General features: G+C 41.9%; 102 protein-coding genes and 6 pseudogenes (2 of these 108 running past the window's edge). 59 read left to right on the top strand and 49 right to left on the bottom strand.

The features are described from left to right. A protein-coding gene (ilvA, locus tag NLP_RS05085; protein ID WP_104905434.1) for a threonine ammonia-lyase, biosynthetic crosses the window boundary here: on the top strand, positions 1–429 show its 3' end. It extends 1,083 nt beyond the left edge of the window; the window shows 429 of its 1,512 coding nt (coding positions 1,084–1,512); its start codon lies off the left edge, out of view; its stop codon occupies positions 427–429. A 103-nt stretch (positions 430–532) separates the two neighbouring features. Here ilvA and NLP_RS05080 read toward each other — a convergent pair whose 3' ends face one another. The 3 genes from NLP_RS05080 to NLP_RS05070 all read right to left on the bottom strand — a co-directional run bounded on the left by NLP_RS05080 (position 533) and on the right by NLP_RS05070 (position 3,843). Then, complete coding sequence (locus tag NLP_RS05080; protein ID WP_104905433.1) at positions 533–1,573, bottom strand: hypothetical protein; 1,041 nt, start codon at positions 1,571–1,573, stop codon at positions 533–535. 10 nt (positions 1,574–1,583) lie between these two features. Beyond that, complete coding sequence (locus NLP_RS34650) at positions 1,584–1,829, bottom strand: hypothetical protein (protein WP_099099597.1); 246 nt, start codon at positions 1,827–1,829, stop codon at positions 1,584–1,586. Between the two features lie 493 nt (positions 1,830–2,322). Further along, complete coding sequence (locus NLP_RS05070) at positions 2,323–3,843, bottom strand: energy transducer TonB (RefSeq protein ID WP_104905432.1); 1,521 nt, start codon at positions 3,841–3,843, stop codon at positions 2,323–2,325. A 358-nt stretch (positions 3,844–4,201) separates the two neighbouring features. Between NLP_RS05070 and NLP_RS05065 the strand changes: the two genes are divergently transcribed. The 4 genes and pseudogenes from NLP_RS05065 to NLP_RS05050 all read left to right on the top strand — a co-directional run bounded on the left by NLP_RS05065 (position 4,202) and on the right by NLP_RS05050 (position 8,005). Further along, on the top strand, positions 4,202–4,870 hold the full coding sequence (locus tag NLP_RS05065; protein ID WP_104905431.1) for a MotA/TolQ/ExbB proton channel family protein: 669 nt from the start codon (positions 4,202–4,204) through the stop codon (positions 4,868–4,870). Further along, entirely contained in the window at positions 4,857–5,261 is a 405-nt protein-coding gene (locus NLP_RS05060; protein ID WP_104905430.1) for an ExbD/TolR family protein, read from the top strand. Before NLP_RS05065 ends, NLP_RS05060 begins: the two co-directional genes overlap by 14 nt. Before the next feature lie 256 nt (positions 5,262–5,517). Continuing rightward, positions 5,518–5,734 (top strand): annotated as a pseudogene (locus NLP_RS34645) (ExbD/TolR family protein); the annotation flags it as partial. 336 nt (positions 5,735–6,070) lie between these two features. Next, the gene (locus NLP_RS05050; protein ID WP_104905429.1) at positions 6,071–8,005 is read left to right on the top strand and encodes a type I restriction enzyme HsdR N-terminal domain-containing protein; all 1,935 of its coding nucleotides are present in this window, start codon (positions 6,071–6,073) and stop codon (positions 8,003–8,005) included. A 2-nt stretch (positions 8,006–8,007) separates the two neighbouring features. On the opposite strand, the gene NLP_RS05045 is transcribed toward NLP_RS05050, so the two are convergent. Further along, positions 8,008–8,595, bottom strand: coding sequence for a Uma2 family endonuclease (locus NLP_RS05045; protein WP_104905428.1), 588 nt, complete (start codon positions 8,593–8,595; stop codon positions 8,008–8,010). Positions 8,596–8,956: 361 nt separating this feature from the next. Here NLP_RS05045 and NLP_RS05040 point away from each other — a divergent pair, with 361 nt between their 5' ends. After that, positions 8,957–9,412 (top strand): nuclear transport factor 2 family protein, encoded by a 456-nt coding sequence (locus tag NLP_RS05040; RefSeq protein WP_104905427.1) that lies wholly within the window; start codon positions 8,957–8,959, stop codon positions 9,410–9,412. Between the two features lie 415 nt (positions 9,413–9,827). Here the strand turns inward: NLP_RS05040 and NLP_RS05035 are convergent, their stop codons facing one another. From NLP_RS05035 to NLP_RS05020, 4 genes are all read right to left on the bottom strand, one after another. Further along, positions 9,828–10,520 (bottom strand): hypothetical protein, encoded by a 693-nt coding sequence (locus NLP_RS05035; protein ID WP_104905426.1) that lies wholly within the window; start codon positions 10,518–10,520, stop codon positions 9,828–9,830. Positions 10,521–10,904: 384 nt separating this feature from the next. Continuing rightward, a complete protein-coding gene (gene trpE / locus NLP_RS05030) occupies positions 10,905–12,434 on the bottom strand; it encodes an anthranilate synthase component I (RefSeq protein ID WP_104905425.1) in 1,530 nt (509 codons plus the stop codon). Positions 12,435–12,581: 147 nt separating this feature from the next. Next, positions 12,582–13,004 carry a photosystem I reaction center subunit II PsaD gene (locus NLP_RS05025; protein WP_104905424.1) on the bottom strand — a complete coding sequence of 141 codons (423 nt, stop codon included), beginning with the start codon at positions 13,002–13,004 and terminating at the stop codon, positions 12,582–12,584. Between the two features lie 145 nt (positions 13,005–13,149). Next, positions 13,150–15,159: a DICT sensory domain-containing protein gene (locus tag NLP_RS05020; protein WP_104905423.1), complete on the bottom strand. Its 2,010-nt coding sequence runs from the start codon at positions 15,157–15,159 to the stop codon at positions 13,150–13,152. A gap of 1,226 nt (positions 15,160–16,385) precedes the next feature. Here NLP_RS05020 and NLP_RS05015 point away from each other — a divergent pair. Beyond that, positions 16,386–18,677, top strand: a complete 2,292-nt coding sequence (locus NLP_RS05015; protein WP_104905422.1) for an amylo-alpha-1,6-glucosidase — start codon at positions 16,386–16,388, stop codon at positions 18,675–18,677. A gap of 85 nt (positions 18,678–18,762) precedes the next feature. Here the strand turns inward: NLP_RS05015 and NLP_RS05010 are convergent, their stop codons facing one another. After that, on the bottom strand, positions 18,763–19,443 hold the full coding sequence (locus NLP_RS05010) for a hypothetical protein (protein WP_104905421.1): 681 nt from the start codon (positions 19,441–19,443) through the stop codon (positions 18,763–18,765). Beyond that, the gene (locus NLP_RS05005) at positions 19,443–19,856 is read right to left on the bottom strand and encodes a RusA family crossover junction endodeoxyribonuclease (protein ID WP_104905420.1); all 414 of its coding nucleotides are present in this window, start codon (positions 19,854–19,856) and stop codon (positions 19,443–19,445) included. The genes NLP_RS05010 and NLP_RS05005 overlap by 1 nt, the downstream gene beginning before the upstream one ends. A gap of 466 nt (positions 19,857–20,322) precedes the next feature. Between NLP_RS05005 and NLP_RS05000 the strand changes: the two genes are divergently transcribed. From NLP_RS05000 to NLP_RS04975, 6 genes and pseudogenes are all read left to right on the top strand, one after another. Next, complete coding sequence (locus tag NLP_RS05000; protein ID WP_104905419.1) at positions 20,323–21,381, top strand: chlorophyll a/b binding light-harvesting protein; 1,059 nt, start codon at positions 20,323–20,325, stop codon at positions 21,379–21,381. Between the two features lie 83 nt (positions 21,382–21,464). Next, positions 21,465–22,988 carry a chlorophyll a/b binding light-harvesting protein gene (locus NLP_RS04995; RefSeq protein ID WP_104905418.1) on the top strand — a complete coding sequence of 508 codons (1,524 nt, stop codon included), beginning with the start codon at positions 21,465–21,467 and terminating at the stop codon, positions 22,986–22,988. 115 nt (positions 22,989–23,103) lie between these two features. After that, a complete protein-coding gene (locus NLP_RS04990) occupies positions 23,104–23,298 on the top strand; it encodes a hypothetical protein (RefSeq protein ID WP_234017215.1) in 195 nt (64 codons plus the stop codon). Positions 23,299–23,455: 157 nt separating this feature from the next. Then, a pseudogene (locus NLP_RS04985) lies at positions 23,456–23,590 on the top strand (chlorophyll a/b binding light-harvesting protein); the annotation flags it as partial. A gap of 188 nt (positions 23,591–23,778) precedes the next feature. Continuing rightward, on the top strand, positions 23,779–24,054 hold the full coding sequence (locus NLP_RS04980; RefSeq protein WP_104905417.1) for a hypothetical protein: 276 nt from the start codon (positions 23,779–23,781) through the stop codon (positions 24,052–24,054). Between the two features lie 46 nt (positions 24,055–24,100). Further along, positions 24,101–24,346: a DUF7219 family protein gene (locus NLP_RS04975; protein WP_104905416.1), complete on the top strand. Its 246-nt coding sequence runs from the start codon at positions 24,101–24,103 to the stop codon at positions 24,344–24,346. Between the two features lie 356 nt (positions 24,347–24,702). Here the strand turns inward: NLP_RS04975 and NLP_RS04965 are convergent, their stop codons facing one another. Then, positions 24,703–25,032 (bottom strand): DUF2973 domain-containing protein, encoded by a 330-nt coding sequence (locus NLP_RS04965; RefSeq protein ID WP_104905415.1) that lies wholly within the window; start codon positions 25,030–25,032, stop codon positions 24,703–24,705. 308 nt (positions 25,033–25,340) lie between these two features. Then, a complete protein-coding gene (locus NLP_RS04960; RefSeq protein ID WP_104905414.1) occupies positions 25,341–25,658 on the bottom strand; it encodes a DUF2605 domain-containing protein in 318 nt (105 codons plus the stop codon). A gap of 561 nt (positions 25,659–26,219) precedes the next feature. Here NLP_RS04960 and thrS point away from each other — a divergent pair. Together thrS and NLP_RS04940 are read left to right on the top strand one after the other, a co-directional pair. Further along, positions 26,220–28,055 carry a threonine--tRNA ligase gene (gene thrS / locus NLP_RS04950; RefSeq protein WP_104909780.1) on the top strand — a complete coding sequence of 612 codons (1,836 nt, stop codon included), beginning with the start codon at positions 26,220–26,222 and terminating at the stop codon, positions 28,053–28,055. 675 nt (positions 28,056–28,730) lie between these two features. Further along, positions 28,731–29,258, top strand: a complete 528-nt coding sequence (locus NLP_RS04940; RefSeq protein WP_234017214.1) for a hypothetical protein — start codon at positions 28,731–28,733, stop codon at positions 29,256–29,258. A 384-nt stretch (positions 29,259–29,642) separates the two neighbouring features. On the opposite strand, the pseudogene NLP_RS04935 reads toward NLP_RS04940, so the two are convergent. Continuing rightward, a pseudogene (locus tag NLP_RS04935) lies at positions 29,643–31,384 on the bottom strand (NACHT domain-containing protein); the annotation flags it as partial. Positions 31,385–31,509: 125 nt separating this feature from the next. Between NLP_RS04935 and NLP_RS04930 the strand changes: the two are divergent. The 3 genes from NLP_RS04930 to NLP_RS04920 all read left to right on the top strand — a co-directional run bounded on the left by NLP_RS04930 (position 31,510) and on the right by NLP_RS04920 (position 33,964). Further along, positions 31,510–32,211 carry a DUF433 domain-containing protein gene (locus NLP_RS04930; RefSeq protein WP_104905411.1) on the top strand — a complete coding sequence of 234 codons (702 nt, stop codon included), beginning with the start codon at positions 31,510–31,512 and terminating at the stop codon, positions 32,209–32,211. Continuing rightward, positions 32,208–32,642 (top strand): hypothetical protein, encoded by a 435-nt coding sequence (locus NLP_RS04925; protein WP_104905410.1) that lies wholly within the window; start codon positions 32,208–32,210, stop codon positions 32,640–32,642. The genes NLP_RS04930 and NLP_RS04925 overlap by 4 nt, the downstream gene beginning before the upstream one ends. Before the next feature lie 452 nt (positions 32,643–33,094). Continuing rightward, entirely contained in the window at positions 33,095–33,964 is an 870-nt protein-coding gene (locus NLP_RS04920; RefSeq protein ID WP_104905409.1) for a DUF4351 domain-containing protein, read from the top strand. 166 nt (positions 33,965–34,130) lie between these two features. Here the strand turns inward: NLP_RS04920 and NLP_RS04915 are convergent, their stop codons facing one another. Next, positions 34,131–34,469 carry a hypothetical protein gene (locus tag NLP_RS04915; RefSeq protein ID WP_104905408.1) on the bottom strand — a complete coding sequence of 113 codons (339 nt, stop codon included), beginning with the start codon at positions 34,467–34,469 and terminating at the stop codon, positions 34,131–34,133. A gap of 141 nt (positions 34,470–34,610) precedes the next feature. Further along, positions 34,611–37,136 (bottom strand): sigma 54-interacting transcriptional regulator, encoded by a 2,526-nt coding sequence (locus NLP_RS04910; protein WP_104905407.1) that lies wholly within the window; start codon positions 37,134–37,136, stop codon positions 34,611–34,613. Positions 37,137–37,743: 607 nt separating this feature from the next. Between NLP_RS04910 and NLP_RS35980 the strand changes: the two genes are divergently transcribed. Next, positions 37,744–37,965, top strand: coding sequence for a hypothetical protein (locus NLP_RS35980; protein WP_442946642.1), 222 nt, complete (start codon positions 37,744–37,746; stop codon positions 37,963–37,965). 30 nt (positions 37,966–37,995) lie between these two features. Here the strand turns inward: NLP_RS35980 and NLP_RS04900 are convergent, their stop codons facing one another. Continuing rightward, complete coding sequence (locus NLP_RS04900) at positions 37,996–38,643, bottom strand: response regulator (protein ID WP_104905405.1); 648 nt, start codon at positions 38,641–38,643, stop codon at positions 37,996–37,998. Further along, positions 38,621–39,853 carry a sensor histidine kinase gene (locus tag NLP_RS04895; RefSeq protein WP_234017213.1) on the bottom strand — a complete coding sequence of 411 codons (1,233 nt, stop codon included), beginning with the start codon at positions 39,851–39,853 and terminating at the stop codon, positions 38,621–38,623. The genes NLP_RS04900 and NLP_RS04895 overlap by 23 nt, the downstream gene beginning before the upstream one ends. A 371-nt stretch (positions 39,854–40,224) precedes the next feature. Here NLP_RS04895 and NLP_RS04890 point away from each other — a divergent pair, with 371 nt between their 5' ends. The 10 genes from NLP_RS04890 (at position 40,225) to NLP_RS04845 (ending at position 55,634) form a co-directional block, all read left to right on the top strand. Then, positions 40,225–40,608, top strand: a complete 384-nt coding sequence (locus NLP_RS04890; protein WP_104905403.1) for a hypothetical protein — start codon at positions 40,225–40,227, stop codon at positions 40,606–40,608. Between the two features lie 154 nt (positions 40,609–40,762). Next, positions 40,763–42,043, top strand: a complete 1,281-nt coding sequence (locus NLP_RS04885) for a S41 family peptidase (RefSeq protein WP_104905402.1) — start codon at positions 40,763–40,765, stop codon at positions 42,041–42,043. 45 nt (positions 42,044–42,088) lie between these two features. Further along, positions 42,089–42,997, top strand: a complete 909-nt coding sequence (locus NLP_RS04880) for a hypothetical protein (RefSeq protein ID WP_104905401.1) — start codon at positions 42,089–42,091, stop codon at positions 42,995–42,997. A 20-nt stretch (positions 42,998–43,017) separates the two neighbouring features. Then, on the top strand, positions 43,018–44,028 hold the full coding sequence (locus NLP_RS04875) for an RNA polymerase sigma factor, RpoD/SigA family (protein WP_104905400.1): 1,011 nt from the start codon (positions 43,018–43,020) through the stop codon (positions 44,026–44,028). A gap of 252 nt (positions 44,029–44,280) precedes the next feature. Further along, a complete protein-coding gene (locus NLP_RS04870) occupies positions 44,281–45,879 on the top strand; it encodes an efflux RND transporter periplasmic adaptor subunit (RefSeq protein WP_104905399.1) in 1,599 nt (532 codons plus the stop codon). After that, the gene (locus NLP_RS04865) at positions 45,876–48,998 is read left to right on the top strand and encodes an efflux RND transporter permease subunit (RefSeq protein WP_104905398.1); all 3,123 of its coding nucleotides are present in this window, start codon (positions 45,876–45,878) and stop codon (positions 48,996–48,998) included. Before NLP_RS04870 ends, NLP_RS04865 begins: the two co-directional genes overlap by 4 nt. 327 nt (positions 48,999–49,325) lie before the next feature. Then, positions 49,326–52,448 carry an efflux RND transporter permease subunit gene (locus NLP_RS04860; RefSeq protein WP_104905397.1) on the top strand — a complete coding sequence of 1,041 codons (3,123 nt, stop codon included), beginning with the start codon at positions 49,326–49,328 and terminating at the stop codon, positions 52,446–52,448. A 571-nt stretch (positions 52,449–53,019) separates the two neighbouring features. Continuing rightward, complete coding sequence (locus NLP_RS04855; protein ID WP_104905396.1) at positions 53,020–53,478, top strand: Mov34/MPN/PAD-1 family protein; 459 nt, start codon at positions 53,020–53,022, stop codon at positions 53,476–53,478. 140 nt (positions 53,479–53,618) lie between these two features. After that, a complete protein-coding gene (gene moeB, locus NLP_RS04850) occupies positions 53,619–54,791 on the top strand; it encodes a molybdopterin-synthase adenylyltransferase MoeB (protein WP_104905395.1) in 1,173 nt (390 codons plus the stop codon). 183 nt (positions 54,792–54,974) lie between these two features. Then, positions 54,975–55,634, top strand: a complete 660-nt coding sequence (locus tag NLP_RS04845) for a hypothetical protein (protein ID WP_104905394.1) — start codon at positions 54,975–54,977, stop codon at positions 55,632–55,634. Here the strand turns inward: NLP_RS04845 and NLP_RS32820 are convergent. From NLP_RS32820 to NLP_RS04825, 3 genes are all read right to left on the bottom strand, one after another. Beyond that, positions 55,619–55,819: a hypothetical protein gene (locus NLP_RS32820; RefSeq protein WP_158680292.1), complete on the bottom strand. Its 201-nt coding sequence runs from the start codon at positions 55,817–55,819 to the stop codon at positions 55,619–55,621. The genes NLP_RS04845 and NLP_RS32820 overlap by 16 nt on opposite strands. 318 nt (positions 55,820–56,137) lie before the next feature. Further along, positions 56,138–58,006, bottom strand: coding sequence for an ATP-dependent zinc metalloprotease FtsH (gene ftsH4 / locus NLP_RS04835; protein ID WP_104905392.1), 1,869 nt, complete (start codon positions 58,004–58,006; stop codon positions 56,138–56,140). A 670-nt stretch (positions 58,007–58,676) separates the two neighbouring features. Further along, on the bottom strand, positions 58,677–59,759 hold the full coding sequence (locus NLP_RS04825; protein WP_104905390.1) for a peptidoglycan-binding domain-containing protein: 1,083 nt from the start codon (positions 59,757–59,759) through the stop codon (positions 58,677–58,679). A gap of 220 nt (positions 59,760–59,979) precedes the next feature. Between NLP_RS04825 and NLP_RS04820 the strand changes: the two are divergent. The 3 genes and pseudogenes from NLP_RS04820 to NLP_RS04815 form a co-directional block, all read left to right on the top strand. Continuing rightward, a pseudogene (locus NLP_RS04820) lies at positions 59,980–60,196 on the top strand (ABC transporter); the annotation flags it as partial. A 57-nt stretch (positions 60,197–60,253) separates the two neighbouring features. Beyond that, positions 60,254–60,424, top strand: coding sequence for a hypothetical protein (locus NLP_RS32815; RefSeq protein WP_234017212.1), 171 nt, complete (start codon positions 60,254–60,256; stop codon positions 60,422–60,424). A 209-nt stretch (positions 60,425–60,633) separates the two neighbouring features. Further along, positions 60,634–61,290 (top strand): class I SAM-dependent methyltransferase, encoded by a 657-nt coding sequence (locus tag NLP_RS04815; RefSeq protein ID WP_104905389.1) that lies wholly within the window; start codon positions 60,634–60,636, stop codon positions 61,288–61,290. Positions 61,291–61,375: 85 nt separating this feature from the next. Here the strand turns inward: NLP_RS04815 and NLP_RS04810 are convergent, their stop codons facing one another. Continuing rightward, positions 61,376–62,332, bottom strand: a complete 957-nt coding sequence (locus tag NLP_RS04810) for an aldo/keto reductase (RefSeq protein WP_104905388.1) — start codon at positions 62,330–62,332, stop codon at positions 61,376–61,378. Positions 62,333–62,557: 225 nt separating this feature from the next. Between NLP_RS04810 and NLP_RS04805 the strand changes: the two genes are divergently transcribed. Further along, entirely contained in the window at positions 62,558–63,298 is a 741-nt protein-coding gene (locus NLP_RS04805) for an SDR family oxidoreductase (protein ID WP_104905387.1), read from the top strand. Between the two features lie 143 nt (positions 63,299–63,441). Here the strand turns inward: NLP_RS04805 and NLP_RS04800 are convergent, their stop codons facing one another. Next, positions 63,442–65,193 carry a serine/threonine-protein kinase gene (locus NLP_RS04800; RefSeq protein WP_104905386.1) on the bottom strand — a complete coding sequence of 584 codons (1,752 nt, stop codon included), beginning with the start codon at positions 65,191–65,193 and terminating at the stop codon, positions 63,442–63,444. Between the two features lie 629 nt (positions 65,194–65,822). Between NLP_RS04800 and NLP_RS04795 the strand changes: the two genes are divergently transcribed. Both NLP_RS04795 and NLP_RS04790 read left to right on the top strand, forming a co-directional pair. Then, positions 65,823–66,569 carry a PEP-CTERM sorting domain-containing protein gene (locus NLP_RS04795; RefSeq protein WP_104905385.1) on the top strand — a complete coding sequence of 249 codons (747 nt, stop codon included), beginning with the start codon at positions 65,823–65,825 and terminating at the stop codon, positions 66,567–66,569. Positions 66,570–66,863: 294 nt separating this feature from the next. Next, positions 66,864–67,760 carry an SDR family oxidoreductase gene (locus NLP_RS04790; protein ID WP_104909778.1) on the top strand — a complete coding sequence of 299 codons (897 nt, stop codon included), beginning with the start codon at positions 66,864–66,866 and terminating at the stop codon, positions 67,758–67,760. 307 nt (positions 67,761–68,067) lie between these two features. On the opposite strand, the gene NLP_RS04780 is transcribed toward NLP_RS04790, so the two are convergent. After that, the gene (locus tag NLP_RS04780; RefSeq protein WP_104905383.1) at positions 68,068–69,627 is read right to left on the bottom strand and encodes a YcjF family protein; all 1,560 of its coding nucleotides are present in this window, start codon (positions 69,625–69,627) and stop codon (positions 68,068–68,070) included. Between the two features lie 350 nt (positions 69,628–69,977). Here NLP_RS04780 and NLP_RS04770 point away from each other — a divergent pair, with 350 nt between their 5' ends. The 4 genes from NLP_RS04770 to NLP_RS04755 all read left to right on the top strand — a co-directional run bounded on the left by NLP_RS04770 (position 69,978) and on the right by NLP_RS04755 (position 73,681). Next, entirely contained in the window at positions 69,978–71,414 is a 1,437-nt protein-coding gene (locus NLP_RS04770) for a carotenoid oxygenase family protein (protein ID WP_104905381.1), read from the top strand. A gap of 247 nt (positions 71,415–71,661) precedes the next feature. Further along, positions 71,662–71,856, top strand: coding sequence for a hypothetical protein (locus NLP_RS04765; RefSeq protein WP_199784765.1), 195 nt, complete (start codon positions 71,662–71,664; stop codon positions 71,854–71,856). Between the two features lie 214 nt (positions 71,857–72,070). Then, a complete protein-coding gene (locus NLP_RS04760; RefSeq protein ID WP_199784764.1) occupies positions 72,071–72,553 on the top strand; it encodes a hypothetical protein in 483 nt (160 codons plus the stop codon). A gap of 270 nt (positions 72,554–72,823) precedes the next feature. Beyond that, entirely contained in the window at positions 72,824–73,681 is an 858-nt protein-coding gene (locus tag NLP_RS04755) for a lysophospholipid acyltransferase family protein (RefSeq protein WP_104905379.1), read from the top strand. A 67-nt stretch (positions 73,682–73,748) separates the two neighbouring features. Here NLP_RS04755 and NLP_RS04750 read toward each other — a convergent pair whose 3' ends face one another. The 4 genes from NLP_RS04750 to NLP_RS04735 all read right to left on the bottom strand — a co-directional run bounded on the left by NLP_RS04750 (position 73,749) and on the right by NLP_RS04735 (position 75,976). Continuing rightward, the gene (locus tag NLP_RS04750; RefSeq protein WP_104905378.1) at positions 73,749–74,009 is read right to left on the bottom strand and encodes a MoaD/ThiS family protein; all 261 of its coding nucleotides are present in this window, start codon (positions 74,007–74,009) and stop codon (positions 73,749–73,751) included. 274 nt (positions 74,010–74,283) lie between these two features. Next, the gene (gatC, locus tag NLP_RS04745) at positions 74,284–74,574 is read right to left on the bottom strand and encodes an Asp-tRNA(Asn)/Glu-tRNA(Gln) amidotransferase subunit GatC (protein WP_104905377.1); all 291 of its coding nucleotides are present in this window, start codon (positions 74,572–74,574) and stop codon (positions 74,284–74,286) included. A gap of 69 nt (positions 74,575–74,643) precedes the next feature. Continuing rightward, complete coding sequence (locus NLP_RS04740; protein ID WP_104905376.1) at positions 74,644–75,165, bottom strand: photosystem I assembly protein Ycf3; 522 nt, start codon at positions 75,163–75,165, stop codon at positions 74,644–74,646. Between the two features lie 109 nt (positions 75,166–75,274). Then, positions 75,275–75,976 carry an SOS response-associated peptidase gene (locus NLP_RS04735; RefSeq protein ID WP_104905375.1) on the bottom strand — a complete coding sequence of 234 codons (702 nt, stop codon included), beginning with the start codon at positions 75,974–75,976 and terminating at the stop codon, positions 75,275–75,277. Positions 75,977–76,175: 199 nt separating this feature from the next. Between NLP_RS04735 and NLP_RS04730 the strand changes: the two genes are divergently transcribed. After that, on the top strand, positions 76,176–76,787 hold the full coding sequence (locus NLP_RS04730) for a glutathione S-transferase family protein (protein ID WP_104905374.1): 612 nt from the start codon (positions 76,176–76,178) through the stop codon (positions 76,785–76,787). Between the two features lie 121 nt (positions 76,788–76,908). Here the strand turns inward: NLP_RS04730 and NLP_RS04725 are convergent, their stop codons facing one another. Next, positions 76,909–77,136, bottom strand: coding sequence for a DUF167 domain-containing protein (locus NLP_RS04725; RefSeq protein ID WP_104905373.1), 228 nt, complete (start codon positions 77,134–77,136; stop codon positions 76,909–76,911). After that, on the bottom strand, positions 77,114–77,530 hold the full coding sequence (locus NLP_RS04720) for a ribosomal maturation YjgA family protein (protein WP_104905372.1): 417 nt from the start codon (positions 77,528–77,530) through the stop codon (positions 77,114–77,116). The genes NLP_RS04725 and NLP_RS04720 overlap by 23 nt, the downstream gene beginning before the upstream one ends. A 1,112-nt stretch (positions 77,531–78,642) precedes the next feature. On the opposite strand from NLP_RS04720, the gene NLP_RS04715 reads away from it, so the two are divergent. The 3 genes from NLP_RS04715 (at position 78,643) to NLP_RS34030 (ending at position 80,980) form a co-directional block, all read left to right on the top strand. Then, positions 78,643–80,433 carry a DVUA0089 family protein gene (locus NLP_RS04715; protein ID WP_104905371.1) on the top strand — a complete coding sequence of 597 codons (1,791 nt, stop codon included), beginning with the start codon at positions 78,643–78,645 and terminating at the stop codon, positions 80,431–80,433. 102 nt (positions 80,434–80,535) lie between these two features. Further along, a complete protein-coding gene (locus NLP_RS04710; protein WP_104905370.1) occupies positions 80,536–80,772 on the top strand; it encodes a hypothetical protein in 237 nt (78 codons plus the stop codon). Between the two features lie 34 nt (positions 80,773–80,806). Beyond that, complete coding sequence (locus tag NLP_RS34030) at positions 80,807–80,980, top strand: hypothetical protein (RefSeq protein ID WP_199784763.1); 174 nt, start codon at positions 80,807–80,809, stop codon at positions 80,978–80,980. A 94-nt stretch (positions 80,981–81,074) separates the two neighbouring features. Here the strand turns inward: NLP_RS34030 and NLP_RS04700 are convergent, their stop codons facing one another. After that, the gene (locus NLP_RS04700) at positions 81,075–81,662 is read right to left on the bottom strand and encodes a L,D-transpeptidase (RefSeq protein ID WP_104905369.1); all 588 of its coding nucleotides are present in this window, start codon (positions 81,660–81,662) and stop codon (positions 81,075–81,077) included. A gap of 640 nt (positions 81,663–82,302) precedes the next feature. Between NLP_RS04700 and NLP_RS04695 the strand changes: the two genes are divergently transcribed. Next, entirely contained in the window at positions 82,303–82,728 is a 426-nt protein-coding gene (locus tag NLP_RS04695; protein ID WP_158680289.1) for a hypothetical protein, read from the top strand. 13 nt (positions 82,729–82,741) lie between these two features. Here NLP_RS04695 and NLP_RS04690 read toward each other — a convergent pair whose 3' ends face one another. Next, a complete protein-coding gene (locus tag NLP_RS04690) occupies positions 82,742–83,440 on the bottom strand; it encodes a hypothetical protein (protein ID WP_104905367.1) in 699 nt (232 codons plus the stop codon). A gap of 412 nt (positions 83,441–83,852) precedes the next feature. Beyond that, the gene (locus tag NLP_RS04685) at positions 83,853–85,370 is read right to left on the bottom strand and encodes a protein kinase domain-containing protein (RefSeq protein ID WP_104905366.1); all 1,518 of its coding nucleotides are present in this window, start codon (positions 85,368–85,370) and stop codon (positions 83,853–83,855) included. Between the two features lie 42 nt (positions 85,371–85,412). On the opposite strand from NLP_RS04685, the gene NLP_RS32810 reads away from it, so the two are divergent. Beyond that, positions 85,413–85,550, top strand: coding sequence for a hypothetical protein (locus NLP_RS32810; RefSeq protein WP_158680288.1), 138 nt, complete (start codon positions 85,413–85,415; stop codon positions 85,548–85,550). A 255-nt stretch (positions 85,551–85,805) separates the two neighbouring features. Here NLP_RS32810 and ilvN read toward each other — a convergent pair whose 3' ends face one another. Next, positions 85,806–86,324 (bottom strand): acetolactate synthase small subunit, encoded by a 519-nt coding sequence (gene ilvN / locus NLP_RS04680; protein WP_104905365.1) that lies wholly within the window; start codon positions 86,322–86,324, stop codon positions 85,806–85,808. 269 nt (positions 86,325–86,593) lie between these two features. Between ilvN and NLP_RS04675 the strand changes: the two genes are divergently transcribed. Beyond that, positions 86,594–86,959: a BON domain-containing protein gene (locus NLP_RS04675; protein ID WP_104905364.1), complete on the top strand. Its 366-nt coding sequence runs from the start codon at positions 86,594–86,596 to the stop codon at positions 86,957–86,959. A 142-nt stretch (positions 86,960–87,101) separates the two neighbouring features. Here the strand turns inward: NLP_RS04675 and NLP_RS04670 are convergent, their stop codons facing one another. Both NLP_RS04670 and bioU read right to left on the bottom strand, forming a co-directional pair. Further along, positions 87,102–88,046 carry an alpha/beta fold hydrolase gene (locus NLP_RS04670; RefSeq protein WP_234017211.1) on the bottom strand — a complete coding sequence of 315 codons (945 nt, stop codon included), beginning with the start codon at positions 88,044–88,046 and terminating at the stop codon, positions 87,102–87,104. A 93-nt stretch (positions 88,047–88,139) separates the two neighbouring features. Continuing rightward, positions 88,140–89,159, bottom strand: coding sequence for a (S)-8-amino-7-oxononanoate synthase BioU (bioU, locus tag NLP_RS04665; RefSeq protein WP_104905363.1), 1,020 nt, complete (start codon positions 89,157–89,159; stop codon positions 88,140–88,142). 431 nt (positions 89,160–89,590) lie between these two features. On the opposite strand from bioU, the pseudogene NLP_RS34635 reads away from it, so the two are divergent. After that, positions 89,591–89,778, top strand: a pseudogene (locus NLP_RS34635) (Uma2 family endonuclease); the annotation flags it as partial. Positions 89,779–90,018: 240 nt separating this feature from the next. On the opposite strand, the gene gloA2 reads toward NLP_RS34635, so the two are convergent. Beyond that, entirely contained in the window at positions 90,019–90,405 is a 387-nt protein-coding gene (gloA2, locus tag NLP_RS04655) for an SMU1112c/YaeR family gloxylase I-like metalloprotein (RefSeq protein ID WP_104905362.1), read from the bottom strand. 93 nt (positions 90,406–90,498) lie between these two features. On the opposite strand from gloA2, the gene NLP_RS35975 reads away from it, so the two are divergent. Next, positions 90,499–90,606 carry a hypothetical protein gene (locus NLP_RS35975; protein WP_104909775.1) on the top strand — a complete coding sequence of 36 codons (108 nt, stop codon included), beginning with the start codon at positions 90,499–90,501 and terminating at the stop codon, positions 90,604–90,606. Between the two features lie 417 nt (positions 90,607–91,023). Here the strand turns inward: NLP_RS35975 and NLP_RS32805 are convergent, their stop codons facing one another. From NLP_RS32805 to NLP_RS04610, 8 genes and pseudogenes are all read right to left on the bottom strand, one after another. Beyond that, positions 91,024–91,170 carry a hypothetical protein gene (locus NLP_RS32805; protein WP_199784901.1) on the bottom strand — a complete coding sequence of 49 codons (147 nt, stop codon included), beginning with the start codon at positions 91,168–91,170 and terminating at the stop codon, positions 91,024–91,026. Between the two features lie 89 nt (positions 91,171–91,259). Continuing rightward, positions 91,260–91,664, bottom strand: a complete 405-nt coding sequence (locus NLP_RS04640) for a type II toxin-antitoxin system VapC family toxin (RefSeq protein ID WP_104905360.1) — start codon at positions 91,662–91,664, stop codon at positions 91,260–91,262. Further along, the gene (locus NLP_RS04635) at positions 91,654–91,914 is read right to left on the bottom strand and encodes a hypothetical protein (RefSeq protein ID WP_104905359.1); all 261 of its coding nucleotides are present in this window, start codon (positions 91,912–91,914) and stop codon (positions 91,654–91,656) included. Before NLP_RS04635 ends, NLP_RS04640 begins: the two co-directional genes overlap by 11 nt. A gap of 564 nt (positions 91,915–92,478) precedes the next feature. Continuing rightward, positions 92,479–92,706: pseudogene (locus NLP_RS04630) on the bottom strand (hypothetical protein); the annotation flags it as partial. 1 nt (position 92,707) lies between these two features. Further along, positions 92,708–93,103, bottom strand: coding sequence for a type II toxin-antitoxin system VapC family toxin (locus NLP_RS04625; protein ID WP_234017210.1), 396 nt, complete (start codon positions 93,101–93,103; stop codon positions 92,708–92,710). Next, positions 93,100–93,300, bottom strand: a complete 201-nt coding sequence (locus NLP_RS04620) for a hypothetical protein (protein WP_104905357.1) — start codon at positions 93,298–93,300, stop codon at positions 93,100–93,102. The genes NLP_RS04625 and NLP_RS04620 overlap by 4 nt, the downstream gene beginning before the upstream one ends. 144 nt (positions 93,301–93,444) lie before the next feature. Then, the gene (locus tag NLP_RS04615) at positions 93,445–94,725 is read right to left on the bottom strand and encodes a vWA domain-containing protein (protein ID WP_104905356.1); all 1,281 of its coding nucleotides are present in this window, start codon (positions 94,723–94,725) and stop codon (positions 93,445–93,447) included. After that, on the bottom strand, positions 94,722–95,978 hold the full coding sequence (locus tag NLP_RS04610) for a vWA domain-containing protein (protein ID WP_104905355.1): 1,257 nt from the start codon (positions 95,976–95,978) through the stop codon (positions 94,722–94,724). The genes NLP_RS04615 and NLP_RS04610 overlap by 4 nt, the downstream gene beginning before the upstream one ends. Positions 95,979–96,216: 238 nt before the next feature. Here NLP_RS04610 and NLP_RS04605 point away from each other — a divergent pair, with 238 nt between their 5' ends. From NLP_RS04605 to NLP_RS04595, 3 genes are all read left to right on the top strand, one after another. Beyond that, the gene (locus NLP_RS04605; protein WP_104905354.1) at positions 96,217–96,879 is read left to right on the top strand and encodes an ATP-dependent Clp protease proteolytic subunit; all 663 of its coding nucleotides are present in this window, start codon (positions 96,217–96,219) and stop codon (positions 96,877–96,879) included. A 120-nt stretch (positions 96,880–96,999) separates the two neighbouring features. Next, positions 97,000–97,611, top strand: a complete 612-nt coding sequence (locus NLP_RS04600) for an ATP-dependent Clp protease proteolytic subunit (protein ID WP_104905353.1) — start codon at positions 97,000–97,002, stop codon at positions 97,609–97,611. Between the two features lie 292 nt (positions 97,612–97,903). Further along, a complete protein-coding gene (locus tag NLP_RS04595) occupies positions 97,904–98,527 on the top strand; it encodes a J domain-containing protein (protein WP_104905352.1) in 624 nt (207 codons plus the stop codon). Between the two features lie 138 nt (positions 98,528–98,665). Here the strand turns inward: NLP_RS04595 and NLP_RS04590 are convergent, their stop codons facing one another. Next, positions 98,666–99,865 (bottom strand): aminotransferase-like domain-containing protein, encoded by a 1,200-nt coding sequence (locus NLP_RS04590; protein WP_104905351.1) that lies wholly within the window; start codon positions 99,863–99,865, stop codon positions 98,666–98,668. 134 nt (positions 99,866–99,999) lie between these two features. Here NLP_RS04590 and NLP_RS04585 point away from each other — a divergent pair, with 134 nt between their 5' ends. The 3 genes from NLP_RS04585 (at position 100,000) to NLP_RS04575 (ending at position 104,567) form a co-directional block, all read left to right on the top strand. Then, complete coding sequence (locus tag NLP_RS04585; protein ID WP_104905350.1) at positions 100,000–100,791, top strand: basic amino acid ABC transporter substrate-binding protein; 792 nt, start codon at positions 100,000–100,002, stop codon at positions 100,789–100,791. 300 nt (positions 100,792–101,091) lie between these two features. After that, positions 101,092–103,074: a serine/threonine phosphatase gene (locus NLP_RS04580; protein ID WP_104905349.1), complete on the top strand. Its 1,983-nt coding sequence runs from the start codon at positions 101,092–101,094 to the stop codon at positions 103,072–103,074. Between the two features lie 209 nt (positions 103,075–103,283). Next, a complete protein-coding gene (locus tag NLP_RS04575; protein ID WP_104905348.1) occupies positions 103,284–104,567 on the top strand; it encodes a protein kinase domain-containing protein in 1,284 nt (427 codons plus the stop codon). A gap of 66 nt (positions 104,568–104,633) precedes the next feature. On the opposite strand, the gene NLP_RS04570 is transcribed toward NLP_RS04575, so the two are convergent. Next, positions 104,634–104,852, bottom strand: coding sequence for a DUF4327 family protein (locus NLP_RS04570; protein ID WP_012407469.1), 219 nt, complete (start codon positions 104,850–104,852; stop codon positions 104,634–104,636). A gap of 883 nt (positions 104,853–105,735) precedes the next feature. On the opposite strand from NLP_RS04570, the gene NLP_RS04565 reads away from it, so the two are divergent. After that, a complete protein-coding gene (locus NLP_RS04565) occupies positions 105,736–106,134 on the top strand; it encodes a hypothetical protein (protein WP_104905347.1) in 399 nt (132 codons plus the stop codon). 109 nt (positions 106,135–106,243) lie between these two features. Then, positions 106,244–109,738: an FkbM family methyltransferase gene (locus tag NLP_RS04560; RefSeq protein ID WP_234017209.1), complete on the top strand. Its 3,495-nt coding sequence runs from the start codon at positions 106,244–106,246 to the stop codon at positions 109,736–109,738. 223 nt (positions 109,739–109,961) lie between these two features. Here NLP_RS04560 and NLP_RS04555 read toward each other — a convergent pair whose 3' ends face one another. Both NLP_RS04555 and NLP_RS04550 read right to left on the bottom strand, forming a co-directional pair. Continuing rightward, entirely contained in the window at positions 109,962–112,181 is a 2,220-nt protein-coding gene (locus NLP_RS04555; RefSeq protein ID WP_104905346.1) for an O-linked N-acetylglucosamine transferase, SPINDLY family protein, read from the bottom strand. 133 nt (positions 112,182–112,314) lie between these two features. Further along, positions 112,315–112,893 carry a type IV pilin-like G/H family protein gene (locus tag NLP_RS04550; protein WP_104905345.1) on the bottom strand — a complete coding sequence of 193 codons (579 nt, stop codon included), beginning with the start codon at positions 112,891–112,893 and terminating at the stop codon, positions 112,315–112,317. A 27-nt stretch (positions 112,894–112,920) separates the two neighbouring features. Between NLP_RS04550 and NLP_RS32800 the strand changes: the two genes are divergently transcribed. Then, positions 112,921–113,073: a hypothetical protein gene (locus tag NLP_RS32800; protein WP_158680286.1), complete on the top strand. Its 153-nt coding sequence runs from the start codon at positions 112,921–112,923 to the stop codon at positions 113,071–113,073. A gap of 243 nt (positions 113,074–113,316) precedes the next feature. Continuing rightward, positions 113,317–114,687: a thioredoxin-disulfide reductase gene (gene trxB / locus NLP_RS04545; protein WP_104905344.1), complete on the top strand. Its 1,371-nt coding sequence runs from the start codon at positions 113,317–113,319 to the stop codon at positions 114,685–114,687. 102 nt (positions 114,688–114,789) lie between these two features. Here the strand turns inward: trxB and NLP_RS04540 are convergent, their stop codons facing one another. Further along, a complete protein-coding gene (locus tag NLP_RS04540) occupies positions 114,790–114,990 on the bottom strand; it encodes a putative toxin-antitoxin system toxin component, PIN family (RefSeq protein ID WP_267894929.1) in 201 nt (66 codons plus the stop codon). A gap of 192 nt (positions 114,991–115,182) precedes the next feature. On the opposite strand from NLP_RS04540, the gene NLP_RS04535 reads away from it, so the two are divergent. Further along, positions 115,183–115,343 carry the beginning of an ABC transporter permease gene (locus NLP_RS04535; RefSeq protein ID WP_104905343.1) on the top strand. It continues 736 nt past the right edge of the window, so only the first 161 of its 897 coding nucleotides appear in the window; the start codon lies at positions 115,183–115,185; its stop codon lies beyond the right edge, outside the window.

The raw sequence follows: 115,343 nt of genomic DNA, 5'->3' as shown, positions 1-115,343 counted from the left end.
GCCGACGAAAAAACAGCCCATATTTTTGTCGGCGTGCAAATTCAAAACCGTGCTGATGCTGTCAAGATGGTAGAAACCTTTGAAGCTCATGGATTTGAAACCCTTGATTTAACAGACGACGAACTAACTAAACTACATCTGCGGCACATGGTGGGCGGACACTCTCCCCTAGCTGACAATGAATTGCTCTACCGTTTTGAGTTTCCAGAACGTCCCGGCGCATTGATGAAGTTTGTGACTTCCATGAGTCCCGACTGGAATATTAGTCTTTTTCACTACCGCAATAACGGTGCAGACTACGGACGAATCGTTGTTGGTATCCAGGTTCCCCCCCACGAGATGGAAGAGTGGCAAGCTTTTCTCGATCGCCTGGGCTATCGCTATTGGGATGAGAATAAGAATCCGGCATACAAGCTGTTTTTGGGATAGGTGGGAAGTGGGGAGCAGGGAGCAGGGAGCCAGGGGAGCAGTTGCAGTAAGTATTTTCCCCTCTGCCCCTGTGCACCTCTGCTTCTTGTGCCCTATGCCCAATTTAACGAGAACTCCCCTTCAATATCAGATTTGAGTCCCAAGTATAGAAGCCGATTTGATTAGGAACCCTAGCGAATCTACCTGTCCGATAGCCTCTAGATAGTTCATTCAGTACCTTATTTTTGATCTCTCTAATTTGCTGAGAATCTAGTTCTCCATAAATTCCGGCGATCACTTCAGCAACGCTGAAAACTTTACCTGGATTTTCTTCCAACAGAGAGGTGAGGGCATCAATTAAGAATTGACCCTCAAAGGCTTTGAGCATCGGTACTGTTTTTGTCGGGGGTACGAAAGGCTTCTTATTTTTGTTCTTGATACTCCTAGAAGCACCATTACGATTACTTGGGGCTACCAAACTTAAATCCAGAGTATAACAACCTGGCTCATCGGGAATAGTTACCCAGTAATTCCTTTCTCTGCCTTGGGTGAGGGAAGATTGCACCCTACCTTTAACTACTTTGAATAGATGGGAATCTAACTCTCCATAGAGCGATCGCACGATAAAATCGATATGACAGACAATGCCTATGTGCTCCTGCAATAGCTGTTTTATGGCTTCCATTCGCGAGATAGCGTGCTGATACTGAGGTAGCATCGGAATTTCCACTACCTTCATTGAACTATCGTTGTTCTCTGGGGCGATCTTTGGATCTGTTGATGTCGTTAGAGATTGACTCTCTTTTGTATCAACAGCAGCAGAAAAGGAATTATTTATCTCAACTCGATCTGAGTCTTTTGGTACTGACTCTAAAGACTCCACCAAGTTGATTTCCTCGATGTCATCAAGGGGTGATAAAAACCGCAGAGAACCTTCTGGAGAAAGATTTGAGGTTTCATCAGCGGTCGTTAATATTGATATCTGCTTGTTGGCATCAGAAAAAGACCAGTTAGACAACAATGCTTCTACGTGATCGAGCTGCGATCGCGCCTGCACAAAGAGGCGTTCATACTCTTCTGTAAGGCGAGCATAATAGTCTCGTAATTCCAACAGTGGTGAGAAAAAGGTTTCTGGAGGCGGTTCTAATTGTCCATTTTGAGTCATAGGGTTTTAATCAATTTAAATCGATATCACTTTTATAAGACATTGCTCTGGGTTTTGCTTTGTGAGATGCTGGCTGGGATTTCTTAGGCGGTTGGGGAGGGCGACATCTCTCACAATATAAAGGTCGAGGGCCGAAAGTCTCGCGCTTTGTCAGATCGTTACACTCTTTACAGACAAACTGGAAAACACGAGTATGAATCTGTCTTTTGTGCGCCCTGACAGTATATTCCCTAACATCAATGAATTTACTTGCCATAATCAGGAATTGTGAATTGCCGTCGGATCAATGTCTTATCAATATAGCTATTCAAGCAAATCAAACCGCATCAGTGTGTGTTTATGTAGAAGTTTTATTGAAATCAGTGAATCTGACGCCTAGCGTCAAGTGCAGATGAGCAAATTGAAAGTTAGCCATTGACTATATCTCTGAGCATATAATTGGTGATCAGCAAACACTACTATGATTCTTTAGGCGCAGCGATTTACATGGCCCTTATCAGAAAAGTTGGTAGGGAAAAGTGCAGAATTATTCACTTTCACTACTATTGACTGGCAAATCAAGCGAGCGCCAGTCTATCTAATTGCCCATCATAAAATTACCCCACTTTTAACCCCTCTTCCTCATGGTAGAGGGGTGATGCTTAACAAAGCCATTATTCCTATATAAAAAACAACCGTCTCCTTAAAAACAGGAGGCGGTGTGCGATCGCTAATCAAAGTATGATTCCAGTAAGTTTTGTTTTGTCCCTCTACGGCTGACTAGGAGTAGTAGATGGTGCAGCAGGTTGCGATTGACGTTGTTGGCGTAAACCGCGCAAAGAGTCCCGCAACTTGTTCTGGCTACTGTTGTTGTTATCTCTTCGCCGCCGTTGATTTGTGGTTGCTTGTGGCTTTGGAGATGAATCGGTAGCCGCTCGCTCACGCCGGATGCGGCGTAGAGACTCTGTTGCACTGCCTTGAGTACGAGTTGTCCGAGCTTCAGATGATGAGCTTGTAGCAGTACTTTCTCGTCTTTGAGGTTCCAACCGTCTACTCAATCCAGATATTGCTGGTCTTGTGGCTGTAGTTTCATTAGATGGGGGTGTCAACTCTCTGCGCCTACGTCTTGGATTTTCTGGTGTAGAGTTAGCAGCAGCTGCTGCCTGCTGGGTTTTCTGTTCTGCTTCTCTTTGTGCTTGCCGTTCTTGAACTTGGCGCGATCGCCGTGAACCTTTTATGGCAAATTCAGTGGCGATAGTTACTCCTTGTCTACCACCTTCTGAGGGTTTTAATTTCCAACTACGTGCTTGTCTGGCGTAATCTTCATCTAATTCGCGGTTTCCACTGGAGCTAGTAAGCCGCACGTTGGTGACATTACCTTCTTTATCAGTATCAACTTTTACTTCTGGTCTGCCTTCGACGCCTCGCCGTCTTGCTCCCTCTGGATACTTGATGTTGCATTCGCGGCAAGCTGCACGACCATTACCGTTACCTGAATTGTTAATTTGTGGAGGTGTTGGTGCAGTTGGTGCAGTTGCTACTGTCGGACGGTTTCCTACTCCATTGCCTATACCACTGCCAGAGCCAGAGCCAATTCCTGAACCTGTACCACTACCTGAGCCAGAACCAATTCCTGAACCTGTACCACTACCTGAGCCAGAACCAATTCCTGAGCCTCTACCACTGCCAATTCCTGAGCCAATTCCTGTACCTGTACCTGTACCTGAACCTGTACTTAAAGCAACGCCAGAGCCAGAACTACCAGAGTTATCCGTCAGGACTGAACTACCACCGCCGCCGCCACCGCCGCCACCACCGCTCTGAGGAGCAACAGTTTTCACAGGGACTTCTGGCTTGGGAGCAATTTCCCTATTTGTTGGTTGTGGGTTTTGAGTAGTTTGTTTTGGTTGTTGTTCAACTGGCTGAATTCGAGTAGTTTGTTTTAGTTGTTGTTCAACTGGCTGAATTTTTGGTCTTTCAATCAATTCTTGTACTGGTTTTTGTACTGGTGGAATTTCTCTAGGCTGTTTTTGAACAATTTCTGGTTCTTTTTTGGGTTCTTCTGTAATTTTTTCAAGTGGTTTTTCTGGCTCCGCAGTCGGAGTATCTATGATCGCCACCTCTATTGGTTCTTCTTCTCCAGTGGGCACTCTTGTCAAATAATTACCTATGCCTGAGGACAGTACGCCGATATGCAGCGCCAGTGAACCTATCAGACTGTAAGTCAGAAAAGACTTGAGAGCCTCAACTTCTTTGGAACGTTGCTCGACAGTAGTGCCGGAAAAGCTCATAGCTATTGCTACCTATTCTCACTAATTTAGTCATCTTAGAATGCATGGTTGTAAATATCAAGTAAAAAATTAAAATTATTTCGGGCAGTGTTATAAACAGGATACTTAATAATCAAAATAATCAAAATATCTTTGAAAAATACTGTTGATTATGACGATTTCTAGATAAAATTAATTTTTGTGTTCTGCGTCAATTAAATTAATTTATATAAAACAAAAAAAGATTAAATAAAAATAATGAGAATTAGGTTTGAAAAAATTACCATTATATTTTAAACTTTCTTGAGAAAAAGTTTCATTTTTACGCTTGATTCTGGTAGTCTAATTTTGTATTGTTGATGACGTTTAGAGGCACTACATGGGAATTCAGAATTTGTTTGAAGCAGGCGGTGTGGTCATGTTGCCCCTGCTGGCGTTTTCGGTGTTGGCAGGGGCACTAATGATTGAGCGGGCGAAGTTTTGGCTACAGATTGGTAAGCGTCAAAACCGGGTGGTGCGAGAGGTTTTAAATCTTTATCGACTTGATAATCTCGTTAGTGCTGTGGATAAGCTGCAAAAAAACGTAGATTTACCTATAGCACGCATTTTTCTGGCTGGACTACAGCTAGAAAGACCGACTCCAGAAAAATTTCGTTTGGCTTTGAAAAGCGAGGCGCAAGCAGAAATCCCTATGCTCAAGCGATTTCAACCTGTATTTGACACCATTATCGGTTTAGCACCTCTGTTGGGACTTCTCGGCACAATTTTAGGATTAATTCGCTCATTTGCTGGACTGAATGTTGGTGATGTCGGAGCTACTAAAACTGGTGCAGTCACTGCTGGTATTAGTGAAGCTTTAGTTGCTACCGCTTCAGGATTGATTGTGGCTATCTTTGTGCTTTTAGGAGCCAGCATCTTCCGGGGACTATACCAGCGGCAGATAACAATGATTCAAGAGTACGGCGGACAGCTAGAAATACTGTTCCTCGATCGCTATGACCAACTCAATCGCCACGAACAACAGGAGAAGTCTTATGGATCTAGATGATAATGAACCAGATTTAGCACCATTTATAAATGTAGTACCTCTGATTGATGTAATGTTTGCCCTTTTGACATTTTTTATTATGTCAACGTTGTTTTTAACAAGGTCGGAAGGGTTGCCAGTAAATCTACCGAAGGCAGCCACGGCGAAGGAACAGCAAATTCCCACTAAAGTTACCATCACGGTAGATGAAAAAGGTCAGGTAAGCCTAAACCGCGATCCAATAGCAGTTAATGATGTAGCAGCGCGAGTGCGGACTTTAGTTGGTTCTAACCCAGATGCATTGGTGATTATTAATGCTGATCAAAAAGTCTTGCACGGTGAGATAGTGGGGATAATGGATCAAGTACGTCAGGTGAAAGGAGCAAGGTTAGCGATCGCTACCCAAAGATAATAAGTATAAATACTGTTTATCTAAATACTTCAAGATGTTTTGACCTAGGCTAACATCTTTCCATCGATTAAAATTGCTTGCTTCAAATTCACCAACCATTTTAACAACACTAGCAGCCAGAATTAACGGAAACTCTATATTCTGGCTCTTAACTGCAAACTCCTTCTTGTCTAATGACTATTATTAGTGTGAATGAATTAAAAAGTGGTCGCTGTCAAACATTAGTAATCAGAAAGCAACTCCCGTCATGCTTGCAGTAGATGAAAAAGAACAGGTAAGCCTGAACCGTAAACCAATTGCAGTTGATGATTTAACAGCGCAAGTGCGGAATGTGGGTTGGTTCTAACCCAAAAGTGTTAGTGATTATTAATGCTGATGAAAAAGTTGATTATGGTAGAGTGGTGGCGGTGATGGATCGGGTACGTCAGGTTCCGGGGGCTAAATTAGCGATCGCACCCAAAAAGAATAAATAGATATATTGGGCATCAGAAGTTCAGAGAGTCAGGAAAATTCTATATTCTGACTCCTAACTCCTTCTAGTTTAATAGACATCTCCAGAAATTCATTATGCGTTGCCCAAAATTCTTGTTATACACAATTCATTAATTTTGCCTACCTGATTTTCACTAGATGTTTAATTATAACGGCAGTAACTTTTATTGGTCTAGGTTTTGGCAAGGTTAAGTTTAAGCTGAATGGTTCCATTCTAGTATCTACAATCACGACATAATCCAAACTGACTTGATAAATTGCTAATTACACGAACAAAATAAGGCATAGCAAATTTATACAGGCAGGTAGATTATCTGATGACTATTCCAGAGTCAATTAAAAAATTCATTACATGGATACAAGGTTTTGACCATCGTGTTTTACGAAATGAAGATGATGTAAAAGAAAAGTTAATTTTGCCAATGTTTCACTATCTCTGCTATCCAGAGATATGTCATCGTGAATACTCTTTGAAAACATATCAATCAGCAACCTACACCAAAAATGCAGAAATTGCTCAGATTTATTTTGCAACAGATGATTTAAAAAAACAAAATACAAATACATCACTGATTTTTGTGGAAGCGATAGAACCGCAAAAAACGAAGCTAAATGAGGCTATTGAGCAAGCTAAATTTTATAGTAATCATTTTAAAACACTATTTTTTATTGTCACTAATGGATATGAAATCAAAGTTTTTCAGCGTTTGCATTATAATCGAGAAAAATTAGTATTCGATCTAAATATAGATACCTTAAAAAATAACGATGTCGCCTCAAAGTTTTATAATAAACTCAATTTTGATTTAGTTAAAAATATCGATAAAAATACAGCCAGTATTTTGACATATACTAAATATAACTTAATAGAAAAATTAATCATACGCCATCCAGATTTACAGGATTTTTTAGAAAAATATGATTTTAAGCCTTCTATAACGCGAGAAGGCTACGACTTAGTTGTTGTGAAACCAAAAGTAGCGATCGCCTGTAATTTACCCAAAGCTTTTAGAGAAGGTAATTGTCAAATAGAATTCAGTAGTATTCTTTTTAAAGGTCTAAAAATTAACTTAAATCATCAAGATATTTTAGGTCAGTTAATGACTGGATTACACACTCAACCGAATTGGGGTTGTCGTCGTTTTTTAAAACAGATAGATAAAAATAATTTTACAGTAAATTTGGGTCAAATAACAGTCATTTTATCAAAGCTAGAAGCAACAGACTTATGTTTGTGTGTTGATGAAATTTGTCAAGAATATCAAAATTTAATAATTGAATTTGAGAATGCTCTAGAAACATGGGATTTTGAATTCGTAAAGTTCTCAGAAGTTCGCGGTTTTATCCTTTTTTCTGTAAGCCAAGAATTATGGGAATTAATGCAGCAGTTTGCGAAAGAATTTGATTATACTAAAGGCAAGTCAGAATGGCATCTATTTCATAGAGAAGATATATCCATTCGAGTCAGTCGAGGAATTCGCGATCATGCATTTATCTTACCTCAATTTGACAGGAATTTATCTTTGTTAGCTAGTAAAAAAGCTAACATAATTTACGAGTTAAATGATGTTAACTTACAATCTCTTAAAACAGCTAAATTTAGCTTATGGCAGCAAAATATTGGAGTACGAGGAACTTGGACAACTAGATATACTAAACAGTGGTTATTAGATAAATATATTCCCAAAGTTATTAATTACTACTCAGAAAAATCTCAACTATCTGAAGCTGAATTGTTAGCAAAAATAACAAATTGCCGAAGTGAACGTGCGCTGATTAAAGAAATTGATAATATCACAGATTTAGTTCCTTATCTTCACGACATACAATCTTGGCTACATATATATGTGGAAAATATTGTTGTTTCGTTATTGAAACCATATTACCGAGCCTATACAAATTTAGTGCGTAATACAGATTCTTCGATAACAGGCATAGACTATATTTTTGGAAATTTGCGGAGAGTTGAGTGGAAAAATACGCAAGAAGAAAATTATAGCAATTCCACAGATTGGAAAAACTTGACTTTTAAATATGCTATAGATTGCTTAGATTGGCAAGTAACAAGAATCAAGAATAGTGAATACGAGAATAGTTTCAACGCAGATATAATTACTCGGATATTTATTTGGATTATAGAAAATGGTAAAATATCTTTTTCACAAGCTCAGTTAAATGCTGCTAAACAGGCTTTAATACCACTTTGGGAACAAAGTCGCTTTGAAGTGCGCTATATTTATCCTAATCGATAAAGCTACATAATCTGCTGTAAATCTAACACAAACCCAGGTAGTACATTTTCTCCTGATAAACTAGCAGGATTGTCTAATACCTCTACATCTTTACCTGGACGATAAATTTCCACTCGGTTGTTTTTCCGGTCAATTAACCAGCCTAATTGAGTACCATTTTCGATATACTCCTGCATTTTCTCTTGCAATTCTTTCAAGGAATCAGTACGAGAACGCAACTCTACTACAAAATCAGGACAAATCGGGGCAAATTTTTCTTGTTGTTCTGGGGTTAAAGCATTCCATCGCTCAATTTTCACCCAAGAAACATCAGGAGAACGTTCTGCACCATTGGGTAGGGTGAAACCAGTTGAAGAGTCAAAAACTTCGCCTAAACTACTCTCAGAGTTCCAAATATCTAATTGAGTGGTAATTTTAACATTACGTCTGCCAGTGTCACTACCTGTAGGTGGCATAATTAATATTTCCCCTGATGCTGTGCGCTCAAATCTATAATTACTATTTTTCTGACACATTTGGAAAAATTGCTCATCAGTCAAGTCAATTTTTAATTTGAGTGTAGAAGGTAAAGTGGTTGTAACAGGGTTCATAAGCTATCCTGAGCATCTTACTTTCTAGTTTAGTTGTGTGTGTGGTGCGATCGCACCACACAACTTGGAAACTACTTTAAAACTCACCTTGCTGCATTATGGAGCATTAAAAATGCCTCGCTGACCAATGCCAGTATATGGAGCGCATAAGATGGCAAAACTGCGATGAAGGGGGATTTATCCAAGCAGTATGTTAGAAGGCGATCACCAGTTTTGGCTGTAGAATTAACATCAGCGCTATAAACATTCTGCATCCAATCAAAACCTGACTTTTTGGAGGAGCGATCGCAATCAAAACAACTTCTGGTTAAATATTACTAATGCTCTATAGCTTGATACTTTAGAGAGTAGAAAAATCTAGATGCTTTGGTTATCTCAATGGCTAGTGTTAGCAACTATATTTATTAGCTTAACTTTTAGCACACCTTTATTTGCCAGTCAGTCTATGAACCAACAAGATATCCAGATATTAATAGAAAAAGCTAAAGATGCATGGGTTGCTCAAGATGTCGATGCTCTTACACAATTGTTTACGGTTGATGGAGAACTAATCGTGCCTGGTCAATGCTGGCGTGGGCAAGAAAAAATTCGAGAAGAACTTACCCATTTTAAACAACAGTATTCAGATATCAAAATAGATATCCAGCGGATTATTATTGGAGAAAATCGGGCAGCAGTAGAGTGGTACTACGAAGATACGGAAAAGGCGACAGGTCGTCGTAATAAAGCTGATGACGTAATTGTTGTAGATTTCAAGAATGGTCAGATTAGTCGGTGGCGTGAATATTTTGACACACAAACACCAGTTAACAGATAGTTGCACTAATCGTAACACTTCAATCTCCTTAATTCATTTGAACTAAAGAGATTGAAGTGCTAAAATTAAGTTGTAATGTAAAAAACACGAGACGTTTATCACCTCAGACCGCTCTGATAAAGAATTTAACCTTCCCTTGGTGATAATAAAGTGGAGGAAGCGACAAAAACTCCACACCGTCAACGGTTTTTATTGTTTACACTGTTCAAACATCTGCGGTCGCTCTCCTTCGATGTTTGATAATGGGCCACAGCGGCATAACACCCATACAGTGTTGTTTGTTTTCATAAATATAGAATAGCTAACAGTTGGGTGGAAAACTCTCTCTCGCAAGTAGAAACACTACCTAGCCAAGAGATATAGCTATATTGTTTATACAAACTTGTCTAAAGTAAGATTTTAATTCTTTATAACTTTAGCTACTCATTTTACGTCGTTGGGACTGTGCTTGGTTAAACTGCTTTTGTTGTGGTGTTAATTGGTTGTAATCACTTGAAGATTGCATATCCCATTGTAATTCTGCTAGTAACAGTAAACTAACGGTCATAATTAGCCCCGTTGAGAGAAACTGCATAACACCGCAGTACGGTAAAACTAAGATTCCCAGCAAATGAATAAACCCCATCAGAATAAATGTGCGTGAACGCATTCCTACCCCCGTGCAAAGGTAGCCGATGGCACTTAATCCTAACCACAGTGGACACAAACGCATCAAGACCTCTCCCCATCCCAAAAAAATGCTTAGATCGGTCAAGATTAAACCTATTATGATTAAAATCGCCCAGCTATAAATAACCCAGCGTAGCTGTTCTACAGTTGCCCAAAACCAAGTTAAATTTACCATAGCGACTGCACCAAATAAGGTAAGCACTGACCACAAAATCGCTTGGCGACTCCAGCTAATGGGTAGAAACTGGGCGGTTACAAAAATTCCAGATGAAATTAGTCCCCAGAGAATAAATGCTTGATCGACGCAAGTATAAAACTTTGAAAAGAGGATGAAATTTCCAATTTGGTAGTTTAGACAGACTAGACCTTGAATATCTTGAAAATCTAGCTCTTGCTGTTTTTCACGCAGGAGCGGCTCCGAGGGATTGAAAAAAGTCATTGATAATCTATTACTCTTGGTAGATGAATAAATTATTACTCTATCAAAAGATATATTGTTATTTAAATATAAACAAGTAAAGAATAGTTGAAACGCTCTTAAGCGAGAAAGGTTCTAGAAGTCGATACTACTTCTTATAATTTTGTATATTAAAATACGTAAAGAAGTCCGTATTCGCTTGAAAACTATTTAATTGTCATACAGCAGATCGAACTGTTACTGTACTTATATCAAGCCCGGTTTTACAATTAAGCAACAAAAACCAGTGTGCAATTAATTGTATGCGAGAGAAACTATACAAACAGTAAAAGAGATTACGGTTAGAGGAGAGGTGACAGGTTACAGGGAATAATCTGTACCCTATTCCCTTCTTCAGTCCCTAGTTTAACGTAAACAACGAATCGCCTCTAATAGACCTCTAGCTTTATTCAGCGTCTCTTCATATTCTTTCTCTGGCTCAGAATCAGCTACCAAACCTGCACCGGCTTGTACGCTGACCGTATTATCATGCACTACCATTGTGCGAATTGCGATCGCAGTATTTAATTGCCCTTCAAAATCGTAATATCCATACACACCCGAATAAACACCCCGACGACTAGACTCTAACTCGTGGATAATTTCCATCGCCCTAATCTTGGGTGCGCCGCTTACCGTACCTGCTGGGAAGGAAGCTTTCAGTAAATCCCATGCTGTTTTACCAACTGCTAATTTCCCCACAACATTGCTAACAATGTGCATCACATGGGAGTAGCGTTCAACCACCATTAATTCATCAACTTTGACGCTACCACTTTGACAAACACGCCCCAAATCATTCCGCCCTAAATCCACAAGCATCACGTGTTCGGCAATTTCCTTGGGGTCTTGGAGTAAATCTTCAGCGAAGGCTGCATCTTCCTTAGTGGTTTTACCCCGTGGACGCGTCCCAGCAATTGGGCGTACCGTCGCTATTATTCCACCATCTGCATCGGTTTCGGCTTTCACCATCACTTCCGGACTGGAACCGATGATTTGCCAATCTTGGAAGTTAAAGTAGGCCATGTAAGGCGAAGGATTTATCTGACGTAGCGACCGATAAAGGGCAAAAGGGTCGCCTGTGTATGTTGTTGATAGTCGCTGGGAAATTACTACTTGAAAAATATCGCCTGCTTTAATATGGTCTTTGGCCTTTTGGACACTGGCACAAAAATCAGGGCGGGTAAAATTACTCTGATACTCCTCTGCGCCTCTGCTCCCCTGCTCCTCTGCTCCCCTACTCCCTGGCGGTTTCCATTCCAATCGAGTTTTTTGTGGCGATAGAGGTAGAGATAGCTTTTCGAGCATTTGAGTGACGAGATCGCCTGCTTGTTGATATGCTGCTTTTAAATCTACTTTCGGGTCGCGTAAATCAGCATAGGCGACCGCCCAAATTTTCCGCTTCACCTGGTCAAAAATCAACAGGTGGTCTACCTGCATCCACAACCCATCAGGTATATTTCGCTCATCTGGTGGATAAATTGGCACACGCGGCTCAATCCATTGAATCAATTCATAGCCCCAAAACCCAAATAAACCGCCAATTCCTGGCGGTAGCTTTGGTAATTTCACTGGGTGATAAGGTGCTAAACATTCGGCTAAAGCTGTAAAAGGGTCGCCTGTAAAAACCACCTGCGAACCATCGCGGTTTTTCTGAGTCGTGCGATCGCCCCTTGCTTCCAAAACCCACACCGGATCGCAGCCCACTAAACTATAGCGTCCCAGCTTTTCACCACCTTCTATCGATTCCAACAAAAAGCTATAGGGCTGACCCGCACAGACTTTATACCAAGCAGATACGGGCGTATCTAAGTCCGCTACCCATTCTTGATATACCGGAATGAAGTTGCCTTGTAGAGCTAGCTGAGAAAATTCGGAGAAATCGGGGAATACCATAAATTGCTTAGGGATGGGGCATTGGGCATTGGGCATGGGGCACAAGAAGCAAAGAGGCAGAGGGGATAGGGGGCAGAGGGGAAAGATTTGCTGTAACTTCCCCCCTGCTCCTCTGCTCCTCTGCTCCCAATCCCCAATCCTTAGTCCCTATACGTCGTGGGTAGCTTTACCACTAAACTTGAGTTGTGCTTGACTGGGGTTTTGCCCAATGCTGCGTGGGACATAACGCACTTTTTCACGACCTTCATTCACCTTTTCGGGGAAGACGCCATCGGCTGGGTGAAGTAAGGTAGTTTCTCCGTTGGGTAAAATCCGGTAAATTTTGTAATCTGTGATTTTGAGTTTACGGAGTTGCTGACCGCCCAAAAAGATGCCATATTCTTTACGAGCTATATGCAGCAGGTTTTCACCTTTCCGCATAATAGCAGCACCACCTGTAGGCAATTCAAATACTTGCTCTTTTGGGCTAGTCCAAGTGATAGCGTACTTTTCTTCAACTACTGCTTTGTTTAACAAACCACCAGTGCTGCCAGCAAATAGCGGGGTTTGTCCAGAGAGTGTTTCTGCCATAAAGATGATTCTCTCAACGTTTTTAGGGAATCCTAACACCGCAACCAGGATCATATTGCGATCGCGTCATAGACTGTAACAGTTTTTAGTCATTTGTCCTTTGTTCTTTGTCATTTGTTAAAAATTAATCCCCCATGCCCAATACCTATTTACTCTTGACTTTTGTCCGCTTTTCCTCTTGGCTACTCTGAACAATCGGGATGGTGAAGTGAAACTGACTACCTTGGTCTTTACCAGTTGACTCTGCCCAAATTTGCCCACCCCAGCCATTAACAATTTGACGGCAAATTGCTAAACCAAGCCCAGTCCCACCAGTGGTGCGGCGCAGCGCTCCCTCTTCTTGATAGAAGCGGTCAAAAACTATTTCTAAACGATTTGGTTCAATGCCGCGTCCAGTGTCAGCCACAGTCACCTCGACCATTTGACGGCTGTTGTAAATCGCTTTAATCGTGATTTCTCCTTGGGGTGGCGTAAATTTCAAAGCATTATCCATGAGTTTTGCCAGTACCTCGACTAGCCAATCACCGTCAGCTCTTACTAAAGGTAGATTTTCGGCAATTTGAGTCTTGATTTGGGGCGGCTTTTCCATTGAGGAACGCGTGCGATTTCGGCTGAGTGCTAAATCCACACATTCTTGTAAGGTGAGGGATTCTGGATGCCATTCCACCCGGCCGCTTTCCAAGTTGGAAAGTGTAAGGAAATCTTGTACCAGTTTTCGCATCCGTTCCGAGTCGGAAAGAGCGGTGTTGAGCATGATCTGCTGCAACTCTAAGGGCATATCCGGTTCGCTAGCGAGACTTTCCAGGCACACTTGAATTGTGGATAGGGGGGTACGCAGTTCGTGTCCGGTGATGGCTATGAGGTTGCTGCGGGTACGGTCTAGGGCTTCTAGCTGCTGGTTAAGTTCTTCTAGGTTAGCGTAAGCTTCCGCTTGGATGAGAGCTGCTCCTACTTGGGTAGCGATCGCTTCTATCAAATCCAATTCCCCAGGTTGGCACTCGTGCGGTGGCATCCGGCAGTAATGTAACTCCACAATTCCCAATAATCGCCCCTGATAGAACACTGGTTCCATCAGCCAAGAACGAATAGCAAACTTTTTGGCGATCGTGGAAAGTCCTGGCGATTTGGTAACGCGAGGGTCACTCAGCGTATCGCTTACACAAACACCTTCGCCTTGTTCTACGATGTCCCGAAATAAAGAATTTTTCTCTAACTCCCAGGTTTGCCCACAAACAGATAAAACACCGGGAGTCAAAAACTCGTGTTCAATTATCGCTTGGCTATCTGTGGCTTGAGCGCGGTAAATTAAACACCGACAAGCTTCTAGGTGTTGCCCTAATTCTTGTGCCGCCACTTCGAGAACTTCGTGAGGATCGAGCGATCGCCGAATGGCAGTACTAATTGAGTTGACTAATCGTTCTTTTCGTGCTTGGGCAGCAATAGAACGGTAAGCTTTGTGCAATTTGTATTGACTAGCTTGCAAATAAGTTACTAAGCGTTGCACAAAGGGATCTGTATCAATGTCACAGGCATATTCATTGTCCTGTTCGGCTCCAGAGTGGTTTCGCGGCTCCCCGATGCCAAACCTCTGACGTGCCTGTTGAATTTTATTTGTCAGTTCTGGTCTGTAAACCAAAATCCTATCTAACAGCAATTCGGCTGCTTTGAGGCTAACTCCCCTTTCCGATGTCCAAATTCCCTCAAATCTTCGGGCTGTGTCTATATCCAGATTAGGGCTTAGTTCCGGTAGTTGCTTGTTTTTGGCAAGAGAACCAAGGTTTTCTCGGCAAACCAGACAAGTAGCATAATTGTCAGCGATCACTACCAAATGCCACTCCTGACTTAAGCCATCTGTTGGCTCAAAAGCCACTTTTTCGTAGTCTTCCGAACTGTTGGTGAAATCCGTTTCTGGAGCAGATAATACGTATATTTGGTTACTTCGCAAGGCTAATCGCAGGTAGCGATGAGCTTCTTGGCGGTAGAATCGCTCTCGCTGGAAACTAGCAATTACAAGGGGTTGTGCTAAAGTCGCAGCCAAAACTTGATCTTCCATCGCGTGGGAGAGCGCCGTTAGTGAAGCCTTAAAATATAGCTGGGGCCGCAAGTAGGGTAGGGACTTTAGCAGATCACTCAGCACAGAAGTCGAAATGCTCATGAATTATTGTTAAACGCTCAACCTCGATCAGATCCACGTCACAGCTGCATTGTACAAATTCCCAGGGACTCTCAAGTTAAATAGACAGCTGCAATATGTAAAGAACGCTAAAAAGCGCTTTTCGCCAAAGCAGTCGCAACACTTTGTTACCAACTAAGGGGCGCGGGTATACTTGATTTGTTGATTGACAACCTATTACGCCCAATATACATTCTCGACAACTGATGCTTTTGCTTACACAGGTAAAATCTTTCAGGAATAAGTACTAAAACATTAATTATTGTATGGTTTTGACTACTGTGTTCGCTAATAACCACAGACAATCGATTTACAGTCTATGCATCGGCAAAAGAGCCTGTCGTAGACATTGCCTACTTTGCCGACGTTGATTTATGCTCGCTAAAGAAATTTTCTTACCCAAAAATCATGAATGTGATATTCACATAACTTAATCACTAATTATTGATTAAACTTAATCAATTAATTAATTAATTATCATAAATTAGTCTAATCAAATACCAAAGATATTTAAGACAAAATCGTATTCTAGTAAAAGAATAAATTTTCTCTATGTTCAACAAAAACCGTAAGCTTCACATTTTCACTGAGTATACTATATACCTTGTGTCTTTGAAAGTTCAACGGCTAATAAATTATCTCAAAACCCTCAGTTTTCAGTCTTGACCTCACACTTATAAAATATAAATTTATCGACAAAGGCAGTTATTGCTGAGGGGAGTCTGCCTCCTGCCTCCTTTGATAATATTTGCTTATACTTATATAGATATGAGCGCTGCTATTTTGTCAGCAATATGTCAGGATTATTTTGGCTCGAATAGCTCAAACGAGTTTTAAAGAGCGTCTTTTTTCGGAAGTTGTGAGGATGAACAAGAAGTAGAGAGGATGGGGCAAAAAGAAAACAGCATATTTACAGAGGTTTTCAGGTATTTAGACTAAGACTAAGACAAGGAGTAGGGAGTAGTGTAGTTCAATTACTTGAAAAGCGCTGTAAAAGCAGGGCAAGATTGCTGATCTGACTTTGCACTTTCTGTCTCTCTACGATACGCTGTCCTTTGTTTAAACTACGTGTCTCGACACAAATCTTTCTTTTTGCGACGCTCTGTCTCAAAGCAAAAGGGTATTTATTCTTTCCCTCTGCCTCTTGGGTAAGAGACTTCTACTCAAAAGACCACAAAAATATAGACCTGTACACGGAACTTTGTCTAATGACACCGGATACGCTAATCACCCCAGAAAAAATTTTTCTGGATGGAAAAACTTTTATTCCTGCCGAACAATTACCGATCCCTGAGTGGCCTTGTGTTGTGGTTGAAAGATCGCAACCGACACTAACGGTTAAAGATGATGATTTATTTTTTGTGACAGATACTATCGGGAATATTTCTGGCTGTTCCCTCAACGATGGCAATTCCAGTATGGGACTGTTTTGTTGTGATACGAGATTTCTCAATCGCTTGGAGTTACAAATTGAAGGGCGATCGCCTGTACTCCTCAGTAGTACTGCCGAAAAAGGGTTTTCACTCTCAGTTTTGTGTACCAACCCCAGAATTGAGGAACGCCTAAAAGCCGAGACTGTAGGAATTCGCCGAGAAATCGTGCTGAATGGAGCATTATTTGAAGAAATAGAAATATCTAACTACAGCACAACTACTGTCAATTTTGAACTAACCATCAGCTTTGATGCGGATTTTCTTGATTTATTTGAAGTCCGGGGCTATGACAGAGAAAAACGAGGTCGGCTTTTACGCCTAGTAGAACCGACGACTGAGGAAGGAACATCTTCTCACATCGATGGTGTTGCACCAGTACCTAAAGAGCCATCTGCCTATATAGAAGAATCCTTAACACTCGCCTATCAAGGTTTGGACGGCTCAGTGATGGAATCCCGGATTCTATTCCAGCATCGGCAACCAGACTATTTCAAAGGTTACACTGCGGTTTGGCAGCTAGAGTTGGCTTCTCACGAAACTCAAAAGCTGGGCTACCGAGTGAATATGTTGAGAAACAACCAGTCCAGTTCAACCGTGAGCGCCGCCACCACATTAGGACAGGCAAAAGCTGCTGAGTGGATGGAGGAGCAACACTGGGTACAACAAATTACCCGCATAAGCTCAGATAAGAGTACCTTCAATCGAGTGATTGAGCGGGCTGAACAAGATATGTATTTGTTGCGCCAGTCTTTTGGTAAGCATAAGACTGTTTCTGCGGGAGTACCTTGGTTTTCAACATTATTTGGGCGAGATTCGCTGATTACAGCTTCTCAAAGCCTGATGTTAAACTCGCAAATTGCCAAGGAAACTCTGATATTACTGGCGACATACCAAGGTAAAATTGACGACGAATGGCGCGAAGAAGAACCGGGTAAGATTTTGCACGAGTTACGTTTGGGAGAAATGGCTCGTTGTCAAGAAATTCCCCATACACCTTACTACGGTACAGTTGATGCCACTCCCTTGTGGCTGCTGCTTTATGCCGAACATTATGCTTGGACTAACGATCAAGAACTCCTAGAGCAACTTTGGCCCAATGCTCTAGCAGCAATGGAGTGGATCGATCGCAATACCAAAGAAACCAGCTACCTCAGCTACTTCCGTAGATCCAAACGCGGTCTTGTTAACCAAGGTTGGAAAGATTCCGGCGACTGTATCGTAGACCGCAAGGGAGAATTAGCCAACGGCCCAATTGCCCTGTGTGAGGTACAAGCTTACGTCTATGCTGCAAAAATGCGCCTATCAGAAATAGCTAGGATGAAGAAGCGGCTTGATTTGGCAGATCGTTGGCAAGAAGAGGCGAGAAATCTTAAGGTTCGTTTTAATCGGGATTTTTGGGTAGAAGATCAAGATTTCTGCGCTTTGGCTTTGGATGGAGATGGCAAGCCAGTAGACAGTATTACCTCAAATCCTGGTCATTGTCTACATTTGGGACTCTTCACAGACGAAAAAGCTCATAGTGTAGCAGAACGGTTGCGGGCACCAGATATGTTTAATGGTTGGGGTATTCGGACTTTGAGTAGTTTGTCACCCGCTTATAATCCGATGGGTTATCACATTGGTTCGGTTTGGCCTCATGATAACGCTCTGATTGCAATGGGATTGCGATCGCTCGGTCTTATCGATCAAGCCCTAGAAATATTCCAAGGTTTATTCGATATGACTCAGCAGCAGCCCTATCAACGTCCTCCAGAACTTTTCTGCGGCTACGAACGGAACGGTGATAATGCCCCTGTGCAGTATCCAGTTGCCTGCACTCCCCAAGCTTGGGCTACAGGTAGTATTTTTCAACTACTGCAAATGATGGTCAACTTAGTGCCTGACGCTCAAAATAACTGCTTGCGAATAATCGACCCGGCTTTGCCAGAATCGATTAATCGCCTATCATTTCATAATTTGCGAGTCGGCCCCACCATCCTCGATTTGGAATTCGAGCGTTCTGGGACTACAACTGCTTGTCGCGTTGCGAGAAAACGGGGCAATCTTCGAGTAGTTATTGAAGCTTAGAGAAATTAGGGAGTGGTGAATGGCTCACTCCCTATTTTATGATTAGTGCGATCGCGCAGTGCCATCCACTCCAACCAACGCAGTGTTAGCCTGCTTCATCGCCAGTGTATAGAGTTCTCAAGAGTTGTTCTGTAAGCTCGATCAATTCAGATACATAATTTTGCGTAATTTGTGTAGTTTTGAAGCCATGAGCAATAGAATTACGCAATGGGAGTGCATCCATTAGTAACTGATATTCAGATTTTGAAATTACACCTTCAGTTGCTAATTGCTTTATTAAGTAGAGTGGATCAAATCTTTGTAAACTTAGCTCTTCCTTTTGGGCAATAAGTCTCAAAGTTGCTTCTACTAAAGACCAGGAATATAGGATAGCTGATTCTGGATGTTGCGTTATAAGTTGCCTTGCTAGTTGCAACTGTGATTCTATTTCATGTTCTTGAAGAGAAGCCTCTGCTTTCAAGGAATACATTGTATCCTCTGGGTTGGTCATTACTAATTCAAATCTCCAACCAGGCTGTTTTTCTACCGCTTGAGCTAAATTACCTAAGTATTGATTAGAAGAAGAGTTCAGTGAAGAGCGTGACTTAACTTCAATAACTACATTTTCTTCTCCCCGACGTACTATCATGTCAGGGCGATAGTTATTAAGGAAGTCAGGCAATTCTTCTGGATTTGGATGAAAAAAAACTTCGTAACCCTTCTGGCGATACTCCTGTGCTAGTTTCAGTAATCGCTCTCTTTCTAAGTTTGCGGTTGAAGTTTCCATCAGGTAAGTACCTCCTGGTTAGAAGCATTAATTACGACAATATGTAAGAACTCATTGCCACGGGCAAAACCTTCAGCCAATGTCGAGGTCATGTTTTCTATTCTAAAGTTACCTGACAAATTCCTCTTTCTAACTAGGAGATCGCTTACTTGATTATCATCGACGTAGGCTAATCCTTTAATTGCATCTTGAATAGGCTTCACTATATTATCTATATCTATTTGAACAGAATCATAGAAATAGGTTATCTGGAGCATAACCAAACCACTAGCTGTTTTTTGTTCCGAAGACCAGTATTTTTCAGCCTCTTGTCGCACTGTCTTTTTCCAATCTTGAAGCCGATTGCCCTTACCGCGCTTACGAGCCTGTTGTGATACTGGTGGCCCATCTACTATGAACTCAAATCTGGTCAATGCACTTTTAAATAATAGATCAAAAGTTATTCTATACTAGTAACCTAAAACACAAGCAGATAATTCTCACTACTTAGTTGAATTTAGCTTTTCTCTTACTGCCATTACTAACTGTTGCTGTGTTGCCCAGTAGCTTCGCTGAGTGCTTCACGAATTATCTCATCACTCACACCATGCCGTTTCAGGCTGGCAATCAATGTAGAAACAGTATACCCTCAAGTCGCTCGATAGGTAGTTTAAGCACTATTACTTCTTGACAAATTCCCCATCATGCTTATTGTGACTGATAGGGTTAGGGGAATCTTCCAGAGTCAAATATCACCAACACCAAACCTATTGAGATGTAAGTAATTTTTCATTTGCATTCAAAATTCTTAATGAGACTCTCTTTCATTAATTTAGATTTTAGTGTAGACTCTTTTTTAAGGACTATTGAATAAAATTCTTAATAAAGGATAGATGTAAAATGACAACTTCTACAAGTCCGCTGTCGGTGGAGCAAGACCTTACTGACTCGCCTTGGTGGGCAGGTAACGCCAGACTCACCAGCTTATCAGGGAAATTACTAGGCGCTCACGTCGCTCATTCTGGTCTGATCGTTTTCTGGGCAGGAGCTATGACTTTATTTGAGCTAGCCCACTTTAATCCAGCAGAACCGATGTACACGCAAGGCTTAATTTTGTTACCTCACCTAGCTACACAAGGTTGGGGTGTAGGTGCAGAGGGTGTAGTTTTGGATACTTATCCCTATTTCGTAATCGGAGCTTTACATCTAATTTCCTCAGCCTTTTTGGGTTTCGGAGGAATCTTTCATTCCCTGCGTGGCCCAGAAAAATTGGAAGGTAGAGTTCCTTTCTTTGGCTACGACTGGTCAGACACGGGTAAAATGACCACAATCCTTGGTATACATCTGGTTTTACTGGGTTGTGGTGCATTCTTGCTAGTCGCCAAAGCAATGTACTTTGGGGGTTTGTACGACCCAAATGTTGAAAATGTGCGGGTAATTACAAATCCGACATTAAACCCAGCCGTCATTTTTGGTTATCTGTTTGGCGCAATTAGAAAATTCTGGATTGCTGGCGTTGACAACCTAGAAGACGTGGTTGGTGGACATATTTGGGTTGGTGCAATGTTGATTATTGGTGGACTTTTCCACATAGCTACTAAGCCCTTTAGTTGGACGCATCCACTATTTGTTTGGTCTGGAGAAGCTTACCTTTCTTACAGTCTGGGCGCTTTGGCACTGATGGGCTTTATTGCAACTCTGTTTGTATCGGTAAACACCACTGTTTATCCTGAAGTTTTTTATGGGCCGGCGCTTGTAGTTAGACAGAATATCGTGCCGTACTTTTCATCACCTGACCCTGACCTTGTAACTGCTCGGACTTGGTTAGCTAATGCCCATTTTTGGTTAGCTTTCTTCTTTCTCCAAGGTCATATCTGGCACGCCTTGCGGGCGCGTGGGTTCGATTTTCGCAAAGGTAGGGTGAGTCAGGAGGCGGTAATTCCGCAACCAATTAGCTAAATTCAATTTAATGCAATAGATTTGCAATTGTCTGGAAGCATAAGCTCAACAATATTGCTAAAGATTCTCAAGGAGTACTAGAAATGACAGCAGTAATTGAAGATAGCCCATATAAGCAACAGATACCTGATGTTGGTTGGTGGGCTGGTAACTTTCGTCTCACTAATTTATCAGGAAAATTACTAGGCGCTCATGTTGCCCATTCTGCATTGATTTTGTTATGGGCTGGAGGGATGACGCTGTTTGAATTGTCGCGCTTCAATCCTAATGAGCCAATGTATGAGCAAGGGTTAATCATACTGCCTCATCTAGCGACTCTAGGTTTGGGTGTCGGTGCTGGTGGGCAAGTTATTAGCACCTATCCTTACTTCGTAATCAGTGTCTTGCATCTGATACCTTCAGTGATTCTGGCAGCTGGTGGTATTTACCACTCTCTGCTGGGGCCAGAGGTGTTACAAGATAATCCCACTTGGGCTGGCTTTTTTGGTTACGACTGGAAAGATAAGGACAAGATGACTACCATCTTGGGCATTCATCTAACGCTTTTAGGTTTGGGTGCTTTGGCTTTAGTTGCTAAGGCGATGTTTTGGGGTGGACTGTTTGATCCTTGGGCTGCTGGCGGTGGAGACGTAAGGGTAATCAATCATCCGACGCTCAACCCATTCCGCATCTTTGGCTATCTATTTGGGGCTTGGGGACCAGACGGATTAGCTGCTGTTGATAACTTGGAAGATGTTGTTGGCGGTCACATCTGGGTTGGTTTGATGTTAATTGGCGGTGGTATTTTCCACATCTTGACTAAGCCATTTGCTTGGGCACGCCGAGTTTTAATTTACTCAGGGGAAGCGTATTTATCTTACAGCATTGGTGCTGTAGCATACATGGGCTTTTTAGCAGCATACTTTGCATCAGTCAATAACACCGTCTATCCCGAAGTTTTTTATGGCCCAGTTAAAGCTATAGAAACTTCTGTTGGTATAGTTTCTGCTCGTGGTTGGTTGGTAACTTTCCATTTTGTCCTAGCGCTCATATTTCTGTTAGGTCACATTTGGCACGCTCTTCGCGCTCGTGCGATCGCAGCCGGATTTGATTTTAAAAATGGTGATATGGTTCAGCCTCCACGTGTAGAGCGCCAAACGAGTAATCAAGTAACCGTAGTCAATTCTTCCGATCTGACGCTGAAGTTTCTCAAATACTTGCCAATTTACCGCCCTGGTATATCTGCTCTGTGGCGGGGATTAGAAATTGGCATGGCTCATGGTTACTGGTTAGTTGGCCCCTTTGCGACATTAGGTTCATTAGGTTTATTACGCAATTCTAATGTGGGCAGCTTGGTTGGTTTACTAGCCACAGGCAGTTTTATTGTCATCCTGACAATTGGTTTTTCGCTTTATGGCACTACCAGCTACGAAAGACAGCAAGAAATCTATTCACGATCGGTTTCGGTTGCAACAGTTGCCAAAGTGCCACAGAGCATCAATACTGTCGCCGAATGGAGTCAATTTACTGAGGGCTTTTTGATTGGTGGAATTGGTGGAGCAATCTTCGCTTATCTGCTATTGACTAGTGTTGCTTTATTCGGTGCGATCGCAATCAACTCGATTTAATCGTGTAGTGATTTAGTACCCATGATAGTAAAGACGTAGCATTCTACGTCTTTACTATAAATTAGAGCAAGGCTTAGATTGCTCGTCGCCTCACTCCTTATTTAAACGGCTACACGTGCCGAGCTATCCTGTACCTTTACCTTTAATCGTTTGTGGTAGCACTGACGATATCATCGCAGAACGTGAGGTTCTGCAAGGATGGCGACCTTATTTAATGGAAGGCGATCGCTGTTGGGAATATCAACAAGGACAGCATTTTTTTCACTTCTTTCAACCGACTCTGGTAGCAAAACAGATTCTCGATTTCTGACAATCTCCACATCACTCAGATTCAGTTTATTCAAGTCTAAAAGTCTAAGCTATATCTACCTGTAAAAGACGACTTTATCTGCTGATGCAACATTCAACGGCTGAAATTAAGTCCTGATTGAATCAGTATTTATATCAATAAACCCACCTAGTGAGAAATGCATACATACGGCAATCCTAATGTCAAATTTGATTGGTGGGTTGGTAACGCCCGCTTTGCCAACCTCGCTGGCTTATTTATCAGCGCTCATGTAGCACAAGCAGTCCTGATGACTTTCTGGACTAAGTTCTTCCTTGGTGTATTGGCGCTCATTGCGTCAAGTTAATAATTAGATTGCTTAGGCAATGACACCTTGATTTATGTCTACCTACTGACTCAGTTAATTTAGTTTCACTCAACACCAGCTAAATAATATTTCATGCCTGCGGTTAAAAGCAGTTGACTGCGGGCACTTTTTTCTAATCTTTAGGAGGATAACTTATGCTGGCTACAATTTTTTGTGCTTCATTTGCTTGGGCTACTTTGATTTTCTTTATTTTGAGTATTTGGTTTACCTTAAAACAAGGGATAAATCATTTAAAAAAGCTACATGAAATTCCTTGTCATGCTTGTGAATATTTCACTAACGACTATCGCCTTAAGTGTACTGTACATCCAATTAAAGCTTGTTCTGAGGAAGCGTTCGGCTGTCTTGACTTTAAACCTCAAACTTCTTTCTGTAATGCTTGTCAAAAGGGTCGGCAAAAGCTTTGTTAAAATTTTCCAATTAGATAATTTCTAATCCGTAATACTCTAAATACTTATGAATCGACAATCTGATTTGCTATCCGAACTATGCGATTTTCTATATCCTCGTAGTCCATATTATGGACAATTTAAACCAGAGTATCTAGTATTTAACGCTAATCTTCAAGATTTTTCTCAACGGGTAAACTACATTTGCAGCCTCCAAACTAGTGGTAAACTTTCCCCAGAAGAGGCTTACAAACAAATTCACATCCTCTGGAGACAGTTGAAAAGTGCCAAAAAAGAATTGAAAATTCGTTAAATAGAAACAGTATTACCCTTAAGTCGCTCAAGATCGTCTCTGAGTCTTTGTTTCGATACAAGCACTGACTAATAGCTGATAACCAGAAAATCCTAACAACAGTGCTACTCGTTTCAAATCCTCAATCACATCTTCAAGAATGAAAATTGTATCTGCCTGCGATCGCAGTCCTTGCAACGATGAGTTCGGTTGTCCACCTATTGAGTATTTTTAACAAAATGCAAAAAAGCTACATTCACTGAATTGATATGGGAATAAATTTCTGCTAATAAAAGGGTTAAGGATGTAAAAACAACAATAATTTACACCCAAACTCCTTACAGACGCGATTAATCGCGTCTCTACTCCTAATTTTGTTATGCTTCTTCTGAATTTTCTCTCTTATGTCCTGGGGATGCTTCGTAAAGTGCATCGAGATGTTGACGCGCATCTTCAACGTTAATCGAACGCATTACCAAAAGTGGCTCTTTTATTAAGTTTCCAGCACTATCTAATAATTCTGGATGGGGTACAAACTGTTTTTTTGATGAATAATAACCATAGTTGCCTTGGTTATTCATTGGCGAGGAATTTGTCGGGTAAGTTCGCTCCCGATCGAAACTGAACATAATCAGATTACGAATTAAGTTGCCAACAGCTATAAATGCAAGGATTGTAAAAGCAAGAATGTAAAGCAGATGTAACATTGGATATTCCTCCAGAACAGCAATTTTTAAAACTTTATTTTGTAACGCTTTGTTTCGCCGATACCGTGACTCACAGTTAAGATGACTATTTTACGCACTTTTCAATGCGCTTACATTTATATGGAACTATTTGTCAACCGTTATTCCACTTACGGTAGCATAGGATACATTCTTTTGCTAATCTAGTTAATCTTAAGAAATTGTTAAGAATTTTATACTATCTTTTTAACGATTGATTTACCATCTTGCCTAGACGCTTTCTTGGTAAGTTAAGAGACATCGCTAAGTAGTCTGCCGAAATTTAGCCCTTAGACTTCACGTCCTTGACGAAAGCGCATTGCGACATTCCAGCATTCTGTTACTAATTCATGCCAAGGCATTAACGTTGCCATATCAATTCCGACTTGTTTATCAGTTGCATTAAATAGCATCTTCGCCGTATTTAGTTCATCTTGCGCTTGCTTAACCCGCAAGAGCAAGTCAGATTGCTCTTGGTGACTCATAAATGATAGTTCCTCAGTTTCGAGTAAATGGCGCGATCGCGTAAACCAATGCTGAAAATCTTCCAGCAGCGGATCTAAAACCGTTTTCAGCAACTCTGTCCCTGGTAAATTTGAGTCTGGCATAAATAAGAGGTATATTTCAAACTTGCTTACTAATATTAACGTTATTTACGTTTCTTAACACTTTTCTAATTTATCTCATAATTCCCCGATGTAAAAATTTGTAACAAAGAGTACAAAATTTATTATATAGTCTTGATATCTGGTTTGTACAGTGCCTTTGGACAGGCATCTATAGGTATATATGACATCGAGTTGCAATTCATAAGATAATTTAGCGATGTCTACGACGGGCTACGCCTACGCAGCCAATCCTGAATTTGACATTCAGGTAAAAAAGCAAAAATTTATTTTTATCTTTGGATTGAAGAAGAATTCAGGACTCAGAATCAAAATAGTGGGGAATTCAAACCCGCCACCTAGAAACACCATTAAAGAAAATATATTTAGCGGAGTCTTAAACCCCTTTATTTATTACGCCAGTCGAATTCCAATTCATTCTGACTTCTGAATTCTTTGTTGATAAAGCTTAACTGGCAAAAACCAAAGTCGTTATAGTTGAATAAGCCTACAGATTTAGATAAATCACCTTTTGTAATCACTTCGCCAACGGTTCAGCAGCCAATGTCGCTAAAATCATCGACTCAGTCCGAACACTCAGAACAAGTTGAAAAAATTTATTTACCGCGTACCAGCGAATCGGAGAACTTAAAAAAGATTCGCCACACTGCTTCCCATATTATGGCAATGGCAGTACAAAAGCTGTTTCCCAAGGCACAAGTTACAATCGGCCCTTGGATTGAAAACGGTTTTTACTACGACTTCGACAATCCAGAACCATTTAGCGAAAATGATCTCAAAGCCATCAAGAAAGAGATGGCGAAGATTATCAATCGCAAGTTGCCAGTAATTCGGGAAGAAGTCAGCCGCGAAGAAGCCGAACGCCGGATTCAAGGAATTAATGAACCTTACAAGCTAGAAATCCTGGGAGATATCAAAGAGGAACCAATCACGATTTACCATCTGGGGAATGAATGGTGGGATTTGTGTGCGGGGCCTCATCTGGAAAATACTAGTGAATTAAACCCGAAAGCAGTTGAACTAGAAAGCGTTGCTGGCGCTTATTGGCGTGGGGATGAAACCAAAGCCCAATTACAACGCATCTATGCCACCGCTTGGGAAAGTCCAGAACAACTCGCTGAATATAAGCGACGTAAAGAAGAAGCGTTGCGGCGAGATCACCGGAAATTAGGTAAAGAACTGGGATTATTTATATTTTCCGATCTAGTAGGGCCGGGTTTACCTTTGTGGACACCCAAAGGCACTCTGTTACGGAGTACTTTAGAAGACTTCCTCAAGCAAGAACAGGTAAAACGGGGTTATTTATCTGTAGTAACACCTCACATTGCCAGAGTAGATTTGTTTAAAACCTCTGGACATTGGCAGAAATATAAAGAAGATATGTTCCCCTTAATGGCAGATGATCAGGAATCAGCTGCACAGGAACAGGGCTTCGTTATGAAGCCGATGAACTGCCCTTTCCATATCCAAATATATAAGAGTGAGTTACGCTCTTATCGGGAATTACCGATGCGACTGGCGGAATTTGGTACTGTTTACCGCTACGAACAATCAGGGGAATTGGGCGGTTTAACACGGGTGCGCGGTTTTACTGTGGATGATTCTCACCTGTTCGTCACCCCAGAACAGCTAGATAGCGAATTCCTCAGTGTAGTGGATTTGATTTTGTCGGTGTTCAATAAGCTGCAACTGAAGAACTTTAAAGCTAGACTCAGTTTCCGCGATCCTGCTAGTGATAAGTACATCGGTTCAGATGAAGTTTGGGATAAAGCCGAAGGTGCGATTCGCCGTGCAGTTGAAACCTTGGGGATGGAACACTTTGAAGGGATTGGAGAAGCGGCTTTTTATGGGCCAAAACTTGACTTTATCTTTAGTGATGCCCTAGATCGGGAGTGGCAATTAGGAACTGTGCAGGTTGATTACAATTTGCCAGAACGCTTTGAGTTAGAATACGTCGCCGAAGATGGTGTTCGCAAACGTCCAGTGATGATTCACCGTGCGCCTTTTGGTTCACTGGAACGGTTGATTGGGATCTTAATTGAAGAATATGCGGGTGATTTTCCTTTGTGGTTAGCACCAGTGCAAGCTAGATTACTGCCAGTGGGTGATACACAGCTAGACTTTGCGAAAGATGTGGTGGCGAATATGAGAGCGTTAGGCATCCGTGCAGAAGTTGATACCAGTGGCGATCGCTTAGGTAAACAGATTCGCAATGCAGAGAAAGAAAAAATACCTGTGATGGCAGTGGTGGGAGCTAAGGAAGTGGAAACCAACACCTTAAGTATCCGTACCCGCGCCTCTGGGGAATTGGGAGTTATCCCTGTCGATGAGGTGGTGGATAAGATGAAGGATGCGATCGCTAAGTTCGAGAACTTTTAAAATCTAACCGCAGACGCACACTAATCACAATTGGTGTGCGTTTTGTTTAGTAGATCAGATTATTGGCTAGCTGGTAGATTTTGGCGAAGGTGCGATGTCTACGATGAGCTTCTCTACGAGAGGCTACGCGTAGCTTGCTTCTTGAAGGGTACGCTTACGCAGCGTATTTAATATCAAATACTCATTAATGGAGTTCCAAGACTCATTAATGGAGTTTCAAGACTCATTAATGGAGTTCCAAGACTCATTAATGGAGTTCAAAGCCTCATTAATGGAGTTCAAATACTCATTAATGGAGTTCAAATACTCATTAATGGAGTTCAAATACTCATTAATGGAGTTCAAATACTCATTAATGGAGTTCAAATACTCATTAATGGAGTTCCAAGACTCATTAATGGAGTTCAAATACTCATTCACGAGTATCAAATACTCGTTGACGGAGTTCAGAAGTGGATTCATCCAGTTCAAATACTCATTTTAATTTTAAATTTTCACGGTATCTGGAAGATCAGAAAGTATCAGAGACAACAAAACTTTTCTCAATCACCGCACTCAAGAAAACTTTTCGAGTTACTCAACATTGATAAGATTGATTCAAAGACTTGTGGAATCTGCTTTTCCTAAACAGACTAGACTTGCATAAATTACTATCAACAATTTTTGACTGACATCATGAATCGCTTTGCCTCTATTTTGCTGGCCGGCTTGATAGCATCTGCATCAGCTTTGGCTATTTCTCCAAAAGCTGATGCTAATACATCAGTGGATTATCTTGCTGGGTTAGATAGCTACGGCTATCAACACAACGATGATCGTAACTATGAACTTCAGAGTCGTCACCACAGAAATGGTGATTATGACCGCCAGAACGACCTTCGCAACATTCGTGACAATAACGATCGCTATGAGCGCGATCATAACCGTCGCTATGAGCGCGATCATAATCGCCGCTATGAGCGCGAAAATAACCGTCGTTATGAGCGCGATCATAACCGTCGCAACATTCGTGACAATAATCGCCGTTATGAGCGCGAAAATAACCGCCGCTATGAACGCGAAAATAACCTTCGCTACATTCGTGACAATAATCGCCGTTATGAGCGCGAAAATAACCACCGCTATGAGCGCGAAAATAACCTTCGCAACATTCGTGACAATAACCATCGCTATGAGCGCGATCGCAACTGGGGTCGTGGTTAATCCCTCCGCCTTCATTTATTAAGCTTGGTTCTAGGTGAACTGAGCATTGATTCTACTTGGCGGTAGGACAGACACAATTTCTTTTTCCACTCATTCCAATATCTGACTTTTCACTCTTATCTAGAAAACCTCGCTTCCATTCCCTAGTAACAAAGCTTGCTCAGGGATTAGGTTTAGCGTTAGTTTTTCTACACGACGTGAAAAGTCAGATTTTAATTAAATCAAGAATTTGCCCTCAGACTATAGCGGTTCCCATTCAGATGCGGTACAACATTACATCACGAGGTGTAGGGGCACGGCACTGCCGTGCCCCTACAGGTGTACCTCACGTAAACGAGAACTGCTATATAAGTCTCTTTCTCAATTACGAATTACAAATTTATCTCACGACCTTGGTCGCAACAATTGCACAAAGGTATCACTCACAGTATGGTCTTTGGTATCGGCGGCATATTGAACTAATTTTTCCTTGAGTTCTTTGGCAGCATCTAAAGGCAGTAAATTTACTAGCAAAAAGTAGACACCGCGAAAACGGGAGTCGCCCATGTGGTCAAGCAGCCGATTTTTCGCTTCATCCTTCTCGCCCAGAAAGTTCTGCACCAAAAAGAAATCCATAATCTTATCGTGGCGGAAATACCATTCTCTCTTGGCTGCACCTTCTTCGTTTTGCCACTGACGCCTGACGACCATTTTATATTTCTCATCTTCTAAAGACTGTACTACCTGGTAAAATTCATCCGCAGGTAGCGCCTGTTCATCGTTCAGTCGCATTTGATAGACTGCATCCGAGAATTTTTTTAAGGGAAATTCCTGGTTCCACTCTTGCAAGTATTCGGCTGCCATCAAATTATATTGCTGTTGTTGCAGGTGAAACAAATCGGGGTATTCACCTTGGGAGATCATTAACGCCACAACTGTTAAATCCATTGGGTTAGAGAGAACCCTTTGGTTAGGAGTTAACTCCTCTGGTGATTGCTGCTTGCTGAGGGCTGTTGCTAGATAGCTAGTGCAGGCTTGCTCGTAATTATTACCCTGAATTTTGGCATCTTTGGGCAGTCGTGGCTGACGGGAAATCAAAAATTGCTGAATTTGGGCTTGCTCAAGCGACTGTAATTTATATATCTTGGCTGTTGAGGGTGGTGTCCACTCAAGCGGCTGGGTAGTCATGATAATGTTACCCCGGAAGTAGCTTTCGACAAACTGGCAAATTTTTGCCCTGGTGTCGGCTGTGACTTCGTTGAGTCCGTCAATGCAGATATCTAACGCACCACTGTAAATTAAATTCTTGAGAAAATCAGCATCTTGTGCTTGCCCGTGCAGCTTGGCTTGAATTGCTTCAATTACCCCTTTGTCACACTTGCGGGCGGGTAAATAAACCACAATGCGCGGTGAGGTTTTCACGAGATGGCGGAGAAACATCGACTTACCCAAACCAGAATCACCTTCTAGGACAATTTGCCCGGTGATGCTGGGTAGCACCTGGGTAATTGCTTGGGGTTCTTCTGCACTGGGAACTTTCACCTGAGATTCTGGGAAGTATGTTTGGGGATTAAAATTATCTAACCCGGCATCGGCTAACAGGGAAGGCTTGAAGGGTTCAAATAATTTGCCACGGAAAAAGGGAATCCAAGCGAGGAGAAAGCCGACGTAGCCCACGCCTAAGATGCGCCTTACCCGAGGGTTCCAGAAGAAGATGGCTTGGACTTGGGGAAATTTGGGATAGGCAAAGATGAGGGCAAGCCAAAAGGCAGCATGAATCAAAATAGTAGTTATGGCGTTGAAAAACCACTGCCAACCCTTGAGGTTAACTATTACTGATTGCAGCGAATCAGCTTCGCTGTATCCAGCGTTTTTTTTTTTTTGAGATTGTTGTAGTGAGTTTCTAGGATGAGAATGTCTGGCGATCGCCAAGAGACTTTTTTCGCAACTACAGCAATTTGCTTTGCTAAGTCTGACCGTAATCGTGCCAAATCTCGACTGGGTTCCCAAGCTTGGGCAAAGATTTTGAGAGTTTTATCACCGTGATCGTGGCTTAATGAAGCAGGAATAGTTTTAGTCTCAGGAAAGCCCAGCCATGTAAGCAGTCTTTTCACATTATCACTGCCACCAGCCAGTAAATATGTCAAAGCAATAATCAAAGTGCGATCGCTTCACTAAGAAGAAGAATTTTTCATAAAGCTAAGACTTTGCTTGTTTTAATATGTATCGATATCGAAGATAATAAAATTAAGCATCCCTGGCAGGCACGCAAATGACCGAGCTTTACGGAGGAACCGATCCTAGAGACATTCCCGCCTACTCCATTAGCGATGCTGCTCGTTATTTACGCATTCCAGCAGGCACAATTCGTTCTTGGACAGTTGGGCGACACTACCCGATTTCAAAAGGTTCTAACTTCTTCAAACCCCTTATCCCAATTCGCGATCTCAAGCCAAAACTCCTCTCATTCACTAACCTAATCGAAGTTCATGTTTTAAGAGCAATTCGCAAAAATCACAAAATTGATCTAGGTAATGTACGAACCGCTCTTGATTTCCTTGAGGAGCAGTTTCAAACATCCCACCCGCTTGCTGGTGAAAGTTTTCTTACCGATGGTGTTGACCTGTTCATTGAGCGCTATGGCTCTCTGATTAATGCATCGAGAAGCGTGCAAACGCAGATGAAAGACGCTTTTAATGCTCATTTTGAGCGAATTGAACCCGACGACACTGGGCTTGCAATTAAACTGTATCCCTTTACTCGCTCTCACGAGGAAGATAGCCCTCGTGTTGTCGTCATTGATTCCCGAATCGCCTTTGGTCGCCTTGTTATTGCTGGGACAGGAATTACCACCCGCGTGTTAGCAGAACGGTATAAAGCAGGTGATTCAATTGACGATCTCGCTTATGATTATGACAGCGAACGCTTCAAGATCGAAGAAGCTATCCGGTGTGAACTACCTACTGTTGCATGATTCAACCCCAGTCCATTACTTTTTTTATAGATAGATGTCTAGGTAACAGACGCATTGTAGAAACGCTTCGCGCCTCAGGCATCACTATCAAAATCCATGACGAACACTTTGACAAAAGCGCTCAAGATGTGGACTGGTTGCCAGAGGTCGGCAAAATGGGCTGGGTCGTTTTGACCAAAGATGGCAAGATTAGCAACAACTTATTAGAAAGGATTGCCGTTGCACGCGCTCAGGTCAAGATGTTTATATTTGCTTCCCAAAGTTTATCAGGGGCAGATATGGCCGCAATTTTTCTAAAAGCAATTGTGCCGATACAAGAATTTGTTCGGAAACATCCTGCTCCATTCATTGCGAAAATCTATCGTGATGCAAGCATTGCTTTATGGAAAGACAGTCAGGCGCTAGTAGAAGAATTAGAACGGTTTTCTTAGATTGCGCGATCGCCTTTTTTGGATACTAAGGAAAAAGGGCGACGATCGCTTTTTAATTATGTGCAGATGCATTAGTATAATTCGTAATTTCTTTAGAAATAAAGGCTGTTTCTGCCCTTTCCTTGGTAAGGAGAGAGAAGGGAGTTAGGTTTTTACTAGTAAATCAGGAACCGCTACAGTTATCTTTTTACCGTCTGATAACTCAACCTAGCTAGAAATGGAATATTAATGTAAATACTACAGGAATTTAAAAAGATACGCCCAGAGTATAATAATGAGCTTCCTTAAGCGATGGTGCGTAGGCGTAGCCCGCACTTCTCTACGAGACGCTGCGCGAACGACAAGCTACTTCGGCTGCGCTCAGTACAAGTCAGTGACCATCGTAGACATCGCCTACTCAAACCACTGCACGAGATAATAACAATACCTCGTTCAATTGTTGGCGATCGTTAATGTCCTTTGATAACCTCTGCAAACTCCTGTCCGAAAAACATCCTGCTACCTTTGCCAGTTGGGTATTAGGAACACCGCAAACTTCCGTCAAAGTCCTGAAAACCGAATTGAGTATCGAACCAATTCGCGCAGATTATGTAACATTTTTACAATTAGAAGGACGCATTCTCCATCTAGAATTTCAAACCAAACTTGAATCTACGCCACCCCTACCCCTGCGGATGCTAGATTATTGGGTACGCTTGTATCGTTTATATCGTCTACCAATAACGCAAGTTGTCGTACTACTGCTTCCCCCTGCACCAGGAACAGTAATTGAAACTGCTTTTACAGTCGAAACTACTCATCATGAATATCGTGTAATTTCCATGTGGGAAGAAAATCCCGAACTATTCCTCAATGACCCAGCTTTGTTACCATTAGCACCACTGACCGCAACCACGCAACCTCAAGCTTTGTTGCAACAAGTTGTGGTCAAAGTTAGTCAACTTGAGCCAAGACAACGACCAGAAATTTCCGCGTATACCCAAATCTTAGCGGGGTTAAAATACAATCAAGACTTGATTCGACAATTATTTCGGGAGGGTATGATGCGCGAGTCAGTAATTTATCAAGAAATTCTCGCTGAAGGCGAACAACGCGGCGAACAACGTGGACGGGAAGAAGGACGAAAGGCAGAAGGACAATTGCTGATTCTCCGTCTGCTTACTCGAAGGGTGGGAGAATTACCCCAAGAAGTGCTAGCTCGTATTGAAACTCTCTCTTTAGAACAATTAGAAAATCTCGGTGAAGCATTGTTGGATTTTCAGGCGATCGCGGATTTAGAAACCTGGTTTGGTACATTAGACATAGGAGTGAAAATAACGTAGGTACAATTTATGAATTATGCCTACCAAGGATTTCGGGCAACGCATAATTAATTTCACTCCTATGTCTATTAGATGAATTTTTCCATTTGAGCCAATGTCTGATGGCGCTAGGGGAAAAAATAGTTTTAGAAGAACGAAAGCGAGTTGAGCTTGTCAGATTGCCACATTAGAGTTCAATTAACTTGAAGCCCCAAGGTTTGAGAGCCGCTAAAGCTATTTCTTCATTTACACCTTCATAAGCCTCCCATTCCAAGGGATGTTCTTTAGGATGTCCGTCGCCGACATTACCTGCAACTTTGATGATCGGACAGTTGGCGATGCGATCGCGCTCCAACCCTTTTGGCACTACTAGTTCGATTTTATGACCGACAAACTTCGCTGTACTATCATTAGCTACAGATTCACGGATTAAACAAATATCACCAGCAGTCCCCCAAGTTGTTTGGTAGATGTGGAGGAACGATATATAGGTTGCTGGTTTGATGGATCTTTTTAGAACGTGCATTATCTGTAATCCTTATACTATGAGTCAAAAATCATAAATCATACAAGTATTTTCTATCACGTTCGTAGGGAAGAATGTTTTTAACTAACATTTTGCACCTAGCCCAGGCGATTAGAAACCGCCTGGTGGAAGATGTGAAGCTCAAAAGACGATAATTGCCCACAGACTAACTCCTAAAGCGATCGCTGCTAGGTGTTGCGACATGAGCGATCGCAGTGGTTGCTTGGCAATCTTTTGCGTTAATAACATAGTCATCAACACTGAGAAAATTATCGTTGTACCTTGCAAAAAGGCAATAACAGCCGGATGAGCAACCAATATTGGTAATTGTTCCCCACTCAAACCCAGAGTAGCAAAGGTAACAGGTAAAATCCGCCCACCTTCGCCTAACCCCAAACGTAGATAGTGAGCCAAGTTGCCCCCCAACACTAATGGTAGGTAGCCATAGGCGAGTTCTACAAAAGATCGCGGCTTCCGGTTAAAATTGAACACTTGGATCAAGCCATAAGCCCCAAAGGTTAGAGCTGCTGGAATAATTAATACTAGCAGCGATAATCCCAAGTGCTGCCAAAACTGAGTTAAATCTAGTTGCAGCCCCAACCAAGATTGCAATTCTGGCAAGCGATGTAAATATATACCACCTAACAGCAAGAACAATAATGCTACTTCATAAGTGCGGGGTACATGAGTTGTCCACAGTTCAATACCAGGGGGACGCAAGTTGAACTCAACAGAACGATGGGGACAGGCTTTGACGCAAGTCATGCACAGTACGCAATCTCGGTTATCTTCTAACTGGGCTGGGTGCGAGTATAAGGGACATCCATTAGTTTCCAGCCCTTCGCCCTTTTGTGGCCCACCTTTATAACACTGATAAGTGGTGCAACTGGCAGAACATATCCCTTGCTGTGCGCGGAGTTCCGTCATTGAGAGTTTGGCAAATAAACCATTCATCCCGCCGATGGGGCAGAGATAGCGACACCAAAACCGTCGTTCAAAAAGAGCCGAGAAAATCATCGCCCCAGCAGTAATTAACAGCAGCAAACAAGCGCTGAGGTAAGCTGTATTTTCTAAATGCCAGAGTTCTTCCCATAAGAAAATTAGGGTAAATAACCCAAACATAAACCATCCGCCCCATTTCTCAGCTTGTTCTCTCGGCCAGCGTTTGAGTTTTCGCGGCCACAGCCATAAAGAGAGCTTTTGGGTGATTTCTCCATAAATCATGAAGGGACAAACAGAACACCAGATACGTCCCAAAAAGGGAAAGAGAAATAAGAAGAAAGGCCACCACCAAGCCCAAAATAGATTTAAGACGAAATTGCGATCGCGGGTTTGTGGCCCAATAAATAACACTGCAATGATGATTGCAAAAGCCGTTGCCGTAAAACCATAATTAATGCGATCGGGCCACCAGGGACTACGTAAAAACCGCCGCAAACGAGGAGAGGCATTTAACAGATTTACCCGAAATCGTTTTTTCTTAGTTTCGGCTGGCCAGAAAATTTCTTCTGTTAATTCATTCGCACCCTCAGCTTGGATGATCGCTCTTTCTACCAGATTTTTCAATTCCTTGAGGTTGCCAGGAAAATCATAAGACTGGAGGCGACGCAAAGCTTCTGGGGTAATGTGCGGTTTAGCAACACCTCTAGAGCGAGTGTAAAGACTGGTGTAATATTCAACTTGCGTCTGAATATCAGCTTTCCGCACCCGTAGCGGTGGTACTTTAATAATGTGACCAACAGAACGTTCAACTGTCGGCTGAGTTTTTTCTGAAACAATGAGAATTCTGGCTTTACTAGGACGAGGTTCGGCAGCTGAATCTCCAGAACGATTGATGGGGCTATATGTACCAGTTTTGAGCAACTGCGTCACGGCAGGTAATAATTCTTCAGGCAATTCTTGGATGTTGTTGAGAACTAGAGTGCCTTCCCCCAACCATTCCAACAATCCTGGTTTGCCGCCAGCGCGACCGAATAAATCTGCACCGCTAGTTTGGAGAATACCACAATTTACTTTAATAATGGGTTCTCGCCGTTTGGGAGAACCAAAGTGGATCAGGGCTGCTATATTGTCTTTTTCTAACCCTGGTTCTCCGAAAATATCCACTGATTTGCGGTCAGCGGCCGCTTCTCGAATTTGCTCCCGCAGCCGCACAGCATAGCGACTTGTACCGACAATTCCGCGTTGCGCCTTGGTGACTAAATATGGGCGCAAGGCAATAGAACGTTCTTGCTCATAGCCAAGTGCAGATGTTACCTGAGCTAATTCTTGAGCCAATTGACGCGAAAAAGCCTGAGCAATTTCGGGGTATTGGGTGACTAATTCCCGAAATTTAGCAGCAGGTACAACCCACAAGTGACATTCGGTTACTGTAGTAATTGTGAATGGAGTTAATTCATCTAACAGCAATTCTTTGAGTTCAATCACTGCACCGGGGAGAAATCCACAAGCTAAAGCTGGGTTGCTTTGATTGGTGGTATTGCTTTCGAGTTGACCTTCGTGAAGAATATAAAGGGCTTCTGGAGAATTGCCTTCACTAACTAAGTCAGTTTCGGCACTCACTACTTGTTCTTCAATTACTTGAGCGATCGCATTTAATACTTCAGGTGAGAGAATTCCTAAACTCGTGCGTTCTTGTAGCCATATAACCGTTTCTGGAGATGTCATATTAAGTTCTCCCTGTAGGCTGCTGTATAAGAAGAATTATCCCTGAAAGAGTATGTAAAATATCTATATTCAGTTGTTGTGTATTAATACACAATGTGTAGTGGACTTCTTGTATAAATCACAAATAAGAACGCCACCCCTTAATCCCCTGTACAGACAAGTCTTTTCCCGCATTTCTCACAAGCTTGAGGGGCAGAGAAGAAAGAACTTGTACAATAACTCTCCTCTGCTCCCCTGCTCCCCTGCACAAGCGCAGGCTTTGAGAGATGTGGTGAGAAATCCGGGTTTTGACCCAATACGGTTCAGTGAAGCAATTTTTTCTCTCTGTTTCCTCTGCGTCTCTGTGGTAGCCTGGGGCAAGCCCTGACGCTCCTTTGTCGCTAATACGCTATCGGGTTCGAGAGTGACGCTTGTTCGCTCTTAGCGTCTCCCCTTCTCCCAAAGGGAGAGGCTAACGCCAAGGGAGAAGACTCGCTAACGCAATCGATGGGAACCGCCTTCGCGTAGCGTCTTCTAGAGAAGACTGCGACCCCCTCACTGCTTTGCGTCTACGTTAAAAAATTGACTTTGACCAAGAGTTTGAACCTTAACTGAACCGTATTGTCTCTTGACGTGCAATAGCATTGTATCGACTAACAATCGCATTGCATCGACTGACAATCGCATTGTATCGACTAACAATCGCATTGTATCGACCAACAATCGCATTGTATCGACTAACAATCGCATTGTATCGACTAACAATCGCATTGTATCGACCAACAATCGCATTGCATCGACTAACAATCGCATTGTATCGATTGCGTTTCCCAGCTATTTGTATTTCTAGTGAACGATATATCCCTTGCCCAAGTAGACTCTACTTAAGTCCACTAAACAACGAATGGGCAAACAAAGCGGCTTGAGTGCGATCGCGTAAACTCAAGCGACTGAGAATATTGGTAACATAATTCTTAACAGTGTTTTCTGAAAGAAACAGCGATTCGGCAATTTCCCGGTTATTAGCTCCACAAGCAATTAACCGCAATACATCTAATTCTCTGGCTGTGAGTTGCGCCAATTCTGGAGGAGTTTGCATAGACGGGACAGGTGCGGCAATCGGCGTGAGTGCTTTCTCAAACAATCCCGGGCCGAGTAGGGTTTGTCCCTTGTAGACGGATCGAATTGCCAACATTAATTCATCTGGTTCGGTGTCTTTGAGCAAATAGCCCTTTGCACCCAGCCGCATCGCCTGGAAAACATACTCATCATCATCGAAGGTGGTGAGGACGAGAACCTTAATGTCAGGATATTGTTGAGCGATCGCTTTTGTGGTGGCAACTCCATCCATTACGGGCATTCGGATATCCATTAGCACAATATCAGGTTTCAGTGCGGCAATCTGTTCGAGTGCCCGTTGTCCATTCTCCGCCTCACCAATTACCTGCATCTGGGCATTCGACTCAAGCATACTCTTAAGTCCCTGGCGAATAAGATGCTGATCGTCAACTAATAAAATCCGAATCATAAGCTAGCTTTGATAGTGGCAAAGAAACAGAAATACAACAACCTGTTCCTAGTTGACTGTGGAGATTCAACTGGCCGCCCAGTGCAACCGACCGTTCTCGCATCCCTTGTAGTCCAAAGCCGGTTGTATTTTGAGTCGGGTTAAACCCTTTTCCATTGTCTTCGATTGACAGATGAATCATCCCAGCGTGAGCTAGAAGTTTAACGGTGACACTCGTTGCCTCGGCGTGTTTACAAATATTTGTCAGCGATTCTTGCACAATCCGGTAAAGGGCTGTGTTTACTTCTGTTGGTATGTGGGGTACGTCAATTTTACAGGAAGGTTCAATACCAGTGGTTTGTTGAAAATCTCTCAACAGCTTTTCAATAGCTGATTTGAGAGATTGCCCTTGCAAAGGATTTGAACGCAAAACCGAAAGCGATCGCCGAATTTCTAACAGCGCCTCAGCCCCCAGTTCTTTTGCCTGTTTGAGAAATGTCAATGCTTTGTCATTATTTGATTGCCAAAACAACAGAGTATTATTAATCTGAATGGTTTGGGCAGCGAGAGTGTGTCCCAACCCATCATGAATTTCGCGGGCAATTCGGTTGCGTTCCTGCAAGGTTGCCTGATCTTCAATCCGTAGCGCATACTGACACAGTTGTTGATTGGTGATCTCTAATTGCTGATGAGCAATTTCTAACTGCTCTCGACTTTGGCGTTCTGCAAGCAGGGCATTAATTAACAACAAAGCGAATACTAACGTTAAGCTAAACAATAATATATTACTTAATCGCCAATCCCAGGACATGGCAACCAGCTTATCTGGCATAAAGTTCTCAGGTACAATCGGTCTTGATAAAAGCAGTGTTCCATAGACAAGCAGAGATAAAATCAAGACAGCCAACTGTCCCGATCGCTTAAATATGAGACAACTCCGCATCACCAGTACCAGACACAGCAGGAAAACGGAGCGAGTCGATAAAGTATGTTGAGTTGCTGGCAGCAAAATTAAACCGAATTCCAGGGCTGTATAAATTAATTTGCTTTCCAGCTTCACCATTGGTAGCCTCAAACCCATCAAGCTGAATGTGGCGATCGCCAGAACTCCTAGCGGCAAAGACCAGGACAACTGAAACGGCAGCAGAACTTCCATAAATACTGCCGTGGCTAATAACAGCCACTCTAAGTAAAGCAACAGACGGAAAGATGGGTAGGTCAAGCTAACCATAGAACTGTTCCAACTCAATGGTCTTTGTAACAAAACCATAGGTATTTTCACTATTTTAGAGGGAAGTAGGTGCAGAAGATAGGAAACTGAGAGATAGGTGCTGTTGAGATGAAACTCTCTTTCTATATAACGAATCTGTCTCTAGTATTGGTAGAGCCGTTCTAACTAATTAATTATTTCTAAATTAGGAAAAAAGTCACAATAAATTGAGTACTTTTTTACTAGTCAGGTTAGGAATTCTAGCTCATGTGCAAACTCATTCTAACTTTTAAGATTAATTGGTGTGAGTAAAGCAGCAACTTTTTAAATATCTTCTCACCAAAATTGAGTCAGAACAGTCCGATTACACACAACAAAAACCAGAGAAGTAAATGATAAAAAAACAGATAATTTTACCAACCTTGCTCCTTGCAACTATCCTAATTGGAGGATTGACAAGTTGCAGCAGTTCCAAATCTCCAGATGTATCTCAAGGAAATGATTCTGGCACAAAGGTATCTGATACTTCTACGACCAACTCTCCGGGATCGAATACGTCAGAACGCGCTCAAAAGCGCCAAGAAATTCGCAAGCAAGTTGAGGCAGTTCTTACCCCCGATCAGGTCAAGGAATTGTCAACGAAATTACAACAAGGTGAAAAAATGCGTAAAGCAGTGTTCAGCCTGAATCTCACGGCTGAACAAAAGACTAAAATTCAGGATATTTTTAAGACTGCCTATCCCCACCGCAAAGGGAAATCTCAAGATAATTCCTAATAGTTTTATCAAAACAGAATTCAGTAGTCAGTCGTCAGAATGGGCTACGCCCCGCTACGCTAATAGAAAGAATTATTTACGACTGGAGGTATTCAGCCCTTCATCAATTGCATTCGGAATTCTGAATTCTGTATTCTTCTTCTAAAGTTAAAGTATGTTTAAACAAAAATTTCTCGTCAAGATAGAACTGGCTGTTATAGCCGCAATCCTTGTAGGAACTAGTCTCTATACTTCCAAAGCTATAGGTAAACCACAACCTAGCTCTCAACAACTGGTGGATGAAGTATGGCAAATCCTAGATAAAAATTATGTTGATGTCAGCTTTAACCATCAAGATTGGCAAGCAATTCGCCAGCAGTATATTAGCCGTTCCTATAGTTCCAAGAAACAGGCTTATGGAGCAATTCAAGAAATGGTGGCGAAATTAGGCGATCGCTACACCGAGTTTTTTGACCCACAAGAATTTAAAGCCCTAAATAACGATATTTCTGGCAATCTCAGTGGTGTAGGGCTGGAACTGGCACAGAATGAAAAAACTAAAGCCTTAACCGTTGTCGCCCCAATTCAAGGAACCCCTGCTTTTAAAGCGGGTATTTTGCCGGACGATGTAATTGTCCAAATTAACGGTGAAAAAACTCAGGGGATGAAAATTGATGATGCGGTGAAGCGGATTCTCGGCCCGGTGGGAACCAAGGTAGTACTCACGATTCAACGGGGTAGCCAATTGCAAACTTTCAAACTTACCCGCGCCAATATTGCTATCCATCCTGTAACTTACAACACGCAAACAACAACATCAGGTAAGATTGGTTACATTCGTTTACCAGAGTTTACGCAAACTGCCCCCGCAGAGATGCATCGCGCAATTGAAGCATTAGAAAAACAACAGGTGCAGGGCTACGTTTTGGATCTGCGTTCCGATCCAGGTGGACTACTGGATGCAAGTTTGCAAATTGCCAGTATGTGGTTGAAGCAAGGAGCGATCGTGTCTTTGGTAAATCGAGACCAAGTTAAAGAGAGTTACAATGCGTCGGGACATCCTCTCACCGACAAACCCTTAGTGATACTGGTTGATAAGGGATCTGCTAGCGCCAGCGAAATTCTGTCAGGAGCGCTGCAAGATGATAATCGCGCCACCTTAGTAGGGACTCGCACTTTCGGTAAAGGTTTAGTTCAAGCCGTAGAGCCACTGGAGGATGGTTCCGGGCTGAAACTAACGATCGCCAAATACTACACACCGAAAGGTCGAGATATTAATCATGTCGGCATTGCACCAGATATTAACGTTGAGTTAACCAAGGCACAACAGAAAGCATTACTGCAAAACCAAACCTTAGGGACATTAGCTGATCCTCAGTATGCTAGCGCCGTTGCTGACCTGAGCAAATTGATTCAGTCCGGGGACAATCATCTGAGTTTACAGCGTGGGCAATAAGTATAGAGATACTCTTAACAATATCTACTATCGCCACTTTCAATCATGTCAACCCGCAAGGCCCAACGACTTCAAATTTGTGAACCAGTCCCAGGTCTTCAAGTCCTAGTTCAATTCAGTAACACTCCCCTAGTGCGGACAGTCATCGCTACTGTTACTCACCATCAGCTAGCGATCGTAGGGGTTGTATTTGTTGCCACCTTGATTTTTGCTATGCGGGAAAACGCCCCCTGGCTGACAGTGCCTAAACAGGTGGCGATTGAATTCTTTTCTGCTGTATCCCAGTCCCTAGCTGCTTTATTGGGGGTGTTAATTGTTTTCCTCACGTTTAATAGTCAGTTGATCGCTCAAAGGCGGCATGAGGACTACTATACACTTCAGATTCAGATTGACCAACTCATTCGTCTAACTCAGTCTCTTCCCCCCGAACTCAGTAATTTTGAGGAAACTCTGATAGCGCTGATTAACTATTTAGTTCCCTTGCATTTAAAAGATTTACCAATTTGGCCAACTAGCTCCCAGGTGCTACCTTTGGATAAGCTTTTAGATAATTTCAAGAATGAATATCAATGGGCGCAAGTGCAGCAACAATGCTCCTTAGCTACCCATCTATACCGACAACAAATTTTACTTGTCATCAATAACATCGAAGAAATCGTGGAGGGATTTTCCAGGCTTTACAATCGCATCCTAGAGATGAGCCGTTTCATTCTTGCGATCATCAAGTTGTCCTTTCTCCTGGGAGTTTCGCTCCTGTTTTTGCTGTTATTTGGCATTATCGATTTGCAAAGGAAGTTTCCCGATCTCAGCCTACCTGTAATTGTTTCTCTAGCAATTTGGGTGTTGATTGCTCTTTTGGAGCTAGTGCTTGATACCTGGTTTCTTTATAAAAACCTCTATGGCTCGTCGAGTCATTATCTGCGGTTTTTCCCTAATAAAAAATCCCCTAATTAATAGGCAGAGGCTAACTTACTATGAGTAACTTAATATCCTCAGATACCAAAGCTAGTAAGACAAGCAAAGCATCTCAATCTACAACTGATACAGTACGTACCTATCTTCAAGAAATTGGGCGGATACCTCTATTAACCCAGGAGCAAGAAGTTTTTTTTGCTCAACAAGTTCAGCAGATGATGAAAATACTTGCTGAATCTGAAAAACTGACTGTTGAATTAAAGCGGACACCTACACTGTCAGAATGGGCTGACCAGATGCAGTTAAGCGAACAAGAAATACTTCAAAAGCTAAATCAAGGGAAAAAAGCCAAGCAAAAAATGATGGCGTCTAATCTCCGGCTTGTGGTGTCAATTGCCAAGCAATATCAAAGACGTAACTTAGAACTGCTGGGCTTAATTCAAGAAGGTACTTTGGGTTTGGAGAGAGGGATTGAGAAATTCAATCCGGCTCTAGGATATAGATTTTCAACCTACGTTTACTGGTGGATTCGTCAAGGAATTACCAGAGCGATGTCTGACGACAAGCCGCTTCGCGTCTACGCCCAACAAGCACGCGCAATTAGATTACCCATTCACATCAATGAAAAGTTAAATAAAATTAAGCGCGTTCAGCGAGAGTTATCTCAAAAACTGGGTCGTGTTCCTACCACTACGGAAATTGCTCATGCACTTTCTTTGCAGCCTAGTCAAATTCGAGAATATTTAACTTTGGCTCGTCAAACTATCTCTCTCGATCTTCGAGTTAGCTCAGACAGAGATGTAAAGTTAGAAGACTTAATCGAAGATTATAGATATTCAGAAAATGGCTATACCACTGAACAATCTCTCAATCAAGAAGTTGAAGGCTTGTTGTCAAGTTTGTCTAGACAACAACAAAAAATCTTAAACTTACACTTTGGGTTGATAGATGGAAATGAACTTTCTCTAGAACAGATTGGTCAGCGCATGGGTATTAGTCGTGAACGAGTCAGACAAATAGAAAAACAAGCTCTCCAACTTCTATATCGGCAGCTAAGAAGTAATAAGTAAACATAGGTAAAAAACCAAGTATTTAATTAAGATTATAAAATATTTTGAATATGATTACTTAAAAATGATTTAAAAATATTATTTGTTTGAGTTGAAATCGACAAAATCATCATTATTTGACAAGGGACATTGAGCAAACCGGAAAAAACTAATTATTCAGATGTGCCTTCTCAAATGAAATTGCTATCAGTTAGAGTTGAGGTGTAAAGGATTTCACGATTTTTAATTAACTAAAATGCATTGGGGGTTCTGATGAACCATGATATTTCTAACGATTTGACTGAGAATAGTATAAAACCAGAGCTACCGCGATCGCCAAAAAAGAAAAAGATTCGTTTGGTAATTTTGGGGGTGATATTGCTGGCTGGGCTGGGTTTTTTGGGTATTTATACAGGTGCAGCCAAATCAGACAAAGCTGAAAAATCTGGGCGTAATAAACAGCAAGTGACACCTGTAACTGTGGCAATGGTGACACAAAAAACGGTTCCGATCCAATTGCAGGCGATCGGTAATGTGCAATCGGGGTCTACAGTATCGATTACACCCGAAGCTAGTGGACGGATCATTGGAGTTTATTTTAAGAAAGGTCAAGATGTGAAAAAGGGACAACTTTTATTTACCTTGGATGACCGATCGCAAGCTGCTGCAATTCAGCAAGCCCAAGGAATTGTAGTAAAAGACCAAGCGCAAGTACAACAAGCTAGAGCTACATTAGCCAGAGATTTAGGTCAGGTAGACCAAGCTAGGGCGACTTTAATCAAAGACCAAGCCTTGGTGCGACAAGCCCAAGCGACGTTGGCCAAGGATCAAGCCCAAGCACAATTTGCCAAGGGACAGAGCGATCGCTATAGTACGTTGTACAAGAAGGGCGCGATTAGTTTAGATCAAGCACAGCAATACGTTTCCAACAGCAAATCGGCGACAGCAACCCTACAAGCAGATCGAGAAGCGATCGCTAATGCTGAGGCTGTTTTGAAAAGCGATCGAGTGGCGCTGACTAATGCTGGTGCAGTTGTCAAGGGTGATCAAGCTGCGATCGCTAATGCTCAAGCCGTTGTCGTTTCAGACCAGGGAGCCTTAGACAATGCGAAAGTGCAATTGTCTTACGCCAAAATTTATGCCCCAATTGATGGTCGCGCGGGGAATGTTTCGGTGACTCAGGGGAATGTGGTGCAAGCCAACAGCAGTGCTTCGTTGACTCAGGGGAACGCCCTGCAAAGCAACAGTACGTCTGGTACGACTAGCAGCACAACTTCACTTGTTACCATCACCCAAATTCGCCCGATTGAAGTTGCTTTTTCCATTCCCGAAACAAATCTACCCCAGGTGCAAAAGTATATGCACAATGGCAAGCTGAAGGTAGATGTCACATTCCCCAATAGTCAAGGTCATCCGACACCAGGTGTTTTGACATCTGTCAATAATACGGTTGATAACACTACGGGAACAATTCAACTGATTGGCCAATTTGACAACGCTCAAGGAAACTTGTTTCCTGGTCAATTTGTGAACGCAACGCTAACGCTGACCGAAGAACCGAATGCAACGGTTGTTCCCTCCCAAGCCGTGCAGAATGGCCCGGATGGACAGTTTGTCTTTGTAGTTAAGCCAGACATGACAGTACAAAACGTCCCAGTTACAGTCAGCAACACCATTGATGGACTAGATGTAATTCAGAAAGGGCCGCAACCAGGCGATAAAATTGTTACCGATGGTCAAGCGAATCTCGTTTCGGGTAGCAAAATCCGCATCAAAACCGGCCGCAATGACTCAAATGCAGGTGAAAATTCCTCGAAATCAAGAAGAGGAAGGGGGGGAGAATCCCCGAAGTCAGGCGGAGGTGAATCATGAACCTCTCAGAACCATTTATTCGCCGCCCGATCATGACGACTCTGGTGATGGCGGCAATTTTGATCTTCGGTTTCATGAGTTATCGCTTGCTGCCAATCAGCGATTTACCAAGTGTGGATTATCCCACAATTCAGGTAAGTGCCGCCCGACCGGGAGCCAGCCCGGAAACAATGGCAGCATCGGTTGCCCGTCCTTTAGAAAAGCAATTTTCCAGCATTGCTGGACTCGATTCGCTTAATTCAACTAGCACTCTGGGACAAACTCAAATTACCCTGCAATTTAACCTGAGTCGGAACATTGACGATGCAGCGCAGGATGTGCAAGCCGCGATATCGGGAGCATCGGGGCAAATTGCTGACGATTTACCCAATCCTCCTACCTACAGTAAAGTTAACCCCGCAGATCAACCGATTCTCTACCTTTACCTGGACTCTCCCACATTGCCCCTTTCCCAGGTAGATAATTATGCCGAGACTTATCTGGCGCAAAAGCTATCTACAATCAATGGGGTGGCACAGGTAGCCGTCTATGGTTCCCAAAAGTATGCGGCTCGAATTCAACTCGATCCGCAGCAATTGGCAACGCGGCAAATTGGGCTAGATCAGGTGGCGACGGCGATTCAACAGGGTAATGTCAATTTACCCACCGGCAGTCTTTCGGGAAATCACAAGAATTTTACAGTCCAAACTAATGGGCAACTTGAGGATGCGGCTGCTTATCGCCAGTTGATAGTGTCTTATAAAGATGGAATGCCCATCTATCTCAATCAACTGGGTAGGATTATTGACAGTGTAGAAAATGACAAGGTAGCAAGCTGGTACAACAATACCCGCGCGATTATTCTTACCATTCAAAGACAGCCTGGAACTAATACGGTACAAGTCGTAGACACGATTAAGAAATTACTCCCGAATTTGCAAGACCAGATTCCGGCATCCGTGGAAATTGGGATTCTCTATGATGCTTCTCAGTCAATTCGAGATTCAGTAGATGATGTCAGATTTACGTTGATTCTGACGATCGCTCTAGTTATCTTAGTGATTTTCCTATTTTTGCGGAACCTCTCGGCGACGGTGATTCCCAGTTTGGCATTACCCGTTTCGCTGATTGGCACTTTTGCCGTGATGTATTTGCTGCACTACTCACTAGATAATCTTTCGTTGATGGCGTTGACCCTTTCGGTGGGCTTCGTCGTGGATGATGCGATCGTCATGCTAGAAAATATCGTCCGTCACATGGAAATGGGGGAACGTCCATTAGAAGCGGCGTTAAATGGGTCGAGAGAAATTGGTTTCACAATTCTGTCAATGACCCTTTCCTTAGTTGCAGTCTTCATCCCCATGTTGTTCATGAGTGAAGTACTGGGACGATTATTTCATGAATTTGCTGTGACGATCGCAGTCGCAATTCTGGTATCTGGTTTTGTGTCTTTGAGTCTGACTCCGATGTTGTGCAGCCGTTTTCTGCGTCCTGTAGACCATGCTAATCAAAGTCGGTTATATCAAGCTTCCGAATATGTATTTGATCGCTTCCTCGGTATGTACGATTGGAGTCTCAAAAAAGTCTTAAAATATCACCGCACCACGATGATTTTATCTGTCGTTCTATTCGCGGTGACAGTAGGGTTGTTGGTGGTAGTTCCCAAGGGCTTTATTCCTAGCGAAGATACCGGACAAATTACAGGCATTACCCAAGCAGCCGAGGATGCGTCCTTTGATAATCTTGTCCAGCATCAGCAGACAGTTGCTAACCTGATCCGCCAAGACCCAAATGTAGATGCAGTCAACTCCAATATCGGAGCGGGAGCCAGTGCTAGTGGCAGTGGGGCAGCAGTTGCAGCCAATTCCGGGAGTTTGTTTATTCGGTTAAAACCGCGATCGCAGCGCCAACTTAGTGCTGACGAAATCGTGCAAAATTTACGAACCAAACTCGCCACTGTTCCAGGCATCCAAGTATTCTTACAAAATCCCCCAGCGATACCCATTGGCGCTCAACAAAGCACAGGACTTTATCAAGTAGCACTTCAGAGTTCTGATGTCAAACCCTTGCAGGAGTATGTTCCCCAACTTGTGCTCAAAATGAAGGAGATGACAGAACTCCAGGATGTTAACAGCGATTTACAATTTGCTTCCCAGATTCAAATAGATATTGACCGCGATAAAGCCTCAACTTATGGTATTACTGCCGAGCAAATCGAAAATACCCTGAGAAATGCCTACGGTTCCTACCAAGTATCAACTATCTATGCAGCGACCAATGAGTATCAGGTGATTTTGGAATTAGCACCCCAGTTTCAGCAAGATATCAACGCTCTGTTGACTTTATACATTAACTCCAGCACAGGAGTAGCCGTTCCTCTGAATACATTCGCCAAACTATCTCAGGGAGTCAGCCCGTTAATGGTCAATCATAACGGTCGGATGAACGCCGCCACCATTTCCTTTAACCTCGCTCCCGGTGTTTCCTTGGGAAATGCCAATCAAGAGATTGAAGAACTGATCGATCGGGTGATTCCTGCTAGCATTAGCACCAGCTTTCAGGGCGCAAGCCAGGTATTTCAAAGTTCACTGCCGAGTTTGGGTTTATTGTTAGCGATCGCCATCTTAGTAATTTATCTGATCCTGGGTATTCTCTATGAGGATTTCATTCACCCAATTACGATTCTTTCTGGTTTGCCATCAGCAGGTTTTGGGGCATTGTTAACGCTGATAATATTCCATGTCGAACTCAATGTTTATTCCTTCATCGGCATAATTCTCTTGGTGGGCATCGTCAAGAAAAACGGGATTATGATGGTGGACTTTGCAATTGAAGCCCAGCGAAATGAATTGAAAAAACCCTCTGAAGCAATTTATCAAGCCTGTTTAGTGCGCTTCCGTCCAATTATGATGACGACGATGGCAGCATTAATGGGAACCTTGCCCATAGCGATCGGATTTGGCGCTGGCTCAGAATCCCGCCGTCCTCTAGGGATTGCAGTTGTAGGTGGGCTGGTGTTTTCTCAGATATTGACCCTCTATTTAACTCCCGTCTTCTATATCTACATGGAATCATGGCGGAAAAAGCTCAGTCAAGTTAAGTTCCGTCGAGTCTTCTCATTTACAGGTGGGCGATCGTGATGTTCAACTTTTTAAACGAACCGCAAAGGACGCAAAGCACGCAAAGCAAGAGATAGATAAGTTCAAGAAGCAGTTCAGGAGGCGTTAGAGATGTTTAGAAATCAGAGATAGAGCCGTTGCACCCATCACACATTTATTAAACTCATATTGAAATTAGATTTCAACACAGTTCTGTTAAGCATTTCTTCCTTTTCTTCCTTTGCGCTCTTTGCGTCCTTTGCGGTTCGTTTAAAAATTGCCTTTGAAAAAGAGTTAAGCCTTAACCCAAGACTATTGCCATATATTTAGCGATCGCATCCCCACCACATTTCTGGGAGAACAAAACTCATGAACCTTTCAGAACTCTTCATCCGTCGTCCAGTCATGACCACCTTGGTAATGATGGGTATCCTTATCTTCGGTCTCATGAGTTATCTACTATTACCCATCAGTGCCCTACCCAACGTTGAATATCCTTTTATCTCTGTCTCTGCTAGTCTCCCTGGTGCTACCCCAGAAACAATGTCATCTTCGGTCGCCGCACCCCTAGAAAGACAGTTTACCGAAATTGCCGGACTCAATTCATTCAATTCCACCAGTTCAACTGGTAGCACCAACATTTCCCTACAATTTGACTTTAGCCGCAGAGTGGAAGATGCCGCCAAAGATGTGCAGGCAGCCATCTCAGCCGCAGCCGGACAACTGCCCGCCGGAATGCCTCACCCGCCTACCTACCGCAAAGTCAACCCATCTGTCTCACCGATTCTCTTTCTCTATATGTATTCTGAGACACAGCCAATCTCGACAGTAGATGAATACGCAGAGATAACAGTTGGTCAGCCCATCTCGATGATTGATGGTGTTGCTCAGGTACAGGTTTTTGGTCAACAGCAATATGCAGTCCGCGTCCAGCTTGACCCGCGAGAGTTGGCATCGCGGGGAATTGGTTTAAATCAGGTAAAAACTGCAATTCAACAGGGAAATGTTAACTTGCCAATCGGCAGTCTCTCTAACACTTACAAAAGTTATACAATTCAGGCGAACGGTCAACTCACGAATGCTGCCAGCTATCGCCAGCTAATTGTAACTTACAAAAATGGTGCGCCCGTGCGGCTTCAGGATTTGGGACAGGTAATTGACAGCGAACAAAATGTCAAAGTCTCGAATTTGTATAGCGATCAGAAGGTGACAAACCGCCATTCCATTGTTCTGGCTGTACAGCCGCAGCCGGGAGCTAATACTGTAAAGATTGTTGATGCCATTCAGAAACTTTTACCTACACTCCGCGAACAAGTTCCTAAATCCATTGAGATGGGGATTATGTACGATCGCTCCCAAACAATCCGAGCCTCTGTCAATGATGTGAAATTTACCTTGGTTCTCTCGGTTTGTCTAGTTGTCTTGGTGATTTTCTTATTCTTGCGTGACATAACTGCTACCCTAATTCCCAGTTTGGCGCTACCTGTAGCGATTATTGGCACTTTTGCTGTCATGTATCTATCGGGTTTTTCCCTAGACAACCTTTCACTCATGGCGTTGACCCTCTCCGTGGGCTTTGTCGTAGATGATGCGATCGTGGTGTTGGAAAATATCGTCCGTTATCGGGAAATGGGCGAATCTCCCCTAGACGCTGCATTAAAAGGATCGAGGGAAATCAGCTTCACCATTTTGTCAATGACCCTCTCCCTAGTGGCGGTGTTCATCCCGATCATGTTTATGAGTGGAATAATCGGTAAATTATTTCATGAATTTGCCGTGACGATCGCTGTGGCAATTTTGGTTTCGGGTTTTGTTTCCCTCAGTCTCACTCCCATGTTGTGCAGTCGCTTTCTAGGTTCACATCAGCAAAGACCAAATCTGCTGTATCGAGTCTCAGAACGAGCATTTGATTTACTACTACGGGGATATGATTGGACGCTCAAGCCTGTTTTAAAATACCGCCTGATGACACTTATTGGTTCTGGCATTTTGCTGGTAATGACCGTTTATTTGTTCGTCATCGTTCCCAAAGGATTTATTCCCACCGAAGATACCGGACAACTAATGGCAAACACTAAAGGAGCGCAAGATATTTCTTTTGATGATATGCTGCGTCACCAGCAAACGGTTGTTGACATTATTCGTAAAGATCCCAACATTGAAGCAGTTGACTCAATTGTGGGTGCAAGTGGCCCGAACGGTTCAGTCAACGGTGGGCGAATTACGATTCGGCTCAAACCACGTTCTCAACGTAAACTGAGTGCTGACGAAATCATTCAAGAACTAACTCCCAAGTTGAGACGTACAACTGGGATTAAGACATTTCTCCGCTCTCCGTCAGCCATTCCCATTGGTGGTCAACAAACTAATTCTACTTATCAGTTCACGTTACAGAGTTTGAATTTACAAGACTTGCGCCAATACGTTCCGAAACTTGTAGATAAAGTCAAAACCCTACCAGGACTCCGGGATGTTGACAGCGATTTACAACTTAGCACTCCCCAAATCCAAGTCCAATTTGACCACAACAAAGCCGCAACTCTTGGCATTACCGCCCAACAAGTTGAACAAACCCTCAGCTCTGCCTATGGTTCTAGCCAGGTTTCCACTATTTATACCCCAAATGACCAATTCTATGTAATCTTAGAAGTAAAACCGGAATTTCAGCGAGATCCTAGCGCCCTATCGCTACTATATGTGCAATCGAGTACTGGGCAACTGGTTCCTCTGAGTGCGATCGCTAATATCACTCAAAATGTCGGCCCTCTCACCGTCACTCACGTTGCTCAACTCCCCTCTGCAACTATCTCTTTTGACACACTCCCAGGAACATCTCTAAGTCAAGCTACCGATGCTATCAAGCAAGTAGCTAGTGAGGTGTTACCCTCAACAATTACCCCCAGCTTTCAGGGTTCAGCCCAAACGTTCCAACAGTCTTTTAACGATTTAGGCGTGCTGTTGTTGGTGTCTATTTTAGTAATCTATCTGATTCTTGGTATCCTCTATGAGGATTTCATTCACCCAATCACCATTCTTTCCGGTCTGCCTTCGGCGGGTTTTGGCGCATTATTGACGCTGCTGATTTTCCAGGTTGATTTAAATCTTTACTCTTTCATCGGCATTATCCTGCTAGTGGGCATCGTCAAGAAAAACGGGATTATGCTGGTGGATTTTGCCATTGAAGCGCAGCGAAAGGAAGGAAAAAATTCCTTTGATGCCATCTATACCGCTTGCTTGATTCGCTTCCGTCCGATTATGATGACGACGATGGCAGCTTTGATTGGGACATTACCTATTGCTTTGGGGACAGGAGTAGGTTCAGAAGCGCGTCGTCCTTTGGGGATTGCGATCGTTGGTGGATTGGTGTTCTCTCAGATATTAACTCTCTATCTGACTCCAGTGTTTTACATTTACATGGAGACATGGCGGAAAAAGCTGAGTATGCAAAATCAGAAAGCTAAAAAAAAGCATCTGCCAGCAGTTAAAAGTTAATCATAGTTTTTAGTAAAACCGAGCATGAGTAAAGCGATCGTTTCGCTCGACTTTATCCATTTTCCCTTTGGGGGATCACAAAAGTAGGCGATCGCTAAAAAATGCGGGTTTTGCTGCATACATAATACCAATTTAAAAAATGATTGCTACAGATGTAGGTTGGGTTGAGGGACGAAACCCAACATTTCAAAGTCTTGTATTTATTGGGTTAAACGAAAAACCCAACCAATACATCTGTTTCATTCTTTTCTGGAATTGGTATAATATTTAAATACAGTTTTAGTGAAGTCAATATCATACTTAGATGTCTATACTTAAATACTCATCTTTGCATACTCTTCACATTACTTGCTGAAAAATGTATACACAAGTACTGAGCTTTGTATATTCTTCATATTCTACTGGGGTCTAGGCAATAAGAAAGTAGAACCTAGTAAGCAAATGTTTGAAAGAGTGATAAAAACATACATATATTGTTTGTTTTTTTTTAAAGCTGCGATCGCCTGCGGTTTTTGCTAGCCTACGCATTAAGCAAGAATTGTTAGAAGTTACCATAATTACAAACGCAGACATGATCCAACTTAGCCAAGAACATTTGCAAACCATCCGCACCTATGCCGAAAGCACCTACCCAGATGAGTGCTGTGGTATAATTTTGGGCTATCTGGCTAAGGAGGGCAAAACTGTGGTAGAAGTCATGCCAACAGAAAATGCTTGGAATACAGAAGCGGCTGCTGAGTTTCCAGGGGGACGTATAACAGAAAGTAAGAGACGGCAATATACGATCGCACCCGAAGTTATGTTAAAAACACAAAGGGAAGCACGCGATCGCTCACTGAACATTATCGGCATTTTTCACTCCCACCCAGATCATCCTGCTATACCCTCAGAATGCGATCGCCTATACGCTTGGCAGGGATACTCGTATATAATAGTTTCCGTCCAAAACGGCAAAGCTGGAGAACTCAAAAGTTGGAGCCTTGATGATACTCATCAGTTTCAAGTAGAGGAAATTGAAAATATAAAATAACTGGTTTAGTTTAAAGACAGTCACTCATCGCGGTTTTCGCCGCTATCACAGATGAAAATTCGTCTTTCCCACTCCTATCTCTAGATAAAATCCAGTTTTTCGATAGGATTAATATTCCGCTTTCCCACATCATAACTGCTATGCTCAATCCTAATCTGGATGAAATCCAGTTGACCAAAGACGATTACGAACGCTACTCCCGACACCTGATTTTACCGGAAGTAGGACTAGAAGGACAGAAGCGCCTGAAAGCCGCTAGTGTAATGTGTATCGGTACAGGTGGATTAGGTTCACCACTACTTTTATATTTGGCGGCGGCGGGTATTGGACGCATCGGGATTGTCGATTTTGATGTTGTCGATACTTCTAATCTGCAACGCCAAGTAATTCACGGTACATCCTGGGTGGGTAAACCCAAAATTGAATCGGCAAAAAACCGCATTCACGAGATTAACCCCTATTGTCAGGTTGATTTATACGAAACCCGTCTGAGTTCCGAAAACGCCCTGGAGCTGATTCAACCTTACGATATCGTAGTGGATGGTACTGATAACTTCCCCACCAGATATCTAGTTAACGACGCCTGCGTATTGCTGAATAAGCCCAACGTCTACGGTTCAATTTTACGCTTTGAAGGGCAAGCTAGTGTATTTAATTACGAAGGTGGCCCGAATTATCGTGACCTTTTCCCAGAACCACCACCACCAGGAATGGTTCCTTCTTGTGCAGAAGGTGGCGTATTGGGAATTTTGCCAGGAATTATTGGTTTGATCCAGGCAACCGAAACTGTTAAAATTATTCTGGGGCAAGGCAACACTCTCAGCGGGCGATTGCTGCTATACAACGCCTTGGATATGAAATTTCGGGAGTTGAAACTGCGTCCAAACCCAATTCGCCCAGTGATTGAAAAGCTGATAGACTACGAAGAATTCTGCGGGATTCCACAAGCTAAGGCAGAGGAGGCAAAACAGCAGATGGAAAGTCAAGAAATGACCGTCAAGGATTTGAAGGAGTTGTTAGATAGCGGTGCGAAGGATTTTGTACTGCTGGATGTCCGCAATCCCCATGAGTACGACATTGCCAAGATTCCGGGTTCAGTGTTGGTGCCCTTACCAGACATTGAAAATGGGAATGGCGTTGCTAAGGTGAAGGAAATATTAAACGGTCATCGTTTAATTGCTCATTGTAAGATGGGCGGGCGATCGGCAAAAGCCCTCGCCATCCTCAAGGAAGCCGGAATTGTCGGGACGAATGTTAAAGGCGGAATTACCGCTTGGAGTAAAGAAATCGATCCTTCAGTTCCAGAGTATTAAAAACGCACCGCTTTCTCTGAGTGGATGAGGGGAGCAAGGGAGCATACTTCGACTACGCTCAGTAACCAGGGGAGCATACTTCGACTGCGCTCAGTAACCAGGGGAGCAGAGGGGAAGTTTTAGTAAGAAAGTTTTTCCCCACTCCCCAATTCCCACTCCCCACTCCCCACTCCCCATCTCCTTATGACTACCTTGAAATCTCATCTGAATATTTTTTTATGGGTGCAAGTTTGGGTGTTGGCAGCGGTGCAGGGAGCAATTACCCTCTCGTGGTTAATTTATAATATCTATAGCGGTTCCCATTCAGATGCAGTACAACATTATATCGTGGGGTGTAGGGGCACGGCACTGCCGTGCCCCTACGGGTGTATCTCACGCAAACGAGAAGCGCTATATTTGCCGCAACTTCTGACTCCGTTTGGTTTTCCTGCCTCATTGGCAGTTGGTTTGGTGCTAGTCGAAAATGCTTTGGGTGCGGTGCTGGAACCAGTGATAGGTGGACTTTCAGACCAAGCTAGACGCTGGGTAGGAACTCGGTTTCCTTTTATCTCAGTAGGTATGATTTTTGCATCGGCTTTGTTTATTGCCATACCATGCGTTGTAAGCTTGATCCCGCCTACTACCGTGATGCGATCGCTCTTACTTATAGTATTGGTAGCTTGGGCATTGGCAATGACAATATTTCGCTCTCCAGTTATGTGCCTATTGGGGATGTATTCGACACCAGCCCAGTTACCTTTAGCAGTAAGTTTTGTCACTTTAACAGGCGGTGTGATTGGGGCTTTTAGACCGATAAGCTACAAGTTTATTCTAAGCTTAGGCCCAGTTTATACCTTTGCGTAGGCGTAGCCCGTCGTAGACATCGGTTCTTTTGTGATGCTGGGGGCGGCGGCTATGTTGCGGTTAGTCAATCCTCCAGAAGCATCAGTGAATAGACACCAAGCAGAAACAGTAAAGTTGCCCTTACAGAAATTGGCGTTGATTTTAGGAACTGGTTTCGGTGTCGCGTGGGGTATTCGATTTCTCATGGATGTCTTGGGTAAAGTACTCAAGACCCAACTGAATACTGATTCTGCATAGATTCGGGAATCATAACTAATTAGCCGGACTTGATATAACACCTTTTGTTGGTGCGGTTGGTGGTGGATTGGCGTTTTTCCTGGCTGGTGTTTGCATTGCGATAAGTGGGATTTCTGAAACGCAAAGTAGCGCAGAGGTTTAACGACATACGCGCTTCGCCTTCTTGCAGGATAGGTACGCAAAGTTATTCTCTGCGTACCTCTGTGGATGAAATCTGACTTTCTTAATTACGAATTACGTTAGCGACGTAGGAGCGTCATTACGAATTACGAATGAGTTACAGGTTTCACTTGACTCAACAAACTGTGCAGTTTTTCGCCTTCAATGACCTCTGTTTCCAAGAGTTGAGTAGCGATCGCTTCTAGCAAGTCTCGATTCTGTCTGAGAATCTCTAGGGCTTGTTCGTGGGCTGTTTCCACGATTTCCTTGACTTCGCTATCAATGGCTTTGGAAGTATCTTCACTTACCGCCCGCCGAGGATTAGTAGCACCATTACCCAGGAATGCTGCTTGTTGTCCTTGTTGATAAGCCAATGGCCCTAAGACTTTACTCATACCATAAGCTGTTACCATCCGTTCTGCCAAGTCAGTTGCTCGTTGCAAATCGTTGGAAGCACCTGTGGTAATACTATTAAATACAACCTCTTCGGCGGAACGTCCACCTAACAGAGTTGCAATCTGACCCCGCAGTTCTGCTTCATTCATCAAAAAGCGGTCTTCAGTTGGTAATTGCAGAGTGTAGCCCAAAGCAGCCATCCCACGAGGAATAATCGAAATCTTTTCTACACGACCGTTTCCTGTTGTGAGTGCCCCCACCATTGCGTGACCAACTTCATGGTATGCAACAATCTTTTTCTCAGTCTCGTTCATCACGCGACTCTTCTTCTCTAAACCGGCGACTACTCGCTCAATTGCTTCGGCAAAGTCTTCTTGAGCAACCCTTTCACGCAGATTGCGCGCTGCCAATAATGCGGCTTCGTTCACCAAGTTTGCCAAATCTGCGCCAGCAAAACCGGGGGTACGAGTAGCGATCGCTCTTAAATCTACATCATCTCCTAATTTTACCTTTTGAGCGTGAATCTTGAGAATTGCCTCACGATCGGATAAATCGGGACGGTCTACTAACACTTGGCGGTCAAAGCGGCCTGGACGCAGCAATGCAGGGTCTAGTACTTCGGGGCGGTTGGTAGCTGCTAGCACAATTACCGTTGCATCCCCAGCTGCAAACCCGTCCATCTCAGTTAGTAATTGGTTGAGGGTTTGTTCTCGCTCATCGTTACCACCGTAGAAGCCGTTACTACTACGAGACTTACCGATCGCATCCAATTCATCAATGAATATAATACAGGGAGCTTGTTTTTTGGCCTGTTCAAACAAATCCCGGACTCTAGAAGAACCCACACCGACAAACAATTCTACAAACTCGGAACCAGAGATGCTGAAAAATGGAACTCCTGCTTCTCCTGCTACGGCTTTCGCTAAAAGTGTTTTACCAGTACCTGGAGGGCCAACTAACAACACACCTTTGGGAATCCTAGCGCCAATTTGCGTAAACCGTGCCGGAGTCTTGAGGAAATCCACAATTTCCACTAACTCAGTTTTCGCTTCTTCGACTCCAGCCACATCTGTAAAGGTGATTTTAGCCGATTCGCCTTCAACGTAAACCTTAGCCTTGCTCTTACCAATGGAGAGAACACCTTGGGGGCCACCACCACCGCTACCACGGGCGAGAAAGAACTGCCAAATACCAATAAAAATTAGTGGTGGAATTACCCAACTTAAGAGGGTTGTAAACCAAGTATTCTTGGGTGGCGGTGTAGCAGCAAACTCAACTCCCTTTTCTTCTAGCAGTTTGGGTAACTCTAAATCAAAGATTGGTGTAGTTGCAAATACCGACGGCGATTCGGCATTTTCTGCTTTTAGTTGGTAGAGGATCTGGTTTTGACCAACGGAAACACGGCTGACTTCCCCTTCCTGTACTTGATGAATAAATAAGCTATAAGGAACACCAGTAGGGCCAGAAGCAAATAAACCAGGCAAAAATAAATTTAAGAGCAGGAATAGCCCTGAGACTGCCAGTAATATATTAGCAACGATCCGAAACCGAGGTGACTTAGGCTGTTCTTTAATTGCCATAGATGTTACCAATCCTTAATAATGAAAACTAACTTGAAAATTGGGGATGGAGCACAAAAGGCAGAGGTGCAAAGGGGCAGAGGGGCGAGGGGAAAAACTTACTGCAACTTCTCCTTTGCTTTGCTGCTTCCTCTGTTCCTCATTTCCCTTAACGCTCTAAGAAACTTGATTAAAGACTGGTCAAAAATGCTGGTATATTCGCCCAATCTAAGCAATGTCTACGATGGGCTGTGACGCTGATGACGCTTGTGACGCTCGCGGACTCGCGATCGCCCTTGACGTCTCCCTTTGGGAGATGATTCTAGAGGCAAGAAATAAGACTCGCTAAGGGTGACACAAAGTTGTTCAGCTTGTCTTGATCGTCAAGGATACTACTGCTTCTCATAATTTCTCCCATGTAGCAATGTTTGCAGGATTTTTTTATTTATGTAACTAAACTTAACAATTAAATTAATCTTTGGGAACTAACGAGCAAATACGGTTTACCGTACTCAAAGAAGATACAGAGATTGGGAGACGCAAATAAGAAATCCCCCACGAAGAGTTATTCTGGAGCCTTGGCGGAGCTTTCCTTGCTCCACTCATGAATTCTGACTTTTGGATTCTTCTTCAATAATTCCACTTGGAACTCTGGAACTGCGTTCTCCATATATGCGGTTCCTTCGATCCATTAATGTCCATCATTAGACCAGTGGGGGCGATCGCTAGATAATTTAATCACACCGTAAGAACGGCCAACCTGCCATAAAGTAGAATTTTCATAACTCGTTCGTGGCTGATTAATACTAACTGTAGTTCCACTAGCGTTTTTGATATTTAAGGTTCCTGACCAAGTAATTTCCCAATCAATTGCTAATCTTTGGGTATGACGAGAGGTAAGAACAGGTCGAAAAGCAATATTATAAGCAGACACCATTTCTTTAGCAGCTTGGATAGAACCAGCATTGGTATAATGTAGCCAATTAATATCTACATTAGGCATAGGTGGAACATCTTTGGCAGCAATTTCATTGTTACTAATACGAAAAGCATAGTGCATTAAATAAGCTCTTTCTGATGGGCGAAATACTGAAGAGATATCGATATTAGCTCCGGCATTTTTTAAGGCTTGCTCAAAAGCTTGTACTTTTTGACGGAAGGGAGAAGCTAAATCATCAATTAAGTCGCTGTCTGGGAAAAAATTAACCCAGGCTTTTCCACTCAGTCGTTGTCTTAATCTTTTGGCGTATTCTGTAATGTTGTCTAAAGCCAACTCCAAATCAATACCAAGCTTGGTTTTTGTTGTATTAGAAAGCTGTTGAGCTAACTCGGCTCGAAAATTGATGTCTCTTATTTTATAAGTTTCGGCTAGTCCTTTTGTACTGTTAGGGCCAAAGTCTCCATCAGCTACTAACGGCGGATTCAAACGGCCGATCACTGTTAAACTTTTTTGTAAGTCTTTGACCTCATTCTCTCCAAAGTTAAGATAGGTTAATAATTTTTTCCCGGCATCGGTATAGATAGCGAAATAAATTGCAAAACCTTGCTCTAGCGCTTTTTTATAAGTAGCAGTATCGACAATTCCCGTTACTGTTAAAGCATTAGTAGTCTGATAATCACGAGTTGCTTGATCCGTAATATTCCCAAAATCCCCATCAACGGCAGCAATCGAGAAGTCATAATCTAAAAGAAATTTCTGCCAAGCAGTTACAATCAACCCTTCGGATTTTTTCTGGAGAGTAGGAAGTTGCAAAGCTTGAAGTTTAAAGCTCATAGTTTTTCTTGAATGAAACAATTGTTTTCAGCTAATTTTTCTGTCACTATTCGTTGTACGATTTTAGTTATGACCGCTGCCAATTTGGTATCTCGTACTTCATTAGAGCGATTAGAGTCCAAGAAATGCTGTTTTGCAAAACCCACTTTGGATTATAACATCCGCAGTTATGTTAGCTTTTCGCAGGGATACTTAAAATAGGAAGCAGCGATCTGTTTAACTTGTTGGCAAATGGGGTCACAAACTTTCTGGAGGTCAGCCACAGCAAATTGCGTAGGCTAGCAAAAACCGCAAGCATGGCCCATGCTATTGTCAAAGATCCGCCAATTCTGATTTGGGATGAGGATAGCTCTACAGTAGACAATGAAACTGAAGCGGCTATTCAAAAATCTCTGGCTATGATTATCCAAAATTATATAACCATAGCGATCGCTCATCACCATATATATAGACCAATACGCTTGAGTTAAGGATAATCGTATGTTGGGTTTCACTTGGTTCAACCCAACAAACCACCAAAAATGTTGGTTTACCCTTCTCCTTTGGAGACGCTACGCGAACGGGAAGCAAGCTACGTTCTTCAAACGCCACTTGCGAAGAAAGCGGGAAACGGCAAGGGCGCAGTGGCTCCTCAACCTACGCAGTTTATAGATTTTTGGCGCTAACCCAAGCGTATTGATATATAGACGCCTCAATCCTTTTGGCCTTTCTGTGATATCTTGCGGTCAGTCGCTACGCATAATACGTTAATTAAATTCATACTATGAGGTGAGTCTAATGGGTGAGGTATAAGAAACACGAAGTATTGTACCTTGAGGCTAGAAATGGTTGTTTAGCACCCCAATTTCTCGGCTCAACAAGTAGGAAGTAGATAATGACTGTAAACCAAATTATTGGAGATTCAAAAAATCAGATTTTTGCCAACTTTGGGAAACGTTTCTTTGCTTGGATGATGGCTCCAAGTACCAACAAATACGATAAAATTGTCAGCGATCGCAAACGTTCTATTTTTGCTAATCTTCAAGGTAAAGTGTTAGAAATTGGCCCCGGAACAGGCCCTAACTTACCCTACTATCCTAAAGATATCCATTGGATAGGAATCGAGCCAAATCCCCATACGCATTACTCTCTCCAAAAACAAGCAGAAAAACTGGGTTTAAATATTGACCTCCGCAGTGGTAATGCTGAATGGTTAGATGCCGAGGATAACAGCATAGATACTGTTGTTAGTACATTAGTTTTGTGCTCAGTGCCGAATATAGATTATACATTGCAGGCAATTTTAAGAGTACTTAAACCAGGTGGACGCTTCTTATTTATTGAACATGTCGCCGCACCTCAAAGAAGTTTATTGCAACAACTACAAAACACAATTAGTCCGATTTGGCAAGTGATAGGTGATGGTTGTCATCCAGATAGAGAAACTTGGATAGCATTAGGAAAAGCTAGTTTTAGTAGCATCCATTATGAGCGATTTGATGCACAATTGCCAATTGTTAGTCCTCATATTATCGGCGTAGCGACAAAGTGAAATAACTTTTAGCGGTTGCTGAATAAAAGTATGAATAAGCCCCCGGCTAAAGCCGTGGGGTTTGTGAGGTTTTCCACCAGAGATTTTATGGATTCTCGCGCAGGAAAGTGTCAATATCATTTAGTTCCTGCTGATTAAGGCGAAACTCTCCAGCACCAATGATTCCTTCCACCTGCTTGGGATTGCGTCCGCCAACGATCGCCGCAGTCACCGCCGGATTATTTAAAGTCCAAGCGATCGCCACCTCACCTGGTGAGCGATCGTGTTGTTGACCAATGTGTTGCAACACCTCGACTAGCTTTAGGTTACGAGATAGACGTGGCTCCTGAAATTCACTATTGTTTTTGCGCCAATCATTATCTGGGAAATTAGCAACCCGCTCAGGTGTTATCTTTCCTGTAAGCAAACCAGATTGCATAGGTGAATAAACAATCACACCTATGTTGTTTTCCTTACAAAAAGGCAGAATCTCCTTTTCGACATCAGGCTTCACCAATGAATAAGGCGGTTGCAATGACGTAACTGGTGCAATCTCCTGGATACGTTTCAACTGTTCTACATTGAAGTTTGAAACCCCGATATTGCGAACCTTACCCTCATCCTTGAGCTTGGCGAGAGTCGTCCAGCCTTCTTCAACTTCTGAGTCAGGGTTGGGCCAGTGGATCTGGTAGAGATCGATAGTTTCAATGTTGAGTCGGCGCAAACTGGCTTCAACCTCATTCCGCACAGAATCCGCCTTCAGGCTGTGACCTATTTCGCCCTTTTCATCCCAGATTAGTGAACATTTAGTGAAAATGTAGGGGCGACTAGATCGACCTTTGAGTGCTTTAGCAACAACCTCTTCAGAATGCCCTAGACCATAGACAGCTGCGGTGTCAATCCAATTAACGCCGAGGTCAAGAGCGGAATTGAGCGCTGCGATCGATTCCTGGTCATTTTGCTCTCCCCAGCCAAAAGCCCACCCACCTCCACCAATCGCCCAGGCTCCAAAGCCGATTGGGGTAATGTTAAGCTCTGAATTACCAAGCTGTTTGGTTTGCATATCTACCTTCTTCAAAAATTCTTGAGTCAACTGCTACTTTAAGCTGCAAATATCCTCTCAACAGCTATCTAAGGTGTGAATTACTACTAGCGCAAACATCACAGCCAATCACTACTTGTGTAGAATTACTAAATCTTGAATATTGTGTTGATACACACTACTCATACACTAAACTTGCTCGAAGATAGTAACAGTTGTCAGCGTCAATCAAAATAGAAAAGTAATATGTCAGAAGATTTAAAAGGCAAAGTTGCGCTGATCACTGGTGCAAACAAAGGTATTGGGTATGAAATTGCCCGCCAACTAGGTTCTAGAGGTGCTAGTGTTGTTGTTGGTTCAAGAGATATAGGACGTGGTGAAGAAGCAGCGAATAAACTTCGTTTCAGCCAGATCGATGCCCGAACAATTCAACTTGATGTGAGCGACCAAAAAACAATCGACTCTGCGGCTAAACAAATCGAGAGCGAATTCGGAAAACTTGATATCCTTGTGAACAATGCTGGAATACTAAGTGATGGCGATCGCCTTCCACCTAGTCAAGTTGATATTGAAACACTGCGACATACTTATGAAACGAATGTATTTGGAGTGTTTGCAGTTACCAAAGCGTTGTTACCACTGTTAAAGAAGTCAAAAGCAGGGCGAATAGTGAATTTATCAAGTGGTTTAGGTTCTCTGACTCAAAACTCCGATCCAAATTATGAATTCGCTGACTTTAAGCTTCTTGCTTATAACTCATCAAAGACAGCAGTGAATGCAATCACAGTTTTGTTGGCTGCCGAACTTAAAGATACCCTAATTAAAGTCAATTCTGCCGATCCTGGTTTTACAGCAACTGACATTAATCAATACCAAGGGTATCGCACTATTGAGCAGGGTGCGATCGCAGCAGTAAGACTAGCTACTCTACCTAATGATGGTTCTAGCGGAGGTTTTTTTGATGAAAATGGTGTGGTTCCTTGGTAAAAATTAGAGGGCATTGGGCATGAGTTATTCCCCTTGTCCCCCATCGTACCTCTACGGGGAAGCAAGCTAGCAAGAGCGTCAACCCCTTCCCTACGGGACGCTGCGCGAACGGGGAAGTCAAAAGTCATAACGAATTACTAAATTTACCGAATATTAACTTCTTGAAGATAATTTACTTCTTGAAGATATTCAACCTTATTAGTTGAGTTTTTCGGGACGAAGAAATTTGTTTTTTTTGCAGAAGCTATTTTTTGATTGTCAGTCAATACGCGTTGTTTTTGAGTATACTCATTCAATTTGACTTGAGCTTGAGCATAAACTAGAGTATCGTTGGGAATATTTTTGAGAAATTTTACAGCTCGCTCGAAATCACCAATAGATGCTTGTTTATTGGCTTTCTGTAAAAAGTAGGCTGCTCTGATCTGCCGTTTTCGATTGTATTCAGCTAACTTGTCTTGAACTAAAGCACCCGCATGACTTTCTTGAGGAATTTGACGCAGATATTGTAATGCGGCAGAAAAATCTTTTTCAGCGGCTTTTTCGTAAGCTTGTGCTAATAAATCTTGCGTCTGTATTTCAATGTTTACGGATGCTTGCTGAACTATTTTATCTATTTTAGATTGCCAATAGAAAATCTTTGGAACTTTAGCAGCAGTATGAAGAACATCTGACCATCTGCTCTCTTTAAAAGCTGTTTGTGCTATTTCGTATTGCTGTGCAGCTACTTGCCATTGCTCTTGCCATTCTTCAATTGTAGCTTGCGCTTCTGGATAAACATTGCTGTGGGAAGGAATTGATTTAGCGAGTGCGATCGCTTCTTCCAAATCTCCTGCTTGATATTCTTTTGTGGCTTTATATAATGTATCTGTTTCTGAATATGCAGGTGCAGTATTAACTAAAGAATATACACCAAATCCCATCACTAAAGAATTAGCTGCCAGTCCGACTTTCATTCCCGTTAATAATGGGGACGATTTACCAGATGCAGAATTTTTCGCTACTTCTAGGGAAAATTGAGAATTTTTCTCTAATGTTTCTGATGGCTGAGTTTCCCAGATTATTTGTTTAAGTACCCGCAGCACTTCACCCACAGACTGAAAGCGGTCTTGGTAATTATAGCGGATCATTTGGCTGAGAACAGCAGCTAGATAATCGTTAACTGGCGTGTTTTGAGAACGCCAAAAAATTTCATTAGTAGAAGGATCGGTTTTTAATTGTAGTGGTTCTAGTCCTGTTAAAGCCTGAATGGCAATCATACCCAAAGCATAAATATCACTGTTGGGCTGTGTTTGACCAATAAATTGCTCTGGTGGTATGTATCCCAATGAAGTGACGGGAATTCTATAAATAGGCAATTCTGCACCTATGCCAAAATCAATCGACTGGATTGAACCAAAGTCAATCATAACTAACTTGTTATCAACAGTACGTCTAATCAAGTTTTCCGGTTTGATATCGCAATGAATCACACCTTGAGAGTGAACAAATTCTAGAATACCTAAGACATCGATCAGGAATTCTACAACTTCGCTTTCACTCCACAGACAGCCCCATTGTCGATCGATAGGCAATTCCGCAGTTAGCGCATGTCCTTCAATACACTCTTGCACTAAATAAAATCGCTCGTTTTCTTCAAAACAAGCGATAAATTCAGGAATTTGGTCATGGCTTCCCAGAAGTTTCAGGGTTTGGGTTTCAGTCAGAAACAGTAACCTCAGCATCTCCAAGTAGTCGGATTCGGAACTGCTAACTTTAATCTGCTTAATAACACATTTGGGATTCTCTGGATAATCTACGTCTACAGCAATGTATGTTTGTCCAAACACCCCTGCACCGAGGCTTTGGACAATTTGGTAACGCCCTAGTAGTAATTTACCGATTATGTGGTGGGTCATGACCTGGTTACTCAGTAAGTCCTTTTATTTAGTTTTTCTGACATTCCCTCCTATTTCCGGAATGCTTGAAAAATATATATCTTGAACTTTTGTTACTAAAATGCAAAATGAATTTATTAAGTATTTTTACTTAAGTATTAAGAAGAATGAATAACAAGATTCCTAACATCTTTAAGAATAAAACTGACACAAAAAATAGCCGAAACCACTATTTTCATGTAATTTGAATTTATGAATTGCCACTTTTTTATAAAGATTGTATAAAGTTTACATAAAGTTTATGTATTCATTCTTGTAAACTCACAACTTTTTTAAGTATTACATATACTATATGTGCGTAAATACTTTCTAAATCTAATACAAAGCTAACAATATTCAATAGAATATTAACCCAATAATTAATTTTTCATTACTAGTCTGTAAACGAAAAATTCCAGAGTATGGGTTGTTCCTAGTTTGTGGTTTAGGGCTAAAATATTTCCATTTAGTGGGGGTGCAAAAACGCCGATTATTTATCCGCCAGTCATAGAAAATTCAGAATTAATTCTCTATGACTACCTGAATTTTGTTCGCTAAAGAATAGCTTTGTGAGTTTCAGCTAAACAGGTTCTAATTGAAAGAGATATCCAATGAAAAGGTTTTATAAATTAGCAATTGCGTCTGCTATTGTTGGGTTGGGATTAGGAACGCTGAATACAGCCCAAGCAGCAACTTTTACTCAGACTGCATCAGATCAAGGTTGGTGGGCTGCTGAAGATGGACTTAATGGTGCTAATTCTAACGATAATATCAACTACGTAACTGGAAATATACGCGGAACAGATTTACGTAACTATTTTAAATTCGATCTCGGTAATCTAGTAGGAGTTTCTTCAGCAACTTTGCAAATTCAACGATTTCAGGGTTCAGGAAATCCAACAGAGACTTTAGGTTTTTTTGATGTTTCAACACCTGCTAATGTGTTGAGTCAGAAAAATAATAGCCCCAATAATACTATTTATAATGATTTGGGAAGTGGTAAAAACTATGGAACTTTTAACGTTACTACTTCTGGCAATCCAAACGAAATCTTTAATTTTGCTCTCAACTCCAACGCCATTGCAGATATTAACACCAGAAACGGAAATTTTTTCTCAATTGGAGGTGCGCTTCAAGGGGATCTTGTTGAGGAATATCTTTTTTCTGAGAGTGGTGGTCAAGCATTTGCTAAACTTGTGGTCGATACAGATTCAACCCCTGTTCCAGAACCTAGCGCCCTTGCTGGGATAATGGTTGTTGGTGTTGGAGGCTGGTGCCTAAAGCAAAATGGCACTAAGAAAAAAAGCGCAAATGTATTATTTACAAGGGTTTTATCACTTTGGAAAAATCTAGATTAATGAAGCAGCGATCGCAAACTGAGAGTTGCAGATTATTGTGATTTCCAACCTTAAAACTATTCTTTTTCTAAACCCCTTATCAGGCAACTATTTCAGGTTTTCTCAGTGCCATTCCTTTCTTAAACTACTTAGTAAACTGGGAGTTTGTGACCCAACAGCTACAAGCGCATCAATTAACCCGCGCCTAAGTCTTACATACTCTGGAACATTATTCTGCTCAAAGGGTGAGGAATCGTTCTCCTCGATCCTTGATACTTGAGTCTTGAATTGCAAAAACTATCAAAAGAACAAGTGATGAAAGACGATCGATTAGAGATGCAAGACCCCCGGCAGCAATATCCCGCTCCGCCCTTTCCCCAACAACCGCAGTCCGTACCAGGACTTGCTCAAAAGATGCAGCCCCAACCGGATCACGGTGAGCAGAGCTACATTGGAAGTGGAAAGCTTGCAGGCCGCAAGGCATTGGTCACGGGAGGCGATTCTGGTATCGGCCGCGCTGTGGCGATCGCATTTGCGCGGGAAGGTGCTGATGTCGCGATCGGGTATCTTAAGAGTGAGGAGGCTGATGCTCAAGAGGTCATCCAATTGATTGAACAATCAGGGCGCAAAGCGGTTGCGCTTCCGGGTGATATCACCGACGAGCATTTTTGCCAAAAGCTGGTGACAGATGCAGTGCAATCTTTGAACGGTTTAGATATTCTTGTGAACAATGCTGGCGCACAGACATCTTACCCATCAATTAGCGATATCACGACTGAGCATTTCGATAAAGTGATGAAGACAAACCTCTACGCGCTATTTTGGATTACCAAAGCTGCCGTTCCACATCTCAAGCCCGGAGCATCAATTATTAACACCACTTCGATTCAGGCATATCAACCTTCAGCGAGTCTGCTTGACTATGCGCTGACCAAAGCCGGCATTGAGAATTTCAGCAAATCTCTCGCGAAACAGATGATCGAGAAGGGAGTGCGCGTTAATGCAGTCGCACCCGGTCCATTCTGGACACCGCTACAGCCGAGTGGTGGTCAGACCGAGGACAAGATCGAGAAATTTGGTTCTGAAGTTCCGCTCGGAAGACCCGGTCAGCCTGTGGAAATTGCTCCTGTGTATGTGTTGCTTGCTTCCCAAGAAGGCAGCTACATCACGGGAGAAGTTTATGGTGTAACAGGCGGCATCGGGATTGCCTAGTTCAAAATGTTGAAACGATAGGAGAACTTTCATAAGAGTCACTGATCTTGAAAATAGGGAAAACCTTCAGATTAATTCTGCTTGGTTAACTGCGATCGCCACCAGAAAGGGCGGGTACGCCATCGCAATCGTCATGATTGTATTAGGCATGATTGCGTTGGCGCAGCCCGCCGCAGGCATCGCATTTCCCTTCTTTGCGTCCGTTATAGCAAAGTGCTGAGTGCTGAGTAGAAACCCAGTTGCTTCAAGGTTTTGAGCAATCAACACTGTCCTAACATTAGTGGCTACAGCTATACTTCAGCGCTAGTTATTGAGATTCCTCTCTGCTTTCTTGTTCTTTGATCGCTTCAGATTTATCTTGTAACGGCTTCACCACTCGCGCGATCGCTTCTTGAATAAAAGCCTTAATAAATTCATCTCTGCGATTAATTTGAAACTGTCGCTGGACAACTTCTGTCATTCCACCATCACCCCAATCTTGATCATGACGAAAATATTCAATAAAACTTTTACCAGCAATTCGCGTTAAATAAGCTGCTGTCACGCCTTGAATTGCTCTACCAATAATAAAGGTGGCAACATTAAGTTGCAATGCTGTAGATAATAATTGAATTGCTCCTTTAACAATGCCTAAACTAGCGATGGTTTTCGCTAAAGAAAGGGCTAATTCTCTTCCCCGTTCCATATTCAATTCACAGCCGTAGACTCTGCCAATTTCCACAACCATTTGAGCATTAACAGCAGCTGTCGCTAGTAAATCTACGACTGGTATAGGCGTGACTGATACCACACCAGCGCCAATCCATTGAAACCGTTCTACGATTTTGTCAGCTTGACGGCGGCGCTGACCATCGATGAGTTTTCGTGCCTCGTCTCCCAATCGCAGAGACTGTAAAAGAATGTTATCTGCTACCAAATCTTCACCTTCAGCACGTAAAACCGCAGCCGTGCGCCGCAGCAAAGGAACAATATCCGGTTCCGGCTGGAAGGTTTCGCCAGTTTCAAGTTGTGCAGGTTGCGGATTAGCAGCGATCGCTACCACATCATTAGTAGCAATAAATCCCCGTACCCGTTGACGCAATCTCGCGAGGATGGATTCTTTATCCTCATCTGTATATAAATCAGTTTTGTTGAGAACTAGGAGCGATCGCTTCCCAATTTCTGCCAACCCCCGCAACGGCTCATATTCTGATCGGCGTAAATCATTATCTACTACAAACAACAATAAATCTGCTTCTGTTGCCAGTTCTCGCGCCATTTGTTCCCGTTCCGTTCCCGCCACCCCTGCTTCTAAAATCCCCGGCGTATCTGTAATTAAAATCTTGCGTTCTAATCCCTTCAACCGCAGACAATAAGTTTCTCCAACCTGAGTTGTACCCATCGGTGCATCCACCTGACCGACCATGCGTCCCATAATTGCATTTACTAAGGAAGTTTTGCCAGCACTCCCCGTACCAAATACCACTACTTGAATTTCACCCCGTGCTAAGTTGGCTTCAATCTCTCGCGATCGACTTAATAAAGCTTGGCGTGTAACTTCATCTTGAATTTGCGCTACCTGTTGCCGCACAGCCTGGAGAGTTGTAGAAGCAGCATCAGATTTGCCAGCCGGAATTTGCGCCGCAGTTACTCGCTTCGGGTTGCGGCGCGATCGCTTTTCCCCAGTCCGAATCACCAATACATAATAGACAAAAGCGGCAACCAAGGCTCCAATCAGGAGAATCAGCAATAACAGCAACAAATTGCCTAGCAACGGCGAATAGGACAATTGCCAATAGAGGCGTGATAGGGAATCAATTAGCCATAGGACTAGCCCCAAAATGACGATCAGACCGACAATCAGCGTTACTATGCGTGACAGAGGCATGGGTGGGAAAGTTTAGTAAGTATTCAGTAGGCAGATGCTTCTAATCTTAATAGTTTCAGCATTTTTTACCAGAGTAGTGAGAAGGAGGCAGGGGGCAGAAGGCAGGAGGCCGGTGGTCACTGAGCGTAGTCGATAGTGAGGCAGGGGGCAGGGGGCAGAAGGCAGGAGGCAGGTGGTCACTGAGCGTAGTCGTTGGCGCAGCCTAAGAAGAGAAGTGAGGCAGAAGGCAGGAGGAAAACAGGTTTTCTTGATAAACCAACAATGCTCACTCCATTTTTTGCATCTTTAAAAAATTGCAACAATGTAAGAATGCAATTGTCTACATTATCAATATTTACAGAAATTTTAATATGCATACCATAAGTAAAAAGTCAAACAATAAATCTTGGGCTAGTGCGATCGCAGAACCAGCAAAAGAATTTCCCCTTACTCAACTATCAATTATTTCTGGCAAAATCCCAGATGGCTTGCGTGGCACACTTTATCGCAATGGCCCCGCACGGCTAGAACGTGGTGGCGATCGCGTGGGACACTGGTTTGATGGAGATGGGGCAATTCTCGGCGTTCATTTCACAGATGCAGGAGTTACCGGAGTCTATCGCTATGTGCAAACAGCAGAATATCTAGCTGAAACTGAAGCGGATAGGTTTCTTTATGGTGTCTATGGGATGTATCCGCCAGGCCCTATCTGGAAGCGCTGGGGTCAACAAATCAAGAATGCAGCGAATACCTCAGTGTTAGCTTTACCTGATAAATTGTTGGCTTTATGGGAAGCAACCAATCCATATAGCCTTGATTTGCAAACTCTAGAAACAAAGGGATTAGATGATTTAGGTGCTTTGGACAACGGATTACCTTATTCTGCTCATTACAAGCGCGATTCACAAACAGGCGAAATTTTTAACTTTGGAATCAGTATCGGAAGTTCTGTACAACTGAATCTCTACAAAAGCGATCGCACTGGCAAAATTATCCAAAAAACGGCTTTTAAGCTAGATCGCTACTCGATAATGCATGATTTTGTTTTAACTCAAAGGTATCTGGTGTTTTTCATGCCACCGATGCGGATGAAAATGCTCTCACTTTTGCTAGGTTTGACTACCTTTAGTGAATCTCTGTTGTGGGAACCTCAGTTAGGAACCCAGGTGTTAATCTTTGACCGAGAAAACTTATCCTTAGTGAGTCGTGGTGAAACCGATGCCTGGTTCAATTGGCATTTTGGCAACGGCTATGAGGATAAAGACGGTTCCGTGATTCTGGACATGGTGCGATATGCAGATTTTCACCAAACCAATGAGTATCTCACAGAATTCGCAAGTGGTGAGACGCACACAGTTACTGAAGGTGCATTATGGCAAGTGCGCCTCAATCCTCAAACTGGTAAAGTGACAGCAATACACGAAGTTGTCAACCGCAAGTGTGAATTTCCCGTAGTGCAGCGATCGCAAGTTGGGCAACCTTGGCGCTATACTTACATATCATTAATGCCCCAAAGAGGGAATATAGACAAAGAGTGGTTCGGTGCGATCGCCCGCTTCGACTACAAAACTGAAACCCTCACTGAAGCAGACTTGGGAGAAAACCGCTATCCTTCAGAACCCATCCACGCCCAAGATGCCCAAAACCCTGAGCAAGGTTGGGTGTTAACCGTTGTATACGATGGTAATTGTCATAGTAGTGAAGTTTGGGTATTTGATAGCGATCGCCTGGATGCAGAACCTGTTTGCAAACTAGGATTACCTAGCGTCATTCCCCACAGCTTCCACGGCACTTGGAACCCAGCATAACAATTCAAAATTCCAGATTGAAGGGAAATCTTTGATAATTGCTAAAGTACAGTTTTGCGTAAAAGCGTAGCGTTTTTAATGCAGCCGACGCATTGGCATTGTAAGGGGACGCATTAACAATACAACGGGAAACAATTGGCATTGCAGGGTGACGCATTAACAATGCAACGGGAAACATTGGCATTCCAAGGCGACGCATTAACAATACAACGGGAAACAATTGGCATTGCAGGGTGACGCATTAACAATGCAACGGGAAACATTGGCATTGCAAGGCGACGCATTAACAATACAACGGGAAACATTGGCATTCCAAGGCGACGCATTAACAATACAACGGGAAACATTGGCATTCCAAGGCGACGCATTAACAACACAACGGGAAACATTGGCATTCCAAGGCGACGCATTAACAATGCAACGGGAAACATTGGCATTGTAAGATATTGCCAAATTTAATTCGCTACGAATTTATGAGATGGTGTACTAAGTTAGGACTTATGCACAAGAGATCCCCTAACCTCTTTAAAAAGGGGGCTTTTAGCGTTACCGCCTTTTTAAGAGAGGATCTAGGTTTCAGGTTTTCAGTGCGTAAGTCCTGTAAGTGTAAAAACGTAGTATTCTACATATTGGTATCTAAAAACAAGTCCAAAATCATGAGGAGAAACCCCATAGCATTACTACTTAGCGGAGTGATTGTCAGCTTCGGACTGTCATCATTGTTAGCTCAAGCACAACAACAGGTTTCTGATGCCCAAGTCGCGGCAATGGTAGAGGCGCTGCGACTAGCTGCACCGCAGACCGGCATCGCCAATGATGGACTTTATAGTGAATGGCAAGTTAAACCAGAAACCTTAAAAGGCTGGTCGAAACATTGTCTCAAACAAGAACTAACACCAACGCAGTTTGAAAATAGCCCCGCGAAGGCACGCCAAGTTATATCTTGCATTACGCGCCGTGAGTTTAACAAGCAATTTCTTGCCACTAATAATAATGAAACCGCTGCTGTGCGTGGTGTCGGTTGTTGGTGGATGACTGGCAGCTATACAGGCTGCAACAGCGGATTTACTGCTACATATCTTCAAAAAGTTGTGGGTTTTTACCAGCAGCAGCGTTCAAAACCAGCAACTACTAGATAGACATCACCAAATTAATCGCTGTGTGGCAATAGAAATATGAGTGAAAAAGAATGTAGAGACGTAGCACTGCTACGTCTCTACAAAAGTTATGGATAATGCATATTTAATTTCTAGAAATGTTTAATGATTAAGCGATCGCAATTAAGGAAAATCAACTTCTATGCGTCTACGTTGATTTTAATAACAGAGTTTTAGCCTTAACCCAACCTTATTGAGTTATATCTAAAAAAAGGATTGTTTGAACTTTGCCAATCCTGTTAAAATGCCTCAATGTCAAAAAAGCAACATTTCTTAAACAAAAAACCCGGTTGGTCTTTGGATGAGCGAGATCCAAAGTTCATAGAATCTCTGATGCCGCTGTTTGGCTTTTTGTATCAGTACTATTTCCAAGTTCAAACTAGTGGCTGGGATAATATTCCACCCCAAGAAAAAGTCTTACTTGTTGGTTCGCACAATGGGGGACTCGCGGCCCCTGATATGTCAATGATGATGTACGACTGGTTCCGAAGATTTGGTGTAGAGAAACCAGTTTATGGTTTGATGCATCCCAAGGTTTGGCAAGTTAGCACGCCACTAGCGCAACTAGTCGCTAAGGCTGGAGCAATCTTCGCTCATCCAAAAATGGCTTACACTGCCTTACGCTCTGGAGCGAGTCTACTAGTTTATCCCGGTGGAGCCGAAGATCTCTTCCGACCGAATTATTTACGTAACAAAATTTACTTGGCAGGGCGGCAAGGATTTATCAAGTTAGCGTTACGGGAAAATGTGCCGATTGTGCCTATGATTTCCTGGGGCGCTCACGATACACTCATTATAATTGCTGACTGCTACAAAGTTGTGCAGCAACTCCATGAGTGGGGAATGCCTTGGCTATTAGGTATCGATCCAGAAGTTTTTCCAATTTATCTCGGACTGCCGTGGGGATTAGGAATTGGCCCATTGCCTAATATTCCATTACCAGTGCCCATATATACGCGAGTTTGTCCGCCAATTGTATTTGAACGCTACGGCCCTGAAGCAGCTAGCGATCGCCACTATGTCAATGAATGTTATGAATTAGTTGTTAGTCAAATGCAGCAAGAGTTAGATAACTTAATAAAGCTAACTGCTAAGACCAATTCTCTTTGAATAGTTATGAGTTATAAGTTTTAAATCTTTAACTTATCACTCATAACTCCTAACTCATAACTGTTTCCTAGCCACCACTGACTGGTGGAATCAGCACGACTTCATCCCCATCATGTAGTAGTGTATCTGGTTCGACAAATATCAAATTAATCCCAAAACGGGTTATATCTCGCCATTGTGAGAGTTCAGGGTGTTCAGCTATAAGGCGATCGCATACTGCTTTGACTGGCATACTATTAGGAAATTCCAGCACTAGTTCCGAAACCCTAAAGGCTTCTTGATAAGCAGCAAACAACTTGACGTTAACGGTAATTACAGATTTAGACATATAACATACTTTGGCAGTACGAGCAAGTGTTTTAATACTCGACAAGTACCCTGTACTGTTGACGTTAATTATACATTACTAACTGCATGATTTCATCTCATGTCTAGTTGAGTCCGGCTTGAGGCAGAAGTACCCACGCACAACTAAGTGTGATTTAAGCAAAACCGGAAATTGTTCCCTTGATTGCTTGCAAGGATGTACTCTACAGCTTTGTTTTCAGAGCAACTAGATTTATCTATGGGGTTTCCCCCTATCCCGTTGTCCTCTTTTATAACTATTCAGCATTGAGGATTTTTGGTACTTTGAAAAATTCGCCTTCCTGTTCCGGCGCACTGTTGAGAATACTTTCCCGGTCAGGATAGGGTTGCAATTCATCCTCTCGTGTGATATTACTGACATCAATTGCCCGTGTTGTTGGCAGCACATTACTGACATCAAGTTCATTCAGTTGTTCGATATAGTCCAGAATACTTCCCAACTGGCTAGTAAATTGTTCCTCTTCTTCTGGAGTCAATTCTAAACGAGCAAGATTAGCTACTTTGTGAACTTGTTCTTGGTCAATCATCTTTTTTTAGTTAGGAGTTAGGAGTGAGGAGTTAGGAGTGAATAAATCATAATTCCTAACTCATCACTTTTAGAAGAATACGTCAATTTGCGATCGCCCGGTGGTTTTCAGCCAGTTTTGGGCTTCGACGTAGTTATTGGGCGCCATGCGAATAGCGCGAATCCAATAGTCTGCTGCTTGGTCAAAAAGCGCTTCGCCAGCCTCGTTATCTCCAGCTTCTTTCTGCTTTTCACCTTGGTAGTGATAAATCACAGCGATGTTGTTCAAGGCTTGGGGCATACGTGGGTTTAACTCAATTCCCTTGTGATATAGTTCTAAAGCTTTGCTGTGGTCGCCATTGCTGGCATAAATTAGCCCCATATTGTAGAAAATATAGCCGCGATCGTTAGTATCTTCCTCTAGTGTTAGAGCTTCTTCATAGTATTCCAATGCCTCAGCATATTCCCCTTCCGCTTGGGCCGACATACCATCTCGATAATAAACAAACGCTTCTTTAGCTTTTTTGTTAGTTGGCAGGATCTTCAGAATAATATCCGCCATTACAGTAAAGGATTTGTCAATAAAATTATCGTTTTTTTGTGTTCTTGGCATATATTGTCTCTAGGTATTGGGCATTGGGGCATTGGGCATGGGGCATTGGGAAAACGCTTTTTTATCCCCTTGTCTGCTTGTCTCCCCAATTCTATAGTTCACTCAATAGCTAATTTAACTGATTTGCGGGGGCGTTCTTCTGGCTGAGGGGTACGATACATTCTGAACTATTATGTCGAGAGTTGTTTACCAAGGTGCTAACTGGATATGCAGTCATTGCTGACGCTGGATAGGAACGCAATAGCTGCTGTAGGGTTTGGGCCGTTTGCACTTGGGAATCTAGCCATAAATCGTAATCTTGCGGCTCCAGAATTACTGGCATCCGCTCGTGGATGGGTTGGAGTAATTCGTTAGCTGCCGTTGTCAAAATTGTACAAGAGATTATTTCTTCGTTAGCAGGCGATCGCCATCTCTCCCACAAACCGGCAAAACCGAAGGGTTGCCCATCTTGGAGACGAAAATAAAATGGCTGCTTCTTACCTTGTTGGCGTTGCCACTCATAAAAGCCATCAGCTAGCACTAAACAGCGTCTGTGCTTAAAAGCCGAACGAAAAGCAGGTTTGTCGGCGACAGTTTCTGCCCTGGCATTAATCAGCTTTGCCCCCATTCCTGCATCTTTCGCCCATGACGGAATTAATCCCCAATGCAACTGCTTAAATTCCCGCTTTTCGCTTTCGGGATTTTGTAACACTGTCGCCACCATTTGCGTAGGAGCAATGTTATATTCGGCTGCTAAATCGGCAACTGACTCGACATGGAAAACTTTAGATAATCCTGCTGCCGACTGGTTTAAAGTAAATCTTCCACACATAGTTTTATTTTCGACCACTAACTAAATTAAACATCTCAATCTAGAAAGAAATAATATTTTTTTTTATTTTCTCGAATAATTTTATGTAGTACGTTCAGATCCTAAATACAAAAAAAATATCCGGTTTTGGGAAAATCTTTTGGTAAGATATTGTATTTTGAACCTTTACTTCTCAACATATTCCTAACTGTATTTTAACATGGAACTAATGCATCTGTACGATTTTTTACCTTCTGGTCATGGTTATAAGATACGTCTTTTATTGACACAACTAGGTATGCCTTTTGAGAGGATAGAGCTTAATATCTTGAAAGGCGAGACTCGAACACCAGAATTTTTAAGTAAAAATCCTAACGGGAAGATACCTGTTTTGGAAATCGAGCCAGGGAAATATTTGGCGGAATCAAATGCCATATTGGTTTATCTGAGTGAAGGTACAGAGTTTTTACCTTATGACCGCTTTTTACGAGCGCTGGTGCTGCAATGGTTATGTTTTGAACAATGTAGCCATGAGCCTTTTATTGCTACATCAAGATTTTGGATTTCTATTCTAGGTAAAGCTGAAGAATATGGTGAAGCTATCAAACAAAAACGCAAACCAGGCTATACAGCACTTAACTTGATGGATAAACACTTAACTTCTCAAGATTTTTTTGTGGGAGAACATTATACGATTGCTGATATTGCCTTGTTCGCTTATACTCATGTAGCTGATGAAGGTGGATTTGATTTAACACAATATCCTGCTATCCAAGCTTGGATAGAAAGAGTCAAAACTCAACCAAGGTATATCAGTATTACACAAGCATAAAAATTAGATTTTGCAAGTTTCTGCCTCTCATTTCTTGTCTCTAGTAGAGGATGTCCTGGGTAGGATGTAGCTCATATCAGGAGTTATCAAAGTCTTCAAAAAAGGTATTATTAAGCAGAAGTTAGGTATCCGTATCAATTTCTATCAGCTTTTGCCGAAAGGACAAACCTGACTTAATTCTGATATGAGACTTGGGTACATCAAATTTATCTGCTAATAGTTTAATTAACTCTTCATTAGCCTTACCATCAATTGGAGGCGATTTTAAATAAACAGTTAGACTGCCATCAGGTTGTTCTTCAATTCTTTGCTGTTTTGAATTAGGTTTAACCTTGACTTTTTTTTGCATAACCTATTCCGTGTAATTGTCGCAGCCACAACCAACCTAAAACAGAACCCAATACATAATGAGGAAAATCCCACCAAACAAAGGTCGTACCAAGTAACAATTTACCTATCAAGGTGGCGCGAATTTGCTCTAATAGTGGCGGATGCCAAAGTTGCAAGAATTCTAATATACAGGTGAGAATAAAAACCCATATAGGAATTTGGATTACTGCTGCGCGACTTCTGAAAAACCAAAATGCAAACAGACACCAAAAGATTTCGTAAAATACAGCTGCTCCGTAGTCATTAAACCAGTAATGGGCAGGCCCATTATAATACTTAAACAAAAAGCCCATCGGTACAACGAAGAGCACAGAAAGAATAAAAAATATTGTTTGGTTACGGTATCGAAGCATTTTCCGTAGACTAAAGACTAAGCAAAATTTTAGCAGCGGAACGACTATAAGTCTCGCCTGGGTAATGGGGAAGAAAAGATGAGTAAGATTTGGTTGGGGTCTAAATCCCCATTCAAATTTTCAAGAGTCCCCAATTTACGCGCTCTGGTTTGGCTTCAGTCCCCTTTCAATCATACATAGGCTATGGCTCCAAATACAGATTTGGGATGTATTGATCTGTAGGAAGCAATATATGACTAAATATTCATATTTATCATCCCACAGCTTGGTGCATGAGTTTTTATCTGAAATTAGTACTTTTCTATTACTTTTGTTAGTACACAATCTGAAACATGTGTTTGAGATCGGCTTTTCTTCATTGACATTTGTTTAGATGGTTTTTGTGGGTATGCGTAGACTAGCAAAAACCGCAGAGATCGCTAATTTCCAAAAAAGCATATAAAATTTATGTAAAGCTAAAATGTTATTAAGCATAAAAATATTCTGGATATATATCAATTTAACTTATATACTTAAAAAAGTATTTCATTAATACATAAATAGTTTTTTGTAATTAAACATAATAGTTCTTTAACAAAAATCAATGATTTCGAAACCTAACTTAATCATAAACCCCATCAAGCTAAAAAAACTGACAACATTAACCAAATAAATCAGTAGATTTTAAAAAATATTTAATTTAAGATTTACAAACATATATCAATGTATTATGAATTGGATTTTTTAAGTATTTTGAAGATTTAGTAAAGAAGTTCATGTAACCTTGTACTTCATGATAATTAAATAATTACGGCATGGGTTCAACAAGTTGGAAAAAAAACCAAAATATTTGACCTAATTACTTAATCATTTGCGTAATAAATTAATGGATTGTCAGGAAATAAATTATCTGATTTTTTAGAGTAGGCGTTTCGTTCGCAATCAAGGGCTGGCCTTTCGGATCAGCCCACAGTAAATAATTGGATATTTTTTCTTGAGAAGTTCCTAACTAAATAGTTAATGTTATTTAAAACGAAATTACGCAAATGACAAGTAATCTACATTGAACTGATAAACAGTTTTTTGATTGATGCTGAACTTACATATTTAGTGAGAAATTTAGGAGAGATAATATGGCTTTCGGTACTACAAATCCTGACACGATAAATGGGAGTTCGGGAAATGATACCATAGTTGGCTGGGCTAGTGGTGGTAATGCCAATAGTACCTCCGGTAACGATATCTTGAATGGTTTGGCTGGTAACGATTCCCTTGCAGGTGGGACGGCGAACGACAGTCTCAGCGGTGGAGATGGCAATGATACACTTGATGGGGGCACAGGAAACGATACTTTAAAAGGTGGTGCAGGCAGTGACACCTTCAAAGGCAGTCAGGGTAACGACAACATTGATGGTGGAGATGGCATTGATACCGCAGATTATAGTCAATTAGGTCAAACTATTACCTTGTCAGGTGTTGGAACCATTCAAAAAGCTGGCGGATTGGGAAAAGACCAACTCTTTAAAGTAGAAAAGGTTATTGCTAACGCTAAGGTTGCCAACAACACCATCGATGCATCCCAATCTTTGCCTGGGGTATTTATCACCGTTAACCTGCAAACCCAAAGTTTGGCTGCTAATAAAGTTCCTGGTTTAGGAACATTGTCATTTACCGCAGTCAACTTTGATAATGTCATCGGCACAAATGCAAATGACAGCATTGCTGGCGATAACCAAAATAACCGATTATCCGGTAATAATGGCAATGACACACTTGATGGCGGTTTAGGTATTGACACTTTGAACGGGGGGGCAGGTGATGATACTTACATCGTTGACACTACTCTTGATACCATTACAGAGGCTGCGAATTCAGGCATAGATACCGTCCGGTCTTCTGTAAACTACACACTAGGAGCCAATCTGGAGAACCTGAGGCTGAGAGAAGGTGGTAACATTACTGGGACAGGTAACAGTCTTAACAACTTCCTTTTTGGTAATACTTCTAATAACACTCTAAATGGAAGAGTAGGTGATGATACGCTAGACGGTAGTAATGGCGATGATATCCTCAATGGTGAGGACGGTAATGATAGCCTACAAGGCGGGCCGGGTAATGAAATACTCAATGGGGGATCTGGAAACGATATCCTCATTGGTACTTTTCCTGGTAGTCCGCTTCCACCCGGATTAGGAGAAACTGATACCTTAACTGGCGGGACTGGGGCAGATAGATTTATCCTGGGGGACGCTGTAAATATTTTCTACGACGATAACAACAGCGCAAATCCTGGCTTTGGGGACTACGCTACTATTACTGACTTCGACTCTAGCCAAGATCGAATTGAACTCAAAGGATCTTTACAGGACTATCGGCTGCAAGTTGTTGGCAGCAACACACGAATATTCTCAGACAAACCGGGAGCAGAACCAGATGAGTTCATCGGTATTGCGCTGGCGAAAAACAATCTCAGACTTGATAGTGATGACTTCCTTTTCTTTGAGGGGGAAAATGCTGGAGAAGGTACAAACAACACATTGGCTACTGCTGAATGGTTAGGTTCCTTATCATCAAGCTCAAACATTAATCTTTCAGCCCAGATTACCACAGTTCAACTGGGGGACAATCCCGATTTCGACTTTTTTAAATTTTCTTTAGCAAATCCAGAAACTGTCACTATTAAGACAGTAACATCAGGAGATACAGTTCTCGGACTGTTTGACGATACTGGAATTGGGACTTTACTGGAAACGAGCGACGAGAGTGGCGGTAGCAATTCGTCATTAATTACCCGCTCCCTGAGTGCAGGTACGTACTACATTTCAGTGAGTAAATATGCTTTCTTGCCTGAAGATGGCGGAACTTTCTCTGGTAGCAGTTCTAATCCTGATTTTTCTTATACACTAGGAGTCAGTTTTACATAAGAACATTGTCAACTTAAGAAAGTACGAACATCAAAAGGCAGATTCAAGGATACTTTTCCTCGTGGCTAGGAGAACACAGCAGCGTGTTCTCCTTTATCCAACATGAGAGTATTTGCAAGCCAGTACTTATCTCCAGAGGAAATACATCTTAATTCAGTGCAAAGAATTCATCAGCCACAAAGTGAGAAGCTTGAGCGAGAAGAATTACCTGATGAAGAAGATGAATTGCAAATGAAACCACAGGGCAGTATTCAGGGCGAGGAACTGCCAGAAGTAAACAAAATAAATTCGTTTTTTACTCAATTTGTCCAGTCAATTCACCAGAAAATAAGCGGCTGACTGTGGCAGAGTTTTAACTAGAGCTAATTCAGGTATGATTATTGGCAACTTTGAGCTAGATTTTACCGACGGGGAAATTAGCTGCAAAACTAGCATTGATGTCGAAGGTGACAGACTCAGTTTTACACTTATTCAACGGGTAGTTTACGCCAACGTCACGATGATGGATGAATACCTAACCAGGGATTATGTCTGTTATTTATGGTAATGTCTCACCAGAAGAAGCGATCGCTCAAGTTGAAAGGTAAGCCAATTATTCAGCATTGGAGATTTTTAGTACATTTGTATTGAGTATGCCCAGATTAAGGTTCTACTATAACAGTTGTACTAAGTTTGACCATTTTATACAGTTCACGAACATCCTCGTTATACATCCGAACGCAACCATGAGAAACTGCTTTCCCGACAGATGTTCTATCAGGAGTACCATGAAATCCGATGTATTCTCTGCCAACATTCCAAAATGCAATCCAGCGTTCTCCTAAGGGATTATTTGCACCTGGAAGAACTAATTTTCCAGTTTGAGGATGTGTCCAATCTGGGTTTTTCAACATCTCAATAACTTTGAACTTTCCTATTGGCGTTTCCGAACCTGGTTTACCGACCGCGACTGGGTAGCTAGCTTGTAAACTGTCTCCTTTGTATACATACAACTTCCGTATACTTCGTTTAAGTACTAGATGGATGTGTTGTTTAGAAGCTGCGGGAACAGTTGGCTTGACTATAGGAAATGCTGGCTTCTCAATTGTTTTTTGGAAATCTGAATGTTTCTCAATACTCACTCTAGCAGTACGCTGTGATTGCAGCCAGAACAATAGCGCAATTGCACCCAAACCAATACTTAAAACAGTACAAAGTTCTAGGTTCTTTTTGATTATCTTGTTTTGCATAAACTATTCAGCTTCGAGCAAAGCTAGCTATTTAAATTAAAATAATCGCTTTTGTTAATCAACTTTAAGAAACTATACTAATTTCAAAAAAGAATGCGGCACATACACACTTCTAAACCCTTGTTATTTCTGGCTTTCTTAATGAGCGTATGAGTAAATTAGTATTATCTGATTCATCTAAGGGCATATATTGTACAATTCCAAATCTGAGAGGATGTTTGAAAAGTCGTTTTGTCGGTATCAAAAGTTTTAGAACCTTCTAAATTCCCTGATAATATTGGGGGGCTTTGATTCCAGTTTCCTCCTTTTTAGAGGATTGGGGGGATCTGAAAATATATAAATTCACAGCGAAACACTTTTCAAACAACCTCTGAGGCAATGCTTAAAGCTTTAATCAGGCTACCTAAAATATTGTTCTATCTTCATACTAGCTTAAAACATGCTTTCTATCAACAACCCAAAATTAAACAATCAGCAAGCTTAATTCCTAAATTCTAATTTTTAGCTTTCCATTTTGCCCTTTATAAATCTATAGTTTTACCATAGTCTTATTGGGAAATTGGGAGAGACTGAAGGTGCTTTTTGAACTGGTGTAGCCGGTTGTTTTATTCTCCTTCTTGGACGAGTTTGTCTCTGTGGTGTGTCCGTTACTAGTCTAACTCGTGGTCTAGATTCTGGTCTACTAATGGCTGTTGAACGCCTTGATGACCTTCTAGGTTCCTCTCTACTAATGGCTGTTGAACGCCTTGATGACCTTCTAGATTCTGTACTAATGACTGTTGGGCGTGATGAAGAACGTCTACTTTCTGGCTGTATGGCAGGCCCCGCAGCAGGTAATCCATCAATAATAATATTATTATTACTATTATCGTTGTTTGATGCTATTGCCGGTCCTGCAACAGGAAGTGCTTCTTGGGCCAGTAATCGTTGCATTGGAAAACAACTCAAACTTGTGAAAACAACTAAAGCAGTAGCAGAAAGTCTAATTTCCATCTTCTTTAATAACCTTTGCTTTATGAATTTACTTCAGATGCACGTCACTGGAATGTCAAACTTAATTAATTAGATTGATGTGCATACTATCGATAATTACGGTTAAACTCTTTACACGATAAATTATCGCTTCCTTCTAACTTATCTTCACGCCAGAGTCCATCTTTCTCAGTTTTATCTGTAAATATATATACTCCTTTTCCTTGACATTTATTCTTAGCAAAGTTTCCTCTATATTCGTTTCCGTTTCTCAGTTTTAAATATCCCAACCCTTGAGGTTGATCATTTTTAAACTGCCCTAAATAATAGTTAATATTACTTTCTACCGGATATGATAATCTCCCACAACCACTACGTTTATTATTTTTAAAGTCTCCATAGTACTGAAATTGATTCTGCTTAAAAATCATTAACCCTTTACCATTGGCTTCTTTCGTTTTTGGACTGATCTGCCCGTAATATTTATAGACGTTAGTTTCCCAGGTTGGTTTGCCTGTGGCTGGGGGGGGCGAGGATAGCTGTTGATCTTTATCGCAAGGTAGTTGGGAGAATTCTGTAGAAGTTGGTATCGTATTTGGTGTTGTTGTGGGAGCTGGTACAGCAGTTGGTGTAGGAGATGGTGAAGCAGTTGGCGTAGAGGATGGTTCTGTTGGGGAACCTGGTACAGTGTTTGGTTCAGGAGATGCTGGCGATGCTTCTTGCCCTAGTATTTGCTGTATTGGAAGAACACCTAAACTTGTAGAAATAAGTAAACAAGAAGCATAAAGTATAAATTTTATCTTCATAAAATACCTTTCTTTTCTAATGTATACAACCTAAAATTCATTCATAAATACTAATTCTCTGGAAAATGGTACTTACTTAATACTTATAAATAACGGTATCAAGCCCATAGTTTGGCATAGTTAAAAAATACATATTAAGTACGTAATTATAGATAATTCAGTATAAATATTTAAATTTATCAAAACACTGTTAATACACTAAGTATAAACCATTAGATGTATTTAACTAGCATAAATGAAAATAAACTTAAATATTTCTTAATATTTTCGGATATTTCGCCAATTTTGGGGAAAATTAATAGTAAAGTGCTAGTTTAATAAACTGCGTAATCTAAAATTGCTGAAGTAACGAAAGCCACATCAAAGTCTTTTAATTAACTTAAGTTAATTATTAATCTCTTGTACAGTACCGTTAAAAGGGTTTTAGGCTGAGAAAGCTGATAGTTAGCATACTAGATGCTGAAGGCTCCTTATTACATAATAAGTCACTTCCTTCTAACTTATCTTCACGCCAGATTCCATCTTGCTCAGTTTTATCTGCATATATATATACTCCTTTACCTTGACATTTACTCTTAACAAAGTTTCCTCTATATTCGTTTCCGTTTCTCAATTTTAAATATCCCAGCCCTTGCAACTCATCATTTTCAAACTGCCCTAAATAATAGTTAATATTACTTTTTACCGGATATGATAATCTCCCACAACCACTACGTTTATTATTCTTAAAGTCTCCATAGTATTGAAATTGATTCTTCTTAAAAATCATCAACCCTTTACCATTGGCTTCTTTCGTTTTTGGATTGATCTGCCCGTAATATTTATAGACGTTAGTTTCGTGTGTTGGATTTCCTGTAGCTGTAGGGGGTGAGGATAGCTGTTGATCGCTATCGCAAGGTAGCTGAGAGAATTTGTTGATTGTAGGAAGCGGTTTCGGAGTAACTGCTTGTGGATTTGGAGGGGTTGGTGATTGAGCAAAATATTTAGATACCATATACAAAGACATGATACATCCAAGTAAAACTGCTCCGCCTGTTACCATAACTTTCCGATTAGATTGCGATCGCTGGCGATCTGACTTTGGTTTTGGTGATGGTGTTGATTGAGTAAGTGCTTGCAACGCTTCTGCTGCTGTTTGGTAACGCTGGCTAAAGTGAGAGCGCACCATATTTGTTAACACCTCGACAAATCTGTCGCTGACATTCGCCCGATCCCGCCAAATTATTTCACCTGTTACGGGATCTTCGGGTAAATTTTGAGGCGGTACGCCTGTCAGTGCTTGAATTCCTAGCATACCTACTGCATACACATCGCTAGATAGTTTCGGCTTACCATTAGCTTGTTCATCTGGCATATAGCCATTTGTGCCAATCAGGATGCTTGATGTGACTAGACCTTGAGTATTCGTCTCCAAGCCTTTAATTTCTTTCACTGCTCCAAAATCAATCAGCACAATCTTTCCGTCTTGATGACGACGCATGATATTCTGTGGCTTAATATCACGATGAATAATACTTTGTTGATGGATAAATACTAAAACTTCTAAAACATCCCTGAGCAGTTTTTTTACTTCTGCTTCACCCCAAGGCTGACCTGCGATTATTTCTTTGCTTAAGTTATGCCCATCAATAAATTCTTGTACTAGGTAAAATTCGCCATTTTCTTCAAAATGGGCGAATAGTTTGGGAACTTGGTTGTGAATGTTGTCTAAGCGATATAAAATTTCAGCTTCCCGGTTAAATAAACCTTTAGCAATCTTCAGAAGTCCTTCACTCTGGTTTTGTGGCTTCAGATGTTTGACAACACATTTAGGCTTAGGAGTTGTAGGTATATCCAAATCTTCTGCCAAATATGTCTCCCCAAATCCGCCACTTCCCAAGGGATGAATAATTTTATAACGACTGCGGAGTACTGTGCCAAGAGGATGCATTAGATTTATACAGCATTAAATAAGGTATATTTAATTTAATTTATGGCAGTTTTAACTAAAAAAATACAACGGGTGATTTACGCCAACGTCACGATGATGGATGAATACCTGCCAGGGATGATACGTGTCATCTATAGTAACGTATCACCAGAAGAAGCGATGCCTACAGCAACCCGTTAGCGTAGCGTCTCCGACAAAAGAAGCGGGAACGCCAAAATTGAAGCTTAGTTGGATATTTCTTTTTTTGCTAGTACAACACGGCGTAAATAAACATATCATTCAAAATGGCGCAAGAGCTTGGAATACAATACTTTTGACTTTTGACTTTTGACTTCTGCGCAGCGATACTAGTCCCTAAACAGAAGCCATAGTAACAATTGCCACTATGACTTATGCTGCGGTTGAGTATTTCTGAGTCTTGATTTAAATTCCCAACTAAACCTTTGCTTCCAAAGATTTGAGTAACTCGGTATTCACGCCTGACTCACGAGTTAGGGCAATTTTGCCAGTGCGGGCGATTTCTTTCAAACCAAATTTTTGTAATACTTGCACGATCGCTACCATTTTACCTGGATCTCCCACAACTTCTAAAGTGAGAGAATCTTCTGCCACATCCACGACTCGCGCCCGGAAAATCTGAGACAATTCGATCACTTCTGAGCGATTGCTGCTACTAGCATTCACCTTCAAAAGCATCAATTCCCGCTCGACACAAGGAGTTTCGGTAATATCCTGGACTTTTAGGACATTGACTAACTTATACAGTTGCTTAGTGAGTTGCTCGATGATGCGATCGTCACCAGGGACAACCATTGTAATTCGGGAGACTCCTCCTTGTTCAGCAGGGCCAACAGCAAGGCTTTCAATATTAAAGCCGCGACGCGCAAATAAACTAGAAATGCGGGAAAGAACACCCGCCTCATCTTCTACAAGAACTGAAAGGGTATGTTTCATCTTCGCCAACAGAGGCTAGAGCAGGAATTGAGTAATGCAGACACTAGCAAAGGGCAATGCTAGACCTACTACCGCACTAAATTTTCAGTGCGACCTCCTATTGTAAACTTAACCGTTGCACTCATTGCATTCTCAATCAAGAAATTGTTTAGAAATCTTACTGCAAGCAAAAATTTCGTTGAATGTATATCTTTTTGTTGGCAGATGCAGCATTTTTGTAAAGCTTTTATACTCAGATTTGATAAGCCTCTAATAGGAGACAAGTTTTTATGGGTTGGCTACAAAGATTGTTTGGAATGGAAAAACCTCAAAATGCAGAAGTAAATCCGGCTCCCCAGGCTGTACAGCAAGCTCCTAGTAGTGATGTCGCTGCTGCTACGCAATCAATACCTCCAGAACGTCTAGGGTTAAGCGGAGAATATGACCAAAGTGGTTTAGCAAAGCGGGTAGCGTTGGCATTTGATCAAGATCCGCAACTCGACGATGTTGATACCCTTTGGGTGGCTCAGACGGGTAGCACTGTAGTGTTGAAAGGTAAAGTCCCCAGTCAAGAAATTCTCAACAAAATGATTTCTGTGGCGGGTTCTGTAAATGGTGCTACAGATGTTGACACTAACCAGGCGACGATTGGCTAGTACCGCTGCGCGGAAGTCAAAAGTCAAAAGTCAAAAGTCAAAAGTATTGTATTCTAGGCTTTCGCGCCATTTGAAATGGTATGTTTATTTACGCAGTCCTGTACTAGTTACTGCTGATGCGATCGCTTCCATTGCATAATATTTAGGGAACAACCAATGGTTGGCGATCGCCAATCCATCTTTCAATCCAATCTAAAATCGCTTGGTTAACTTGTTCTGGGCATTCATCATGGGGACAATGCCCTACATCCTCCAGATTCAACAGTTCCAACTTTTCATTATATTGGGCAAATTGGCTAGCCAGGGCTGGCGGCACAAACCGATCTTTTTGTCCCCAAATTAAAAGCATGGGAATTGTTAAGGTTGGTAATACTTTCTTGACACTGGGACTAAAATTAATTCCAATCGCAGCTTTGAATAAAGCACTAAACGCCCTTGCAGAACCCCGGTCTTGGGGAGGCCCTGCTAAGATTTCTATCAGTTCATCGCTAATCGCTTCTGGGTTAGCGTAGGCGAGACTAGCCCAGCGACGCAGCACCCCAGGACGGCGCACGAAGTTAAACACAGGTTTAAGTATCAACGGCGAAGCAACAACATTTTTAATTGCACTGACGAGTGGGCGCAGGACAGGAGGAATTGCTTCTTGTTCTAATGACGGGTCGGGTAAACTCATCATTACCATACCCAGCACCATATCGGGGTGGGCGGCGGCGGCGGCCATCGCTATCAGTGAACCGTTGGAATTGCCTATTAATATCGCTGGTTGACGGATAAATGTTTTCCAGAAATCGTAAACCTGCTCAACCCAGAGTTCGATGCTGTAATTAGCTGCGGCTTTTTCAGAAGCGCCAAAACCCAACATATCTATGGCGTAAACTGTGTGATGCTCACCCAACACCTCTAAATTATGTCGCCAATGACCAATGGAAGCACCAAAGCCATGTAACAGAATTAGAGGTGTTGTATTGGGGTGACTTTGGCTAGGGCGAATGTAAGTGTAGCGGGTTTGCCAGCCGCGCCAAATCCAATCTCTTTGATTACCAACTCGTTCCTGCCAGTGTACCGTAGCGATCGCACTTACCTCCAATTTATCAGCGCTGAAATACCATTATAAGAATTGGGGATTGGGTATTGGGTATTGGGTATTCCCAGTCCCCAGTCCCTAGTCACCATTCCCTATTTACCTAACAAATTGGGGCATAATTTCGGCAGCAGTGAATATTCCATAGATGCCGCGTTGGTGTAATTGTCTACCAGCTTTGAGATAGCCAAAAGCAGGGCCACAGACATTTGCTGCCATGCTAGTTTCATCTCCCAGAGTAAAGGTATGGGTGGAAATCTTTCCTTCAAAGGTACGTCCTGTTACCTTCACATTGGTGCTGAGAGGCTTTTTGGGATTGCGGGTATCGACTACACCACCAACTGTAACGCGATCGCGTCCCACTATCCCTGCTACTTCTAACATCACATCATCAGCGTGTTCCATATTTGTTAAGGTAAGCACGCCATTAGTTTTATCTAGTAGTGCTTCTACTTGGGCGTCAGTCATCGCCCTCGCAATTTCCACTGTATAACCAGGCATGTGGCCGATATCTTCCCGAACAGTGGCGCGGTAAGCTTCCCAGTTCGCAATTCCCACCCCAAAGGTAATTTCAACATGATGAATTTCGGCGTAGCTTTGGGCGGCTAAAGCTGCTGCTGCTGTTAATAGTCCAGGTGTAGCACCACATCCTGTCATGTAGGTAATCCCGGCTGCTTGCAGTTCATCTTTCATCGCTAAGAGTTGTTCTACAGCAGTGGTGCGTTTAATTGCATCTACTAATACCCCACGCCAACCAGATTTGATAAATTCTTTAGCAACAGTGGGAATAAAGTCATTTGGTAGGTTAGGTAAAGCCAAAAAATACCCATCGACTTCAGCTATTTCGATTAAATCCTCAATACTTTGATTTGTTAATGTACCAATTGGCTCTAAATAACCCAGCGAACCTTGGGACTGATAGGTTGCAATGGATTCTTCAGTATTTAAACCTTCGGCAGCATAAGCGTAGCCTTTTTGATCTGCTGCTGCGACTAAAATCATTTCTTGTTTGCCAGCAACTACCTTGGCGGCTGCTTGTCCGAGTCCGCCGAAACCCAGTACTCCCACACGTATCCCTGGCGAAACATTTAGAGAATTTTTGATTTTTTCAGAATTCATAGTTAATTCGTTAAGTTGAATCAAAAGCCTTGAATATTCGGCATCTCAGCTTCCGGTTGGTAATTGGTGGCTGATGGCTGATAACTCAAAGCTATAGAGATTAATTATGATTCATTATCCTGGGTTCTTTGGCTGGATATTGCAGATATTTATCTCTATTTATCTCTAAGCGATCGCTTTTGAGTTTTTTGACTAGGAATATACCAGATTTAAAGCAATGGTCGCAACTGGCAACCCCGAATAAAGCTTAAGAATACTGGCTAAACTTGATATTCTGACATAATACAGTTACGCGATGATACAAAGACTTACGGAGGCGATCGCTTAAAGTAGTATGAAGTTGTTAGGATTCTGAGTATTATGAAGCGTATTTGCACTATGTTTAATATTTTTACAATAACTTCATTATCTGCTTTTATATTTGCTACCACTACTACTTTGTGGATTATCGAGGATTGGGTGGTATAGCATTTATTGGAAACCCAAACAACCTACATTTACCGTTTGTAAATTGGTTGAAGACAGTTATACTCAACAACAATACCGACTCAACCAATTAATTAACTCGCTACTTTTACCTGGTATTCAACTTCGCTTAGATGACATTCTGCCTCGTTAAGTGTAGGCATAGTTATGAATATATAGCAGTTCTCGTTTATGTGAGGTACACCCGTAGGGGCACGGCACTGCCGTGCCCCTACACCTCGTGATGTAATGTTGTACCGCATCTGAATGGGAACCGCTATAGCGATTTTGGCAGTAATAACGTTTAATTAGGATGGTGCGACGCCGAATAGCCCGTCGTAAACATCGCTTCATTATTTATAGTGATAACAAGTTCACCTGTCAGCAACTAATTTTAACGCTCATAAATTTCTAATGGTAAATTATCTGGGTCTTTAAAAAAAGTAAATTTCTTGCCTGTAATTTCATCAACTCTGATATTTTCTACCTCTAATCCTTTGGATTTTAAATAAAAAACAGTTTCCTCTATATCATCAACTTGAAAAGCAAGATGTCTTAAACCACAAGACTCTGGTTTACTAGGCCGTTCTGGAGGATTTGGGAAAGAGAATAGTTCGATTTGCGTATTTTCTGCAACTTTTAAATCTAATTTATAAGAATTTCTAGCGGCGCGAAAAGTTTCTTGAATAATCGAAAATCCTAAAGTTTGGACATAAAATGCTTTGGAGCGGTCGTAATCAGAACAAATAACAGCTACATGATGAATGCCAGTAGTTTTCATGTGTACTTCTCAAGCTAACAACCATTTACCTGTAGCACTTTTAGCAGAGTTTTACTAGTTTTTGCAAGAGAAGGGCTTTAGCAAAGTGCTAATCTGGAAAATACAAACCTTGATGCCATCAACTTTAAAGACGCTGATTTACGTAGAGCAATATTTATTACTGTAGATCAGATCATAACTGCTAGATTTGTTCCCTGCTAGAAAATTTTGCTTGCAGTACAATCGTCTATCACGAACACAAATTTAACTTAAATTTATATTTAATCAGCAAAAAAGCTTATTGCTTTTTCAAAACTTCATATTCAATAAGCAAAAAGGCATATTGCTTACTCAAAATGACATTTAACTTTCTCAAACCCCAGTTTGCTTTCTCATTTTGGTGTTTTCCGCAAGTAAAATCAGCTTTTACTTTCTCAAACTCCAGTTTGCTTTCTCATTTTGGTGTTTTCCGCAAGCAAAATCAGCTTTTACTTTCTCAAACCCCAGTTTACTTTCTCATTTTGGTGTTTTCCGCAAGCAAAATCAGCTTTTACTTTCTCAAACCCCAGTTTGCTTGTTTATTTAAGTAATTTCCACATTCATTTTGGTATATCGTTGAGTCGTTAGCTTGCGATCGCTTCATTCAACAAGAATCTTTTCAAGGCTATCTCCGATTTGTAAAGCGGTTTTAGCTGCTGTTTGCAGCATCGTGGCTGCACCAGTGCGATCGCCTTGTTGCAATTTCGCTTCGGCTAACTGGGTTTGACAATACTTCGCTGAGTTCATCAAGTCTTAGTGTTTTCCGCAAGCAAAATGGCATTCGATTTCCTAAATTGGCTTGTTTGCTGCGGAGCTTTTGGTTGTGAGCGATCGCTTTATATTGAAATAATCTGGATTTTCGTTACTCGGTGCATTGGTTTGGTTGGCTTTTCAGTAGTGATCAGTTGATCGGCTTTAATTTGCAGAGCAGCCGCCACATGAAGTGCATCCATTGCAGCTAAACCGTAAGTACAGGCAATTTGAGAAGCATTCTGTATAATTTGCTCTAAGTCAGTTGGCCAGTGGATGACAGCACTAAAAAATGTTTCGTAAAATTCTGCTTCGTCTTGTTGCTTGTTAAAAGTTGCTTTAGGCAAGACTTCTAACTGAACGAAGCTACTTGAGGCAAACTCCAGATTTTCATCGTTAAGAATTTGATTCGCTCTGATGCTGACTGACTGAATGCCACAAAAAGCGCTGATGAGTACACCAGAGTCTATGTAAGTTTTCTTACGACTCACGGAATCCACCGCGACGTTCAGCAAGTTCAAGTTCAATTTCGTCTTCGTTGAGAAGTTGCAATCCAGCAGCGATCGCTTTTTGTCGGATCGACCATAATTTTTTGGCTAAGGGTGTTTGTGGCACAAAATCAGATTCGGCGGGTGTTGTTTCTGGCTCAGATTTAAGTAGTTCAACAAACTCCAAAACTTTTTGTTGCTTTTGGGGTGTGAGTTCTCGCCAGTGTTCAAGTAGTTTAACTTCATTACCCATAAATACTTCGCTGATTGAATGATTTTTCTATTTTAGTGGCAGAAGCCTTATTTCCTATTCGCTGCTATAAAATTTTGGTGTTTTTAGTCCTGAAGCTATTGAAGCATGTGCAGAAACCTGTGAGATTTGTTCTTCCCCCAAAAAAATACTTAAAGACTGCTGTACATGCGGTACTTGTGGAGACGTAGAAAATGTAGTAAGAATTATTAATTTATATAAATTGAGAATTTTTATCTACACAATACTTGTGTATTTACCAATTTAATATATATAAAAAGCTAAGGATAGAATTTAGATAATTTAAAATAAATTAAGCTCTAATTTTATCTTTAAATAAAGCTTAATTTGAAAATATGCTTATTAGATACACATCTTCAAACTTGTTGGTAGGCACAATTCATTAATTGCGTCTACCAAGGAATTCGGGCAATGCATAATTAATTTGTGGAGATGTCTATTGTTTTAGATTTTTTGAGCGTTCCTAATCAAAGCAAATAATATAATATCTACATAATGAATACCCGTAGTTTGCATAAAAATTACAAATTACAAATTATTAAAGGACTATTCCTGTAAAACAGTCTTTGATACAATCCTAGTTTTCTTCAGGTCTGCTTCGGAAAGTTCTTCCCCAGCTTGCAGGCGTGTGGCAGAAGTTTGCAACACTGTCGCTGCCCCTTTATCTCAGATTTGTAAAGCGGTTTTAGCAGCTGTTTGTAACATCGTGGCTGCACCAGTGCGATCGCCTTGTTGCAATTTCGTCTCGGCTAACTGAATTTGGCGATACTTTGCTTTACTTGAAGTCGGGAATTACCTGAATCAGTCCAGTCTGGAAGGCTTTGTCATAGGTAATTACAGCTAAACTTTCGAGTTCAGCCTGAGCCATGATCATGCGATCAAAGGGATCTCGGTGGGCAATCGGTAAGCTTCCTGCTTTAAGTGCATGGGTTGTGGTGATGGCAAGTTCGAGAAATTTAGCTTGATGCAATATCTGTAAATATTGCTCAACGAGTTGTTTGGCTTCGGGTAGTTTACCCATCCGGTATTTAGTGGCAATTTTCCAAGCAGAAGCACTACTGACAATAATCCGATGATCTGGGTTGCCAATGATGTCTCGGCAGTCAGTGTGGAGTTTTGGGTCGTCAAAGAGCCACCCCAGTAGGATATGGGTGTCGATGAGGTAGCTCATTCCCATTGCTGGAGTTCATCTTCTGGTAGTGGTTCAAAGAAAGCATCGCCGAGTTGTCCTTTCAATAAACCAGGGGTGCGGGGTTGTGTACGTTCTTGACTTAAACCTAGCCGAAAATAGTGAATTAGGTCATAAAGTTCTGCTAGTTTGTCTTCAGGGATGTCTTGCAATTCTTGGACAATCTTCTGGATCAGCATAAGTCAAACTCTTCGGTAGTTGTTAATCAATAAGTTAGAAATATGCAACTACTTTGTTGCTCAATTGAGGAATAAAATATTTTTTCTCGCTTTACGCTTTGGCGCAAAACTTTCATCCCGTTAATCAGCAAAGCTGAATTTTTATTATTCCTGTAAAACAGTCTTTGATACAATCCTAGTTTTCTTCAGGTCTGCTTCCGAAAGTTCTTCCCCAGCTTGCAGACGGGTGGCAGAAGTTTGCAACACTGTCGCCGCCCCTTTATCTCCGATTTGTAAAGCAGTTTTAGCAGCTGTTTGCAGCATCGTGGCTGCACCAGTGCGATCGCCTTGTTGCAATTTCGCCTCAGCTAACTGGGTTTGGCGATACTTTGCTAATGCTAAAATAGACTGTTGCACCTGGGGATTAGAAGTCGGTTGATACGCCCGCACCACATCTGCATACACTGGCATCAAGGGCGAAAGTAAGCCTTCTTCGTTAACCAACGGGTCATCATAACGAATTTGCAGATGAGCGATCGCTTGTTTACCTTCTGGCAATTGTCCCAGATAAATGTTTGCCAAAACTGCCCGTTCTACATCCTGCATCAAATCTCCCAAACGCACAGCAAAGCTACCATCAGCTTCGGGTTCCACTGGTAACTCGATTGTGTCTGGGGCAACTTGGGCAATAGGTTTAAGTTCTGCTAATCGGACATTGGGCACTAGAGATAACAGCAAGTAGGCATTAGTTAGCCCAATCGATTTAATCCGCCCAAACAGTCGGCTAAATTGCTCCACAGCTTGTTCAGGATGTTCAATATGGGCTAAAGTCCCACCACCGACATCGGCAATGTTTTCTAGCAAATCCTGATTCCAGCTATTACCAAATCCGAAAGTATTAATAGTTAGGTTCAGCTTGGCAGCCTTTTGCGCCAATTTAAGACAACGCTTGTTATCATCTCGCCCAATATCCCATTTCCAAATTCGCAAACCGCTTTCACCATGTCCATCCGTCAGCAGAAACGCTTGGGAAACAGCGCCTCTTGTACCCTTCATCAGTTCTGTAATTCCCAATTCCAAACCATCAGCGATCGCAGTACCGCCGCTAGCAGTCAGTTTACTTTTAATTTGAGATTTGATGCTTTCGGGGTCTTCAATCGCTTGGTTAGGGATAATGACTTCCGCAGTGCCGGAAAAAGCCACAACTGAGATGCGATCGCCTACTTTTAACCTGTCTATTAATCTTTCCACCGCCTGGATCACCGTTTTTATTGGTTGTCCATGCATAGAACCACTTCTATCCAAAATCAAGCAGAGATTAAGAGGCAGATTTTGGTCAAGCTCACCAGCGATCGCAAAAATCGTCATTGCTAGTTGACGTTGGCTACTTGTTTGAGCCATATCAACATTATTGTCATTTAACGCCGAGAGCAATTTAACTTTCATTGCGGAGGGGTATCTTGCAAAACTGTTTTGGAGACAATTCTGGTTTTCTTGCGATCGCTTTCGGATAAATCTCCACCAGATTGTAGCTGGGTGGCAGAAGTTTGCAACACCGTCGCTGCCCCAGTATCTCCCATTTGCAGCGCAGTTTTCGCAGCCGTTTGTAACATCGTCGCCGCACCAGAGCGATCGCCCTGTTGCAATTTCGTTTCGGCTAGTTGGGTTTGGCGATACTTAGCTAATGCCAAAATAGAATGCTGCACCTGGGGATTCAGGTCTGCTTGGTAATTTTTGACTACATGGGCATAAACTGGGATACTTGGTGTAACTAAACCTACTTTGTTGGCGGCTGGATCATCGTAGCGGACTTGCACATTAGCGATCGCTTGTTCACCTGTTGGCAATTGTCCCAAATAAATATTAGCTAAGATTACCCGTTCTGCATCTTTCATTAAATCTCCCAACCGCACAGCGAAACGTCCATCAGCTTCTTGTTGCAGTGGTAACTCAATTGTGTCTGGAGAAACTTGGGCGACGGGTTTGAGCTCCGCTAGCCGGACATTGGGCATCAGGGAAAATAAAAGATAAGCATTAGTCAATCCCACCGTTTGAATGCGGCTGAACAGGCGATTAAACTCTTCCACAGCCTGTTCGGGTTTTTGAATATAAGATAAAGTACCTAAGCCAGCATCGGCAATTTTTTCTAAAACATCTTGGTTCCAGTTGTCACCAAATCCCAAAGTATTTAAAGTCAAATTATAGCTAGCAGCCAATTGGGCGAATTTCAAACAGCGGTTGTTATCACCGTGTTCATTTTCCCCATCGGTTAACAAAAAGGCTTGGGAAACAGTATCTTTTTTCCCCTTTGCCAACTCCTCAATCCCCAACCGCAGTCCTTCATCAATTGCAGTTCCCCCATCAGCGGCTAGGCGATTAATTTGCTGCTTGATTTTCTCTGGATTTTCGATACTTTGACTCGGTACTAAGACTTTGGCACGGTGATCGAAAACTACCACACTGAGGCGATCGCCCGGATTGAGTCTATCTACCAGACGAATTGCTGCTTTTTTCACCGTTTCTAGCGATCGCCCGTTCATCGAACCACTATGATCGAGAATTAAGCATAAATTCAGGGGCACATGGCGGTCTTGAGTCTCTGCGATCGCCGAAATCGAAATTCCCAACTGACGTTGACTGTTCAGTTGATTTGCGTCCAAATTACCATCATTCAAGGCAGGCTGCAAATTAACCTTCATAACTCAGAGTCCCTATTCAGGATATACATATAAAAAAATAACTTCAAAGCACTACTTTAGCTCTACGGAAAACCTATCCAATATAAATACACTAATATAATCAGAATATCTTAGAAGGTAAGCATTGGTAGATGCGAAGCCGCCTTCAGCATTAGGGAGAAATCCGCACCTTGAGGGAAGCCTGCATCGCGCTAGGATGTATTACAGTTAACGGCATAGTTTCAGGCGATCAGTTGCTATGGACATTTCCCCAATTAAGGCTGTTCAAGCCCCATATTACGGCGATAACTTTTACCGGACACCACCGCCAGATTTACCTTCCCTTTTATTGAAGGAGCGAATTGTCTATATTGGGATGCCACTGGTGCCTGCTGTCACCGAATTGATCGTGGCCGAATTGCTGTTTTTGCAATCCGACGACCCCGAAAAGCCAATTAAAATCTATATCAACTCTACCGGCACTTCCGGTTACAGTGGCGAACCCATTGGCTTTGAAACCGAAGCCTTCGCCATCTATGACACCATGAAATATATCAAGCCTCCGATCCACACCATCTGCGTTGGTTCCGCGATGGGTATGTCAGCGATGCTCCTCAGTGCTGGTACAAAAGGTTGCCGCGCTAGTTTGCCTCACTCCTCGATTATCCTGCATCAGCCTAAGAGCTACGCCCAAGGTCAAGCAACGGATATTCAAATTCGCGCTAGGGAAGTTTTGGTAAATAAAGGGGCGTTAGTTGATATCTTGCATCAAACCACTGGACAGACCCCAGAAAAAATTATTAAAGACATGGATCGGCTGTTATATCTGACACCCTACGAAGCAAAGGAATACGGACTGATTGACCGAGTTTTTGAGAAAGAAGAACTCGCAAATCCCCCACTCCCTGCCAGTGTCCTTTAATTTGTCTTTTGTCATTCGTCTTTTATCTTTTGTTAATAACCAAAAATTATTAATGACCAATGACCAATGACCAATGACCAATGACTAATGACTAATGACTAATTAAAAACGGAGTAAATTATGCCTATAGGCGTTCCTAAAGTTCCTTACCGGATGCCCGGTGGACAATATACAGATTGGATTAGCATCTATGATCGCCTTTATCGGGAACGGATTATATTCTTGGGGCGAGATATTGATGATGAAATTGCCAATCAAATTATCGCTGTAATGCTGTATCTGGACTCAGACGATCCAGGTAAAGATATTTATTTATACATCAATTCCCCCGGTGGGATGGTTACATCTGGCATGGCTATTTTTGACACCATGCAACATATCAAATCAGATGTAGTGACTATTTGCGTGGGTTTAGCTGCTTCAATGGGGTCTTTCCTGCTGGCAGCTGGCACCAAAGGCAAACGCATAGCATTGCCTCACTCACGGATTATGATTCACCAGCCTTCAGGTGGTACCCGTGGACAAGCAACCGATATCGAAATTGAAGCTAGAGAGATTCTGCGGATTCGTCACCAGCTCAATGGGATTTATGCAGATAAAACAGGTCAGACCATAGAAAAGATTGAAAAAGATATGGATCGTGACTTTTTCATGTCTGCTGAAGAGGCAAAACAATACGGTTTAATTGACCGTGTGATTGAAGACCGAACCTCCGTAGTAACTGGGGAGTAGGAAGGCAGGGAGCAGGGGAGCATACTTCTCTACGAGAGGCTGCGCCAACGACTGCGCTCAGTAACCGGGGGAGCAGAGGAGAAGTAAGTTGCAGTAAGTTTTTCCCCTCTACCCCTTTGCCCCTTTGCACCCCTGCCTCTTGTACCCAATGCCCAATCCCTTTTTAATGAACAAACTGTCAAGATTGAACTTTAAAATAGAAAATTAGCCTTTATCATTAATAGTCCGGGCTTGAAGCTGATATTGACAGATAATAGCCAATAGCTAAATATTCGATAGCTGATAGCTCAAGATGGATCTTGGAGATTGCTACCGTTTACTAGGTTTAAGATCGGGAGCTTCTTTTGCTGACATCAAAGCGTCTTATCGACGACTGGCGCAGCAATATCATCCCGATATCAACCCAGATGACAACAAAGCCAAAGATAAGTTTATTGCCTTGACAGAGGCTTACAAACTCCTGCTGACGGTAGTACTACCAGAGGAAATTGGCGCACGTTCAAGTCAGGTGTCAACGTCTGGACGTGACGACGCCAAGGCAACGCAACGGCAGAAAACACCAGTAACAACGGTGACAAGCCAAGAATCAGGGAAACCAAAGCCGCCGAATCTGTTGGAAATAGAAGAACGGCTGAAGTGGAAGACTTATGAGCAATTGCAGCGATTTTTGCAAGAAAGACGATTTCCGCAAGCGATCGCCCTGGCGGAAGCTTTAGCAGAGCGTTTGTCAACAGATGCAGAAGTCCGTCAATGGCTAGCGATCGCCTATCAAATTTGGGGACGGGCACTAATTTCCGAAAAACAACTACTCAAAGCCAGAATTTATCTTAAAAAAGCCTTGAAAACAGACCCACATAATAAAAGTCTCTGGTATGAAGTGCAGCGCGATTTCCAACGATTAGAGCAAATTTTTTAAAGTTTACAAAATTTTAAATTTCGTTTCTAGGTCTAACAAGGAAATCTTCTTGGTTCCGTTCTGCCGCCTATACGAGATGCAGGAGCCTTCCAAAAAGCATTCCCAGTGTGAGACTGGGAACGAGGTACTAATTACAAATTACCGCCATCCTCTCAGTACTGCTCCCAAGGTAGCGATTCCCTCAACAATCTTCTGAGTTGGTTGAAAGCTAAAAGCTAACCTGATGGCATCATCTCCCTGTCCATTAGCGTAGCAGCGAGTTCCTGGCAGAAAACTGATGCCCTGTTCATTGGCAGCAGTTAGGAGTGCTTTGGCGCTGATGTCTGGCGGCAATTTACACCAAACGAAAAAGCCACCACCTGGTCGCAAAGCAACTACATCGGTGGGAAACTCTTGAGCGATCGCTTCTAACAACAAATTACACTTATGCTTGTACCAGGCGATTAGCTCCTGAATATGATAATCTAGTTTGCCTGTAGCACAGTAGCGACCAACCACATGGCTGACAAACGGCCCCACAGGCCCTTCACTTTTGAACATTGCCAACCGCTCAATAATTGCTGGATCGCCACAAGCCCAGCCTAATCTGATACCAGGCGCAATGATTTTCGAGAAGGTATTCACGTATAACACCCACCCCTCCTTGTCAAGGCTTGCCAAGGATGGCACAGCTTCGCCTTGGAAGCGCAAATCGCTGTAGGCATCGTCTTCTACCACCAATACGCCATACTCGGCCGCTAACGCTACCAGTTTTTCGCGGCGAGATAACGGCATAGTAGTACCTGTGGGATTATGAAAAGTGGGTATAGTGTAAATAAATCGGGGTCGAATGCCTCGTTTGTTCAAGTCGCTCAAAGTTTCTTCTAGGGCATCCACATCCATTCCCAATTCGTCTACAGGAATGGTAATTAGGCGTGCCCCAGCCTGGACAAATCTATTAACTACTCCCAAGAAGGTTGGCCCTTCCACAATTACGACATCACCAGGTTCAACAAACACATCTGGTAGCAAACCCAAAATCTGACTAGAACCGTAGCCAACGATCAGGCGATCGCGATCGGCAGGGATTCCTTGAGCTTGCAAGCGGAGGATTATTTGTTCATAAAGTTGGGCTGAAGGTGGCCCGTAATTAAGAGCGATCGGAGCCTCTTCTGCTAGTACAGCCGCACTTGCAGCAGCTAAGTCCGCGTGGGGAAAGAGAATTGGGTCAGCGAGACCATAGGCAAAACTGACGGTAATGATTTTGGTTAACTCAGTGCCGTAAGTTGGTGGTGTCAGATTTCTAGCTCTTTCGGCGAACAAATCAGCAATTTGGTAAGCAGAAGTTGTAGGAGCCATAAGCAATTCAAAATTGGGAGTCAGAATATAGAACGCACAAAAAGGCAATTAGCGAAAAGTCATACGTATGTATTCTTTCTTATAACATCATGACAAGTATCGTAAATATTGATTACTAGAACAAAATTACTATAGTGAAATTAATTAACTTCAAGTGGCAGCAGCTAATTCTAAGCTTAGGCTGCCTACTACTGATTATTGCCTGTCAGAGTTTATATCCCACTACTAGCCCAGACGCTAAACCTCTGAAGGTGGCCACAGACCCCACCTTTGTCCCTTTTGAGATCCAAACAGCTAGCGGGAACTTGGAAGGCTTTGATATTGATTTGATGAATGCGATCGCTAAAATAGCAGGTTTTGCAGTCCAGTTTGAAAGTCTGCCCTTTGATGGCACGATCTCGACTTTGCAAGCCAAAAGAGTTGATGCAGCAATTAGTGGAATCACAATTACCGCCGCACGCCTAAAAACAATTGCTTTTTCACGACCTTATTTTAAAGCCGGACTTGCGATCGCTGTCCGCGAAGACAATCAAAATATTAAAGACTTCAATAGTCTCAAAGGGAAAAAAATTGCTGTACAGATTGGTTCCACTGGGGCAGATTTTGCCAAAACCATCCCCAACGCCAAAATTAGTACTTTTAATTCTGGGCCAGAATTTTTCCAAGACTTACTCAATGGCAATGTTGATGCTGTGGTTAGCGATGCTTTCGCGACTTTGTATGCGATTAAAAATGGCAAACTTAAAGGCATCAGAGTTGTTGCGGATTTGCTGACCCAAGAATACTACGGGATTGCTATGCCCAAGGATTCTCCCCATTTGGATGAAATTAACAAAGGTATAGCGACTTTGTTATTCAATGGCACTTACAAACAAATTTATCAAAAATGGTTTGAAGTTGAACCTCCACAATTGCCAGACTCTTGACAATAAGGGATTGGGCATTGGGTATGGTGAAGAGGACAAGGAGACAAGGGGAAAGACTTGTTGCAAGTTCTAACTTTTCTCACCTTGTCCCCTTGTCTCCCCTGCTTCCTCATCCCCCATTTATAAGGAATTGCCTGCCAATATATGAAATATTTATCTAATATGCGTCACAATTAATACTGCCACCAAAATTCATTGATAAACTACAATCTACTGTAGTCAGGGACAGCCAATTGTGGCACCTTGGATCTTAGTGGCTAGAAGCACCTTGGAACGAACGGGAATAAAGGAACTTCCACTATGCTGATTTGCCCTCAGTGTAAATTTGAAAACCCCAATAGCAACAAATTCTGTCAAAACTGTGGCATGTCCCTGACTCACAAGGTCTGTCCTGAATGCAGTACCGATGATGTACCTGTGAATGCACTACGTTGTCATAACTGTGACACAGAATGTGGAACAGTGTTTTGGGCAATTATTGCTAAAGAAACGACTGGGGAAGCTTTGAAAGTAGAAGATGTGGGCGGTGAGGGAGATGAGCAAGCAATACCCTCCCCATCTCCTCTATCGCCTAGTTCTGAAATTACATTAGGCTCCTATTTAGACTCCCAAGAGCGCTATCAATTGTTAGATACGCCACTTGTCCAAACGGAAAATGCCATTATTACTGATGTATGTGGCAGAGTTCTAGACTGCCAGCCGTATCAAATATCACCCATTGAGGCAATACTAGCAAGTCAAGAATCAGATTTGCTGACGCCATCAGTAGAAGCGAGTGAGATTCCTCGCCTTGCAAAACTTTATCTTGCCTTACAATCCCAAGGTGAGCGGGGGATACCACCGATTCACGACGCATGGCAGCAAGATGATATACAGGTATTAATAATCGAAAACCGCTCGGATTGGCAGTATCTACTCGACCTGTGGCAAGAAGAAACAACCAGTTCGTTAAAAATTTTACACTGGTGTTATGAAATGACCCAACTTTGGGCAGTATTAGAACCAGTAAATTGTCGTCAAAGCCTTTTAGATTTGTCGAATTTGCGATTGGATGAAGACCAAACGTTGGCACTACAAAGGTTGTATGTGGAATCATCGAATTCTCAGCCCGCCACGGAGTCGCCAGAAGATGCCCAAGCCCAAACATCTGCCATTCCAGAGGAGCCGTTAACTATCCAAGCTTTGGGAAGGGTTTGGCAAGCACTATTTAGACAGTCGCAACGGACTCAATTTGGCTCTGTAGTCCAGATGTTGGGGGATTTAGAGGTAGGTAAGATTCAGACGATCGCCCAATTGCGATCGCGTTTGGAGGAAATCTCTGTTGAACTGGAAGCACTAGGAACCGCAACTTTGCCCCCAATAAAGGAGAACAATACTGCTGTGTCCACTATCCCGCAATCAGATGAGTTAGAAGACATCATTAGCAAAGCTGATGATATGGCAACTGTTGTGCTGGCGATGCAGTTAAGTAGCTTAGAAGATGCAGGACGCACAGATGTGGGGCGTCAACGTCATCATAACGAAGACTACTTTGGCATTGAAACCAAAATTCATAAACTGGAGTTCCCCAAAAGTCGAGTCTTAGAAGGGCATGGTTTGTATATTCTTTGTGATGGTATGGGTGGACACGCTGGCGGCGAGATAGCCAGCGAGTTAGCAGTCAACACCCTAAGGCAATACTTTCAAGAACACTGGATTGCCAACCAGCTGCCAACAGAAGATAGCATTCGTGAGGCAGTGTATTTAGCTAATGAGGCGATTTACAAGCTCAATCAACAAGATGCCCGTTCTGGAGTTGGGCGTATGGGTACAACTTTAGTAATGCTTTTAATTCAAGATACTCAAGCAGCAGTCGCTCATGTAGGAGATAGCCGTCTCTACCGCCTGACGCGTAAGCAGGGACTAGAACAAGTCACAGTAGATCATGAAGTTGGGCAACGGGAAATTAACCGAGGAGTGGAAGCAAGCATAGCTTACGCCCGTCCAGATGCCTATCAACTTACCCAAGCCTTGGGACCTCGTGATGAAAACTCGATTAATCCCGATGTCAGCTTTTTCGACATCAATGAAGATACTCTGCTGCTGTTGGCATCGGACGGTCTATCAGATAATGATTTACTAGAAACCCATTGGCGGACTCACTTAGAACCCTTACTTAGTTCTGGCGTTAACTTAGAACGGGGAGTTACAGATTTAATTGATTTAGCAAATCAACACAACGGTCACGACAATATTACTGGTATACTTGTTCGGGCAAAAGTACGCCCAAATCTGGAAAGTTAATCATAAATGGGCATAGGTAATGGGGCATGGGGCATGGGTAATAAGAAGAAATAACAATCACCAATTCCCAATAGACCTATAGGCAAATTAACCTCGACGCCTTATAAATTAAGGGTTAAAGCCTAATTTTTCGATAAGTTTAATACCCAATGCCCAGTGCCCAATGCCCAATGCCCAATCCCTAATCCATTTACCTTGTAGGTTGTATTGTGGTTAGTCTGACCCTGTTAGAACCGCAACAGAAAACTCCCCTTCAGCAGTGGTGCTTTGAGAACTCCTCCAAAATTCGGATTGGTCGAGCGGCAGATAATCACGTTGTTTTAAATGATAGTTTAGTTTCGCGGCATCATTTAGAACTTAGACAAGTCGGTGACGCTAGCAATGGTTACACTTGGCAGCTGATTAGTCAGGGTACAAATGGGACTTTTCTCAACGGTATCCTTGTACTTCAGAGTCCCTTACCAGATAATTCCCTTTTGCAATTGGCACAGGGAGGCCCAATACTGCAATTCCAAATTCAGGAGGTAACAGAATTGGAAACTGGTTTGCGATCGCAACAAATGCAAGGGACAGAAGAAAACGCCGCCGAAACACTTTACTCAGCAAAAAATCCGGCAAATTTATCTTCCACTTGCACGCACGAAGGCAATTCCCCAAACAATCTGTTTTGCATCCACTGCGGTCAACCTCTCTCAGTCCAACAGAAAATTCGCCATTATCAGGTGTTGCGAACTCTCGGACAAGGAGGGATGGGTACTACCTATCTCGCTTGGGATGAGGCTAGTGTGATTGCGGGCGTGCCACAACTGCTGGTGTTGAAGCAAATGAATGCTGATATGCTGAAAATTGTCAAAGCTCAAGAGTTATTTGAGCGAGAGGCGCACACTCTCAAATCTCTTAATCATCCTGGAATTCCCAAGTATTATGACTTCTTTGTAGAAGGCGGAAAAAAATACTTAGCAATGGAATTAATCCACGGACAAGATTTGGAAAAACGTGTCTATACCACTGGGCCAGTGACACCAAACCAAGCGATCGCTTGGATGATCCAAACCTGCGATATTTTAGACTATCTTCATAGCCAAGAGCCTCCACTGATTCACCGTGATATTAAACCCGCCAATTTAATGGTGCGAAGTTCAGGAAATCGCATCGTGGTGCTAGATTTTGGCGCAGTTAAAGAAATTGGCACAGCGCCCGGTACTCGAATTGGTGCAGAAGGTTACTGCGCTCCTGAACAAGAACGAGGACAACCTTTAACTCAATCTGATTTGTATGCAATTGGGCCAACGCTGATTTTTCTGCTCACAGGCGAAAACCCGTTCAAGTATTACCGCCAACGAGGGCGAAACTTCAGGTTTGATGTGGCAAAAGTTCCCACCATTAGTTCCCAATTAAGAGATGTGATTGATCGCGTTACAGAACCATTGCCACGCGATCGCTATCAAAATGCAAAGGAATTAGCTGCGGCTTTAGCTGCCTGCAAAGTTTAGAGAGTGAGGAGTAGAGACGCGATTAATCGCGTCTAGGGAGTGGTGAATATTAAAAATTCCTATTCCCTACTCTTCATCCCAAGTTTCTACAGCTAGCAATTCACTAACTGGGTCTTGCATACTAAAGCCAAAGTCAAGCAGTTCTTGTTTCCAGTGCTGCCATTCATTACCATAGAGCAAAGCGATTTTCCAGATGCTATCGCTTGGCTTGATAATATTCGATTCTATGAGTGATTGCACGTTGCGCTGCAATTTCACCATTGGGTGAATCACTTGCTGAGTCATAACCTCGATTGAATTCTGATTTTGTGGGTAAATGCTTAATTAAAACTGCTTCCCATTCTGCAATTGTTGCCGGCCCGTAGAGTGGTGTAATTTGGTAAAGCTAGTCTTAACTTTTTAACTATACCATAACAAACTCTACTAAGTTACTGGCAAATTCGGTTTTGTACGGTAATTACCACCAGAAAATCTCAATTTTACCAAGCAGCCCTTAAACTTTTTGCAGAAGCCAGACGAAAGTTTTGGGAGAAGGGGTAAGGGATGTTTATGTTTACCCTTTTTCCTTTAACCTTTAGTTCCTTTTGTTTTTCCTCTTTACCTCTACCTTTTTTCTGCAAGAGTGCAACACTACCTTTCGTAAGATATCTATTGTGGACGCCGAGCAGAATAATTAGTCCTCAGGGAAGTTCCACTAAGTAGTGTGATTGAGAACGACTGGGAAAATTCTATTTGTTTGAATCACGAAAAATATGCTTGCTTGTTGAAGAACCTATAGGATATGGGCTAGTTTGAAAATTTTTGACTGACAGGGAAATTTGCAATTGAGTAGAAATATGTACTCTTTCTGTTGATTTAAATGTTGTTTACAATATCGCAAACATCTGGCTTTAGGCTAATTAATTGCAAATCTTTATATAATTTTAATGTTTTGCCCAGAGAATTAGGACTTGGAGGGTTTTGCTTTGAGGTAATTAGGAGAGATCGCATGGCAAAATTGTCGGTGCAGCATGGGCTTATCATAAGGTTCCCTCATCTTCAGAGTCAGCATTTGAAGTTTGTGTAAAAAATTTTTAGCGAAGATGTTAGTTTCTGTTGAGCAGATGGGTATCCTCAGAACGGGAGGCTTGCTGATACCTAAGTATTTACCGCAGCAAGTATGTGAGGCATGGCTAGTTCGGATGCAGAATACCTAATTATCCGCAAAAAGCAGATTCAGCGGCGACAAAAGATTGTCACGATAGTGTCGATGTTCTCGTTTTTTGGTTCTACGGCATTTGCAGTCATTCCAGCAATCCAACAGGCTACTCAACCTAAGCCAGCAACTGCGTCTGCTTCTCCTGAGTCAGGATTACAGCAACAGGCGCAGGGCTACGAGTTGGTTTTACAACGGGAACCAGAAAACCAACTTGCTTTAGAGAAACTGTCTTTGCTGCGGTTGCAATTGAAGGATACGAAAGGTGCAATGAAGCTTTTGGAGAAGCTGGTGAAGTTGCACCCTGATCGGCAAGATTACAAAGTTGTATTAGAGCAGATTAAAAAGCGAGAGGAAAATAGCGATCGCTAGACAAATAGCCCAAAAAAAACTTAATTGGTATTGTCTAATTAAACGATCTAGCCGAAATGATCCTCACTAAATTAAATTATTAACATTCATAGGAGCGAAGTTAGTAAAAATGACATTTATTTCATATTCCCAGAATTTTGAAGATGTTTTACTCAATAGAGTCTTTAAAGATAAAATAAAAGGGTTTTATATTGATGTAGGAGCCTTACATCCAACTGTTGATTCAGTAACTAAAGCTTTTTATGATATTGGATGGTCAGGAATAAATATAGAACCAATAAAAGAATGCCATAACTTATTTGAACAAGAGCGTTCGAGAGATATTAATCTAAATATTGCTGTAAGTAATTCACAAGGGAACCTACAGTTTTTTCAAGTAATAGGACAACCTGGAAACTCTACTTTAAATAAAGAAATAGCTGATAAAATTGCCCAAGAGAAAGGTTTAAAACTTTCTCGATATACTGTTTCTGTTAAAACTTTAGCGGAAGTCTGCAATGAATATGTCGATCAAAAAATTGACTTTCTTAAAATTGATGTTGAAGGATTAGAAGAACAAGTTATTTTAGGTGGTAATTGGGAGATATTTAGACCAACAATTTTAGTAATAGAAACTACTTTATCAGGTACGAACATTCGCTGTGAAAATAATATTCCTGTTTTTTTAATGGCAAAAGGTTATCAAAAAGTTTTCTTTGATGGAATTAATGATTATTATATATCTGAAGAGTCAGGCGATTTAGCAAAATATTTCTCTTTTCCTATTAATGTTTTAGATGATTATATGGATTACAGATTGCTCGAAAAACAAAGAGCAGAGCGGATAATACAACTAAGTAGTCAAGATAACATAGATACACAGTTAGGAAGATTAATTACGCCTACACCTGATACTAGAAAAATAACAAAAATATATAAATCTTCAAATAAAGAAGATTATTTATCAGTTGCAAATAATGCAGGCCAAATAAAAATAGCCTTAGATATTGCTGTACTAGGTTTAGGAACTATACTTGAAACTGCCAAAACAGGAGTTTTTAGAGTAATAGAGTATCTTTTAAAAGGACTAATAAAATCTCCTCGCTGTCATGTTTATTTATGTACGAGTATTCCTGATTTATTTGATGCTTGTCAAATTTATATAAATCAAAATTTTGAATATCAAAACCTCCCTTTATTTCAATTGCCAGAACTAAAGTATCAAAATATAGATATTTATCACTTTAGTTCTTTTAGTTTACTTAATAATATTTACTTTGCTAGAATAAGAATTGTCACAGTTTGTGATTTAATACCTATTCTTTTTCCAGAGTATTTTAGTGATAATTCACAGCCTCACGTTATAAATGCTATAGATCAAATAGCTAACAATGATTTTGTGTGCTGTATTTCCGAATCAACAAAACAAGATATTTGCAAATACCAACTAAATCTTGATGAAAAGCAAGTATTTGTTACATATTTAGCTGCTGATCAAGAAAAATTTTATCCTTGCGATGATCAGGAATTAATTATCAAAACGAAAGAAAAATATAAAATACCAGATCAACCTTATCTCTTAACTTTATCAACCCTAGAGCCAAGAAAAAATATAGCTCATGTTATCCGTTCTTTTTTGAGATTAATAAAAAACCAGCATATTGATGATCTTAACCTAGTATTAATAGGTACAAAAGGATGGCAATATGAAGAAATTTTTGCAGAAGTAGATAGAGCTAAAGAATTAGAAAACCGAATTATTATTACTGGTTATCTTCCCGATGAAGATTTAGCTCCTCTGTATTCAGGGGCATTAGCATTCATGTATGTATCTTTATATGAAGGTTTTGGCTTACCACCATTAGAAGCTATGCAATGTGGAACTCCAGTCATAACCTCTAACACTTCTTCCTTGCCTGAAGTGGTTGAAGATGCCGGAATTATGCTTGATCCTCATGATGAAATAGGGCTTTGTGATGCCATATTTAAGCTATATTCTGAACCCGAATATCGAGAGATTTTAGCAAGAAAATCTGTTCAACAGGCTCAAAAATTTAGTTGGGATAAATACGTTCAAGAAACTATCAAAGTTTACGAGTTAGCGAAAGAAAAAGCAAAAACTTTACCTCCTCGTAATATTTTAATTGATGGTGTCTTTTTTCAACTCTATAAAACAGGAATTGCTAGAGTTTGGCGAAGTCTGCTAGAACAATGGTCAAAAAGTGATTTTGCTAATCATATCCTAGTCTTAGATAGAGCCGATACTGCACCCAAAATTAATGGTATCCGTTATCGCATAATTCCCGCCTACAACTATAACAATCCCGAAGCTGATAAACAGATGCTTCAACAAATATGTGATGATCAAGAAGCGGAATTATTTATATCTTCCTACTACACCACTCCCATTAATACCCCTTCGGTATTTATGGCTTATGATATGATTCCTGAAGTATTAGGAGGAAATTTAAATGAACCTATGTGGCGTGAAAAACACAATGGTATCAAACACGCGTCTGCTTTTATTGCCATTTCTGAAAATACAGCTAAAGATTTAAGTAAATGTTTCTCTGAGATACCCTTAGAATCAATTACGGTGGCTCATTGTGGAGTAGATTATCTCTTCTCTTCAGCTTCTGTAGATGAAATTAAAGGTTTTAAATATAAATATGGTATTGATAAACCATACTTCCTGTTAGTTGGTGCTGGAACTGGTTACAAAAATGGTATTTTATTCTTCCAAGCTTTCTCCAAACTAGCCACTAGAAACGGATTTGATATTATTTTTACTGGTATTGGCGGAGTGTTAGCGCCAGAGTTAAGAACATATACATTAGGTAGTACTATACATCTTCTTCAACTTAGTGATGAAGAATTAGCCTTAGCTTATTCGGGTGCTGTGGCGTTAGTTTATCCTTCTAAATATGAAGGTTTTGGAATGCCTGTATTAGAAGCAATGGCTTGTGGCTGTCCTGTTATTACCTGTGCTAATTCTTCAATTACAGAAGTAGCAGGAGATGCAGCCATTTATGTTCAAGATGATGATGTAAATGCTCTGGTAAATGCGCTCTGTGAGGTGCAAAAGCCTAGTATTCGTCACTTTTTAACTGCTGCGGGTTTAGCACAGGCGAAAAAGTTCTCATGGAAAAAAATGGCGCAGACTGTAAGTTCTGCCTTAATTGATGCTACTCTCTTGTCTTTAAACCTTAAGGAGATTAATTTAATTATTTTCCCTGATTGGTCGCAACCAGAAGAGTTAATCGGTTTAGAATTGCAACGAGTGATCAAGGCGATCGCAACTCATTTTATTAGTGAAAAAAGTACTCTACTTATTGACACTACTAATATTGCTATCGAGGATGCAGAAATATTTTTATCTAGTGTGGCTATGAATCTTTTGGTAGAAGAAGATTTAGACGTTACTGAAGGGTTAGAAATTTCTTTAGTGGCAAATTTGGCTGATATTCAATGGCAAGCTTTACTATCTCGCATCCAGGCAAGAATTGTTTTGAAATACGAAAATCAAAATGCGCTGATTGGAGCAAAAGCAGAAACTCTAACATCTTACCAAATAGAAGGCTTTAGTCAAACACAAGCTGAACAGTTTTTTTTACTTAAGCAATAAATTATTCTATGAGGGAAAATGGCAATAAGCTATCGCCCAATATCAAAAACTCTTAGAAATCCAATCGGATGATGCAGATATTTATTGGAACTTAAGCCATTGCTATAGACAGTTAAACCTGCTAGATGAATATTTTAATACTCTCCAGCAAGGAATTAGTACTTTACTTAAGCCACGCCTAAAGCTGTTATTACAGAAGAGGACTTTAGTCCTCACTACGAGCTTATTTTCCCTCAATAAACCTTTGCCACATCTGCTCGTAAGCCTTCTCCATTTCACGGGTAAATTGCTTGCCATTCCATAGTGGTGCTGTTTGGCGCGATGCTTTCAGCTTTAAAGCAACTTGCTGGCGTAAAGCCTCATCTTTCCCCAGGCGCACACCCCATTCTACATACTCTTCATCAGTCCAGGCAATGCCTTCTGTGATACCCGCATTTATCATCATAGTGTAGCTATTACGCGCTGCAAACTGTTCACCAACTCGTGTCACTAAGGGGATACCCATCCACAATGTTTCTAGGGTTGTTGTCGCTCCGTTGTAGGGAAATGTATCTAATACAATATCAGCAATACCTAAATTAGCACGATGAACTGCCTCTGAATGAACCATTGGTAAAAATCGTAACCGAGAACAATCTACACCTTCTTCTTCGGCAATTTGGTAAAAGAAGCGTTTAATTGTTTCCTCCTCACCAAGTCCTTTAATCAAAAAGTAGCTGTTAGGTACTTGTGTGATAATTTGCATTTGCCACTTTGTCGTTTCTGGATGGCGTTTATATCCTCTTTGGGCGCTGAGATATACAACGGCATCCATAGGAATATCCAAGTCATCGCGGCGGAGAGTTGGTACACCCACTTCAAAACCATCTACTGCTATGTAAGTTTGAGGTAATCGCCAGATTTTCTCTGTATAGTAATTTTGTGCATCATCTGGCAGTACATAAGGATCTGCGATAAAGTAATCAATTGCAGGTATGCCTGATGCATCCCACCCCAGCCAAGTAACTTGAATTGGGGCTGGCTTGAGTGCCATCACTTCACTGGTAATATCTAGAGTGATGCTATCAAGGTCAATTAAAATATCAATTTCATCTTGATATATCTGGTCAGCAATTTCTAGACCATTCATGCCTAATTTGTGAGGTTCACCTCCGTGACTTAGATACCACTCTTGGAGATAGTCGTTTATTAATTTGTAGTTAACAAAATAAGTATGAATATCAAATTTATCTCGATTATGATGTTGAAATAACCACCGAACCAGCCAACCAACAGAATGATTCCTTAAAGCGTAAGATATATAACCAATTTTTAATTTTTTCGGATGGTGTGTTAAAGATTGATGATTAATAATTTGATGAGCATAGTTTTTTGCTTTTGATTGGCCAAGAGCTTGAATATAATTATTAAAAATCTCAGCGACCTGATTATGAATAGCTCGGAAATCAGCAGGAGCATCTTTAATGTGAGGTATCGCAAAAGATGGCGAAAGCAAGCGTAGTATTGTTGCTTCTTCTAAAGGAATTCGTTGAGCTTTAATAAACTGTTGAAACACAGTTTCCAATTCTTGACAAGTTGTACATATCTCTTGCCAATATCCTCCTGCTGACATTAGACCCCTTAACAGCAAATGGAGTGCAAAAATTTTATCGGCCAAGCCTTCTGATAAAGAATAACACAACCTAGCTGTCTCTATTCCTTGAGAATAATTACGAGCGTCTTGATAAAAACTCGCTAAGTGCCGCAAAATTTCTACATTATCTGGCTCCAATCGTAAATGCAATTCTAGCAGAGATGCTGCTAGTAAAGGCTGCCGCAAAGTATGACCAATTTCCATAGCAGCAGGAAGCAGTATAGAGAAGCATTGATGAGGATCAGAGAAATAAGGCAGACTAGCTTCTATTAAATCTAGATTAATTTGATGTAAAGTAACAGTATTTAAAAATTCTTTTAAAAATTGGATTAATAATTCGGTATTAATTTCTATATTTTCTTTTGCATTTAAGGTTTCAATTAATCCCCACTCGCTCAAATTATCAATTTCTTCAAACTTTTGTAATTTGATAGAAAGTATAAGAATTTGAAGCAAATTATCTATATAGCTAGGATTAATTTCCCGTATATGCTGGCGAATTAACCAAGCTAAAGAATATTCACCTAGTGTTTCACGCCTTTCAGCTTCTATTTGCAAAACTTGAAATAGTTCATTTGTCCAAATTGGTAACTGTTCTTCATCTGCCTGTGTCATTGGCAGCATCCAAGTCATTTGAGCTTCTGCTTCTTGCCCTTGTAATAGTAATAGTAACCCCAAATGCCAGTAATAAGAGATGGTATTTGGTTCTATTGCTATTGCTTGTTCGTATAACTCTGCTGCTTGCGAATATTTTTCTTGACTGAAGTATTGTTCAGCTTGATTTTGCCAATTACATATATCAGTAATCATTGTCTGAGAAAATTTTATGAGGAATATAATTGTGAAGGACTTACATAATGGAAATAAAGTGGATAGAAGCATCTACCCACTTGGGAAAATATCTAGTTTAGAGACAGTTTATATCCTGTTTGTCCTTGGTTGGTTACTTAGCCAAAGAGATAAACTTGCCGGCGCCGATGCCTGTGTTGGCTGTACAATCAAGTGATCCAGCAGTGAAGACAAATGCAGTGGCTGCCACTGCATTTGTACCACCGGCAAGAACTGTGTCTGCCGATTCACACAAAACAGCGATGGTAGTAGCTTCACTGGTAGCAGCTTGGCTTGTCACCTCTACACCCCCAACATAGCTTTTGAGAGGTGCGTTAGTATTTTTTACTTGTGCTTGGTTGGTTGCTACACTATTACCCGTAGTATAGGCAATTTGGTATTGGTAATTTATGGTTGATGTTGCAATACCAAGTCCTAAAGCACCAATTGAACTTGTAAATGCAGTATTTTCTAAGTAATAAGCTTGTTGAGCGCGGTTCATTGAACCTATATAAGTTTTAGCTTCTGACTGTTTGGCTTTATTAGCTTGGTTCAAGAAAGAAGGCAGCGCGATCGCAGACAAAATACCGATGATGATAATTACTACTAGTAATTCAATAAGTGTAAAACCCTCATCTCCTTTCTTTTTGTCGAGGATGTGTTGGAGAAATTTGGCTTTTAATTCGGTTTTCATAAGTGTTTTCCCAGGGGTAGGGGTTGCTTGGGTGTTCTAGATGTAACTTACCCAGCTGCGATCGCTTTCCTATCACCTTCAGAAAAAAAGTTTGGTGAAATCCGGTTACACAATCCAGAATCTTTGCATCCAAAAGTCCCTAGTGTAGGCCAAGGGCTAGATTCTCAATTTCGTTTGTGAGAGTTTTTTATTCAAACTCAGGTGGCCATAGTTCTGATACCGCCAGTTCCCAACCTGATAGCAAGTCCGGTAATATAAGTGTGTCTCCATTTTGCAACATCACTGGAGCTTGGTTTAATCGGTAAACAGTCTTAAGCACATAGTAAGTAGTATAGGCATTTGGCGATCGCTTCCCATCTCACGTAGCCAATCATAATTTTTTATGCTATATTAAGCGTAGTCGTTATGAGTTCGTATATTTTCATGACTAACCCAACTGTAGAAAACTTAGTAATTATCGGTTCTGGGCCAGCAGGGTACACATCTGCCATCTATGCTGCACGCGCTAACCTGAAACCCGTTGTCTTTGAAGGTTTCCAAGCCGGGGGATTACCTGGTGGGCAATTAATGACAACGACGGAAGTTGAGAATTTTCCAGGATTTCCTAAAGGAATTACCGGGCCGGAACTGATGGATCAGATGAAGGCGCAGGCGGAGCGCTGGGGAGCTGAACTATATACTGAAGATGTTATATCAGTTGATTTGAGTCAGCGTCCCTTTACAGTGCGATCGCAAGAAAGGGAAATTAAAACCAACAGCATTGTCATTGCTACGGGTGCAACTGCAAAGCGTTTGGGTTTACCCAACGAACATGAATTTTGGAGTCGAGGTATCTCCGCTTGTGCAATTTGTGATGGTGCGACACCGATTTTTCACGGTGCAGAATTGGCTGTAATTGGTGCTGGAGACTCGGCGGCGGAAGAGTCAATTTACCTCACCAAGTATGGTTCTAAGGTAAATATGTTGGTACGCACCGATAAAATGCGGGCTTCTAAAGCCATGCAAGACCGCGTTTTGAGTAACCCAAAAATCCAAGTCCATTGGAACACAGAAGCCGTGAATATCTTCGGTAATGGTCACATGGAAGGGGTGAAAGTCCGCAATACCAAAACTGGTGAAGAAAGCCAACTGCACGCTAAAGGTTTATTTTACGCGGTTGGTCACAGTCCCAATACCTCTTTATTTAAAGGTCAGTTAGAACTGGATGAGATAGGTTACGTTGTCACTAAGCCCGGTTCTGTAGAAACTAGTGTAGAGGGCGTTTTTGCTGCTGGAGACGTACAAGATCATGAGTTTCGGCAAGCAATTACGGCTGCGGGTACTGGGTGTATGGCGGCGATGTTGGCAGAACGTTGGTTGTCATCCACTGGTTTAATTCAAGAATTCCATCAACAGCAAGAAACAGCAGATAATGAATTAGAACATCAGCCAGCCAAAAAGACTGAAGCCGAGGAAGAAGCTGGATTTAATTTGGATGGGACGCGCCATGAGGGTGGTTATGCTTTACGGAAATTGTTCCATGAAAGCGATCGCTTACTCCTTGTTAAATATGTCTCTCCTGGTTGTGGCCCTTGTCATACCCTGAAGCCAATTTTAAATAAAGTGGTGGATGAATTTGACAGCAAAATTCACTTTGTAGAAATTGACATCGACAAAGACCGAGATATTGCTGAAAATGCTAATGTTACAGGAACACCAACGGTTCAATTGTTCAAAAACAAGGAACTGGTGAAGGAAGTCAAAGGCGTGAAGCAAAAGAGCGAATACCGTCAGTTAATTGAAAGTAATCTGTAAGAGAATGGGGAGTGGGGAGCAGGGGAGAAGTTAGTTGCAGTAAGTTTTCCCCTGTGCCTCTTTGCCCCTTTGCACCTCTGCCTCTTTTCAATGCCCCAAGACTCACCCCCCTACATCGCAAACTAACCTGTTAAATAAAGATACAGAAATAATCGTTGTATTTACTAAAGTTTGCGCCTGATTAAAATCAGAATCACCCGTAATCAAAAAATCTGCCTCGGCTGCCATAGCACAAGCTAAAAACTTTGCATCTTTTCTATCTCTGGGAAAATCAACTTCTAAATTGACACCAATTAGCTTTATAAATGTATCGATAATTTCAAACTATTCAGATATCACTTCATCCAGCAAAAATAAAGCAGAATCTCACCTCTTCCTCAGTCTAGCTCTGTAACGACCCCTCAACAGTCGGACTTTTATTAAGGATATTTAACCAATTCCCGATCTAATATGTAAAATAGTCAGCGTATCTTGCTCGATCCAGGCGATCGCTTTATGGCCATTACAAAACGGCGGCTACCGACATTTTTACAGTTTGGCAAAAGTCTCAATCTTTCCCAAAAACTCATGTTTATTGGGTTAGCCATTACCCTATTTTTCGTCTTCCTGGCCTTCTTCGCTCCCGTATTACAGGCTTGGGGATGGCTGCAAAACCC

The organism is Nostoc sp. 'Lobaria pulmonaria (5183) cyanobiont' (assembly GCF_002949795.1).
Lineage (GTDB): Bacteria > Cyanobacteriota > Cyanobacteriia > Cyanobacteriales > Nostocaceae > Nostoc.
This window is presented reverse-complemented; position numbering and strand designations above follow the sequence as displayed.

Bases quoted from the DNA above. Each gene is read 5' to 3' on its own strand.
- NLP_RS04565 (WP_104905347.1), top strand. From the start codon at position 105,736: ATGGCTAGTTCGGATGCAGAATACCTAATTATCCGCAAAAAGCAGATT.
- NLP_RS04895 (WP_234017213.1), bottom strand. From the start codon at position 39,853: ATGGTTAGCTTGACCTACCCATCTTTCCGTCTGTTGCTTTACTTAGAG.
- NLP_RS04875 (WP_104905400.1), top strand. From the start codon at position 43,018: ATGAGTAACTTAATATCCTCAGATACCAAAGCTAGTAAGACAAGCAAA.
- NLP_RS04620 (WP_104905357.1), bottom strand. From the start codon at position 93,300: ATGCTGATCCAGAAGATTGTCCAAGAATTGCAAGACATCCCTGAAGAC.
- NLP_RS04675 (WP_104905364.1), top strand. From the start codon at position 86,594: ATGGGTTGGCTACAAAGATTGTTTGGAATGGAAAAACCTCAAAATGCA.
- NLP_RS34030 (WP_199784763.1), top strand. From the start codon at position 80,807: ATGATTATTGGCAACTTTGAGCTAGATTTTACCGACGGGGAAATTAGC.
- NLP_RS05065 (WP_104905431.1), top strand. From the start codon at position 4,202: ATGGGAATTCAGAATTTGTTTGAAGCAGGCGGTGTGGTCATGTTGCCC.
- NLP_RS05020 (WP_104905423.1), bottom strand. From the start codon at position 15,159: ATGAGCATTTCGACTTCTGTGCTGAGTGATCTGCTAAAGTCCCTACCC.
- NLP_RS32810 (WP_158680288.1), top strand. From the start codon at position 85,413: ATGGCAGTTTTAACTAAAAAAATACAACGGGTGATTTACGCCAACGTC.
- NLP_RS04725 (WP_104905373.1), bottom strand. From the start codon at position 77,136: ATGCAAAAAAAAGTCAAGGTTAAACCTAATTCAAAACAGCAAAGAATT.
- NLP_RS04755 (WP_104905379.1), top strand. From the start codon at position 72,824: ATGTCAAAAAAGCAACATTTCTTAAACAAAAAACCCGGTTGGTCTTTG.
- NLP_RS05080 (WP_104905433.1), bottom strand. From the start codon at position 1,573: ATGACTCAAAATGGACAATTAGAACCGCCTCCAGAAACCTTTTTCTCA.
- NLP_RS04750 (WP_104905378.1), bottom strand. From the start codon at position 74,009: ATGTCTAAATCTGTAATTACCGTTAACGTCAAGTTGTTTGCTGCTTAT.
- NLP_RS04870 (WP_104905399.1), top strand. From the start codon at position 44,281: ATGAACCATGATATTTCTAACGATTTGACTGAGAATAGTATAAAACCA.
- NLP_RS04855 (WP_104905396.1), top strand. From the start codon at position 53,020: ATGATCCAACTTAGCCAAGAACATTTGCAAACCATCCGCACCTATGCC.
- NLP_RS05015 (WP_104905422.1), top strand. From the start codon at position 16,386: ATGACACCGGATACGCTAATCACCCCAGAAAAAATTTTTCTGGATGGA.
- NLP_RS05070 (WP_104905432.1), bottom strand. From the start codon at position 3,843: ATGAGCTTTTCCGGCACTACTGTCGAGCAACGTTCCAAAGAAGTTGAG.
- NLP_RS04790 (WP_104909778.1), top strand. From the start codon at position 66,864: ATGAAAGACGATCGATTAGAGATGCAAGACCCCCGGCAGCAATATCCC.
- NLP_RS05035 (WP_104905426.1), bottom strand. From the start codon at position 10,520: ATGACTTTTTTCAATCCCTCGGAGCCGCTCCTGCGTGAAAAACAGCAA.
- NLP_RS04600 (WP_104905353.1), top strand. From the start codon at position 97,000: ATGCCTATAGGCGTTCCTAAAGTTCCTTACCGGATGCCCGGTGGACAA.
- NLP_RS04760 (WP_199784764.1), top strand. From the start codon at position 72,071: ATGAGGAGAAACCCCATAGCATTACTACTTAGCGGAGTGATTGTCAGC.
- NLP_RS04580 (WP_104905349.1), top strand. From the start codon at position 101,092: ATGCTGATTTGCCCTCAGTGTAAATTTGAAAACCCCAATAGCAACAAA.
- NLP_RS04685 (WP_104905366.1), bottom strand. From the start codon at position 85,370: ATGCATCCTCTTGGCACAGTACTCCGCAGTCGTTATAAAATTATTCAT.
- NLP_RS04845 (WP_104905394.1), top strand. From the start codon at position 54,975: ATGACTACCTTGAAATCTCATCTGAATATTTTTTTATGGGTGCAAGTT.
- NLP_RS04915 (WP_104905408.1), bottom strand. From the start codon at position 34,469: ATGCACGTTCTAAAAAGATCCATCAAACCAGCAACCTATATATCGTTC.
- NLP_RS04550 (WP_104905345.1), bottom strand. From the start codon at position 112,893: ATGAAAACCGAATTAAAAGCCAAATTTCTCCAACACATCCTCGACAAA.
- NLP_RS04615 (WP_104905356.1), bottom strand. From the start codon at position 94,725: ATGAAAGTTAAATTGCTCTCGGCGTTAAATGACAATAATGTTGATATG.
- NLP_RS34650 (WP_099099597.1), bottom strand. From the start codon at position 1,829: ATGGCAAGTAAATTCATTGATGTTAGGGAATATACTGTCAGGGCGCAC.
- NLP_RS04765 (WP_199784765.1), top strand. From the start codon at position 71,662: ATGCAACGGGAAACATTGGCATTGCAAGGCGACGCATTAACAATACAA.
- NLP_RS04810 (WP_104905388.1), bottom strand. From the start codon at position 62,332: ATGCAAACCAAACAGCTTGGTAATTCAGAGCTTAACATTACCCCAATC.
- NLP_RS04770 (WP_104905381.1), top strand. From the start codon at position 69,978: ATGCATACCATAAGTAAAAAGTCAAACAATAAATCTTGGGCTAGTGCG.
- NLP_RS04815 (WP_104905389.1), top strand. From the start codon at position 60,634: ATGACTGTAAACCAAATTATTGGAGATTCAAAAAATCAGATTTTTGCC.
- NLP_RS04700 (WP_104905369.1), bottom strand. From the start codon at position 81,662: ATGCAAAACAAGATAATCAAAAAGAACCTAGAACTTTGTACTGTTTTA.
- NLP_RS04780 (WP_104905383.1), bottom strand. From the start codon at position 69,627: ATGCCTCTGTCACGCATAGTAACGCTGATTGTCGGTCTGATCGTCATT.
- NLP_RS04730 (WP_104905374.1), top strand. From the start codon at position 76,176: ATGGAACTAATGCATCTGTACGATTTTTTACCTTCTGGTCATGGTTAT.
- NLP_RS05040 (WP_104905427.1), top strand. From the start codon at position 8,957: ATGCTTTGGTTATCTCAATGGCTAGTGTTAGCAACTATATTTATTAGC.
- NLP_RS05025 (WP_104905424.1), bottom strand. From the start codon at position 13,004: ATGGCAGAAACACTCTCTGGACAAACCCCGCTATTTGCTGGCAGCACT.
- NLP_RS04625 (WP_234017210.1), bottom strand. From the start codon at position 93,103: ATGAGCTACCTCATCGACACCCATATCCTACTGGGGTGGCTCTTTGAC.
- NLP_RS04560 (WP_234017209.1), top strand. From the start codon at position 106,244: ATGACATTTATTTCATATTCCCAGAATTTTGAAGATGTTTTACTCAAT.
- NLP_RS05010 (WP_104905421.1), bottom strand. From the start codon at position 19,443: ATGGAAACTTCAACCGCAAACTTAGAAAGAGAGCGATTACTGAAACTA.
- NLP_RS04715 (WP_104905371.1), top strand. From the start codon at position 78,643: ATGGCTTTCGGTACTACAAATCCTGACACGATAAATGGGAGTTCGGGA.
- NLP_RS04800 (WP_104905386.1), bottom strand. From the start codon at position 65,193: ATGACCCACCACATAATCGGTAAATTACTACTAGGGCGTTACCAAATT.
- NLP_RS04880 (WP_104905401.1), top strand. From the start codon at position 42,089: ATGTCAACCCGCAAGGCCCAACGACTTCAAATTTGTGAACCAGTCCCA.
- NLP_RS04555 (WP_104905346.1), bottom strand. From the start codon at position 112,181: ATGATTACTGATATATGTAATTGGCAAAATCAAGCTGAACAATACTTC.
- NLP_RS04865 (WP_104905398.1), top strand. From the start codon at position 45,876: ATGAACCTCTCAGAACCATTTATTCGCCGCCCGATCATGACGACTCTG.
- NLP_RS04960 (WP_104905414.1), bottom strand. From the start codon at position 25,658: ATGCCAGACTCAAATTTACCAGGGACAGAGTTGCTGAAAACGGTTTTA.
- NLP_RS04720 (WP_104905372.1), bottom strand. From the start codon at position 77,530: ATGCTTCGATACCGTAACCAAACAATATTTTTTATTCTTTCTGTGCTC.
- NLP_RS04610 (WP_104905355.1), bottom strand. From the start codon at position 95,978: ATGAAGGTTAATTTGCAGCCTGCCTTGAATGATGGTAATTTGGACGCA.
- moeB (WP_104905395.1), top strand. From the start codon at position 53,619: ATGCTCAATCCTAATCTGGATGAAATCCAGTTGACCAAAGACGATTAC.
- ilvN (WP_104905365.1), bottom strand. From the start codon at position 86,324: ATGAAACATACCCTTTCAGTTCTTGTAGAAGATGAGGCGGGTGTTCTT.
- trpE (WP_104905425.1), bottom strand. From the start codon at position 12,434: ATGGTATTCCCCGATTTCTCCGAATTTTCTCAGCTAGCTCTACAAGGC.
- NLP_RS04590 (WP_104905351.1), bottom strand. From the start codon at position 99,865: ATGGCTCCTACAACTTCTGCTTACCAAATTGCTGATTTGTTCGCCGAA.
- NLP_RS04690 (WP_104905367.1), bottom strand. From the start codon at position 83,440: ATGAAGATAAAATTTATACTTTATGCTTCTTGTTTACTTATTTCTACA.
- NLP_RS04980 (WP_104905417.1), top strand. From the start codon at position 23,779: ATGCTGGCTACAATTTTTTGTGCTTCATTTGCTTGGGCTACTTTGATT.
- NLP_RS05060 (WP_104905430.1), top strand. From the start codon at position 4,857: ATGGATCTAGATGATAATGAACCAGATTTAGCACCATTTATAAATGTA.
- NLP_RS04930 (WP_104905411.1), top strand. From the start codon at position 31,510: ATGACCGAGCTTTACGGAGGAACCGATCCTAGAGACATTCCCGCCTAC.
- NLP_RS04570 (WP_012407469.1), bottom strand. From the start codon at position 104,852: ATGACTCAGCAAGTGATTCACCCAATGGTGAAATTGCAGCGCAACGTG.
- NLP_RS04735 (WP_104905375.1), bottom strand. From the start codon at position 75,976: ATGTGTGGAAGATTTACTTTAAACCAGTCGGCAGCAGGATTATCTAAA.
- NLP_RS04910 (WP_104905407.1), bottom strand. From the start codon at position 37,136: ATGACATCTCCAGAAACGGTTATATGGCTACAAGAACGCACGAGTTTA.
- NLP_RS04885 (WP_104905402.1), top strand. From the start codon at position 40,763: ATGTTTAAACAAAAATTTCTCGTCAAGATAGAACTGGCTGTTATAGCC.
- thrS (WP_104909780.1), top strand. From the start codon at position 26,220: ATGTCGCTAAAATCATCGACTCAGTCCGAACACTCAGAACAAGTTGAA.
- NLP_RS04595 (WP_104905352.1), top strand. From the start codon at position 97,904: ATGGATCTTGGAGATTGCTACCGTTTACTAGGTTTAAGATCGGGAGCT.
- gloA2 (WP_104905362.1), bottom strand. From the start codon at position 90,405: ATGAAAACTACTGGCATTCATCATGTAGCTGTTATTTGTTCTGATTAC.
- NLP_RS04605 (WP_104905354.1), top strand. From the start codon at position 96,217: ATGGACATTTCCCCAATTAAGGCTGTTCAAGCCCCATATTACGGCGAT.
- NLP_RS04995 (WP_104905418.1), top strand. From the start codon at position 21,465: ATGACAGCAGTAATTGAAGATAGCCCATATAAGCAACAGATACCTGAT.
- NLP_RS04825 (WP_104905390.1), bottom strand. From the start codon at position 59,759: ATGAGCTTTAAACTTCAAGCTTTGCAACTTCCTACTCTCCAGAAAAAA.
- NLP_RS04920 (WP_104905409.1), top strand. From the start codon at position 33,095: ATGTCCTTTGATAACCTCTGCAAACTCCTGTCCGAAAAACATCCTGCT.
- NLP_RS04975 (WP_104905416.1), top strand. From the start codon at position 24,101: ATGAATCGACAATCTGATTTGCTATCCGAACTATGCGATTTTCTATAT.
- NLP_RS04740 (WP_104905376.1), bottom strand. From the start codon at position 75,165: ATGCCAAGAACACAAAAAAACGATAATTTTATTGACAAATCCTTTACT.
- NLP_RS04795 (WP_104905385.1), top strand. From the start codon at position 65,823: ATGAAAAGGTTTTATAAATTAGCAATTGCGTCTGCTATTGTTGGGTTG.
- NLP_RS05050 (WP_104905429.1), top strand. From the start codon at position 6,071: ATGACTATTCCAGAGTCAATTAAAAAATTCATTACATGGATACAAGGT.
- NLP_RS04710 (WP_104905370.1), top strand. From the start codon at position 80,536: ATGAGAGTATTTGCAAGCCAGTACTTATCTCCAGAGGAAATACATCTT.
- NLP_RS32820 (WP_158680292.1), bottom strand. From the start codon at position 55,819: ATGAGAAATCGAATACCCCACGCGACACCGAAACCAGTTCCTAAAATC.
- NLP_RS05045 (WP_104905428.1), bottom strand. From the start codon at position 8,595: ATGAACCCTGTTACAACCACTTTACCTTCTACACTCAAATTAAAAATT.
- NLP_RS05000 (WP_104905419.1), top strand. From the start codon at position 20,323: ATGACAACTTCTACAAGTCCGCTGTCGGTGGAGCAAGACCTTACTGAC.
- NLP_RS04860 (WP_104905397.1), top strand. From the start codon at position 49,326: ATGAACCTTTCAGAACTCTTCATCCGTCGTCCAGTCATGACCACCTTG.
- NLP_RS04925 (WP_104905410.1), top strand. From the start codon at position 32,208: ATGATTCAACCCCAGTCCATTACTTTTTTTATAGATAGATGTCTAGGT.
- NLP_RS04940 (WP_234017214.1), top strand. From the start codon at position 28,731: ATGAATCGCTTTGCCTCTATTTTGCTGGCCGGCTTGATAGCATCTGCA.
- NLP_RS04635 (WP_104905359.1), bottom strand. From the start codon at position 91,914: ATGGGTAATGAAGTTAAACTACTTGAACACTGGCGAGAACTCACACCC.
- NLP_RS04965 (WP_104905415.1), bottom strand. From the start codon at position 25,032: ATGTTACATCTGCTTTACATTCTTGCTTTTACAATCCTTGCATTTATA.
- NLP_RS32805 (WP_199784901.1), bottom strand. From the start codon at position 91,170: ATGAACTCAGCGAAGTATTGTCAAACCCAGTTAGCCGAAGCGAAATTG.
- NLP_RS04900 (WP_104905405.1), bottom strand. From the start codon at position 38,643: ATGATTCGGATTTTATTAGTTGACGATCAGCATCTTATTCGCCAGGGA.
- trxB (WP_104905344.1), top strand. From the start codon at position 113,317: ATGACTAACCCAACTGTAGAAAACTTAGTAATTATCGGTTCTGGGCCA.
- bioU (WP_104905363.1), bottom strand. From the start codon at position 89,159: ATGAATTCTGAAAAAATCAAAAATTCTCTAAATGTTTCGCCAGGGATA.
- NLP_RS04890 (WP_104905403.1), top strand. From the start codon at position 40,225: ATGATAAAAAAACAGATAATTTTACCAACCTTGCTCCTTGCAACTATC.
- gatC (WP_104905377.1), bottom strand. From the start codon at position 74,574: ATGATTGACCAAGAACAAGTTCACAAAGTAGCTAATCTTGCTCGTTTA.
- NLP_RS04805 (WP_104905387.1), top strand. From the start codon at position 62,558: ATGTCAGAAGATTTAAAAGGCAAAGTTGCGCTGATCACTGGTGCAAAC.
- ftsH4 (WP_104905392.1), bottom strand. From the start codon at position 58,006: ATGGCAATTAAAGAACAGCCTAAGTCACCTCGGTTTCGGATCGTTGCT.